At 38.8% G+C, this 109,942-nt stretch carries 99 protein-coding genes and 3 tRNA genes (1 of these 102 running past the window's edge); 60 read left to right on the plus strand and 42 right to left on the minus strand.

The window, feature by feature from the left end:
* The 3 genes from IMO47_RS06230 to IMO47_RS06240 all read right to left on the minus strand — a co-directional run.
* A protein-coding gene (locus IMO47_RS06230) for an AMP-binding protein (RefSeq protein WP_196075642.1) crosses the window boundary here: on the minus strand, positions 1–1,143 show its 5' portion. The gene continues 495 nt to the left of window position 1, outside the view; only the first 1,143 of its 1,638 coding nucleotides appear in the window; the start codon lies at positions 1,141–1,143; its stop codon lies beyond the left edge, outside the window.
* Positions 1,144–1,401: 258 nt separating this feature from the next.
* Positions 1,402–2,535, minus strand: coding sequence for an acyl-CoA dehydrogenase family protein (locus IMO47_RS06235; RefSeq protein WP_196075643.1), 1,134 nt, complete (start codon positions 2,533–2,535; stop codon positions 1,402–1,404).
* A 216-nt stretch (positions 2,536–2,751) separates the two neighbouring features.
* Positions 2,752–3,522, minus strand: coding sequence for a 3-hydroxyacyl-CoA dehydrogenase (locus tag IMO47_RS06240; protein ID WP_196075644.1), 771 nt, complete (start codon positions 3,520–3,522; stop codon positions 2,752–2,754).
* A gap of 188 nt (positions 3,523–3,710) precedes the next feature.
* Here IMO47_RS06240 and IMO47_RS06245 point away from each other — a divergent pair, with 188 nt between their 5' ends.
* The 5 genes from IMO47_RS06245 (at position 3,711) to IMO47_RS06265 (ending at position 8,419) form a co-directional block, all read left to right on the plus strand.
* Positions 3,711–4,742 (plus strand): AraC family transcriptional regulator, encoded by a 1,032-nt coding sequence (locus IMO47_RS06245; protein ID WP_196075645.1) that lies wholly within the window; start codon positions 3,711–3,713, stop codon positions 4,740–4,742.
* Positions 4,743–4,980: 238 nt separating this feature from the next.
* A complete protein-coding gene (locus IMO47_RS06250; protein WP_196075646.1) occupies positions 4,981–5,328 on the plus strand; it encodes a hypothetical protein in 348 nt (115 codons plus the stop codon).
* A gap of 302 nt (positions 5,329–5,630) precedes the next feature.
* Complete coding sequence (locus IMO47_RS06255; RefSeq protein ID WP_227552182.1) at positions 5,631–6,581, plus strand: aliphatic sulfonate ABC transporter substrate-binding protein; 951 nt, start codon at positions 5,631–5,633, stop codon at positions 6,579–6,581.
* Entirely contained in the window at positions 6,581–7,396 is an 816-nt protein-coding gene (locus IMO47_RS06260; RefSeq protein ID WP_196074847.1) for an ABC transporter permease, read from the plus strand. The genes IMO47_RS06255 and IMO47_RS06260 overlap by 1 nt, the downstream gene beginning before the upstream one ends.
* A gap of 111 nt (positions 7,397–7,507) precedes the next feature.
* The gene (locus tag IMO47_RS06265) at positions 7,508–8,419 is read left to right on the plus strand and encodes a bestrophin family protein (protein ID WP_196074846.1); all 912 of its coding nucleotides are present in this window, start codon (positions 7,508–7,510) and stop codon (positions 8,417–8,419) included.
* A gap of 234 nt (positions 8,420–8,653) precedes the next feature.
* Here the strand turns inward: IMO47_RS06265 and prmC are convergent, their stop codons facing one another.
* Together prmC and prfA are read right to left on the minus strand one after the other, a co-directional pair.
* The gene (gene prmC / locus IMO47_RS06270; RefSeq protein WP_196074845.1) at positions 8,654–9,472 is read right to left on the minus strand and encodes a peptide chain release factor N(5)-glutamine methyltransferase; all 819 of its coding nucleotides are present in this window, start codon (positions 9,470–9,472) and stop codon (positions 8,654–8,656) included.
* On the minus strand, positions 9,472–10,560 hold the full coding sequence (gene prfA / locus IMO47_RS06275; protein WP_004824393.1) for a peptide chain release factor 1: 1,089 nt from the start codon (positions 10,558–10,560) through the stop codon (positions 9,472–9,474). Before prfA ends, prmC begins: the two co-directional genes overlap by 1 nt.
* 393 nt (positions 10,561–10,953) lie before the next feature.
* On the opposite strand from prfA, the gene IMO47_RS06280 reads away from it, so the two are divergent.
* The 5 genes from IMO47_RS06280 to IMO47_RS06300 all read left to right on the plus strand — a co-directional run bounded on the left by IMO47_RS06280 (position 10,954) and on the right by IMO47_RS06300 (position 15,818).
* Positions 10,954–11,385, plus strand: coding sequence for a hypothetical protein (locus tag IMO47_RS06280; protein WP_004824395.1), 432 nt, complete (start codon positions 10,954–10,956; stop codon positions 11,383–11,385).
* Positions 11,386–11,902: 517 nt separating this feature from the next.
* On the plus strand, positions 11,903–12,445 hold the full coding sequence (locus IMO47_RS06285) for a glycine zipper domain-containing protein (RefSeq protein WP_196074844.1): 543 nt from the start codon (positions 11,903–11,905) through the stop codon (positions 12,443–12,445).
* Between the two features lie 169 nt (positions 12,446–12,614).
* Positions 12,615–13,628, plus strand: coding sequence for an LLM class flavin-dependent oxidoreductase (locus tag IMO47_RS06290; RefSeq protein WP_196074843.1), 1,014 nt, complete (start codon positions 12,615–12,617; stop codon positions 13,626–13,628).
* 227 nt (positions 13,629–13,855) lie between these two features.
* The gene (gene yiaA, locus IMO47_RS06295) at positions 13,856–14,335 is read left to right on the plus strand and encodes an inner membrane protein YiaA (protein WP_196074842.1); all 480 of its coding nucleotides are present in this window, start codon (positions 13,856–13,858) and stop codon (positions 14,333–14,335) included.
* 922 nt (positions 14,336–15,257) lie between these two features.
* Complete coding sequence (locus IMO47_RS06300; protein ID WP_196074841.1) at positions 15,258–15,818, plus strand: flavoprotein; 561 nt, start codon at positions 15,258–15,260, stop codon at positions 15,816–15,818.
* A 41-nt stretch (positions 15,819–15,859) separates the two neighbouring features.
* Here the strand turns inward: IMO47_RS06300 and IMO47_RS06305 are convergent, their stop codons facing one another.
* Both IMO47_RS06305 and IMO47_RS06310 read right to left on the minus strand, forming a co-directional pair.
* Positions 15,860–16,627 carry a hypothetical protein gene (locus IMO47_RS06305; RefSeq protein ID WP_242052614.1) on the minus strand — a complete coding sequence of 256 codons (768 nt, stop codon included), beginning with the start codon at positions 16,625–16,627 and terminating at the stop codon, positions 15,860–15,862.
* Between the two features lie 98 nt (positions 16,628–16,725).
* Positions 16,726–17,562 carry a pyruvate, water dikinase regulatory protein gene (locus IMO47_RS06310; RefSeq protein ID WP_196074840.1) on the minus strand — a complete coding sequence of 279 codons (837 nt, stop codon included), beginning with the start codon at positions 17,560–17,562 and terminating at the stop codon, positions 16,726–16,728.
* Between the two features lie 154 nt (positions 17,563–17,716).
* On the opposite strand from IMO47_RS06310, the gene ppsA reads away from it, so the two are divergent.
* From ppsA to IMO47_RS06350, 8 genes are all read left to right on the plus strand, one after another.
* A complete protein-coding gene (gene ppsA, locus IMO47_RS06315) occupies positions 17,717–20,095 on the plus strand; it encodes a phosphoenolpyruvate synthase (protein ID WP_196074839.1) in 2,379 nt (792 codons plus the stop codon).
* A gap of 338 nt (positions 20,096–20,433) precedes the next feature.
* Positions 20,434–21,210 carry an RDD family protein gene (locus IMO47_RS06320; protein WP_196076438.1) on the plus strand — a complete coding sequence of 259 codons (777 nt, stop codon included), beginning with the start codon at positions 20,434–20,436 and terminating at the stop codon, positions 21,208–21,210.
* 294 nt (positions 21,211–21,504) lie between these two features.
* Entirely contained in the window at positions 21,505–22,569 is a 1,065-nt protein-coding gene (gene cyoA / locus IMO47_RS06325) for a ubiquinol oxidase subunit II (RefSeq protein WP_196076437.1), read from the plus strand.
* Between the two features lie 3 nt (positions 22,570–22,572).
* Complete coding sequence (gene cyoB / locus IMO47_RS06330) at positions 22,573–24,564, plus strand: cytochrome o ubiquinol oxidase subunit I (protein ID WP_196076436.1); 1,992 nt, start codon at positions 22,573–22,575, stop codon at positions 24,562–24,564.
* Positions 24,565–24,568: 4 nt separating this feature from the next.
* Positions 24,569–25,189: a cytochrome o ubiquinol oxidase subunit III gene (gene cyoC, locus IMO47_RS06335; RefSeq protein ID WP_196076435.1), complete on the plus strand. Its 621-nt coding sequence runs from the start codon at positions 24,569–24,571 to the stop codon at positions 25,187–25,189.
* Entirely contained in the window at positions 25,186–25,512 is a 327-nt protein-coding gene (gene cyoD / locus IMO47_RS06340; protein ID WP_026040388.1) for a cytochrome o ubiquinol oxidase subunit IV, read from the plus strand. The genes cyoC and cyoD overlap by 4 nt, the downstream gene beginning before the upstream one ends.
* A 6-nt stretch (positions 25,513–25,518) precedes the next feature.
* Positions 25,519–26,397: a heme o synthase gene (gene cyoE, locus IMO47_RS06345; protein WP_196076434.1), complete on the plus strand. Its 879-nt coding sequence runs from the start codon at positions 25,519–25,521 to the stop codon at positions 26,395–26,397.
* A 295-nt stretch (positions 26,398–26,692) separates the two neighbouring features.
* A complete protein-coding gene (locus IMO47_RS06350) occupies positions 26,693–26,875 on the plus strand; it encodes a hypothetical protein (RefSeq protein ID WP_196076969.1) in 183 nt (60 codons plus the stop codon).
* A 524-nt stretch (positions 26,876–27,399) separates the two neighbouring features.
* On the opposite strand, the gene IMO47_RS06355 is transcribed toward IMO47_RS06350, so the two are convergent.
* Positions 27,400–27,885, minus strand: a complete 486-nt coding sequence (locus IMO47_RS06355; protein ID WP_196076968.1) for a hypothetical protein — start codon at positions 27,883–27,885, stop codon at positions 27,400–27,402.
* 260 nt (positions 27,886–28,145) lie between these two features.
* Here IMO47_RS06355 and rpsF point away from each other — a divergent pair, with 260 nt between their 5' ends.
* The 4 genes from rpsF to dnaB all read left to right on the plus strand — a co-directional run bounded on the left by rpsF (position 28,146) and on the right by dnaB (position 30,884).
* The gene (gene rpsF / locus IMO47_RS06360) at positions 28,146–28,532 is read left to right on the plus strand and encodes a 30S ribosomal protein S6 (RefSeq protein WP_004824425.1); all 387 of its coding nucleotides are present in this window, start codon (positions 28,146–28,148) and stop codon (positions 28,530–28,532) included.
* A gap of 11 nt (positions 28,533–28,543) precedes the next feature.
* A complete protein-coding gene (rpsR, locus tag IMO47_RS06365; RefSeq protein ID WP_004719336.1) occupies positions 28,544–28,771 on the plus strand; it encodes a 30S ribosomal protein S18 in 228 nt (75 codons plus the stop codon).
* Positions 28,772–28,780: 9 nt separating this feature from the next.
* A complete protein-coding gene (rplI, locus tag IMO47_RS06370; RefSeq protein WP_004824427.1) occupies positions 28,781–29,227 on the plus strand; it encodes a 50S ribosomal protein L9 in 447 nt (148 codons plus the stop codon).
* A 211-nt stretch (positions 29,228–29,438) separates the two neighbouring features.
* The gene (dnaB, locus tag IMO47_RS06375; protein WP_196076967.1) at positions 29,439–30,884 is read left to right on the plus strand and encodes a replicative DNA helicase; all 1,446 of its coding nucleotides are present in this window, start codon (positions 29,439–29,441) and stop codon (positions 30,882–30,884) included.
* Between the two features lie 30 nt (positions 30,885–30,914).
* On the opposite strand, the gene IMO47_RS06380 is transcribed toward dnaB, so the two are convergent.
* Positions 30,915–31,337, minus strand: a complete 423-nt coding sequence (locus IMO47_RS06380) for a DUF4259 domain-containing protein (RefSeq protein ID WP_196076966.1) — start codon at positions 31,335–31,337, stop codon at positions 30,915–30,917.
* A 292-nt stretch (positions 31,338–31,629) separates the two neighbouring features.
* Here IMO47_RS06380 and alr point away from each other — a divergent pair, with 292 nt between their 5' ends.
* A complete protein-coding gene (gene alr / locus IMO47_RS06385; protein WP_196076965.1) occupies positions 31,630–32,703 on the plus strand; it encodes an alanine racemase in 1,074 nt (357 codons plus the stop codon).
* Positions 32,704–33,011: 308 nt separating this feature from the next.
* Here alr and IMO47_RS06390 read toward each other — a convergent pair whose 3' ends face one another.
* From IMO47_RS06390 to IMO47_RS06415, 6 genes are all read right to left on the minus strand, one after another.
* Positions 33,012–33,422 carry a BLUF domain-containing protein gene (locus IMO47_RS06390; protein WP_196076964.1) on the minus strand — a complete coding sequence of 137 codons (411 nt, stop codon included), beginning with the start codon at positions 33,420–33,422 and terminating at the stop codon, positions 33,012–33,014.
* Positions 33,423–33,505: 83 nt separating this feature from the next.
* The gene (locus IMO47_RS06395) at positions 33,506–33,931 is read right to left on the minus strand and encodes a BLUF domain-containing protein (protein ID WP_196076963.1); all 426 of its coding nucleotides are present in this window, start codon (positions 33,929–33,931) and stop codon (positions 33,506–33,508) included.
* A gap of 89 nt (positions 33,932–34,020) precedes the next feature.
* Entirely contained in the window at positions 34,021–34,755 is a 735-nt protein-coding gene (locus IMO47_RS06400) for a proteasome-type protease (RefSeq protein ID WP_196076962.1), read from the minus strand.
* A 72-nt stretch (positions 34,756–34,827) separates the two neighbouring features.
* On the minus strand, positions 34,828–35,607 hold the full coding sequence (locus IMO47_RS06405) for a transglutaminase family protein (protein ID WP_196076961.1): 780 nt from the start codon (positions 35,605–35,607) through the stop codon (positions 34,828–34,830).
* Complete coding sequence (locus tag IMO47_RS06410; protein WP_196076960.1) at positions 35,604–36,212, minus strand: alpha-E domain-containing protein; 609 nt, start codon at positions 36,210–36,212, stop codon at positions 35,604–35,606. The genes IMO47_RS06405 and IMO47_RS06410 overlap by 4 nt, the downstream gene beginning before the upstream one ends.
* A gap of 36 nt (positions 36,213–36,248) precedes the next feature.
* On the minus strand, positions 36,249–37,850 hold the full coding sequence (locus tag IMO47_RS06415) for a circularly permuted type 2 ATP-grasp protein (RefSeq protein WP_196076959.1): 1,602 nt from the start codon (positions 37,848–37,850) through the stop codon (positions 36,249–36,251).
* Positions 37,851–38,153: 303 nt separating this feature from the next.
* Here IMO47_RS06415 and IMO47_RS06420 point away from each other — a divergent pair, with 303 nt between their 5' ends.
* Entirely contained in the window at positions 38,154–39,149 is a 996-nt protein-coding gene (locus IMO47_RS06420; protein WP_196076958.1) for a WYL domain-containing protein, read from the plus strand.
* Between the two features lie 721 nt (positions 39,150–39,870).
* Here the strand turns inward: IMO47_RS06420 and IMO47_RS06425 are convergent.
* Both IMO47_RS06425 and mnmG read right to left on the minus strand, forming a co-directional pair.
* Complete coding sequence (locus IMO47_RS06425) at positions 39,871–40,815, minus strand: ADP-ribosylglycohydrolase family protein (protein ID WP_196076957.1); 945 nt, start codon at positions 40,813–40,815, stop codon at positions 39,871–39,873.
* Positions 40,816–40,941: 126 nt separating this feature from the next.
* A complete protein-coding gene (gene mnmG / locus IMO47_RS06430) occupies positions 40,942–42,822 on the minus strand; it encodes a tRNA uridine-5-carboxymethylaminomethyl(34) synthesis enzyme MnmG (protein ID WP_196076956.1) in 1,881 nt (626 codons plus the stop codon).
* Positions 42,823–43,076: 254 nt separating this feature from the next.
* On the opposite strand from mnmG, the gene IMO47_RS06435 reads away from it, so the two are divergent.
* The 7 genes from IMO47_RS06435 to purD all read left to right on the plus strand — a co-directional run bounded on the left by IMO47_RS06435 (position 43,077) and on the right by purD (position 50,405).
* On the plus strand, positions 43,077–43,502 hold the full coding sequence (locus IMO47_RS06435) for a hypothetical protein (RefSeq protein ID WP_196076955.1): 426 nt from the start codon (positions 43,077–43,079) through the stop codon (positions 43,500–43,502).
* A 379-nt stretch (positions 43,503–43,881) separates the two neighbouring features.
* Positions 43,882–44,760, plus strand: a complete 879-nt coding sequence (locus IMO47_RS06440; protein ID WP_196076954.1) for a bile acid:sodium symporter family protein — start codon at positions 43,882–43,884, stop codon at positions 44,758–44,760.
* Between the two features lie 126 nt (positions 44,761–44,886).
* Entirely contained in the window at positions 44,887–45,789 is a 903-nt protein-coding gene (gene prmA / locus IMO47_RS06445; RefSeq protein ID WP_196076953.1) for a 50S ribosomal protein L11 methyltransferase, read from the plus strand.
* Positions 45,790–45,810: 21 nt separating this feature from the next.
* Entirely contained in the window at positions 45,811–46,668 is an 858-nt protein-coding gene (locus tag IMO47_RS06450; protein ID WP_196076952.1) for a zinc-ribbon and DUF3426 domain-containing protein, read from the plus strand.
* Positions 46,669–47,042: 374 nt separating this feature from the next.
* Complete coding sequence (fis, locus tag IMO47_RS06455; RefSeq protein ID WP_001086304.1) at positions 47,043–47,312, plus strand: DNA-binding transcriptional regulator Fis; 270 nt, start codon at positions 47,043–47,045, stop codon at positions 47,310–47,312.
* A 94-nt stretch (positions 47,313–47,406) separates the two neighbouring features.
* On the plus strand, positions 47,407–48,981 hold the full coding sequence (gene purH / locus IMO47_RS06460) for a bifunctional phosphoribosylaminoimidazolecarboxamide formyltransferase/IMP cyclohydrolase (RefSeq protein WP_196076951.1): 1,575 nt from the start codon (positions 47,407–47,409) through the stop codon (positions 48,979–48,981).
* Between the two features lie 140 nt (positions 48,982–49,121).
* Positions 49,122–50,405, plus strand: coding sequence for a phosphoribosylamine--glycine ligase (gene purD / locus IMO47_RS06465; RefSeq protein ID WP_196076950.1), 1,284 nt, complete (start codon positions 49,122–49,124; stop codon positions 50,403–50,405).
* A gap of 293 nt (positions 50,406–50,698) precedes the next feature.
* Here the strand turns inward: purD and IMO47_RS06470 are convergent, their stop codons facing one another.
* Positions 50,699–51,319 (minus strand): alpha/beta hydrolase, encoded by a 621-nt coding sequence (locus IMO47_RS06470; RefSeq protein ID WP_196076949.1) that lies wholly within the window; start codon positions 51,317–51,319, stop codon positions 50,699–50,701.
* Between the two features lie 711 nt (positions 51,320–52,030).
* On the opposite strand from IMO47_RS06470, the gene IMO47_RS06475 reads away from it, so the two are divergent.
* From IMO47_RS06475 to IMO47_RS06500, 6 genes are all read left to right on the plus strand, one after another.
* Positions 52,031–52,903 carry a MetQ/NlpA family ABC transporter substrate-binding protein gene (locus IMO47_RS06475; protein ID WP_196076948.1) on the plus strand — a complete coding sequence of 291 codons (873 nt, stop codon included), beginning with the start codon at positions 52,031–52,033 and terminating at the stop codon, positions 52,901–52,903.
* A 75-nt stretch (positions 52,904–52,978) separates the two neighbouring features.
* On the plus strand, positions 52,979–54,004 hold the full coding sequence (locus tag IMO47_RS06480; RefSeq protein WP_196076947.1) for an ATP-binding cassette domain-containing protein: 1,026 nt from the start codon (positions 52,979–52,981) through the stop codon (positions 54,002–54,004).
* On the plus strand, positions 54,001–54,696 hold the full coding sequence (locus IMO47_RS06485) for a methionine ABC transporter permease (RefSeq protein ID WP_196076946.1): 696 nt from the start codon (positions 54,001–54,003) through the stop codon (positions 54,694–54,696). The genes IMO47_RS06480 and IMO47_RS06485 overlap by 4 nt, the downstream gene beginning before the upstream one ends.
* A gap of 482 nt (positions 54,697–55,178) precedes the next feature.
* Positions 55,179–55,808, plus strand: a complete 630-nt coding sequence (locus tag IMO47_RS06490) for a hypothetical protein (RefSeq protein WP_196076945.1) — start codon at positions 55,179–55,181, stop codon at positions 55,806–55,808.
* 169 nt (positions 55,809–55,977) lie between these two features.
* Positions 55,978–56,712 (plus strand): hydroxyacylglutathione hydrolase, encoded by a 735-nt coding sequence (gene gloB / locus IMO47_RS06495; protein WP_196076944.1) that lies wholly within the window; start codon positions 55,978–55,980, stop codon positions 56,710–56,712.
* Between the two features lie 1,072 nt (positions 56,713–57,784).
* Positions 57,785–57,988, plus strand: coding sequence for a hypothetical protein (locus IMO47_RS06500; RefSeq protein ID WP_004719296.1), 204 nt, complete (start codon positions 57,785–57,787; stop codon positions 57,986–57,988).
* A 130-nt stretch (positions 57,989–58,118) separates the two neighbouring features.
* On the opposite strand, the gene IMO47_RS06505 is transcribed toward IMO47_RS06500, so the two are convergent.
* The 5 genes from IMO47_RS06505 to IMO47_RS06525 form a co-directional block, all read right to left on the minus strand.
* Positions 58,119–58,203 (minus strand) — tRNA-Leu (locus tag IMO47_RS06505).
* A 37-nt stretch (positions 58,204–58,240) separates the two neighbouring features.
* Positions 58,241–58,314, minus strand: a tRNA-Trp gene (locus IMO47_RS06510).
* Positions 58,315–58,356: 42 nt separating this feature from the next.
* Positions 58,357–58,441, minus strand: a tRNA-Leu gene (locus tag IMO47_RS06515).
* A gap of 108 nt (positions 58,442–58,549) precedes the next feature.
* Complete coding sequence (locus IMO47_RS06520; RefSeq protein ID WP_196076943.1) at positions 58,550–59,362, minus strand: protein kinase; 813 nt, start codon at positions 59,360–59,362, stop codon at positions 58,550–58,552.
* Positions 59,359–60,870 carry a DUF3336 domain-containing protein gene (locus IMO47_RS06525; protein WP_196076970.1) on the minus strand — a complete coding sequence of 504 codons (1,512 nt, stop codon included), beginning with the start codon at positions 60,868–60,870 and terminating at the stop codon, positions 59,359–59,361. The genes IMO47_RS06520 and IMO47_RS06525 overlap by 4 nt, the downstream gene beginning before the upstream one ends.
* Before the next feature lie 197 nt (positions 60,871–61,067).
* Here IMO47_RS06525 and IMO47_RS06530 point away from each other — a divergent pair, with 197 nt between their 5' ends.
* The 6 genes from IMO47_RS06530 (at position 61,068) to IMO47_RS06555 (ending at position 71,000) form a co-directional block, all read left to right on the plus strand.
* Positions 61,068–61,949 (plus strand): ATP-binding protein, encoded by an 882-nt coding sequence (locus tag IMO47_RS06530; protein ID WP_196076942.1) that lies wholly within the window; start codon positions 61,068–61,070, stop codon positions 61,947–61,949.
* A 633-nt stretch (positions 61,950–62,582) separates the two neighbouring features.
* Positions 62,583–66,155 carry a DNA polymerase III subunit alpha gene (gene dnaE, locus IMO47_RS06535; protein ID WP_196076941.1) on the plus strand — a complete coding sequence of 1,191 codons (3,573 nt, stop codon included), beginning with the start codon at positions 62,583–62,585 and terminating at the stop codon, positions 66,153–66,155.
* Between the two features lie 38 nt (positions 66,156–66,193).
* Positions 66,194–67,027, plus strand: a complete 834-nt coding sequence (locus tag IMO47_RS06540) for an RNA methyltransferase (RefSeq protein WP_196076940.1) — start codon at positions 66,194–66,196, stop codon at positions 67,025–67,027.
* Positions 67,027–67,851 (plus strand): serine O-acetyltransferase, encoded by an 825-nt coding sequence (gene cysE / locus IMO47_RS06545; RefSeq protein ID WP_196076939.1) that lies wholly within the window; start codon positions 67,027–67,029, stop codon positions 67,849–67,851. The genes IMO47_RS06540 and cysE overlap by 1 nt, the downstream gene beginning before the upstream one ends.
* A gap of 106 nt (positions 67,852–67,957) precedes the next feature.
* Positions 67,958–68,884: a hypothetical protein gene (locus tag IMO47_RS06550; protein ID WP_196076938.1), complete on the plus strand. Its 927-nt coding sequence runs from the start codon at positions 67,958–67,960 to the stop codon at positions 68,882–68,884.
* Between the two features lie 103 nt (positions 68,885–68,987).
* Positions 68,988–71,000: an alpha/beta hydrolase gene (locus tag IMO47_RS06555; protein ID WP_196076937.1), complete on the plus strand. Its 2,013-nt coding sequence runs from the start codon at positions 68,988–68,990 to the stop codon at positions 70,998–71,000.
* A gap of 96 nt (positions 71,001–71,096) precedes the next feature.
* On the opposite strand, the gene IMO47_RS06560 is transcribed toward IMO47_RS06555, so the two are convergent.
* On the minus strand, positions 71,097–71,513 hold the full coding sequence (locus IMO47_RS06560; protein ID WP_196076936.1) for a GFA family protein: 417 nt from the start codon (positions 71,511–71,513) through the stop codon (positions 71,097–71,099).
* Positions 71,514–71,845: 332 nt separating this feature from the next.
* On the opposite strand from IMO47_RS06560, the gene IMO47_RS06565 reads away from it, so the two are divergent.
* Positions 71,846–72,091, plus strand: coding sequence for a hypothetical protein (locus IMO47_RS06565; RefSeq protein WP_196076935.1), 246 nt, complete (start codon positions 71,846–71,848; stop codon positions 72,089–72,091).
* 81 nt (positions 72,092–72,172) lie between these two features.
* On the plus strand, positions 72,173–72,610 hold the full coding sequence (locus IMO47_RS06570; protein WP_196076934.1) for a PaaI family thioesterase: 438 nt from the start codon (positions 72,173–72,175) through the stop codon (positions 72,608–72,610).
* Between the two features lie 34 nt (positions 72,611–72,644).
* Here IMO47_RS06570 and IMO47_RS06575 read toward each other — a convergent pair whose 3' ends face one another.
* Both IMO47_RS06575 and IMO47_RS06580 read right to left on the minus strand, forming a co-directional pair.
* On the minus strand, positions 72,645–73,301 hold the full coding sequence (locus IMO47_RS06575; protein WP_196076933.1) for a hypothetical protein: 657 nt from the start codon (positions 73,299–73,301) through the stop codon (positions 72,645–72,647).
* Positions 73,302–73,492: 191 nt separating this feature from the next.
* Complete coding sequence (locus IMO47_RS06580) at positions 73,493–74,137, minus strand: metal-dependent hydrolase (protein WP_196077819.1); 645 nt, start codon at positions 74,135–74,137, stop codon at positions 73,493–73,495.
* A 118-nt stretch (positions 74,138–74,255) separates the two neighbouring features.
* On the opposite strand from IMO47_RS06580, the gene IMO47_RS06585 reads away from it, so the two are divergent.
* A complete protein-coding gene (locus IMO47_RS06585) occupies positions 74,256–74,768 on the plus strand; it encodes a hypothetical protein (RefSeq protein WP_227552175.1) in 513 nt (170 codons plus the stop codon).
* A 31-nt stretch (positions 74,769–74,799) separates the two neighbouring features.
* Here IMO47_RS06585 and yaaA read toward each other — a convergent pair whose 3' ends face one another.
* Positions 74,800–75,579 (minus strand): peroxide stress protein YaaA, encoded by a 780-nt coding sequence (gene yaaA / locus IMO47_RS06590; protein WP_196077547.1) that lies wholly within the window; start codon positions 75,577–75,579, stop codon positions 74,800–74,802.
* A gap of 125 nt (positions 75,580–75,704) precedes the next feature.
* Between yaaA and IMO47_RS06595 the strand changes: the two genes are divergently transcribed.
* Complete coding sequence (locus IMO47_RS06595; protein WP_196077546.1) at positions 75,705–76,337, plus strand: alpha/beta fold hydrolase; 633 nt, start codon at positions 75,705–75,707, stop codon at positions 76,335–76,337.
* A gap of 40 nt (positions 76,338–76,377) precedes the next feature.
* Here IMO47_RS06595 and rtcR read toward each other — a convergent pair whose 3' ends face one another.
* Positions 76,378–77,988 (minus strand): RNA repair transcriptional activator RtcR, encoded by a 1,611-nt coding sequence (gene rtcR, locus IMO47_RS06600; protein WP_196077545.1) that lies wholly within the window; start codon positions 77,986–77,988, stop codon positions 76,378–76,380.
* A gap of 273 nt (positions 77,989–78,261) precedes the next feature.
* On the opposite strand from rtcR, the gene IMO47_RS06605 reads away from it, so the two are divergent.
* The 9 genes from IMO47_RS06605 to IMO47_RS06635 all read left to right on the plus strand — a co-directional run bounded on the left by IMO47_RS06605 (position 78,262) and on the right by IMO47_RS06635 (position 87,646).
* Positions 78,262–79,239, plus strand: a complete 978-nt coding sequence (locus IMO47_RS06605) for a ribonuclease Z (RefSeq protein WP_196077579.1) — start codon at positions 78,262–78,264, stop codon at positions 79,237–79,239.
* 948 nt (positions 79,240–80,187) lie between these two features.
* The gene (locus tag IMO47_RS06610) at positions 80,188–81,819 is read left to right on the plus strand and encodes an RNA-binding protein (protein WP_196077564.1); all 1,632 of its coding nucleotides are present in this window, start codon (positions 80,188–80,190) and stop codon (positions 81,817–81,819) included.
* Positions 81,820–82,336: 517 nt separating this feature from the next.
* Entirely contained in the window at positions 82,337–82,459 is a 123-nt protein-coding gene (locus IMO47_RS19850) for a hypothetical protein (RefSeq protein WP_265092654.1), read from the plus strand.
* A 119-nt stretch (positions 82,460–82,578) separates the two neighbouring features.
* Positions 82,579–82,860: a hypothetical protein gene (locus IMO47_RS06615; protein WP_196077563.1), complete on the plus strand. Its 282-nt coding sequence runs from the start codon at positions 82,579–82,581 to the stop codon at positions 82,858–82,860.
* Positions 82,861–83,576: 716 nt separating this feature from the next.
* Positions 83,577–84,836 carry an RtcB family protein gene (locus IMO47_RS06620; RefSeq protein ID WP_196076425.1) on the plus strand — a complete coding sequence of 420 codons (1,260 nt, stop codon included), beginning with the start codon at positions 83,577–83,579 and terminating at the stop codon, positions 84,834–84,836.
* A gap of 4 nt (positions 84,837–84,840) precedes the next feature.
* Complete coding sequence (locus IMO47_RS19855; protein WP_265092655.1) at positions 84,841–84,963, plus strand: hypothetical protein; 123 nt, start codon at positions 84,841–84,843, stop codon at positions 84,961–84,963.
* A 25-nt stretch (positions 84,964–84,988) separates the two neighbouring features.
* Positions 84,989–85,450, plus strand: coding sequence for a DIP1984 family protein (locus tag IMO47_RS06625; protein WP_004822548.1), 462 nt, complete (start codon positions 84,989–84,991; stop codon positions 85,448–85,450).
* A 547-nt stretch (positions 85,451–85,997) separates the two neighbouring features.
* Positions 85,998–87,029 carry an RNA 3'-terminal phosphate cyclase gene (rtcA, locus tag IMO47_RS06630; RefSeq protein ID WP_196076424.1) on the plus strand — a complete coding sequence of 344 codons (1,032 nt, stop codon included), beginning with the start codon at positions 85,998–86,000 and terminating at the stop codon, positions 87,027–87,029.
* 173 nt (positions 87,030–87,202) lie between these two features.
* A complete protein-coding gene (locus tag IMO47_RS06635) occupies positions 87,203–87,646 on the plus strand; it encodes a DUF2147 domain-containing protein (RefSeq protein ID WP_196076423.1) in 444 nt (147 codons plus the stop codon).
* A 98-nt stretch (positions 87,647–87,744) separates the two neighbouring features.
* Here the strand turns inward: IMO47_RS06635 and IMO47_RS06640 are convergent, their stop codons facing one another.
* The 4 genes from IMO47_RS06640 to pheA all read right to left on the minus strand — a co-directional run bounded on the left by IMO47_RS06640 (position 87,745) and on the right by pheA (position 92,271).
* Positions 87,745–88,329, minus strand: a complete 585-nt coding sequence (locus IMO47_RS06640) for a GAD-like domain-containing protein (RefSeq protein ID WP_196076422.1) — start codon at positions 88,327–88,329, stop codon at positions 87,745–87,747.
* A gap of 44 nt (positions 88,330–88,373) precedes the next feature.
* Positions 88,374–88,754 (minus strand): hypothetical protein, encoded by a 381-nt coding sequence (locus IMO47_RS06645; protein WP_196076421.1) that lies wholly within the window; start codon positions 88,752–88,754, stop codon positions 88,374–88,376.
* 131 nt (positions 88,755–88,885) lie between these two features.
* On the minus strand, positions 88,886–91,132 hold the full coding sequence (locus tag IMO47_RS06650) for a bifunctional prephenate dehydrogenase/3-phosphoshikimate 1-carboxyvinyltransferase (protein WP_196076420.1): 2,247 nt from the start codon (positions 91,130–91,132) through the stop codon (positions 88,886–88,888).
* A gap of 32 nt (positions 91,133–91,164) precedes the next feature.
* The gene (gene pheA, locus IMO47_RS06655) at positions 91,165–92,271 is read right to left on the minus strand and encodes a prephenate dehydratase (protein ID WP_196076419.1); all 1,107 of its coding nucleotides are present in this window, start codon (positions 92,269–92,271) and stop codon (positions 91,165–91,167) included.
* A 252-nt stretch (positions 92,272–92,523) separates the two neighbouring features.
* Here pheA and IMO47_RS06660 point away from each other — a divergent pair, with 252 nt between their 5' ends.
* The gene (locus tag IMO47_RS06660; RefSeq protein ID WP_196076418.1) at positions 92,524–93,042 is read left to right on the plus strand and encodes a DJ-1/PfpI/YhbO family deglycase/protease; all 519 of its coding nucleotides are present in this window, start codon (positions 92,524–92,526) and stop codon (positions 93,040–93,042) included.
* A 366-nt stretch (positions 93,043–93,408) separates the two neighbouring features.
* Here IMO47_RS06660 and IMO47_RS06665 read toward each other — a convergent pair whose 3' ends face one another.
* Entirely contained in the window at positions 93,409–94,551 is a 1,143-nt protein-coding gene (locus tag IMO47_RS06665; RefSeq protein ID WP_196076417.1) for an acyl-CoA dehydrogenase family protein, read from the minus strand.
* A gap of 224 nt (positions 94,552–94,775) precedes the next feature.
* Positions 94,776–95,738, minus strand: coding sequence for a protease SohB (gene sohB / locus IMO47_RS06670; RefSeq protein WP_196076416.1), 963 nt, complete (start codon positions 95,736–95,738; stop codon positions 94,776–94,778).
* Positions 95,739–96,409: 671 nt separating this feature from the next.
* Here sohB and IMO47_RS06675 point away from each other — a divergent pair.
* A complete protein-coding gene (locus IMO47_RS06675) occupies positions 96,410–97,756 on the plus strand; it encodes a dicarboxylate/amino acid:cation symporter (RefSeq protein WP_196076751.1) in 1,347 nt (448 codons plus the stop codon).
* 57 nt (positions 97,757–97,813) lie between these two features.
* Here IMO47_RS06675 and pstB read toward each other — a convergent pair whose 3' ends face one another.
* The 4 genes from pstB to IMO47_RS06695 form a co-directional block, all read right to left on the minus strand.
* Positions 97,814–98,725 (minus strand): phosphate ABC transporter ATP-binding protein PstB, encoded by a 912-nt coding sequence (gene pstB / locus IMO47_RS06680; protein ID WP_196076750.1) that lies wholly within the window; start codon positions 98,723–98,725, stop codon positions 97,814–97,816.
* 15 nt (positions 98,726–98,740) lie between these two features.
* Complete coding sequence (gene pstA / locus IMO47_RS06685; RefSeq protein ID WP_196076749.1) at positions 98,741–100,135, minus strand: phosphate ABC transporter permease PstA; 1,395 nt, start codon at positions 100,133–100,135, stop codon at positions 98,741–98,743.
* Positions 100,132–101,511 (minus strand): phosphate ABC transporter permease subunit PstC, encoded by a 1,380-nt coding sequence (pstC, locus tag IMO47_RS06690; RefSeq protein WP_196076747.1) that lies wholly within the window; start codon positions 101,509–101,511, stop codon positions 100,132–100,134. Before pstC ends, pstA begins: the two co-directional genes overlap by 4 nt.
* Before the next feature lie 103 nt (positions 101,512–101,614).
* Complete coding sequence (locus IMO47_RS06695; protein WP_196076746.1) at positions 101,615–102,622, minus strand: substrate-binding domain-containing protein; 1,008 nt, start codon at positions 102,620–102,622, stop codon at positions 101,615–101,617.
* Between the two features lie 855 nt (positions 102,623–103,477).
* On the opposite strand from IMO47_RS06695, the gene IMO47_RS06700 reads away from it, so the two are divergent.
* Together IMO47_RS06700 and IMO47_RS06705 are read left to right on the plus strand one after the other, a co-directional pair.
* The gene (locus tag IMO47_RS06700; protein WP_196076886.1) at positions 103,478–104,530 is read left to right on the plus strand and encodes an aromatic ring-hydroxylating dioxygenase subunit alpha; all 1,053 of its coding nucleotides are present in this window, start codon (positions 103,478–103,480) and stop codon (positions 104,528–104,530) included.
* Positions 104,531–104,747: 217 nt separating this feature from the next.
* The gene (locus IMO47_RS06705) at positions 104,748–105,413 is read left to right on the plus strand and encodes an O-methyltransferase (RefSeq protein WP_196076888.1); all 666 of its coding nucleotides are present in this window, start codon (positions 104,748–104,750) and stop codon (positions 105,411–105,413) included.
* 411 nt (positions 105,414–105,824) lie between these two features.
* Here IMO47_RS06705 and IMO47_RS06710 read toward each other — a convergent pair whose 3' ends face one another.
* The 4 genes from IMO47_RS06710 to IMO47_RS19860 all read right to left on the minus strand — a co-directional run.
* Positions 105,825–106,667 (minus strand): universal stress protein, encoded by an 843-nt coding sequence (locus IMO47_RS06710; RefSeq protein WP_196076974.1) that lies wholly within the window; start codon positions 106,665–106,667, stop codon positions 105,825–105,827.
* A 128-nt stretch (positions 106,668–106,795) separates the two neighbouring features.
* Positions 106,796–107,413 (minus strand): acyltransferase, encoded by a 618-nt coding sequence (locus IMO47_RS06715; RefSeq protein ID WP_196076973.1) that lies wholly within the window; start codon positions 107,411–107,413, stop codon positions 106,796–106,798.
* Positions 107,406–108,002, minus strand: coding sequence for a YigZ family protein (locus tag IMO47_RS06720; RefSeq protein ID WP_196076972.1), 597 nt, complete (start codon positions 108,000–108,002; stop codon positions 107,406–107,408). The genes IMO47_RS06715 and IMO47_RS06720 overlap by 8 nt, the downstream gene beginning before the upstream one ends.
* A gap of 110 nt (positions 108,003–108,112) precedes the next feature.
* Positions 108,113–109,942 (minus strand): SwmB domain-containing protein (locus tag IMO47_RS19860; RefSeq protein WP_196077832.1); only part of this gene is annotated, 1,830 nt, incomplete at its 5' end.

Consider the following 109,942-nt stretch of genomic DNA (forward strand, 5'->3'; position numbering starts at 1 on the left):
TCCAGGCTCCACCTCTTTGTGGTCTTGATTTAAAACTGCAAAACGATGTCCAGGATTTGCAAAACCCGCAGAACCTACCTTGACGGGGTGAGATAATGCATGATGATTACCGATCACCATACCCAATTCTGTTTGTCCATATTGATCATATATGTTGACGCCAAGATCATGATTAAACCAATGGATTACTTCAGGCGTTAAAGGCTCTCCCGCACTGCTGACTACACGTAAATGGTCTTTGATTGGAGCATCAAATTTTTCTTTAAAACCAAAGAACATACGAAAAGCTGTGGGAGATCCAGTCAAATTACTGACTTTGTACTTTGCAATAATTTCCAATGCATGGTCTACACTGAAGGCATGTTCATCCATGATAATGCTGTGTCCCAATCCCAATGGTCCGGTGATACCATAATATAAGCCATATGCCCACCCCGGATCCGCCAGATTCCAAAACGAGTCTTCTTCACGTAGATCAACGGCATGACGCATATATTCTTTAAATGCTAAAACAGCTTTGAGAGGCACAGGAACTGACTTGGCTAAACCCGTGGTTCCTGAAGTAAACATCATTAAGAAATCATCTTCAAAACTTAACATAACCGGATGATGTACTGCTGATTGCTTGGTCAACTCCCCCCAAAAATCAGCTTCTTTACTCTGACTAGAATCAGAGGCATGAACGGTCAGAATATGAGGTAATTCAATTTGATCCAATTTGCTACGTTGTTCTTGATTGGTGACCATTAACTGCGTATTGGCAGCTGTAATACGATGTTCAATTGCTTTAGATTCAAAAGCAGTAAACAAAGGTTGATAGATTGCGCCAATTCGCCATGTGGCCAAAATGGTAATAAGTAATTCAGGCGTACGTGGCAATAATCCAGCAATACAATCTCCAGAATTTAAACCAATTGATTGGAAATAATTTGCCAACTGTCCAGAAGCCTCTGCAAGCTGCTCAAATGCCCATTGTGCTGATTCGCCATTTTTTCCTTCCCAGATCAAAGCAACTTTATTTAAACCAACAAAACGCCCACAACACTCTTCATAGGCATTCATCGACTCTGGGTTTCCAACCAATTGTTCATTGATCAACTTGGCATAATCAAATTCCAGATAAGCCTGTTCCAGTGTTTTCATGTCAATATCCTTGTCTTTGTCAACACACCATCTCGATGTGCAATTCCATATCTGCGTTCTAGCTTTTATTGAACTGCTAAATCATTCAGCATCTGTTCCCGTGCTAATAGATAAACATGATTAGAATTCATACACAATTTCCAAATACCTCAATTCTGCTGCGGTATTTGGACATGTATAACGGTGCAAAAAAACCAATAAAAAGACCAGCATGACGCTGGCCTCTCGATCAATTTGATAGCATCTTTCAGCTTTGCATCATTCAGTTACGGCGCGTGCAATCACTAAACGTTGAATATCGGATGCTCCTTCATAAATCTGACTGACACGAACGTCTCGATAAATCCGTTCAACAGGAAAGTCAGAAACATAGCCATAGCCACCATGTATCTGTATGGCATCAGAACAGACTTTTTCTGCAATTTCCGAGGCAAAAAGTTTTGCCATCGATGCCTCTTTTAAACAAGGCAAACCCGCATCTTTCAAACTTGCAGCATGGTAAATCAACTGACGTGCTGCCTCGATTTGAGTTGCCATGTCGGCAAGACGAAATGCCACAGCTTGGTGCTGAACCAGTTCTACACCGAAAGCTTTACGTTGACTGGCGTATTCAACGGCAGCTTCTAATGCAGCACGAGCCATACCTACACATTGCGATGCAATACCAATTCGTCCAGACTCTAAATTCGATAAGGCAATTTTGTAGCCTTCACCCTCATTGCCCAATAAGTTTTCAGCAGGAATTCGACAATTTTCAAAAACAATCGTCGCAGTATCTGAACAACGTTGCCCCATTTTGTCTTCAATGCGGGAAACGATATATCCCTTTGTATCAGTTGGAACTATAAAGCAAGAAATTCCCTTTTTGCCGGCTGTCTTATCTGTCATGGCGAACACAATTGCAACTTGTGCATTTTGTCCCGACGTAATGAACTGTTTGGTACCATTAATGACCCATGCATCGCCATCACGTTCAGCTTTACATAACAAAGCACCAGCATCTGAACCTGCCTGTGGCTCTGTTAAGCAAAAGCAACCAAGCCAGCGCCCTGTTGCCAAAGGAATTAAATAATCTTGTTTCTGCTGTACTGAACCATATTTTTGGATAATCCCACAAGGTAATGAGTTTTGTACACTGACTATCGTAGAAATTGCTCCATCACCTGCTGCGATTTCTTCAATCGCGACAACCAAAGACATATAGTCCAAACCAGCACCTCCCCATTGCTCGGATACGGTCATTCCCAATGCTCCCAAATCTCCCAATGCTGCTAATTGCGCTTTCGGAAATTGTGAATGCTTATCTCGCTCAGCAGCCGTTGGCTTGAGCTCATTTTGAGCATAATTGCGCATCATTTCCTGAACCATCTTTTGATCATCATTGAGTATCATTCGAGTATCCCTCTCAGTGGGTTTTCAAAGATTTTGAACATGACTGTCCTGATGCCAAGCTCAAGCATGTAAATAAATCAATGAAATTAAGGTCAAATTTGTCCAATACCGCCTTTTGAGCAGTATGGGACATTATTTTTAAGGTGTTTTGCTTTACAAATGGCAAGATCAATAGCTGAAGCTAAGTGCATTTGAAATGCATAAATGAGATTAGACTTACTTAGGTTGCATACGGATTGCGCCATCCAAACGAATTGTTTCTCCGTTTAAATAACTATTTTCACAAATATGTCCCACAAGCTGTGCAAACTCTTCAGGTTTGGCAAGACGTTTTGGAAAAGGCACCATTTCACCTAAAGCATCTTGAACATTTTGTGGCAAAGCTTTCAGCATCGGTGTTTCCATAATACCAGGTGCAATGGTCATGACACGAATGGCATGCTGCGACAGCTCTCTTGCCAAAGGTAAAGTCATTGCAACAACAGCACCTTTGGACGCCGCGTATGCAGTTTGCCCAATTTGCCCATCAAAAGCCGCCACTGAAGCAGTGTTGATAATGACGCCACGATCTTCTTCTCCGGCTGCGAGTTCATAACGTGAAATCACATCTGCAGCAAAGCGAAGCATATTAAACGTTCCTGAAACGTTAATATTTAAAACCTTCTGAAATGCATCCAAGGCATGAATGCCGTTTTTCCCTAGAACCTTTGCAGAAGGACCGATACCTGCACAATTGATCAAACCATTGAGCTGTCCGTAATCTTGTTCTAGTTGTTTAAAGAATTGTTCTACCGCAGTTTCATTGGTCACATCCAATTGAACAAATTTGGATTTTTCACCAAGACGCTTTTGCATTTCTTCACCAAACTCATGATTCATATCCACCATGATCACGCTTGCCCCTTGAGCAACCAAATGTGATGCAGTTGCAGCACCGAGACCAGATGCTCCACCTGTTACAACAAAGACTTTTCCTTCAATTTTCATTTTTCTTCCTTATTGATTGTTAAATAAATAGCGATAGATTTTAAATTAAACCTATTTTCGACTTAAGATGAAGAGTAAACATAGTCAAGCTTGAGTACAATTTCCAAAAGTTGCATCCTGTATGATGGATTTGGACAATTTAAAATTTTCAAGTAACTTAACCACTCATTAAATGCGCTCACAAGATAATGGAATATAATGTGAACAATCAACATTTCATTGAAAGTAAAGGAACCATATCAATTGCACTCGTCCATGAGGCACTGATTGGTGCCAAAAAAAAAGGATTCAACATTGAAAAAATCTTGGCCGATGCTGAGATACCACTTGAGCTTTTCAATGCACCCAAGGCACGGATTGCAGTTTCAAGCTATGCAAAACTTTGGACTGAAATTGCAGATCAAATGAACGATGAATTTTTTGGTATGGATTCTCATCAGATGCGTCGGGGCTGCTATAAGTTACTGTCAAAAATGGTCATGCAAGCTGAAACACTTCATATTGCCATTGAACAAATTCTACAATTTTTTAATTTTGTACTTGATGATTTTTCAAGTAAATTGCTGATTGATGAAAATTATGCCTACATTGTCATTACAGATAAATTACAACCCAAAGCCATGTTTTGCTATGCTACCTATATCATGCTGATTCACAGTTTGATCTGTTGGTTAGCTGATCAACGCATTCTGCTTAAACAATTGCAATTAAAATGCACAGCCCCTGAAGATGATCAAGATTATCGTGTTCGTTTTTGTGACAATATCAGTTATCAAACAGATGAAAACTATCTGCAATTCGATGCAAGTTACTTAAAGATTCCCGTTAAACGTGACCAAAAATCTTGGCATGCATTTATCAAAAGCAGCCCTGAAAGTCTGCTATTAAGATTTAAGAATCCTTTGGCATTGAGTTCTATAGTACGCAAAAAATTACTTTCTCTTTCACCCTGTGCTTGGTTGGAACTGGGTGAATTAGCTGAACAACTGAATATTTCGGAAGCAACGATCCAACGTCGCTTAAAAAGCGAAGGTACAAGCTATCAACAGCTTAAAAATGATATCCGCTGCGATATGGCAATTGATCTTCTAACCACAACAACGCATACCTTACAAGACATCAGTGAATTATTGAATTTTCAAGATGCGAGTGCATTTCACCGTGCTTTTAAAAAATGGACTGGGGTAAGTCCTGGCGCTTATCGAGAACATAAACATTGAATCTAAAACGGGTGAAAGTAGACGGCTTTCAAGGAATGAGATCATCATCTTGATCAAACAGACATCAAAGGTATTTTACTCGCATAAATTTCAAAAGCTGTACTCTGATTTACAGCTTATCTGAACATGGTTGCAAATCCACCATTATTAGTATATTTTTCACCCAATTCAAAGCAGTCTTTTCTGCTTACTCCCTGTGGTACCCTCCTCCCCTTTAATCAGCTTTCAGGTCACTAACATGATTAAGATGATTGATGTACTAGAACAAAATCTAGTTCAAAATTTTATCCACTCCCTTTCTGCTCAAACTGAACATTTAGATGAGTTGATAGAAGGAATTTTAAAAGCTTCAGATCCTGATGTTGCAGATGCAATCAATGACTTTCTGAATATGAACAATGCTTCGGATCTTGCTCAAGCACTTGATATCCAGCAAGAACGTATTGAAGCGATTCAATCTGGTTTGGCGATGAAAAAAGAAAATATTGCAGATACAGCGAAAATTGTAGCACTCTGTCTTGCGCTTGAAACCAACGCCTTGGACCAAGTTGAAATTGCGGATAGCCTCGAAGATTATCCAATATAAAGACAGGCTCAAAAAAAAACGGCTCATCATGAAGCCGTTTTTTTATGTCTAAATCGCAAAAAATGCTAAGAATTTTTTTCACTATAGCTTTCAGTTAATCTACTTTATCTGAAGCAAGCTGATAAATATAAATATTATTGATGAAAATCAAAATATTAATGAATTAAATATCGATAATTCTGTTTTATTGAAGTGCTTATCAATTATTATTTTTTGTGCTGATGTCATAAAAAATATACAAATCTACTCTGTTTTTCTCTTTGAACTTTAATGGGGTATTTATGAAATTTTTTACTCAAAAAATGGTGGCTTTAGTCTCTGGCTTTACACTGAGTTTAGCGGTGACATCATCTTTCGCTGTCATCCCAACAACACTAAAACTTGACTATGCTTACTATGCTCCAACAAGTTTAGTGGTTAAAGAGCAAAAACTATTAGAAAAAGCCTTACCGAAAACAGCAATCAAATGGGTATTTAGTCAAGGTAGTAATCGTTCACTTGAGTATCTAAACAGTGGTAGTATTGACTTTGCATCCACCGCTGGTCTGGCAGCTGTATTGAGTCGCGCCAATGGAAGTCCAATCAAAACGGTTTATATTCAAAGCCAGCCAGAATGGACAGCTTTGGTCGTCGCTAAAAATTCAACCATCAAATCATTGAAAGACTTAAAGGGTAAGAAAATAGCAGCAACCAAAGGCACTGACCCATTCCTTTTCACGCTTCAGGCACTTGAAACTGTTGGTTTAAGTAAACGCGATGTTCAATTGGTCCATTTGCAGCATCCAGATGGTAAAACCGCCCTGGAACGTGGGCAGGTCGATGCATGGGCTGGGCTTGATCCATTGATGGCTTCAGCGCAGTTACAGTCAGGTGCTAAGCTTCTGTATCGTAATATTTCATTTAATAGCTATAGTGTTTTAAGTGTTAAAGATCAATTTGCAACACAAAGCCCTGAGGCTATAGAAGCCGTGATCAAAGCTTATGAGCAAGCACGTCAATGGGCGAAAGCAAATCCTGATAAACTTGCAGAGTTGTTGGCGCGTGAAGCAAAATTACCACTTGAGGTCGCCAAACTTCAGCTTAGCCGAACCAATCTCGACCAAAACATTCCAACTGCAAAACATATCAATGCCTTAAAAAAAGCTGGAACAATTTTGAATGAAGAAGAGTTGGTACGCAAAGGTACCAATGTCAACCAAGTCGTTGATCAGTTATTTGACAGTAAATATGCACAAAAAGTTGTTGGAAAATAATGAACAAAATCTCTGCTTCAGCGTCAAATACAATTGTGCCTACAGCGGTTAAAAGTTCTGTAGTCAAAGCCAATTTATTGAAATGGCTAAAAGCAATCACTGTCCCTGTTTTGATCTTGCTCATATGCGAGTATCTTGTTCGAACGGGCTGGATTGAACCCTATTTACTCCCAGCCCCCAGCAGTTTACTTGAATCATTTCGAGATCTGGCACACGGTGACTTATTCACACATGTGTATACCAGTACATGGCGAGTTTTCTTCGGCTTTTTTGTAGGAAGTGCGCTTGGGCTTATCTTTGCAATCGCTGTAGGTCTAAACCAACAGATTGAAGCATTTTTAGAACCAACATTTTCTGCAATTAAATCAATCCCCAGCCTTGCATGGATTCCTCTATTGCTATTATGGCTAGGAATTGATGAAGCTTCTAAAATTACTTTAATTGCCATTGGTGCATTCTTCCCCACCTATACCAATACAGTTTCAGCCATTCACAATGTAGATAAAAAATTATTTGAAGTTGCCAAAGTCTATCGACTAAGCCCTATACAAACAATTTTTCAAATCGTTCTCCCTGCTGCTTCACCAGGAATTTTAGTGGGGCTGAGAAATAGTTTAAGTTTGGCTTGGATGTTTATGATTGCAGCCGAACTGATTGCAGCAACACAAGGGATCGGTTATTTACTCAGTGATGGTCGAGAAACTTCACGACCTGATATTGTTATTATCGCGATCATTTTATTGGCTGTACTGGGTAAACTAACAGATACGCTGATGAAATGGATTGAAAACTGGTTTTTACGTTGGCGCACTTAAATCAAGCTAAATACGGCTTTTGCTGAGCCGTATTTTTAATTTCCCTATCTGAAACTTGCATTTATGGTTTTTCCTATGGAACACTGTTGCCGTTACATATAGGTAGACCGTATGATCATTCGTGATAAAAGCAATAGCTTCGCCCTTCTTTTTGCTTGGCATGGCACCATTCTTCCCAAAGTCTTGCCTGCATTGGCATTCGTTGTGCTGATCTCCACCGTTTTAGTGTATTTATCTTCCCACCATTATTTTACTTTTCCTGCTGTACCTGCAATTGGATTTACCGTATTTGGTATTATCCTTTCTATTTTCTTAAGCTTCAGAAATACAGCTTGTTATGACCGCTGGTGGGAAGGTCGTAAATTATGGGGTGCATTGATTGCTACCTCCCGCCATATTTCACGTGACAGTCATGTTTTATCAGAACAGCAACGCCAAGTGCTCATGTATCGCGTCATGCTTTTTACATGCTTACTCAGGAATCGTCTACGCAATCAAAATCAATCCATTGAATTTTATATAAACAAAGTTGGCTTTGATGATTCAACTTTTAACTATCTCTCTCAACACATGAATGCTGCTCAATATGTTCTAGAACATATTCAAAAATCCTTGGTGTCCTCGCTTCATCGCGGTGAAATTTCGGATATTATTTATCAGGGGTTAAATCAACATATTGTTGCTTTGGGGAATATTCAAGCAGGTTGTGATCGCATACTCAGCACCCCATTACCTTATTCTTACTCAGTGTTGTTGCATCGTACCGTATATTGCTTCTGCTTAATCTTGCCTTTTAGCCTAGAAGCCAGTCTCGGTATCTGGACACCTGTCATTGTGAGTCTGATTGCTTATCTGTTTTTAGGTTTAGATGCTTTAAGTGCGCAACTTGAAGAACCTTTTGGTCTACAAGAAAATGATTTGCCTTTGGATGCAATTACCCGGCTAATCGAAAGAGAAATGCTGAGCTCACTGGGCGAGGAATTGCTCGAACCGATTCAATTGGTCAAAAGTAATTTGACTTAACATGACTTTTGTTAATTGTCCGGTTTTAACACTGCATGATTTTAACTTCAATCAGCATGCAGATAAACCGCAATATATTTGAACTGAACTCGTGAAAATGATCTTTTGATACGGTTCAGTAAAAAACTGCTTTTGATACGCCCTAGATGTTTAGAATAAAACATGGATAAATAAAAAAGCTTGACCAAGTGATCCAATCAAACATTTGGTCAAACTTTTTTGAACAACAAGAGATTAATTTGGCCACTGACCTAAAGTTACACGATTATTGCCACCATAATCTTTGACCGTTCGAACTTGTTTAAAACCCGCACCTTTAAATATCTGCTGTACGGCTTCTGCCTGATCATAACCATGTTCAAGTACGATCCATCCCTGCGTCGCAAGCCATTTTTTACCTTGCTGAATAATATGTTCAATGTCGGCTAAACCATGATGATCAGCAACCAATGCACGTTCAGGTTCAGAAGCAAGCTGAGACATATGTTCATCTTCAGCATCGATATAAGGAGGATTAGAAACAATCACATCAAAATACTGCCGATTCAATGCCTTAAACCAGCTACCCAAGTAAAACTTCACCTGTTGCAAATCGTGCTTTTCAGCATTATGTAATGCAACCTCCAATGTCGGCTCATAAATATCCGTAGCAATCACAGACCAGTTCGGACGTTCACTTGCCAATGATAAAGCAATCGCCCCAGTACCTGTACCAAGATCAACAATACGACAATCTTCTGGTAAATCTAAATGTAGTACTGTTTCAACCAAAACTTCCGTATCAGGACGAGGCACCAAAGTATCTTTGGTGACTGTTAAATCTAAAGTCCAAAATGGCTGCGAACCCGTCACATATGCCAACGGTTCACCATCGGCAATACGTGCCAAACCATCGGTATACTGCTGTACTTGCTCAGTCGTTAATTCCTGTGTTGATTTAAGAGTCAAATCAAAAGCATCAATTTTGAGTATATGTTCGAGCAACCAAGCATTTTCTTGACGCTCATAACTTTCTGCCTCTCCGCGTAAGGCCAGTGCCTGTGCAATATTCATTAGCCACCGTTTTGTTGAGCGAGCATTGCCAATTGATCAGCTTGATATTCACGATGCAAACTGTCTAAAAGTTCAGTCAAATCACCTTCCATCACAGCATCCAACTTATATAAAGTTAAATTGATGCGGTGATCGGTCATACGACCTTGTGGATAATTATAGGTTCGAATTCGTTCTGAACGATCACCCGACCCGACCAAATCACGACGCATTTCAGAAGTTGCAGCATCGGCAGCAGCACGTTTTGCATTTTCTAAACGTGAGGCTAATAACGCCATCGCCTTGGCTTTGTTTTTATGCTGTGAACGCTCATCCTGACATTCTACGACTGTTCCCGTCGGAATATGGGTAATACGGACTGCTGAATCCGTTTTGTTAATATGCTGACCACCTGCACCGGATGCACGATACGTATCGATACGTAAATCGGCAGGATTAATATCGACTGTAGTATCAACATCAACTTCTGGAAGAATTGCGACTGTACAAGCAGAAGTATGTACTCGGCCTTGCGACTCTGTCGCCGGGACACGTTGTACACGATGCGCACCACTTTCAAACTTCAAGCGTCCGTAAACGCCTTCACCATTGACAAGGCAAATGATTTCTTTATAGCCACCATGTTCACCTTCGTTTTCAGATAAAATTTCAATACGCCAATTTTGTGACTCGGCATATTTGCTATACATACGGAATAAATCACCTGAAAAAATCGCGGCTTCATCGCCACCTGTTCCCGCACGTATCTCCAAATATGCCGAGTTAGCGTCATTGGGGTCTTTAGGAATCATGAGAATATTCAACTCAGATTCGAGTTGTTCAATTAAAGCCTTATTCTCTTTGATTTCCTCAACAGCCATATCCTTAAAGTCTGGATCGCTTAACATCACTTCAGCTGTTTCAATATCTTCTTCAGCCTGCTTATACTTTTTCCACACTTCAGTAATTTCTGATAAATCATTATGCTCACGTGATAAATTGCGAAAGCGTTTATTGTCAGAAATCACTTCAACGTCTGCCAATAATGCCTCTAATTCTTCATGTCGATCACAAAGTTGATCTAATCGTAAACGTAACGATTCTTTCATTTTAAATACATTCTCAAGCTAAGCCTCAGCCACATTTCAAGATTTAAATACAATCTCAATCACATAGCTAAGAAAATTCTAAAATAATTGTGCATAGTTTACCGATTCTGCCATTTAAATGACACATTTATATAGGCTCTCAGCCGTGAACTTAACGAATTTATGGGATGATCTATATGCTTTATGCCTATTCATACCAGCATTGTCTTCATCATTTCTCCTTTTTGTCCTGCTGTTTGCATGTTTTAAAATCACTTTTAATAGAAAACATACATTCAGATACCAAACGTTATCAATTTTCGGATTCATCTCCACAATTTTTGGAAAAACTTTTGTTACATTTGCTTCATCGAATACAGATAGAGCTGTCCAACTAAGGACATGGAGCAAGACATGAAATTTAATACAATCTTATTTAGTACTGCATTAGCAGTCACATCAATGTTTACAGTAAGTGCCCATGCTGACAACTCAACACGTATTGCAGCAACTTCGGCTTTAGGAAGTGTTGTAGGTACAGCTGTAGGTAAACAGATTGGCGGCAATACTGGTGCAATGATCGGTTCAGCCGTTGGGGGTGCTGGTGGTGCAGCAGCTTCAACCAATAGAAGAGACCGTACAGCTGCTGCCATCGGTGGTGGTTTAGGTGGTGTTGGTGGCTATACCGTCGGTAAAAATATGGGGGGTACTACTGGCGGCTACATCGGTGCAGCAGCGGGTGCAGCAGGTGGTTCTGTTTTAGGGAAAAAAGTATCTCAAGACCGTCATGCAGATCAACGCAAGTACAATAAAAAGTACTACAAAAAACATCGTCGCCACCACTAATTGATCGACAATATCATCAAGCACCTTCGGGTGCTTTTTGTATTGTTTCCTCTTAGACAATTCATCTTTTGTGTGGAGGTATAAGATCTTCCCTCGCCCTGGGCAAACCTTGCATCTTAGTTTTGGTTAAATCTCAAATATTAAAGTCAGATCGATTTAAAATGGGATTGTAGGCAGTGTAAACTGTAAAGAATTTTGTTTAGTTGATAAAGGTTAATCCAACAATGTATGGGCTTGCTTATTGTTCCACCATCATTTCAACTTTTTTAATTTAACTCTATGTTTTTCGCCTCGACATGATTGCCATAATTGCTATTTTAGTATGGGCTCTGAATACTACGGGTTCTATTGAAAAAATTTAATATTCACATCATATGAATCAATTAAAGACGAAGAAATACAATCTAGAAACAAAACACAGAAATTGCTTACATTCAAATCCATAATTATTGCTATATGTTTCGCTATTCTGCACTCAGGTTAAATAATTTGAAGAAGCTTCGAGAAGGAGTTTGAAATGAAACTACAAGCAATACTTGGTGCAACAGTTCTTGCAGCAACACTGGTGACAACTGCACATGCAGGTAATTCAACCAATACCGCCTTAACATCTGCGCTTGGCGGTGTAGTCGGTGCAGCGATTGGTCAACAAATGGGGGGCTCAACTGGCGCAATGATCGGTTCAGCAATTGGTGGCGGTGTTGGTGCCGGTGCTGCATCCAATAAACGTGACCGCAATGGTGCAATCATTGGTGGTGCTTTAGGCAGTGCAGGTGGTTATACGGTGGGTCGTAATGTGACAGGTACCTCAACAGGTGGTTATATTGGTGCTGGTCTCGGTGCTGCTGGTGGTTCAGCTTTAGGTAAAAAAGTCAGTGAAGATCGTCGTTATGATGACCGCTATGACAGTCGCTATGGGCGTTATAATGATCGTTACGATCGAGGATATGGCTACCGCAATGTTGACTACCGTTATAACGATCGTAACTATCGTCATGATAACGGGCATCACTATGGTCAATACAAAAACAAGAATCGTTGGAACAATTGGAAAAACTAATTCCATTATTCAATTGATATAAAGCTTTTTAATCAAGCACCTATCGGTGCTTGATTTGTTTTTACTCTAATAGGAATTACATCAGCACCTACAAATATCGACATTTTTCGATATACTTTACTCAACTTATATCGTACTATTTCGATATATGATTATATCGAGTTGAAAAATGACATCTTTGAATGATTCAGCATTAAACAATACCAAGTTTTCCATTTTAGAGCTTGCACCTGTTCGCGAGGATCAAACGGTTGCGTTCTCTCTCAAACACGCACTAGAACTTGCACAACATGCCGAGAGTTTAGGGTTTGATCGTCTTTGGCTGGCTGAACATCATAATATGGACGGCATTGCCAGTTCTGCAACAGCCGTACTATTGGGCTATATTTTGGCAAATACAGACTCTATAAAAGTAGGTTCAGGCGGAATTATGTTACCCAATCATGCGCCGCTCGTTGTTGCAGAACAATTTGGTACTTTGGCAACACTTTATCTGAATCGTATCGAATTAGGGCTAGGACGTGCTCCCGGGACTGATCCTCAGACCATGCGTGCATTAAGACGTGGTCGTCAAGAAACCGAAGATCAATTTCCACAAGATGTCTTGGAGATCTTGAGCTATTTTGCAGATGCTCATCCAAATCAAAGAATTAAGGCTACTCCTGGACAAGGCACACATGTTCCTGTGTGGCTTTTAGGTTCAAGTCTATTTAGCGCACAACTTGCTGCCAAATTAGGACTTCCCTACTCGTTTGCATCACATTTTGCACCGAGAATGTTGGGGCAAGCCATTCAGCTTTATCGTGAAAACTTTCAACCTTCCGAATATTTGGATCAACCTTTTGTTTCCATGGGTGTACCAACTGTGGTCGCTCAAACAGATGAAGAAGCTGAATATCTTGCAACCAGTGTCTATTTGCGAATTCAAGCTTTGCTGACTGGGCAAAGTTTAAAACTCAGACCGCCTGTTGAAAGCATGGAAGGTCGATGGTCTGTTTCAGAAAAAATGGCTGTGCAAAATTTCCTCGCGATGGCACAAATCGGCTCGCCAGAAACAGTGAAAAAAGGCTTGAACCGACTTCTTGAACAATATCAAGTGGATGAATTTATTTTTACTTGTGATATCTATGACACATCGAAACGTTTAGATAACTTTAGCTTATTAATGGATTTAAAAAAATAATACAAACCTATTGCCTTTTCCTCTTTACCAAAATGAAATGTGAGTTTTCATTTTGGTTTTTTTTGATTTCAATATTATTAAGTCATTAATTTAAATATGAATATATAATTAACTATTTTTTAAAGCACGAATCAATGCAGCAGAAAAAATGAAAAGATTTGCCATCTCTTTTCAAATCAGCATAATAGAACATATAAAAATCAGTAGAATATCAACAAGGAACAACAATGAATCAATATATCAATAAGCCGACACCCGCTTTTGTTGCCGTAAGCTGGGTGGCTTTGCTTGCTGGTGCTGCCGCCTATTGTGTGGGTCTGTTTAATGCACAAATTCTCTTAAATGAAAAAGGCTATTACCTCATCTTGATTCTCTATGGATTATTTTCTGCCGTTTCATTACAGAAAATTGTTCGAGACAAGCTAGAAGGACAACAAGTAACGTCCATATATTATGGCTTATGCTGGGCTTCAGTAATAATTTGTGTTGTGCTTTTGGCATTAGGATTATGGAATGCCAACATGACGCTGAGCGAAAAGGGTTTTTATATCATGGCATTTTTGCTCAGTCTATTCGGAGCTGTTGCCGTACAGAAAAATATTCGTGATTTGGAATACCTGAGAACACATACACAGCCTGAATTGGGACATTCAGTTACACCGCAAATGGAAATAAAAGAAATTGAAACACAAGAGGATAAACTTTAATTTATCCCATACCTTGATGAGCAATCAAAATGAGGAATCTGACCCTTCCATTTCAATCCCTAAAGTAAATGATTGATTGAACACTTCGCCTGACTTTTTGTTGGGCTTTTTAAAATCGAAAAATATGCAGTGAGAATCCAACTCATTGATTATCACTCTTTTGAACTTTAAATTTAAATAGATTCAATCTGTTGAAAAATAAATCACCCAATAATCAATGCAATTAATTCATTGTGAATGATACAAAGCTATCATTGCCAGGCTTTGAATCCTGAGTTTAGCTAAATTCGCATAGACGATAGCTCAGTTTTTCCAGAGATGAAAATAAGAGTTAAATCTTTCGTTGAACGAGGGATCGTTCCCATCCCATCAACATCGCCACATCAATGTCATTTCATCCTACAAAAACCAAAGATGAATCAAACGTAAAAAATAAATGAACCACACACTTTTCTCACAACCTGTATAAGACCATAAAGCCAGATAAATATAAATGATTGAAATAAAAGACTTGCATGAATAATTATGCTGCTTGACTGTATCTTAATGGGCTGTAGTTAAATTGATATTTTTATCACTTCACTATGAATAATTTCGCCAATCTATTTAAAATTAAATGAAATAAAATAAGCAACGGTATTGACCAATGATCATGCAGAACAATTGAGCTCTGCCCAGATATCATGGACAGATATCGACAACAATCCGGATATTCGGGCAGATCAGAAATAGAAAAATTTTTAAATCTGAGAATTGCAAGATCATGCTTTAGATGCTGTTTTAGCAGATTTCTTATTACAGCGTTATATCTATAAAATATGACTGGGGAGATTTTGAAAAAGCTTTACCTCCGTAGATTAAGTGGGTTATATCAGTAAATGTCACGATTTTCTGCGACTTATAAATAAAAAAAGGAATAATTATGCTCACCAGGAACAAGAGCCAAAATGAAGGTTTTTTTCAAAACCAATCAGAGTTTTTTAAACAATACACAGGTAAAATCATTGCATCTTCAGAAATTAAATTACATGACTTTTCTGGATTAAAAGTTGCAATTATTGGGATTGATCAGTTTACGGTAACGCAGCTTGATCAGCTTTTACAGCATGCGGAACGCGTCAAAGTTTTTCAAATTTCTCCTGTTTTTGTATTACCCCAAACAGAACGAGGCATAAATAAACTTATTTCACATCCTCTGATTATTAAAAATCGTCGTTTGTTTAATCATCGTATTAAATCAATGTTGGCAATCCGATATTTAGATGCTCAAGTTCAAGATCAGTGGTTAAAACGACAGCTTATGCCTAATCTGGCAATGAAAAATAAAGTCTTTTTGAAATCCGATGATTATTACACGGCATTACAGCACCCTCGTTGCAAGCACATTGCTTGGCCGATTGTAAAAATTACCTCTCATTCAATACTAGGCATGGATGGAACAGAGTATGTCGTTGATGTAATTATTCGTACCTACACATCGTAAACATGAATAAATTAAAAGAAGGGGGCATTCCCTGCTTCCTTTTATTTTGTCTGTCCGATATAGCGATAACGATTGCCAGTCCTTTGATAGCGTAAGTAATGATCCGTCAATTTTCCAGAATGACTGATGAGCATAACATCGACATTCTTCAAGTCTTTAGAAATACGGATAAAGTCATTCAACGGACGCTCCCAATCCTGACAATCGTTTGCAACGTCTATTGAGTCCAAATTTTTCGTTTTCGTTTCAAAAATTTGCACTGGGGCGAATTTATCTTGGTTCAATATGAATGAATTTATACGATAAGTTCTTGAACATGTACTCCCAACAAAAAGACTGGTAATTAAGTACACATCCTTATTTTCAATTTTAACTTGCGCAATGTTATCGATAAATCCAACTTCTGCTAAATCTTGAGTGATTGGCGCAGTTTTAGCTTTCAATTGAATCAAATTGGTAAACTCCCGCATGGTACCCCCACCAGAAATATCCATCGTATAAAATTTAATTTTGCGATCTGGGCTAAAATGAATTTTCAACATTTTCTTTTCAGTCAGTTTAGGAAAAGAATAAGCGAAACTTGCAGGATCCTTTTTTATTTTAGTTTTAATTGAGTTGGAAATATTTTCATTGTACTGATCGCACTCGTTTCGTGATGAGCAACCTGCTTGATAATATTTCTGAATCAGAGTTGTTTCAAAATCCTTTAAAGTTTCGGCATGTAACTGCGTTGTCATCATGCCCGATAGGCAAAAAAACATAGAAATTGAATTTATTTTTAATATCTTTTTCATATAACTATTAGACATTATCTTGATCCTCCATAATTTTTTTTAAAAGAGCAAAATGTGCATTCTGCTCTTTGTAGTGATTCTATTATATCCGCAAGATAATTATGAAAGACGACTTATCCGATTCTGCGTTTTAAGCCTGTCATTTGCAGTACACGTGTTGAAATTTCTTCAATCGACATTTCCGAAACATTCAAATACTTGATTCCTTCAGAAATATAGATTCCTTCTACAGCACGAAGTTCCATCTGACATTGTGAAAAACTTGCATATCGGCTATTGGCTTTTCGTTCTGAACGAATTGCGACCAGACGCTCGGCATCGATCATCAAACCAAACAACTTATTTTTGTGTTCTTTCAGTACCGCAGGCAATCTATTATCGTCCAAATCTTCTTCAGTTAATGGATAGTTCGCCACGCGAATTCCAAATTGCAAAGAGAGATAAATGGATGTTGGTGTTTTACCTGAACGTGAGACACCTATCAAAATCAAATCCGCTTTGTCATAGTGCCGTGTGCGTGCACCATCATCATTGTCTAAAGCAAAATGTACGGCATCAATACGTGCTTTATAAGACTCGGAATCGGTTACTGCATGGGTCTGTCCGACTAAAGTTGTAGGCTGAGTTCCTAAAACATCAGATAATTTGCTAATAAGCCCTTCAAAAACATCAAGATTTACTGCATTTGCCGTATTGATAATGTCACGCACATAAGGGTCAACCAAAGTATCGAATACCAAGGGTTGCTGACCATCTTTATCGGCTCTTCGATTGATTTCTTCAACTACATTCATCGCCGCTTCTTCAGACGTAATATAGGGAATGATATGAATATCGAACTTTACATGGGGAAATTGCGCTAATAACGAATGTCCAAGGGTTTCAGCTGTGATCGCTGTACCATCAGAAATAAAAAATACGCTCCGCTTTATTTGGTTACTTTCTGACATTAAAAATCTCCTCAAACATTTGTCTTAGCGATGTATAATCTTTATAGTAAGCCCATCTTACATGACTATCACTTAGTTGAATCAAAATGCTAAGTTTTTTGTTATAATTTCATGCCAAGATAGTGATTAATACTGCATAAGTGGAGTAACAACTTTGGAAGCACGCGTAATCGGTCTGGAAAAATTAGGTAAACACGACGTTGAGATCGTGGGTGGTAAAAACTCTTCACTTGGGGAAATGATCAGCCATTTAGCAAATGCTGGCGTATCTGTACCAGGTGGATTTGCAACGACTGCTGATGCATATCGCGAATTCCTAGAGCAAAGTGGCTTAAATGCTAAAATCAATGCAGAGCTTGCAACATTAAATGTTGATGATGTGATTGCACTTGCTGAAACTGGCGCAAAAATCCGCCAATGGATTGTAGAAACTCCACTTACTACAGGTCTAGAGGCTGAAGTTCGCGAAGCATTTGCTGCACTTTCTAATGGCAATCCTGACATTGCCGTTGCTGTTCGTTCTTCTGCAACTGCAGAAGATTTACCTGATGCTTCATTTGCTGGTCAACAAGAAACTTTCTTAAACATTCGCGGTATCGACAACGTTTTGATCGCAATTAAAGAAGTTTTTGCTTCACTCTACAACGACCGTGCAATTGCTTACCGTGTACACCAAAACTTTGCACATGATATCGTTGCCCTGTCTGCAGGCGTTCAACGCATGGTTCGCTCTGAAACTGGAGCAGCAGGTGTAATGTTTACACTCGATACTGAATCTGGTTTCCGTGAAGCAGTATTTATTACTGCTTCTTATGGTTTAGGGGAGATGGTTGTACAAGGTGCAGTCAACCCTGACGAATTCTATATTTCAAAACCACTTCTTAAAAATGGCAAACATGCTGTTATCCGCCGTAACCTTGGTTCTAAACACCAAAAAATGATTTATGGTGAAGAAGGTTCAGCTGGTAAATCTGTGGTTGTGGTTGATGTTGAAAAAGCTGATCGCCAACAATTTGCTCTTAATGATTTAGAGCTTCAAGAACTTGCTAAACAGGCATTGATCATTGAAGAACACTATCAAGCGCCTATGGATATTGAATGGGCAAAAGATGGTGATGATGGTCAGATCTATATTGTCCAAGCACGCCCTGAAACAGTCAAAAGCCGTGAAAATGTTGGCACAATGGAACGTTACCTGCTTAAACAAAAAGGCACTGTTCTTTGTGAAGGACGTTCAATCGGTCAACGTATCGGTTCAGGTAAAGTCCGAATCGTAACGTCTATTAAAGAAATGGATAAAGTACAAGAAGGTGACGTACTTGTTTCAGACATGACTGACCCAGACTGGGAACCCGTGATGAAACGTGCAGCTGCAATCGTCACCAACCGTGGCGGTCGTACTTGTCATGCAGCAATCATTGCTCGTGAATTAGGTGTTCCTGCAATTGTCGGTTGTGGCAATGCAACAGAAGTACTTGTGGATGGGCAGGAAGTGACTGTCTCTTGTGCTGAAGGTGATACAGGCTTTATTTATGAAGGTTCGTTAGATTTTGAAATCCAACGTAATTCTATTGAATCTATGCCTAAACTGCCGTTTAAAATTATGATGAATGTCGGTAACCCTGACCGTGCATTTGACTTTGCTCAGATTCCAAACGAAGGTATCGGTCTTGCACGTTTAGAATTCATCATCAACCGCATGATCGGCGTACACCCTAAAGCATTGTTAAATATCGACAGCTTACCACGTGAAACTCGTGCAGCAGTGATGGCACGTACTGCAGGTTATGCTTCTCCAATCGAGTTTTATGTTGAAAAATTGGTTGAAGGTATTTCTACACTTGCAGCAGCATTTGCAGATAAGCCAGTGATTGTTCGTATGTCCGACTTTAAGTCAAACGAATATGCAAACCTGATTGGTGGTAAATTATACGAGCCTGAAGAAGAAAACCCAATGCTCGGATTCCGTGGCGCTAGCCGTTATGTATCTGACAACTTCCGTGACTGTTTCGAACTTGAATGCCGCGCATTGAAAAAAGCACGTGATGAAATGGGCTTAACCAATATTCAAATCATGATTCCTTTTGTACGTACTGTATCTGAAGCTAAACGTGTAATTGAATTATTGGCTCAAAATGGTCTGAAACGTGGTGAAAACGGTCTCAAAGTGATCATGATGTGTGAATTGCCAACCAATGCATTATTGGCTGAACAATTCCTTGAGCATTTCGATGGCTTCTCAATCGGTTCAAATGATTTAACTCAATTGACCCTTGGTTTAGACCGTGACTCAGGCATCGTTTCTCATCTATTTGATGAACGTGATGCTGCAGTTAAAGCCCTTCTTTCTATGGCAATTCATGCATGCCGTAAAGCAGGTAAATATGTTGGTATTTGTGGTCAAGGTCCTTCTGACCATCCGGATCTTGCAAAATGGCTAATGGAACAAGGTATTGAGTCTGTATCGTTAAATCCTGACTCTGTACTAGATACTTGGTTCTTCCTTGCTGAAGAAAAAACCAAACAGGCTTAATGAGCACACTCAAAAAAGACCCTCCTGTAGGGTCTTTTTTGTTTTTAACAATCATACCGATTTCCTGAATACATTTACTTTCAAATGCTGAACATGTGATTGTGTATTAAAATTCTCCCCACAGACATTCAAAGTTAAACGTATCTTCAAAATATTTATTCTTTATAAAAGCAACATGATATTGCTTCATATTTTAAGATTTCGTGTAAATTTAATATTAATATAAGCAAAAATCGAGTATACATAGTGAATTACAAGGTAGATGACTATGGCGATTGATCTGTTTAGCCAAGCTCTGCTGTTTTTGTATTTTAGATTTATTTTGAGAATTGAGTTTTATGCAAATTTACTTGGCGAGAAATAACCAACAAGCTGGACCCTATTCAATAGAACAACTGAATCAGATGCTTGCAAACCAGCAGGTATTATTAACTGATTTAGCTTGGCATCAAGGAATGACTGAATGGAAAGCACTTGGTGAACTTACACAAGGTAAACTTGTCTATGAACCTGTTGGTTATATTGCACCGACAACCTTTACACCTGAACAACCCGCTCAGCAAAACCAAGCAATTACCAACATAAAAGTTGAAAGATCCACTAAAAAAGCAATTAAAGCAGCACCTGTAGGCAAGCGTATTTCCGCAAAGCTCGTTGATTTTGCATTGTTGTTTTTACCACAAATTCTTGCTATTGCTTATTTTATGCCTGAAAGTGCAGTCAATGCTGCGGCAGGTGGATTTTCAAGAGAAAGCCAGATGCAAATCGCTGAAATGATCAGTAAAAGCATGCCTGGCTATGTCAATATCGGTTTAATGGTATTTGTATTGGCTATCTTGATTATTCAATGTTTTATGATTACCAAATCTGGTCAGTCGATTGGTAAAAAAATATTCAAACTTCAAATTGTTGATGTGAATAGCAACCAATTACCAGGGGCATTCAGAGGCTTTTTTGTACGTTCATTTTTATTTCTGATTCTCTCTCAGTTGATGAGTATTGTTCCCCTTATTGCAATTGTATTTATCGTTGATTTATTTATGTTTTTTTCGAAAAACAATTATGCGTTACATGATCGTCTCGCCAAGACCAAAGTGATTGATCTTGCAGAATGAATGAAATGGCGGTGACCCCGCCATTTTTGATACTAAATTACGAAAAAATAATAATTTATGTTTTTGTTTTTTTTATAATTCCGACTAAAAATATCAGGTATTTTTACATTAATATATTCACACCCTATCTATAGCTAAGTTTGCCGATATGAGGCATAATGCCCTACAACGTAGCGGTGTCAGATCATTGAGAATGTTTTCTATTTGTAAACAATAGTCATTTTCAATCATGCGACACTTTAATCGCTATCCCATATTTATATAGGGAATGGGACTCTTCACCGAGGTTGTAAAATGAGACAAACGACTTTAGCTGTATTGTCTTTATCTGCGATGGCTGCACTCTTAACAGGGTGTGGTGGTGATTTAGTACTTCTAAACTCGAAAGGTCCAGTTGCTGAAGGTCAAAGTAGCCTGATGATGACTGCGATCTATTTAATGCTTTTGGTCGTAATTCCTTCGATCTTAATGGCATTGTGGTTTGGTTGGAAATATCGCGCGTCGAATAAAGATGCAGACTATAAACCTACATGGGCACACTCGACTGCAATTGAAATTGTAGTATGGGGTATCCCGTGTATTATTATTGCTATTCTTGCGTATTTAACATGGTGGGGTTCACATAAGTATGATCCTTACAGACCATTAACAAATACTCAAGGTCAGATGGAAGAACATTTAAAAATTCAAGCTGTCGCTGAACAATTTAAATGGGTATTTATCTATCCTGAACAACAGATAGCTACAATTAACGAAGTTCGTTTCCCAGTCAATAAACCAATTGAATTTCAAATCACTTCTAACTTCACAATGAACTCTTTCTTCATTCCTAAGTTAGCAGGTCAGGTTTATGCAATGGCAGGTATGCAAACTAAGTTACATATGCTTGCAGAACATCCAAGTCCAGCAGAAGGCTACCGTGGATTCTCAGCGAACTATAGCGGCTATGGCTTTACGCAAATGCGTTTCCGTGCTCACGCTGTTTCTGATGCTGATTTCAACGCATGGGTAGAAGCAATCAAGGCAGGCAAAGGTACTTCAATTAATCCTGAAGCTATCCAGAAAACTACACTTGATGCGACTGAATTTGCTACGCTCAAAGATGGTGACCGTTCTAAACACCAGATTGAAGCAATGCTGAACAATGCGCATACGCCAGAAGAAATTAAAGCTGCACACGAAGCTGAACGTAAAGGTCCATTCCCTACTAAGCCTCATCCTGTGACTTATTATTCTTCAGTTACGCCTGACTTGTTCAAGAGCATTATCAACACTTACATGAGCAACTATCATGGTGCAGACCATGCAGGTGCTGAACATGCAGGTGCTGAACATGCAACTGCTTCTGTAGGGGAATAAGACATGTCTTTGTTATTAGGTAAACTCAATTGGGACGCGATCCCTAAAGAGCCTATTGTACTTGTGACAATGGTCGTTATGGCCCTTGGCGCAATTGCAGTTTTAGGCGGTATCACCTATTTCAAAAAATGGGGATATCTCTGGAATGTATGGTTTAAATCAGTAGACCATAAAAAAATCGGTATCATGTATATCCTTGTATCTGTAGTGATGCTACTTCGTGGCTTCGCCGATGCAATCATGATGCGTCTTCAACTGTTCCTTGCGAAAGGTGGCGGTGAAGGTTATTTACATCCAGACCACTACGATCAGATCTTCACCGCACACGGTGTAATCATGATCTTCTTCGTAGCAATGGGTCTAGTTGTAGGTATGATGAACATTACTGTACCACTTCAAATTGGTGCACGTGACGTTGCATTCCCATTGTTGAACTCCGTGAGCTTCTGGTTATTTGCCGGTGCTGCTGGTTTGATGATGGTTTCACTGGTATTGGGTGAATTCGCTGCGACTGGTTGGATGGCTTATCCTCCACTTTCAGGTATTCATTATTCCCCTGGTGTTGGTGTTGACTACTATATCTGGGCACTACAGGTTTCGGGTCTAGGTACGCTCCTGACGGGTGTTAACTTCTTTGTTACCATCATTAAAATGCGTGCGCCTGGCATGAAACTTATGGACATGCCGATCTTTACTTGGACTGCACTTTGTACAGCCGTTTTGATCATCGCATCGTTCCCAGTATTAACAGCAACGATTGCAATGTTAACACTGGACCGTTACTTCGATTTCCACTTCTTCACCAATGAGCTTGGCGGTAGCCCAATGCTTTACGTGAACTTGATTTGGACTTGGGGTCACCCAGAAGTTTACATCTTGGTATTGCCTGCTTTTGGTCTTTACTCAGAAATCGTTTCAACGTTCTCCCGTAAAACGTTATTCGGTTACAAATCTATGGTGTATGCAACAATTGCAATTACTGTACTGGCATTCGTCGTATGGTTACACCACTTCTTCACCATGGGTGCTGGTGCCAACGTTAACGCGTTCTTCGGTATCATGACCATGATTATTGCGATTCCTACTGGTGTGAAAATCTTCTCTTGGTTATTCACCATGTATAAGGGTCGTATTACATTTACATCACCAATGTACTGGACACTTGGCTTCCTTGTGACTTTCGGTATCGGTGGTTTAACTGGTGTATTGATGGCTGTTCCACCAGCTGACTTCTTGGTACACAACTCATTGTTCCTAATTGCTCACTTCCATAACGTAATTATTGGCGGTGTAGTATTCGGTATGTTCGCAGGTATCACTTTCTACTGGCCAAAAATGTTTGGTTGGAAGTTAAATGAGACTTGGGGCAAAGCATCTTTCTGGTTCTGGTTCTTTGGTTTCTATTTTGCATTCATGCCACTTTATATCCTTGGCTTCATGGGTATGACTCGTCGTTTGAATACATATGACAACCCTGAATGGGATCCGTACCTAGCAATCGCTTTGTTTGGTGCTGTACTTGTCGCTATCGGTATTGCTTGTTTCTTAATGCAAGTGATCGTAGGTTTCTTACAACGTCACGACAACATGGACCACACTGGCGATCCATGGGATGGTCGTGTACTTGAATGGTCTACCTCTTCCCCTGCTCCGTTCTATAACTTTGCTGAAATTCCAAAAATCAATGGTATTGATACGTTCTGGAATGACAAAGAGAACGGTGTTGCATATGCACGTCCTGAGAAATATGAAGATATTCATATGCCGACCGACCGTGCTGCAGGCTTTGTTATTGCGTTGTTCATTACATCAATGGGCTTTGCTTTAATCTGGCATATCTGGTGGTTAGTCGTTGTAACTTTCCTTGGTGCTGTTATTAGCTTCATCGTCAGTTCATTCACGAAGAAAGTGGACTACTATGTTCCTGCTGCTGAAGTAGAACGTATCGAAAATGAACGTTATGCTTTACTTGAAAAACACTTGAAGAAGGACTAAGGATATGGCTGAAGTACTTCATCACGACAACCATGGACATGATGAACATCATCATCACGATGATACAGACATCACCGTCTTTGGTTTCTGGACATACTTGATGAGTGACTTGATTTTATTCGGTACACTCTTCATCGCGTTCGCTGTATTAAGCAGTCATATTCCGCCTGGTACGCCAAGTCCAAAAGAGTTATTTGGTGAGTCGTTAGGTTTCGTCCTTGTAGAAACTTTTGCTCTCTTGATTTCTTCTGTGACTTTTGGTTTTGCGGTTCTTGCTTCTTACAAGAAAAATGTCAACCAAGTGCTTATGTGGTTAATTATCACATGGCTATTTGGTGCAACATTCATCGGTATGGAACTTTATGAGTTCAATCATTTAGTTCACGCTGGTCATGGTCCGAGCCACAGCGCGTTTTTATCTGCGTTCTTTACACTTGTTGGTACGCACGGTATTCACGTAACTTCTGGTTTAGTCTGGATGATCGTGTTGATGGTTCAAATCAAGAAATATGGTTTGACACTACCAAATACACGTCGTCTTGCTTGCCTAAGCTTGTTCTGGCACTTCCTTGACATCGTTTGGATCTGTGTATTCAGTGTAGTTTATTTACTGGGAGCTTTATAATGAGTCATGATCATAATGCTGCTGGTGCTTCGCACGGAAACATCAAACAATACTCGATCGGTTTCATCCTTTCTGTCGTTTTGACCATCATCCCATTTGGGATGGTGATGAAAGGCATGACTGGTGGTGCAGTTGTTGCAACAATCGCGATCACCGCTGTTGCTCAGGTTCTTGTACAGTTAATTTTCTTCTTGCACATGAACTCATCTTCTGAACAGCGCTGGAATGTGATTGCATTCATCTATACGATTCTGACGATTGCAGTTCTCTTAATTGGTTCTGTATGGATCATGAACTACTTACATTCAAACATGATGCTCTAGGGTGTCATGTTGAAAAAATATCTATTCCTGACTAAGCCAGGAATTCTCTTTGGTAACTTCGTTACCACTTTGGGCGGCTTTTTCTTAGCCGCTCAAGGTTCAGTAGATTTCCTTTTACTTCTCATCACACTCATTGGTACAACACTTGTTGTTGCTTCCGGTTGTGTTGTGAATAATGTCATTGACCAAGACATTGACCAAAAAATGCAACGCACAATGAATCGTGCGCTTGTCAAAAAGACCATCAGTCCAACAGTTGCTTTAATTTTTTCTGCTGTACTGGGTTTAATTGGCTTTGCTTTGTTGTGGTTTTTTGTCAACGCCTACGCATTTGGCTTCGCTGTACTTGGCTTTGTTGTGTATGTGATTTTTTATAGTCTTTGGAGTAAGCGTACTACAATTCATCAAACTGTGATTGGAAGTATTTCTGGCGCAAGCCCTCCTGTAATTGGATATACTGCTGTTTCCAATGAATTTGATATTGCTGCTTTGCTGATTTTTTTAGCTTATGCGCTTTGGCAAATGCCACATTCTTGGGGAATTGCAATCTATCGTTTTGACGACTATAAAAATGCAGATATTCCTATTTTACCTGTAGCACGTTCGATTTTTCGAACCAAAGTTGAAAGTTTGATTTATGTTGTACTTTTTGCTGCGGTTTTAAATGGTTTATATTGTTTTGGCTATACCAACATTTTTTTCTTAATCACCTTTAATGCTTTGTGTGCTTATTGGCTGTATCTGTCAATTATCGGGTTTAAAGCAGAAAATGATCAAGTTTGGGCAAAAAAATATTTTTTGTATTCAGTAATTTTAATTACAGCACTCAGTTTTAGCTTTAGTTTTAGTTACGTCTCCCCTGCACCACATTTGCCATTGTTTTAAAAAAGATAGAGTTCACTCTATCTTTTTTTTGATCTTTTAATTTTCCATAAATGCATTCTCAAAATAATTGAAATCTTATTTACGTTTGAAAATATTCATCCTGTAAAAATTTATATCGAGCAAAATTTTTAATTTTTTGACATTGCCATTATATTTAATTGAATACTATCCAACCTGATTTCGACGCACCAACTCTTTGACTTATTGAAAAAATAAATTGCTTCGCAGTCTTGCTGGGTTTTACTCAATTTCAGGATCAGCCTAAAGTTCGCGCTACTTTTCTTTCGTGAAAAAGATGAATAGACAAATCTTAGCCGATAAATTTGGAATTACAGCACATCACCAATCACCAATCTTTTCAATAGAATTTGGACGATTTTCAGCAAAATGGTCAAAAGCAATGTGTCTAGAATTGGCTAAAATTTTCTTAGAGAAAATCAGTTGGCTATTAAGCAAGTGGCAATGGAATGTGGTTTAAATCATGAATAAATTTTATGGTCGTTATTTACGAGAAATTTAAGTTTTAGCCCTGTTGAATATAAGGAATTCTATCCATATCTATTTTAAATAAAATGATTTGATTTCACATAACCTTAATAAATCAAAAGCGATTTGATCATATCTTCAGCTTATAAAAATTTGTAAGCTACCACTTTTGTCTATTTAATCAACTTGGAGATTTGATCATTGAATGCTACTTTTTAGGCCTGAATTTCGACCTATAAACCAGAGAAACTGTCCGTGTAGTTTCAGCACTTAACTTACTAAAATTCAGTAGCTATATTTTAAAAAGAAATATACGTGTTTAAACGCCAATGCTGCTTATTTATTTCCAAAAGTTTATATAAAAATGATTTATCTTTGCTGGAAAACAACCCTCTTTAACTGGATCTTAGATACTCAACTTCCTTTTTTAAAAACCATTTAATGAGTTCAATATGTAAGCATCATGTAGATAAATAAACACTTGGATGAGTTCGAATGGCGAATCTATCGGTTAAATTAACTTCCAAAAAAAACTGAGTCCTGCTCAAACCGAGCAAACAAATCATCCATTCTTTCAGCATATTTGAGATCCAATTGATGCCATAGTTCTTGGGGAAGTGGGATAAATTCCAATGTGTCTGAACCATCAGAAGCTTTACAGAAACGGATTTCATACTCAGGATGTAAAATTTCATTGAGTGCTCGTAAAGTTGTATCACGATCAGCACCTTTACCTTGATAGGGAATAAGCAATGATTTTTCACCGAACTGAATCGTAATGGTAAATCCCTGTTTATTATCAGCATCTTCTAGTTTTGCGGACAGTTGACCCGTTTCTAGAATTTTTTCACAATATTCAATAATTGCATTATCTTCTTCTCCCCAATCCACCACCATCACAATGTCATAGCGTCCATCAAAAACATCGAAATAGAAGTCTTGGGTAGGGTTTTCAATATAAGATTCAATAGTTTCAAGTTTTTCAGCACTGTAATTTGTCATAATGGATATCCATGTTTTTATTATTTTTAATCTAAATAATTGCTCCGTGAAATTCAATCTTGGTGCTGTATAATATTCACGGGTTCTCCCAATAAATAATTGAATAATAAATTGTGTTTGCTTACAAACTTTCCTATAATAGGCGCTCGCAATTTTTGCGGCATAATCTATTGCTTTAAACTGTTGTCTAAAGCATTACAGATTGTGACTCCTTGCTTCATTCTTTTGAATGGGGCTGTATAAACCGTAAGGAGCTGACAATGCGTCACTACGAAATCGTAATTCTGGTACACCCAGACCAAAGCGATCAAGTTGTGGGAATGGTAGAACGCTACATTTCTCACATCAAAGATGCTGAAGGTCAAATTCACCGTCTTGAAGATTGGGGCCGTCGCCAATTGGCTTACCCAATTAACAAAATTCATAAAGCGCACTACATTTTGATGAACATCGAATGTAACCAAACTACGCTAAATGAATTAGAAGAATTGTTCCGTTATAACGATGCAATCCTTCGTAACGTGATTATCCGTCGTGAACACGCAATCACTGAAGAATCATTACTTGCTAAGAGTGCTGAAGAAAAACGTGCGCGTAAAGCTCAACGTGAAGAAGCACAACAAGCTCAAGATTCTGTTGAAGCATAAGGAGAACATCAATGGCACGTTTTTACCGTCGTCGCAAGTTCTGCCGCTTTACAGCTGAGAACGTTACGTACATCGACTACAAAGATATCGACACTTTAAAACAGTACATCACTGAAAATGGCAAGATTGTTCCTAGCCGTATTACAGGTACTAAAGCTCGTTACCAACGTCAATTGGCGCTTGCTATTAAACAAGCTCGCTACTTAGCGTTGATTCCTTACACTGACAATCATAAGTGAGGTTGAGCCGTGGATATTATCTTATTACAACGCATTAAAAACCTTGGTAAATTAGGCGATAAAGTATCAGTTAAAGCTGGTTACGGCCGTAACTACTTAATCCCTCAAGGTAAAGCAGTTGCTGCGACTGAAGCAAACACTGCTGCTTTTGAAGCTCGTCGTGCAGAACTTGAGAAAGCTGAAGCTGAAGTTTTAGCTGCTGCTCAAGCACGTGCTGATCAATTGAACGAAGTGAATATCGTTATCACTGCGAAAGCGGGTGATGAAGGTAAACTATTTGGTTCAATCGGTACTCGTGACATCGCTGACGCTTTAACAAATGCTGGTCTTGTTGTAGACCGTGCAGAAGTTCGTTTACCGAACGGTGCGCTTCGTCACACTGGTGAATTCAACATCGCAATCCAATTGCATCATGATGTTGTTGCTGAAGTTCTCGTTACAATCGTATCTGAGTAATTTCCGACCAAAAAAAAGAGCATACTTTTGTATGCTCTTTTTTTATCTTTAAATTTTGACTTTCATTCAAGTCTTTTACTCTACGCATCCCTAGCTTATCGATATTACTGTTAGATACTTTTCGCATTTTGCATTAAGATAAGTGAATACTCTAGTATATCCATACATTACGTTAATCACGTTTTCGCACGATTTAAAATCAAGGTCTTATATGTCACAGGCAACCGCCACAGCTCAACAGAATTCTTTTAATGCTGATGCAAAAAATAAAGACAATGCACAGTTAAAAGAATTTCGTACGCCACCCCATAATCTGGCAATTGAACAAGCTGTACTTGCTGCATTAATGACTGTCGCTGAGTCTTTTGAACAAGTCAGCGATACTTTAAATGAAAATGATTTTTACGCAACGCGTCATAAATATATCTTTCGAGCAATCGAGAAACTCGCTCAAGAAAGTTCTCCCTATGATGCAGTTTTAGTCAATGATTGGCTAATTAAACAAAATCTATTGGATGCTATCGGTGGTGAAGAATATTTGATGCAATTGATGGCAGATTCCCCTTCAAGTTTTTATAACTTAGAAACCTATGCTGGGAAAATTAAGGAATTTGCGACTTTAAGAAATATGATTAAGGTCGGTAATGAGATTCTGCAAAATGCATATGACACCAAAGGCCGTGATGTCAGTGAAATTTTAGATCTTGCTGAGACCAATATTTTTTCTATTGCAGAACAACATAACAATAATGCTAAGGCACAAGGTCCTAAAGCAATTACTTCAGTAGTTGCTGACGTATTTGATAAATTAAATGAACTATCGCAGCTGGACGGCAATATCACAGGTTTAACCACAGGTTTTATGGAGCTAGACAATAAAACTTCAGGTATGCAACCCGGAGATATGATTATTGTCGCAGCACGTCCGTCCATGGGGAAAACCACATTTGCCATGAATCTGGTTGAAAGCGTTTTGTTCAACTGTGATTTACCGGCATTGGTTTTCTCAATGGAAATGCCCGCAGATTCCATTGCAATGCGCTTGATCTCAGCTTACGGTAAAGTCCATCAAGGACATTTACGTTCAGGAAAATTGGATGGTGATGAATGGTCTAAAGTGACCGGTACAATTTTACAGCTTCAAGAAAAGCACCTCTATATCGATGACTCTTCTGCACTCCCGCCAACAGAGGTTCGTGCCCGTGCACGGCGTATTGCCAAACAACACGGTGGCAAGCTGGGATGTATCATGATCGATTATCTACAGTTAATGAAAGTGCCCGGTATGGGCGATAACCGTGTAGGTGAGATTGGTGAAATTTCACGAAGCTTAAAAGCGCTTGCTAAAGAAATGATGTGCCCTGTCATTGCATTATCACAGCTTAACCGTTCTTTGGAGAACCGTCCAAACAAACGCCCAGTTATGTCAGACTTACGTGAATCAGGTGCGATTGAGCAGGATGCCGATTTAATTATGTTTATCTACCGTGATGAAGTATATAACAAAGAATCAAAAGAAGCCGGGACTGCTGAAATCATCATTGGTAAACAGCGTAATGGACCTATTGGTACAGTACGCCTCGCCTTTGAAGGTCAGTATACGCGATTCAGCAACCTATCTCCTGAGTACTATGCTCAGTATGAAGACGAAGAATAAGTTTGATCTTAGCCCTAAAGAGACTTTTACTCAAACCTTGGATTTTAAAGTCTCTTTCAACTCATCAATATTTCTGATCCAGTCGTCATAGTCATCTGAATCCTGCCATAGCTCATCCAATTCAGAACTTTCAGAAGTCAATAAATTTAATGCAAGTAAAGCTTTTGGAATCAAGGCATAATTGTGCTTATTTTTATTCTGCGCTAACCATTTTTCGACAGATTCAGGAAAGTATACGTTATCCGCAATCTCTTCTGTAAAAGATTTAGCTAAAACTTCTGCTGCTGCATAGGCAATACATCCCAGATCAGCATCAATAAACTCTTCTGTGGTCATATCGATGATTTGATCAAATGCATCCTCAATTACGTCATAACCGTCATGCTCTTTGAATTCGTATGCCCAATCACTGGCTGTATCATTCCCAAAAGGTTCATGTGACCATGTTCCCATACACGTCCACCTTAATCATGAAATTGAATATAAAATGTACGATTTTGTAAAAAAAATAAAGATCAATATTTTTACAAATTATGTTTAGCCAAAAGTACAAGAATTTTATCGATACAAAATCAATAACCCATTAAAAACGCAAATGTTCATGTCCATTTAGTCTTGATCGGACTACAATAATCCTGGTTCTGATCATGATCTTTTTAAGACAACATAGAACCATCCCTACATTTTCAACAGCATAATTTCATCAGTTTTATGCTGTATTTGCCATTCCCAAGGAGTAACCAGGGTGCGCCAAGCAACAGTTTATATTGACAGCGAAGCGCTGCAATATAATTTAAACCGTGTCAAACAACTTGCCCCAACCGCTAAAATTGTCAGTATGGTAAAAGCCAATGCATATGGTCATGGCGTCAAGGATTGCTTAGCCGCCTTAAATTCAACCGATGCTTTTGGAGTCGCCTGTCTTGAGGAAGCTTTGCAAATCCGTGAATTGGGATATCAACAACCGATTACCCTGATTGAAGGTATTTTTAGCACAGATGAAATGCCAATCGTTCTCGACAATTACCTCGAAGTAATGGTTCATCACCAACAACAAGTTGATTGGTTGCGTACCCATAAAGAACAATATATCAAAAAAGGGCTTAAAGTCTGGGTCAAGCTCAATAGCGGCATGAACCGTCTGGGTTTTAAAGTTCCAGAAATAATTGAAGTCATCCATTTGCTCAAAGCAGATGGCTTTAACTGTGTCTTGGCGATGCACTTTGCCAATGCTGATGTCGAATCTCATCCGTTAAATGAACAGCAAAAGCAACAATTTTTACGGGTTAAAACAGCCTGTTCACCCATTTTAGCCTCATGTTGTAACTCTGCTGCTATTTTTAAATGGCCTGAACTCAATTTTGATTTTGTTCGACCGGGAATCATGCTTTATGGTGCTTCACCATTTGCTGACCAATCCGCACATGATCTTGATATTCGTCCCGTAATGACATTTACCGCAGAGATCATTGCTTTAAATCATATTCAAGCAGGAGAATCTGTAGGTTATGGTTCCACTTTCATTGCCGAGCAAGAAATGGATATTGCCATTGTATCTATTGGCTATGGCGATGGGTATCCCCGTGCCTATCTCAAACAAAACTATGTTTCTGTTCATGGAAAAGCAACACGCGTTATTGGTCGTGTCGCCATGGACATGATCGCCATTGATGTCACTGGATTGAGTGCACCGATTGGAACAGTGGTCGAGCTTTGGGGTAAAAATCGTTTAGTCGATGATGTAGCGACAGCAAATGGTACAATCGGCTATGAATTATTATGCCGTATGACTGGTCGTCCAAAACGTAAAAAAATTTAAATATTTTGCTGTTTTTGTTGTGCGTGCCGTACAGAATAAAAATCATGAATGTGATAGAGATATGCCCAATATCTCTATCAGTCAGAAAAAAGATGCGATGCTTGGTAGCATAGGCAAAACTGTCAGAGAAGATTTACTGACTATAATCAATTGAATTATTTACTCATTAAAATAACACACAGCTTGGTTATTTAATTTTATCCTTTCCAAAACTCATGCTCAAAACTTAGTCACGAGAATACAGATGGTTTTCAAAATAGAATTAAACAAAATGGCTTTAAATACGATGATCAAACCATATCTTCAAACTATTCGGTTTCATAAAGCAACTGAAGCAATAGAGGGACATCTTGCCTGTCTAACTTTAATGGTTGAAAACGGAGCAACCCCCTGTTTTTAAAAAACTGCTGAATTTTACTGTTGCGCCTGACATATTTCATTGACCATTGAGTAAAGTGAGCATGCTCAATCATTAAAGCACTGAACAATTTAATTTGCTGATGTCTGGGATCTTTATGCAATTTCTCTAGCAGACGTAGAATTACCGACTCTTCTCCTTCAATGCATTGAAAAAAATGCTCATCGGCAAAATAAAGAACACCTCGCACTTGATGCAGAATATTAAAGTCTCTCGCTTCACCAAAAATTTCTCTTAGGTCATTGAGTAATTGATGATGAGGTGCTGTTGTTTTGCTTGCATAGCATAGTTGAAAAGTCATGTAATTCTTCTAATTTTATCTTTATAGTGTTATAAACAATTATGATTCAATATACAAGTTTTAACATTTTATTATTCAAAAATTTAATTCTGTTTTACTGTTGTTCGAGCAGAGAGTATTTGCATAAGTTCGACGATTTGTTGATCAGTCAGGCTCATGGGTTTAAAATGATTTAGACCACATTTTTTACAAAAAATACTGACCAATCCATTGCGATCAACGTACTTCATTTGCCACGCTGCAAAGTGAAACTCATCAATAGTGTTAAGGAAGCAAAAACGACAATGCTGATCTTGGTGATTCAAGATATGTTGATAAATTAAATCTATCGATTTAGCATCACCTTCAAAACAATGTAAAAAATATTCATTTGCATAAAATGAAACACCATGGATATGCTGTTCAGAAAAAAATGTCATAGCACGACGCATAGCCTGTTTAAATTCAGCAACAAGATGGAGGTCTTTTAAGTTAATGCTTGAAACATAACAAAGTTGAACTAATTCCATGTTCTTAACATTTATAAATGATCATAGATATGAAAATAGTCCATAAAGATTAAATTTTAATTAACGCCGCTTTCGATTCACTCAAAAGCTTACTCAAAATAATCTACTGTGGGTTTTGGCAGATCTTGCAGCCCTTTTTTTAGAGTTTCAGACCATTGCTTACTGATATGCTGAAAATATGGATCATCTTCCACAATTCGTTTTCCTTTAGGAATTTTTAAACAGTCTTTATTGTAGATCATGGCATCTAACGGCATACCGACTGAAACATTCGAGCGTAATGTTGAATCAAATGAAATTAAGCTACAGCGCAATGCTTCATCCAAAGGCATATCATAACTCAATGCCCGATCTAAAATCGGCTTACCATATTTGCTTTCACCAATCTGAAAATACGGCGTATCACTGGTCGCAGAAATAAAGTTTCCTTGTGGGTAGATATTGTAAAGTTGCATCTCTTCGCCACTGATTTGTCCACCCACCAACAAACTACAGTAATAATTACTCTGCTCTTGTGTATCTTCAGTTACGTCTGCAATGACTTTACGTAAAGTCTGTCCAATCAGACCCGCTGCCTCAAACATGGTATTGACGCTATATAAATTAGGTTCTTGTTTTAAAGCCAAGTGATTTTCCAAATACCCAATCACGGCTTGGGTTGTAGCGAGATTCCCTGAGGTCTGAATACAAATGAATCGTTCACCTTCAATTCCAAATGTATAGAGCTTACGATATACCGAAATGTGATCGACTCCTGCATTGGTTCGAGTATCACTGATAAATACTAAACCTTGTTTGAGTCTTAAAGCACAGCAATATGTCATGGAACTACCTATACAACTAAAAATCGAAATGGATCACTTTTATAATAAAGACATTATTTACCACTCAACTGATTAGCATGCAAGCACTTGAACGATAGAATACATGGTTTCTACTCCGCCATGTTCACGCACACCACGAACGGGAGCCACATCCCAATAATCCCGTCCAACGGCAACATATACATGAGCGTGTGGGCAAAATAGTTGATTGCTTACATCAATGACATGCCATTGCCCTGCTAAAAAAACTTCTGTCCAAGCATGGCTTGCAAGATGCGATTGATTGTTCACATATAAATAGCCTGAGACATAGCGTGCCGGAACACCCACCGCTTTCGCCATTGCGATCAAAACATGACTATGATCCTGACAAACCCCTTGCTGAGCAGAAAAGGATTCTATAGCCGTATGAGTCACAGTCGTACTTGCCGTCATATACGGCATATGCTGCAGTATTGCAGCAGCTAATTTCTGAAAGTTAGCCCAACTTTTCTCTGGTAAATAGTATGCTGCAAAAGCAATCATTTCATCATTGCACTGTGTCGCATTGGTAGGTTGTAAAAACACGGCAGGAGAAAGAGAATCCTGCAATCCAAACTGGTCAGCTGTATTAATTTCAACAATACCCTGTGCCATAATCAACATTTGTTGATAAGACTCTATTTGCGAACTGGTCAACCAAATATTATTAAACGCGTCTTTTTTATACTGTTTTTCTCCAGGTATACTGATTTGCCAACCTGTCACCTGTTGATGCCGGTTCGACTGTGGCGTCATTTTTATATACTGAATGCTATTTTTTGCCCAGTCAGAATACTGATAATGGGTTTGATGGTTAATCATAAGTTTCATAAGCGATCCAATTCAAACAAGGAATCAATATGATCACTAAAATGATAGTAATTCATTCGATTAGGCTGCTTTTTTAATTCCTCCCAAACTTCAGGCAAACTACACATCCCATGCTGATTCAAACTACTGATTACCGCATTCAATTGAGCAACTGTGGCTGATTTATCTTGATCTAAACGTAGCTGTCGATCAAATTGTTCCATCTTTTGCCCTAAACTAAAAAATAGAAAAAGCAACTCGTCATCTTCAGCCTCCAATACATCATTACATTCTTCACAAACATCACAGATAAAACTGGCATTCTGCTCTGCTTGATGTAACAGTTGATTTAACTCTGCAAATGATTTTGCAGAAATAACGCCGCGTAAGTCGTGAATGTTATTTTTCGCGCAAGAAAACTGTTGGTGAAATGATGCAGGTTGTTCAGCATCCAAAATAAGTTCATTCAAAGAGCTGGCATCAAATGCAGGCAAGCAAAATGCGTTTGCATAACTTAGAGCCAGCTCATTGGTTTTGAATGGGAACTGGCTACATAAATATTGAATTCGGGTCAAATAACGCCCTAACCAAAATATATTTTGTGCATTTGTACTGAGTAAAATCATCTGTACTCTCCTTTGGTTGGGATGACTAAGGAATGATTAAATTGAATATTCATCAATCACCCAGGTATCCTTAATTCCACCACCTTGTGATGAGTTAACCACCAATGAACCTTGTTGCATTGCCACTCGGGTCAAACCACCCGGGACGATTTCTATTCGTTCAGGTGAGGTTAAAATAAATGGTCGTAAATCTATATGACGTTCAGCAATCCCTTGTGAGGTTAATGTTGGCGCTACTGATAAATCTAACGTCGGTTGTGCGATATATGCTGAAGGCGTAGCGATTAATTTCATTTTAAACAAATCAATTTCTTGCTCAGTGGCTTTAGGTCCGATCAGCATCCCATAACCACCAGAACCCTGCGCTTCTTTAATCACCAATTGATCAATATGTTTCAAAACAAAATCCAATGCTTCAGCTTCACGACATTGATAAGTTGGTACGTTGGATAAAATTGGCTTTTCATTCAAATAATAAGCAATCATTTGATCCACATATGGATAAATGGATTTATCATCTGCAACCCCGGTACCAGGTGCATTTGCAATGACCACATTGCCACTTAAGTAAGCAGACATCAGCCCTGCAACACCTAAAGAACTGTCAGGTCTAAAGCATAAAGGATCTAAAAAAGCATCATCCAAACGTCTATAAATTACATCAACCTGCCGGCGACCTCGGATGGTTTTCACATAAACCTTGTCGTTTTCAACAAAAAGATCACGTGATGTCACTAAGGGTACACCCATTTCCCTTGCCAAAAATGAATGTTCATAATACGCACTGTTATAACGCCCGGGTGTCAGCACTACGATTACAGGTGTACTTACTCTTGAATTTTCAGCAAGAATCTCACGCAAAAGCTGCGGATACTGCTCAATATTTGCAACCTGTTGATTGCATAATTCAGGCATTAATTTTTGACTCATCTTGCGACTTTCAATCATGTAGGATACACCTGATGGAGTGCGCAGGTTATCTTCTAAGACAAAGAACTCCCCTTGTCGATCACGGACAATATCGATCCCACTGATTTGACTATATATATTTCCATTCAAACAGTGATTCATCATGATCGGCTGATACGCTTCATGTGAAAGCACAGGTAACTCGGGAATAAGCCCCTCTCTCAAAATATTTTGCTGATGATAAATATCTGCAAGAAACAAATTTAACGCTTGAATACGCTGTTTACAGCCTGCCTCGATTTTGTTCCATTGTTGTTTGGCAATTACTCGTGGAATCAAATCAAAGGGAATGGTGCGGTCAATTCCAGATTGTTCTCCATATACAGCGAAGGTAATCCCTTGATATAAAAAATGTGCTTTTGCTGTTTCATTTAATTTTTCAAGTGCATAAATACTATGCTGAGATAACCAATGCTCAATTTTTTCTGCTGTCTCAGTGCAAAGGACATGATCGTCAGTCATTTCATTAAAGAAAATAGAATCGAGTTGTTTAAGTAAATGCATAGCTGGTTGCTGCATATCAATATTTAAATGAACACCTGCTTGAATATTTTTTATCTCTTTTAATTCGCCTGTCTTCACCTGAGTCTGTTCTTCAATCATTGGCACAGCAAAACGTTCTGCATAATTTTCATTACTTGAATTTGTATCCATCGTTTCTTTTAGCATACAAACCTCTTCTTATGTTCTCTGGGGGCAGGATCAATCAAGCAATATCAATGCCAACAATCATTGTGCCTTAAAATGTTTTTTCAGCATCAGGATTAAATCTTTTAACCATCATTTATTAATTCATTGTTTACTGTTGAGCTCAATGTGAGTTTTGATTGAACTTGTTTCAAAATTTTTTAGTGAGTGTTTTCAAAGTCTAACAAACTAATTTAAGGATAGAACTTGCAGAAAGTTTTTTATTTTTCTATTGTGTAGCTGATTTATTTCCCTTAAACCTTCACGATTTCAACGATATTTGACATGTCTGCACAAGAAAAAGAAACCTCGAACAGCCTCTATCGCCAATGGCAAATTTTATCCCGACTTTCTACGGGTAAGTGGATGGGCACACGTGAATTACAAGAAGTCTTAGAACGTGAAGGAATTGAGATCAGTCTGCGTACCATTCAGCGAGATCTCAATCAAATCGCGCAACGTTTTCCGATTGAAAGCAATAAGACTGTGCCTCAAGGTTGGCGTTGGCGCTCAGATGCACCAATTCAAAGCTTACCGCATATGACCAGTTCTCAAGCAGTCACATTTATGATGGTTGAGGAACATTTAAAGCACCTTTTACCACCAAGTTTGATTGATGAAATGAATCCTTGGTTTGATTTGGCTCGTCGTAGCTTGTCAACTCAGAATAATGTTCGACAATGGATTAATCGTGTTCGTATTGTACCTGCAAGTCAACCTGTGATCCCGCCTTTAGTTGAGAGACAGGCACAACAGGCTATCTATGAAGGATTACTCCAAGATAAGCAAATTGAGTGTGTCTATCGCTCAAGAGGGCATCAAGGTGAGGAAAAAACTTATATCCTCAATCCTTTAGGCTTGGTGCAAAAAGGTGCAATTATTTATCTGATTTGTACCAGACATGATAAAACCGAAGTCCAAACCTTTGCCTTACATCGTTTTAAATCCGCAACGGTTTTAGATCTTCGGGCATTACATCCCGTTAAATTTGATATTGATGAATATATTGATTCAGGAGCGCTTGGCTTTAGAGTTGATTTTTCTCAGCCCACCAAGCATGTTGAATTAAAACTCGTGATGCACGAAGATGATGCGCAATACTTTACAGAAAGTCAGCTCAGCAAAGAGCAAAAAGTTGAACAATTAAATGAGCAACTGTATCAAGTAAGTGCAGTAGTTCCCTTTACTTCACAATTGGTATGGTGGCTGAGAAGTTTTGGTAAAAAGATTGTTAGAATCGAACCCTTAGAAGTTTTTAATGCAGTTCATGAAATCGAATGATTCAATTTAACCAACATAGATATAAGTTCTAGATACAAGTACTCAATAAAAAAGAGCCTCTCGGCTCTGATCTTTTATTGTTTTTGTTTTTTTTGAATTTTATTATTTTGCGCTGATTAAAACTCACGTCACATTTTTACATGTCCACAAGACATGAGTTTAAATTGGAGAAAGTTGAACATCACATCAGACAGCACGCAAGTTCAGCATTGTTGTAACGGATTGATTTCATCGTCATAGTCACCACCTCTCGTTTGAATGTAGATTGACTATAACCGCGTTTGTTCATACTGAAAAATAATTAAAATTGCTTTATTTTTCACCAATTCTGTTTAAGAATTATTTTGATAACGTTATACCCGTCTTGTTGAAATACGATACTCGGAACATCATTAGCAACTGTCCATGCTATGGTTGCTTTTATAAAATGTTGTTTTTTAATTAAATGAATATATTGCTGCTCAGCGAAAAATTTTGCTGTGAGCTTCGATATGGGTATGCAAAATGTCACCCTTAGCAGACTTAACTGATCATATTGGAACAAAAGAGTTCAAACCGAGGGCTGAATATGAAACTAACAGACTATTCAACAAGACTTTACCCAGATTATTTTTTCAACAACTTAAAGTCTTGTTTCATCATGTTTTAGGGAACATCTCGATTTTAAAGTAGATAAATCAAGACAGTACAAGCACAATAATCTCTTGATTGATATCCATCTTCATTTCTGGGTTGTCATGTGAAGATTAAGTTTTTCCAATAAAGGCTCTACCAACTGTTTCCCTCTTAATTGATCCAGCCATGACTGAGGAATATCACGATAACCAAAATATAGTCCTGCAATACCGCCAGCCACACATGCTGTTGTATCAGTATCTCGTCCTAATGCAACTGCGCTTTTAATCACATCTTGATATGTCTGCTGTTGTAAGACATATCTGGCTGATTTTAAACAATCAACCACATAACCACTCCCTGTGCCCTGACTTAATTCGTCTGGACGAATATGAAATTCAAGCTGTTGCAAATCTTCAGGTCGATCCTGTAAACAGTTACGTAATTTTTCCACTGCATCCGACCAGGCAACTTCAATCCCTAAACCATTTAAAATGGCTCTCGCCCATAAACAATATAGAGCACAACATACTTTTGATCTTAGGTGCGCGTGGGTCACATGCGATTGCGCATATGCATCTTCAATCAACTGTCGGTCTGAACCTTGATGCCACAAGGCTAGAGGTAATACCCGCATGAGAGAACCATTACCGTTGGCGTATTCATCATTTTTAGCAACCTGAGATAGAGGGACGCCCGACCTGTACTTTCTTATCGCTTCAGCTGTTTGCACCCCCACATCGAAAACTTCATAATCAACTGCCATATACCCGTATTGATACCAGTTACACAGTCGCCTCATCAGATCTTCTGCATCCATTTCATGGTTATACAGGAGTGAATCCAGTAAACTCAGGGCTTGCGCTCCATCATCAGACCAAGTTCCTATAGGAATTTCTGGATAGGTCTTAGAAAAACAAGCAGGGGGCAGCATATCAATTTGATCATATTCAGGTAACTGCTCAGGTAGATTAAACTCATAAGGCACACCGACGGCATCCCCGACCAATAAGCCATAAATCGCACCTTTAATTCGATCTTGCTTGTTCATGTTGTTCTCTAAACTGATCACTTTATTTTATATTGTCATAAAGACCATATATTTTCAACAAACGAAGATGCATTATTTCAGATATAAAAAAGCCCGCATCAAGCGGGCTTCTTTACCGATGATCATCTACGATGACTTTTTCATTTGATTATGTTTACGAATGGTAATCATCACCAATTGAACAGCCGCAGGTGTTACGCCCGGAATTCGACTCGCTTGTGCAAGCGTTTCTGGCAATACATTTTTAAGTTTCATGGTAATTTCACGAGAAAGACCTGAAACAGCATCATAGTCAAAATCGGCAGGAATTTTAGTATCTTCCAAACGCTTCATTTGAGCAACATCCTCTTGCTGACGATTGATATAGCCCGCATATTTCACTGCAATTTCGATTTGCTCACCAACGAATGCAGACACTTCAGAGCCTGTCAATTCCGCAATTTGAGAGAAATTGATATTTGGACGTTTGAGCAAGTCGATCGCAGAACATTCTTTGGACAAATCTGCACCGGTCATTTCAACGAATTTTTTGCCCATTGGATTATTTGGTGCCGCCCAAAGATGTTGCAAACGACCTGTTTCTTTTTCGACTGCTTCCATTTTTTCACAGTATGCAGCCCAACGTTCATCATCTACCAAGCCCATTTCACGACCAATGGCTGTTAAACGCTGATCTGCATTGTCTTCACGAAGCATCAAACGGTATTCTGCCCGTGAAGTAAACATACGGTACGGTTCTTTTGTGCCTAAAGTAATCAAGTCATCAACCAAGACACCCATGTACGCTTCATCACGCTTAGGTGTCCATTGCTCTTGATCCCAAGCACGGCGGGCAGCATTTAATCCTGCCAGTAAACCTTGGGCACCTGCTTCTTCATAACCTGTTGTACCATTGATCTGACCAGCAAAATAGAGGTTATTAATGGATTTTGTTTCCAAAGAGAATTTCAGCGACTGCGGGTTGAAATAATCATATTCAATTGCATAGCCCGGGCGAAGAATATGTGCATTTTCCATCCCGCGGATTGAACGTACCAACTCAAACTGCACATCAAATGGCAATGACGTAGAAATACCATTTGGATAGAGCTCATGTGTATCCAGACCTTCAGGCTCCAAGAAAACCTGATGCGAGTCTTTGTCAGCAAATTTATGAATTTTATCTTCAATGGATGGGCAATAACGTGGACCTACCCCTTCAATCACCCCGGTATACATCGGCGAACGATCTAAGCCACCACGAATAATTTCATGGGTACGCTCGTTAGTATGGGTAATATAACAGTTCACCTGTTCTGGATGCATAGACACATCTCCCATGAATGACATGGTTGGAGATGGGAAGTCACCCGGTTGTGGGATCATCACAGAAAAATCAACTGAGCGTGCATCAATACGCGGTGGTGTACCTGTCTTTAAACGTCCTACTGGCAAGTTTAATTCGCGTAAACGAGCCGCCAGAGAAATCGAAGGTGGATCACCTGCACGACCACCCGAAGAATTGTTTAATCCAACATGAATAACACCACCCAAGAAGGTACCAGTCGTCAACACAACCGTTTTCGCATCGAAGCGAATACCCATTTGAGTGACGACACCTTTAACGGTATCGCCTTCAACAATAAGATCATCAGCAGCTTGTTGGAAAATGTCTAGGTTGGCTTGATTCTCCAAGGTGTGACGAATTGCCGCCTTATAGCGAATACGGTCAGCTTGGGCACGAGTTGCACGTACAGCAGCCCCTTTACGAGAATTCAGGATTCGGAACTGGATACCGCCTTTATCGGCAGCGAGAGCCATTGCTCCACCCAACGCATCGATTTCGCGAACAAGATGGGATTTACCAATTCCACCGATAGCAGGGTTACAGCTCATCTGCCCTAAAGTCTCAATGTTATGAGTCAAAAGCAGAGTCTGTCGACCCATACGCGCCGCAGCAAGTGCCGCTTCCGTACCTGCGTGACCGCCACCGATAACAATGACATCGTAAACTTTAGGATAATGCATAGTAATAAATGAGAGATAAAAAGAATGACAGGAAATTATAGCAAAATTTTACCGTGAGTTTTAGGCGGTTTTACAAAAATTTATCCCCTAAAGACATATATTTCCAATTAAACATTTAGATACACAGGCAACATAAATTGACACTTCGTTTCAGTAAGTCCCCACAAATCGAATTTAACTTAGCAAAAAACCGCTATACCATGAGAATCACTCAGATAATTAAATTTTCCATCATGAATACAAGGAATACGATTATGAAAAATACATTGTCTAAGATGATGACGGCTTCATTGTTAAGTTGTATGGCAATCGGTTTTGCTCATGCTGCTGAGGAAAACACCAGTAAAGCTGAAGTGAAAAAGCAAATTCAAGTTTGTGCCAAGAAAAAACAAGGTGACTGGGTCACTTATGCCAATAAAGGTGTAACTTTTAATGGTACTTGTGAACCAAATGAGAATGGCAAGCTCCAATTCAGTTTCCCTGCTCCACCAGCAGGTAGCAATACCACCGGTGCTGCTGTCTCACCAGAACCTGCAATGGAAAATCGTCCTGCTGTAGAACAAGCGGCTCCTGCAAGTGCTGATGCACCGGCAACCAATGACGCCTCTCAAGCAGAACAGCCGGCAGTCGAACAACCTAGCCAAGCTGTACCGAGCGAAGATCCAATCCAAGCTCAATAATTTTCCTCAAAATCAGCAATTCATCGACTTTGATTGCGTGAATGATATCTGCATTCAGCAAGCTTGAAACGCGATGGATGATTGTTGAAATCAAGAGAGATTCCGGTTAACGGAATCTCTTTTTTTATATTCTGAATGTCTATCTGATCCCTCTCGTCATTACCCACTTTCGAATTAACCGACCTTTGCGAATTACATAAGTAATTGTATTTAAAATATATTTAAATCAACTTAATGACCTACCCAAATGATGGTTATTTTAAATTATTGAGGAGTCATGTTTTTTATTTTTCTATTTTTATAGTTTCGATTACACTCAATTTTGAGTAAGGAATATTCAACTGTTTAAATGATTTAAAACAACAAAAAGGAAGAAACTATGGATTCAGGAATAATCACCGTCATGCTTCCGCTTGCCCTCGCCATCATTATGATTGGTTTAGGCTTAGAGCTCACTCCGAAAGATTTCGCTCGGGTATCAAAACATCCCAAAGCCGTTTTAATTGCCTTATTTTGTCAATTGGTACTTTTGGTCGGCATTGCCTTTGTTATCTGTAAAGTACTCGCCCTACCGCCTTTACTCGCAGTCGGATTAATGTTACTCGCTGCATCACCAGGTGGAAGTACCGCAAATTTATTCAGTTATTTATTTAAAGGCGACATTGCACTGAATATTACTTTGACAGCTATTAATTCTGTGATTGCAGCTTTTACCCTACCCTTGATTGTAAACTTCTCCATCCAGTACTTTATGAATGATGGACAGCAAATCAGTATGCAGTTCAGCAAGATTATTCAGGTTTTTGCAATTATTTTAGTTCCTGTCTGTATTGGTATGTTGATTCGACACTATGCGCCCCATTTTACAGAGAAACTCAATAAACCCTTGCGTATTTTCTCTGTGGTTTTTTTGATACTCATCATTATCGGAGCAATCGCCAAAGAGCGTACACACATTCTGGAATATCTCACCCAAGTCGGTTTAGCCACAGTGATTTTCTGTATATGCAGTTTGCTGATCGGTTATTTTGTCCCAAGATTACTTGGCATTAATAGCGCGCAAGCACGTGCGTGTGCTTTTGAAATAGGCATTCATAACAGCACTTTAGCGATGACCATCGCATTGACAGTCATGGCAAACTCAACTGTAGCGATGCCTGCTGCAGTCTACTCGATATTTATGTATGTTTTTGCAGCAATCTTTGGTGCATTGATTTCCAAACATGCCACGCAAGATTCTGTAATTGAACATGCTTAAAATGATGATTTTGTAAAACCAAAGTGGGTGTTGATGCATCCACTTTTTTATTTTGGTGGAAGGTAGGCGCGCCTTGACAGTTTCCGTTACAATATGGGCTTTAAGAAAACGATTTAGGTCTTTACCGTGAAGTGGTTACAAATTCATATTACAGTTGAACAAGCTCAAGTTGATTTTACTGAAACTTTATTAAGTTCTTTAGGTGCAGTAAGTGTGACTCTCGATGATGCTGAAAACCAAGACTTGCTTGAGCCACTTCCAGGTGAAACGCCTCTATGGAATAAAGTCATTGTCACAGGCATTTATGCTCAAGACGACCATGAAGAAATCGATGTAGCAGCTTTAGAGACATTTATCCGTACTCAGCTCCCGACTGCTCCAATGAAGAGTGAATTCCTTGAAGACCAGGTTTGGGAACGTTCATGGATGGACTACTATGAACCCATTCAAATTGGTGAAAAATACTGGATCGTGCCTGAGTGGTTAGAACCGCCTGAAGCTGATGCAGTCAATATCAAGCTTGATCCAGGCTTGGCTTTCGGTACAGGCAACCATGCTTCAACTTTCCTTTGTTTGCAATGGTTAGGAAAAACCGATGTTAAAGATAAAGTTGTGATTGATTACGGTTGTGGCTCAGGCATATTGGGTGTTGCAGCATTGCTCTTAGGTGCGAAAAAGGTTTATGCAACAGATATTGACCCCCAAGCAGTATTAGCAACAAAACAAAATGCTGAATTGAATGGCGTACTTGAAAATCTTTATGTCGGACTTCCTGAAGAATTTAATGAAACATTTAAAACCCAGCAAGCAGATGTACTGGTTGCAAATATTCTGGCTGGTCCACTTATGTCCCTTGCCGAGGAATTCTCAACTTTAATTAAATCTGAGGGCGAGTTCGCACTTGCAGGTGTAATTGAAGAGCAAGTTGCTGATGTTTCTAGTGTTTATTCTGAATTTTTTGATATAGTAGAGGTAGAGAAACGCGAAGAAAACTGGTGCAGAATTTCTGGTTCGCGTAAGAAATTTTAATCGATGAAAATTTAACTATCTATGGCTGAAAAACAAACCCGCTGCCCTAATTGTGCTTCAATTTATAAAGTGTCAGTTACACAGCTTACTGTTGCTCAGGGTATGGTTTGTTGTCCAAAATGCGGTCATAACTTCAATGCGCTGGTTCATCTCCAACCCGCTCCTTCTGAAAAACAGGTGACAGATACATCCGAACCTGAACGCAAATTGGATCAGGAGCCTTTTGATAATCGTCGAAATGAAACCAGTGTACTGGATATATTCAATCGTAAAGTTGAACATTCCAATATTGATCTGAGAACCTACTTAAATAATTTGAACTACTTTAACAATGATCCTGTTCATAATATTCCCAGTTTAAATCTATCTAAAGGGCTGACTCACAAAGGCGATGATCTGCTAAAACCGAAAAGCACCCTATATTATCTGGCTTGGAGTTTTATCAACCTGTCTTTGCTCAGTATTTTGATGTTTCAAATTGTTTGGTTTAACCCGAACTTGACTGACCGCTATCCTGCAATCAATACTGTTTTTACCAAAGCATGTTCAGTTTTTCATTGTGACACTGTCGATCAACGTTATAGACATATCGTAATTAGTAACCTCAAAGTAAAAGCAATCGACTCACAACAGACTCAATTCTCGGGTCAAATCAATAATAAGTACTCTAAAAGTTTAGAACTCCCGATGATAAGGGTCACACTCAAAGCAAATGATAAAATAGTCAAGACTTATACAATCTCAGCCGAAGACTATCTCATCAAGAGCCTGATTGGAATTAAACGAATTCCACAAAACAGTCCATATCCATTTAAATTTGTCATTACAGAGTCCAGAAAAAGTTTTGATGACTATCAATTAGACGTCATTCATCCATAAAATTAAAAAAAACTACAAAAAAATGAAAAAAAATGTAGTTTTCTTGCTCATTTTTTCTGAGACAATGCTATCATACGCGCCACGAAAGCTTTGTCCTGCAAACTCCTCGCAATTTTTCACAAAAACTACTGTTTTGTTATGTGCTTTATATCCAATATCGCGCAAGTAGAACATTTTTTTGTTTAAAAGAGTGAAGTAACAAATATTAATCTATTGTTACGCTTATTTTTCACTCAACTCGACGATTTGTGGCAAGCTAATTGTTCTTGTTTTAGAGCCAACCGTTTTAGGATCTAAAACGGGGCTCAGATTTTTTTAGACCACATTTATATTGTTTTACCCAAGCAATATTTTGATTTTTCGGATTAACTCGCATGAATAGCAAATCTCCTATTTTTACTGCACAATCTGATGTCGCTCTTCGTATTCACGTAGATCGCGCAGTTCGTCACTATTTTGCACAATTGCAAGGTGAGCAACCATCTCAAGTGTACGATATGGTGCTAGCAGAAATGGAGAAACCTCTTTTATCTGTCGTTCTAGAATATACGCGCGGGAATCAGACACGCGCTGCTGAAATTCTCGGACTCAACCGCGGAACTTTACGTAAAAAGTTAAAAGCTCACGGTTTAATGAGTGAATAAATGATAAAATGCTCACGGCTTGCGTGGGCATTTTTTTTACCTACCTTTTGCCTACCTGTTCAATCTCTAGACTTAAAAACTGTTGACGAAGATCATGACTATTAAACGCGCTTTAATCTCTGTTTCCGATAAAACCGGGATCGTTGAATTTGCCCAGAACCTTGTTGCTCTTGGGGTAGAAATTTTATCTACTGGTGGTACATATAAGTTGCTTAAAGACAACAATATCGCTGTAGTTGAAGTTTCAGAGCACACTGGCTTCCCTGAAATGATGGATGGTCGCGTAAAAACACTGCATCCTAAAATTCATGGTGGCATCTTGGCTCGTCGTGGTCTAGACGAGGCTGTGATGGCTGAACACAACATTGATGCGATTGATCTTGTTGTTGTAAACCTTTATCCATTTGCGGCAACTGTTGCCAAAGCAGATTGTTCTCTTGCCGACGCAATCGAAAATATTGATATCGGCGGTCCGACAATGGTACGTGCTGCTGCAAAAAATCATGCATCTGTGGGTATCGTGGTCAACGCTGCAGATTATGCAACCGTGATCAATGAAATCAAAACCGAGGGGGCATTATCTTATGCAACTCGATTTGATTTGGCAGTAAAAGCTTTTGAGCATACTGCACAATATGACGGCATGATTGCATCTTACTTAGGTGCTCGAGTAGGTAAAGAAGAAGGTCAAGCAGACAAATTTGCTCGTACTTTCAATACACAATTGAACAAAGTGCAAGACTTGCGTTATGGTGAGAATCCACACCAATCCGCTGCTTTCTATGTTGAAGCAACTGCAACTGAAGCATCAGTGTCTACGGCAAAACAATTGCAAGGCAAAGAACTCTCTTATAACAATATCGCTGATACAGATGCTGCTTTAGAATGCGTAAAGTCATTTGCCAAACCAGCCTGCGTGATCGTTAAGCATGCGAATCCTTGTGGTGTTGCTGTATCGCTCGATGGCATTCAAACAGCTTATGATCTTGCTTATGCAACAGATCCAGAATCAGCCTTTGGCGGTATCATTGCATTCAACCGTGAACTTGATGTTGCAACAGCCCAAGCGATTGTAGACCGTCAATTTGTTGAAGTGATCATTGCACCAAGCATTGCTGAAGGTGTACTTGAAGTCACAGGTGCAAAGAAAAATGTTCGTGTGTTGGTATGTGGTGAATTACCAAAAATTGATGAACGTGCTGCACAATATGACTATAAACGTGTCAATGGTGGTTTACTTGTTCAAGACCAAGATCTTGGCATGATTACCAAAGATGATCTTAAGGTTGTAACAAAACGTGCCCCAACTGAAGCTGAAATCGATGATTTGATCTTCGCATGGAAAGTTGCAAAATATGTTAAATCAAATGCGATTGTCTATGCCAAAGGTCGTCAAACAATTGGCGTTGGTGCAGGTCAAATGAGCCGTGTGAACTCAGCACGAATTGCGGCAATTAAAGCTGAGCATGCTGGCTTGGTGGTTGAAGGTGCCGTGATGGCATCAGATGCATTCTTCCCATTCCGTGATGGTATCGATAATGCTGCAAAAGCTGGTATTAAATGCATTATCCAGCCAGGTGGTTCTATGCGTGATGAAGAAACTATTGCAGCAGCCGATGAAGCTGGGATCGCTATGGTCTTTACAGGCATGCGTCATTTCCGTCACTAATTTACGATAAATCAAATTAAAAAAATCCATCCAAATCCTCCTTTTAACAAAGGGGGATTTGTTACGACATACAGGACGCTTTAAATTCACCATTCCCTCACGAATTTACGAGAGGAAAGAATTTAAAAAGGATACATTCAATGAACATTTTAGTTTTGGGTAATGGCGGTCGTGAACATGCACTTGCATGGAAAATCGCTCAAGATGAAAAAGTCACAAAAGTGTTTGTTGCACCTGGCAATGCAGGTACAGCTACAGAACATAAATGTGAAAATGTTGCACTCGACATCCTCGATAACCCTGCAATTATTCAGTTTGCCCAGAATAATGCGGTCGATTTAATTATTGTTGGTCCTGAAGCACCACTTGTAAATGGTGTTGTAGATGCAGGTCGAGCAGCTGGACTTAAAATTTGGGGACCTACACAATTCGCTGCTCAGCTTGAAGGTTCAAAAGCTTTTGCCAAGCATTTCCTTAAGCGTCATCACATTCCAACTGCATTCTATGATGTTTTTACAGAAGTAGATGCTGCGAAAGCATTTGTAGAAAAAAATGGCGCGCCGATTGTAATTAAAGCCGACGGTCTTGCTGCGGGTAAAGGGGTTATTGTTGCAATGACCAATCAAGAAGCTTTCGATGCAATCGATGATATGCTCGCAGGCAATAAGTTCGGTGATGCAGGTTCTCGTGTTGTGATTGAACAATTCTTGGCGGGTGAAGAGGCATCTTTCATTTGCATGATTGATGGTGAAAATATTCTTCCAATGGCAACATCACAAGACCATAAACGTATTTTTGAAGGCGACCAAGGTCCAAATACCGGTGGTATGGGCGCATACTCCCCTGCCCCTGTGGTCACAGCTGAAGTCTTTGACAAAGTCATGAAAGAAGTCATGCGTCCAACTGTAGATGGCATGAAAGCAGATGGTCATGTTTATACAGGTTTCCTCTATGCAGGTTTAATGATTGATGATGAAGGTCAACCACGTGTGATTGAATTCAACTGTCGTTTTGGTGATCCTGAAACCCAACCGATCATGATGCGCTTAAAATCTTCTTTAGTGGAGTTGGTTGAAGCAGGGATTGAAGGTCAGCTTCCAGCAGAAGCAGAATGGGATGAGCGTAAAACCGTGGGGATCGTTCTCGCATCTAAAGGTTATCCTGAAACATCAAGCAAAGATGATGTCATTTCTGGTCTAGATACAGAAATGACTGATGCCAAAGTATTTCATGCAGGTACGGCGAAAAACGCAAATGGTGAGATTGTCACTGCGGGCGGTCGAGTACTTTGCGTGACTGCATTAGGCAACACAATCGGTGAAGCACAAGCAAAAGCGTTAGAACTTTGTCAAAAAGTGTCTTTTGACGGAGTCCAGTACCGTAAAGATATTGGTTACCGCGCAATTGCACGTGAAAATGCTTAGAGTCTGTTGACCCTTGCTATGCCAGTGGCAGTGGCAGTGGCAGTGGCAGTGGCAGTGGCAGTGGCAGTGGACTTATTTTAGACGGCATATGACCGGTTTTGTAAAACTTATTTATAACCGGTCATCAAAATCCAACTTCGCAGCATTAAAAAATGCTCCTGCGTCGTAGGATTATAGTGAAAAGGTCACAGCCTCTAATCTCAAAGAACTTTAAAACCCGCTTAATGTGGGTTTTTTATTGTCCCATCAAAGATAGATTTTAATTACTTTATCAATCTGAACCCTCAAATCAATCAATCATGAGCATCAGTTGCATTTTTTAGCCAATCCAGCAATTGTGGAAATTCTATATAACCGTCACTGGCGAGGAAATGCCCTGCTTTTGGAATTACCGTATAGGTAAAGTTAAGTTTCCGAGCCAATGCTAGACTTAATTCTGCGGGGACATATTGATCGTGATCAGAAATAAACATCTGCCCCTGACGAATTTTATTTTTAAAAGAAAAGTCTTTTTTCGCAGCAAGAATATATTCATCCAGCTGAGGTAAAGTTGTTAATCGATCAGAAAATCCAGATACACAGACCACCCCACCGATCTGCTGAAATTTCGATTGTGCAAGAAAATCAAGCAAGGTAATGCAGCCTAAACTATGGGCAACGAAAAAGGTATTTTTATCAATTCGTGGAATATTTTCCCTTAACGCTTTATTCCACGCTAAAAGATGAGGATGGCGGGAATCTGGTAAAGCAATTTTTATAACACGGTTATTTGAACCACTGATGTGGCGCTCAATATAACCAAACCAATGATCATTCACATTAGCAGCATAGCCATGGATAACATAAATATTATTTTGTGCAGCTGCCATGCTGACCAATAGAAAATAACTAAATATAATAATGATGAATTTCATAAGTTTAGCACCTTATTTACAAGACATTCACCATCCTAAAGTATGACAGCAGTGTAAGTGTCAAGAGAATTCATACAGCATTGAAAACATCACATTTAGCACCTGGTTCGTGTCAGAAATGAAATTATTCTGAGTAATCAAAAAACGAAATAACACAATGTATGCCTAACTGAAACCATGATTTGAAATATTCCGGGACAACCCAGCAAATCGACTAAACTGATATTTTTATGGAACCCATAAAACACCAGATATAAAAATATCTTGAATTCCCCTCTGTCTTTTGGCTATTCCTGTTAGATTTATATATCTAAAATTTAGATAAAAAATCCAAAAAAATTTATATATAAGGAATAAGCATAAAATTTAAACAACGTTATGAAAGAATTCAACAAAAGCATTTGTTTTCACTCACAAATTGATAAAAACATTGATATTCAAATCGATACGGCAGGATGTGTTGTTAAAAAACAACCACTATGTATAAGATTGATTTATTGATATGATGAACAAATCTTTAGGGTCTGTTTTAAACAATTAAAATTCTTTTAAAACTTCACTCTAATTCCCAAATGTATAGAATATAGATAGTGCAATTCGACATATACGTCAACGCCTTATTTATTTTCAAAAAGATGTTAAAAATTCGATTTAAACCATCGAGAATGCAAGGGACTCTATTCGATTGCATTTCCTACTTAGGACTGATTCATGAAAAAGCTGTTTGGCGTTTTACTCAGCGCATCTGTGCTCACTCTTTCTGCTTGTGGAAAACAAGAAGCTCCAAAAAATGAAACTGCTCAAGCAGAGGCTGGCAAAGAACAAGTTGTGACTATGGCTTCAACGGGTTCTGATGCAGATATTTGGCGATATATCGCCACCCTTCCTGAAACCAAACAAGCAGGCATTAAGCTTGAAGTCAAAAATTTCACTGACTATGTTGCGATGAATACTGCTGTTGCCAACAAAGAAGTCGATATTAATGCGTTCCAATCCTATGCCTATCTTGTGGCTTTCAACGACTCTAACAAAGAAAAAATTGCACCGATTTCGACAACTTATTTAGAACCGATGGGGATCTACTCAAGTAAGGTCAAAAAAGTTGATGCGTTCGCGAATGGTGCAACGATTGCTATTCCTAACGATGGGGCAAATGAATCACGTGCCTTATTGTTGCTTCAATCTGCGGGTTTAATCAAATTAAAAGACGGTTTTGACCTGGTTAAAGGTACGCCTGCTGACATCACAGAAAATACTAAAAAAATCGTTATCAAACCGATTCAAATGGCAACAGCTGTTCGTGCGAAAGATGAAGTTGATGCGATTGTTTTAGGCAACACGCTTGCAATGGAAGGTGGTTTGAATGTACTTAAAGATTCTATTTACTATGAGCCAGTAGACCAAACCACTAAAATGAATGTCAATGTATTGGCCGTAGCAGAAGCACGTAAAGATGACCCTATTTTGAAAAAAGTGGGTGAGTTATATCATGTTGCAGCTGTTGGTAAATATGTTCAAGAACACTTTGGCGGTACTAAAGTTGATGTGAATAAACCAGTAAGCTACCTTACCGAAGCAAAATAGCCTTATAATGGCTTATAAACAAAACAGGCAAAGCGACTTTGCCTGTTTTTTCTTTTTAGTATAGTTTTTGACGATATGATTGAATTTAAAAACATTTCAAAACACTATGAGTTAAAAGGTCAAACCATACGGGCGCTGGATCAGATTAATCTGGAAATTCCTGCAGGCAGTATTTTTGGCATTATTGGCTATAGTGGCGCTGGTAAAAGTACCTTAATCCGCTTGATTAACCTGCTTGAGCGCCCCAATGAAGGTCAGGTCATCATCAATCAAAAAGACTTTACGGCACTTGATGCACGCACATTACGTCAAGAACGTGCAAACATCGGGATGATCTTTCAGCATTTCAATCTGCTACAAACCAAAACAGTGGCAGACAACATTGAAATGCCTTTAAAATTACTGGGTGTGAATAAGTCCGTACGGGAAAAGCGCTTAAATGAATTGCTTGAGTTTATTGACTTGAAGCATAAAAAAGATGCGTATCCCGATGAACTTTCAGGCGGTCAAAAACAACGTGTCGGTATTGCTCGTGCATTGGCAAATCATCCCAAAATTTTGCTTTGTGATGAAGCAACGTCCGCACTAGACCCACAAACCACGAAATCCGTACTCGCTTTGCTTAAAAAAATCAATCGGGAGCAAGGAATCACAGTGGTGATGGTTACCCATGAAATGGATGTCATCGAATCTGTTTGTGACTATGTTGCCGTAATGGAACAAGGGAAAGTCATCGAAACAGGCTCAACCCTTGAAATCTTTAGCCAGCCCCAACATCCTACGACAAAAAACTTTATAAAGACAGTTTTACAGCAACAACTGCCTGTGAATATCTTAAATAATTTAGAAAATCAGAATCATAAAAGTATCTACAGCCTTCAATTCCTTGGAACTTCTGCTCAGGAAACTGTGGTTCAGGCTGCAATTAAACAATTCGACGTGAGTTTGAATATACTGTTTGCCAATATGACTGAAATTAATGGTTCAGTGATCGGTCAAATGTTTATTCAGCTTCTTGGTGATGCAGAAAACATCCGCCAGACGCTCGAGTTTTTTGAGAAAAATGGTGTAAAAGTTGAACAGTCAGGAGTGAGAGTATGAGAGACCTCATCGTACAGTGGCTGACAACCCTGACCGCGCCCTTTTGGAAAAGCTCACTCAGCATTGACCAGTTTGTTACAGCTATGCAAGAAACCTTACAAATGGTTTTCTTTGCCATGTTGTTCGGTACAATCTGGGGCTTTATTCAAGCCATTATCTTACTGGTCACTCGTCCGAATGGTATTCTGCCGAATCGTGCTGTTTATCAAATCCTCAACCCGATTGTAAATGCTTTACGTTCACTCCCCTTCATTATTCTTCTTATTGCTGTATTTCCGCTTACTAAAGCACTGGTGGGTACCACCATCGGCACATGGGCAGCGATTGTTCCGTTAACGATTTATGTCGGTCCATATATAGGACGCTTGGTGGAAACATCGTTACTTGAAGTGAATGAGGGAATTATTGAGTCTGCTCAAGCAATGGGTGCATCTCCTTGGCAAATCATTTTTAAATTTATTATCCCAGAATCACGCAGCTCTCTGATTCTGAGTCTAACCACAGCCACGATTAGCTTAATCGGTGCAACTGCCATGGCAGGAGCTGTTGGTGCGGGCGGTATTGGAGACCTAGCCATTTCTTATGGTTATCAACGCTTTGACCAAAGTGTAGTCTATCTTACCGTTATTGTATTATTGGTTCTGGTTCAGATTGTGCAAAGCTTAGGAAATTGGTTATCTAAACTGAGATAATCATAATTCTAAAAATACCTTCTCCTGTTGAGGGTATTTTTTTGATTCCATCAAGCAAACTTTGATTTAAACTTAACATTTAACCTGAATTCGAAGCAATCAGATCATTTTGATTTATTGAAGAACAATGATCTTAGCAGCGTAGTTTGATTCAATATAGTTTGATTCAATTTAGTGTGTTTTAATTCAATTTTAGGATCAGCCTACGGCGCACCATATTTTTGTTTCAGCATGAACAAAGGCAACCGTCTTGCGCACCACATTGCTGTGCACCGCATAAATTTTCAACCACCAGCAACGTATTCAATAAGTTGCAGAAACCATACTTCATAAAAAACGCCTGCCTCAGATATCTGCCGATACTGTTTCCAAGTAGCATCTTTCATCAAAGATTTATAGCTCAATGTGATTATTGACTGCATGTTCTCTTGATTAAAAGCACGCAACTGAGTAAGTTATGGAAAATTTAAGAAGCATCTAAAATGAATCCAACTCGTCAAATAATTAACCGAACAATTAGTGCCGTACTCGTTCTATTCTCCATGATTAGTTTTGCATATGGTTCAGAAGATTACACCACAACCGTAAAAGTCAATGGTATTGAACTTAATCAAGCCCTAAGTGCCGCACAAGTTGAGAAGCTATTGGGAAAAAATAGTCAGAAAATCACCAAAGAGTACGCAGAATGTACAGGAAATTATGAATATTCAACATCCATACCGTCTGGGAAAAATTTAACTTTTGAAATTTTTGCAGAAGACAATCCACAAATTAAATCCGACAGTTTTTATAAAAGTAAACAGAACTTTCAACAACTGGGAACAACCAAAGGACGTGTTTGGTTATCCTGGTCAAACAGTCAGCACATGAATGACAGTATTTTGGTTAACAACAAAGTCATTACCCCTCAATATACCCTGAATCAATTTAAAAAAGATTTTCCAAATAGCGCAAAGAATGGCACCAACGTTCTGATTTTAACGCCTGCTGAAGCTAGACAATATTTAAAAAACCCTTCTGAATTCGAGATAGGTTACACCGCCTATGTCAATTTTGATTTCAAAAATGGTAAGCTGAATAAACTTGCAATCAACCGAGGCATGGCGTGTTAAATCGACGTAGCACGGCCAATCATCGATTGGCGATACTTTTACAGTTAAACCCCTCTATATCATTCAATGGCTTGCCTTTTCATACTCACTGCAATCATTCAGTCACTTTCCAACTTGTCTATTGAGTGAGTTTGATATTAAATTTAAGTCACCGTTTACAGGGAATACAATGATGCAATTTAAAGTTCACGTCATCGATGTCAAAAACCAATTACAAAACTACATTTGGCTTATAGAACATCAACCCAGCCAGAATGTTATTGCGATTGATCCGACTGAAGCATCATTGGTTGAGAATTATTGCAAAGAACAGCAACTTAATTTGGAGCAAATCTGGCTTACACACTGGCATAAAGATCATATTGGTGGAGTTCCAGAGCTGATTGCAGATCGCAACATTCCAGTATATGGACCACGCGAAGAATTGAGCCATATTCCCTTTATAACTCATCCACTACAGCATGATGATCAATTTGAATTCCACGGTATCAAAATTGACATTATCGCTGTACCTGGACATACCTTAGGGCACATTGTTTATTTTATAGATGCGCTCGACAGTGTATTCTGCGGTGATACGCTTTTTGCTATGGGTTGTGGTCGCATGTTTGAAGGAACTGCAGAACAGTTCTATCATTCGCTCAATCGCCTTGCAGCGCTCCCGCCAAGAACACAAGTTTACTGCACCCACGAATATACGCTTTCTAATGCACAATTTGCTTTACACATTGAACCAGAGAATCGTGCCATTCAACAGCGCGCAGAAGAAATTAAACACCTGAGAGAACAAGGAAAAATTACCTTGCCCAGTAGAATTGAGATTGAACTTGAAACCAATCCATTTTTGCGCGTTGAAAGTGCTGAAGAATTTGCTCGAATTCGGGCGCTCAAAGATCAGTTTTAATTCGTTATACTGAGCTAAATTCAGGTGTTCAATCCGAGTTTATACAAGCCTTTCAGTGTGCAGTATTGTCACAATATATCGATACTCATGCTATGTAAGGCATGAAGATATTGGCAGAATTCCTGTATCGATATCGGTAAACATGTCATACATCTGCTTATTCGATGTAGGGTTTAACAGTTGAGGATGTTTTAAATTACATTTCAGCAGTTTGCTTGCTAGACAATCCTAAGACTGGTCAATTCCGAGGAAAATAGGGTTAGCTGCTTATTGTTGTCATCGCGATATCTTTGGACACGATTTTATTCGTTAAAATGCTTTAGCATAGCTGAACATGTCTGCATCGCAGGCATGAAGCATATATGATCTTCTCAAGCATTAAGCGTAAGTAACCATTACCACCCTAACCCTTTCAGAATGAAAATACAGCGCTCAACGCTGCATGCTACGCAAGAAATCCATACACTACGCAAACATCGCAAACCCAGCTTCAAACACTTGTACAAATGATTCAAACAACAATTCAAGCCGCTGTTTCAATATCAGCACCGATTTCCCATTGCATGGAGAACTGAATGATTCATGATATCAACCGACTACTCAGATAATTTACATTCATGTGAATTCTACTGAAAAAAATTAAGAATTATTCTCACACCCTATAGCACATGATGCAGGGAGCGTGTTGAAACAGAGCGACTTGGTAGGATTTTTAGGTTTCTTAGCGCGGTATCTGCGATATATGCTGAATGCCCTTTATTTTTGTTAAATTTACTTACATTTAAAGCGGCTAGAATGAGAAAATTAAGAGTTTTTAAAAATGACATCTTTGCATCAAAATATTACAGCCGCATTTCACACAATTAAATAATTCATTGTTTTACATGAATATTTATTTAAGTATTCATATTCACTTCACACTCATCCTAAAAAAATACGCATTGATACAAAAGCGCCATTTCTCTAAGCGCTCAAATATTGATATAAAAAATAAAATTCAACGAATTTCCCCCTTTAAAATTTTAAAGGTCATCCCTATTAAATTTATAGGCAGGAATTAAGGAGATCTTCTGTGAAAAAAGTTGTAAAGGCAAAAAATTTAATTGCTTTCCGTATTTGGTTAGAAAAATTGGGCTATTCAGTAAAAAACTTAGCAGATGGTAAAGGATTTACTTTCAGCTTTAAAAAAGAATATGGTTTGGTTACTTGTGACTTATCTGGAAATAATCTGGCAATGCAACTGGGTGAAGAATTTGAGGATCATCTAAAAGCATAGTTTTTATTTCAGAAATGGATGAAGGTTCTCTGTAAAGACCGAATTAATTTTAATTCGGTCTTTTTTATTGCACTCAATACAAAACTACAGACAATAAAAAAGCATGATAAAAATCATGCTTTTTTGAATATGGTGGGGACGGAGAGACTCGAACTCTCACGCATCGCTGCGCTGGAACCTAAATCCAGTGCGTCTACCAATTTCGCCACGTCCCCGGATAAAATAACTATAGATATAGTTTTTTAAATAAGTTGGCAGAGGATCAAGGATTCGAACCTTGACGAACGGTTTTGGAGACCGTCATGCTACCATTACACCAATCCTCTATAACAATTTCATTTCGTTTTAATACCACCAAATGAATTGCTTGGTGGGGACGGAGAGACTCGAACTCTCACACCTTGCGGCGCTGGAACCTAAATCCAGTGCGTCTACCAATTTCGCCACGTCCCCGATGGCTGTGTATATTATAGAGATCGTTTTATTATGACAAGCCTTTTTTTCGAAAAAATGACTTGTTTGTTTAAATAAAAAACAAAAAACGCTCATACTGCTTTTTGTTTAGACAATTTGGCTTAATACTTGTTTTATTTGATAAATATTTGAACAACGTTGCTCTATTCTTTTACTGAGCATGAGTTTTAAAATATCCTCCAAATCTTTAAAGGCTTCGGGCAAATGCACATTCAACTGCTGACAATGCAAAACTGCCCAATCTTGATAGCTTTTAGCAGACAATCGTTGATGGGTTAACCATTCCAACCAAATAATACCCAATGCGTAGATATCAGATTGAAAGGTTTTCTGTTGTGCGTGAAATAATTCAGGCGCCATATAACGAGGCGTTGCAGTCGTTATGGGGTTTAATTGATAAAGGTCCTGGTCAATGCTGCAAGATTGCTCTAAGTCGATCAGATAGCTTCGTTGTTGCTGATAGCGAAAATGCTGAAGCTTTAAATCACCATGGATAAAACCATAGTTATGCAAGTTTTCCAGCACCTCCAAGCTCAACCTCAGTTTACTGAAGACATCCGCTCGGATTAATTGATCACTCGCAGGCTCAAACAGAAGATCTGTATCATTCATCCAGATCGCCTGCTCAATCACTGCTTCATCCAATTGAAATTGATGATATGGTTCAATGATTGAAAAATTGCACAGCACCTCGTGGGTGGGTGTCTCTAGAGTATTTAATTGAGCATAACAGTTGACTTCGTTTAAAAAGCCTTGCTCATAATGGTGATTGATATTTTTTACTTGTAACTTCAGCCAAAAAAATTGATTGCCCTGTTTAAGTCGATAAACACGGCGACCAAATTTCTGACTTTGACTAGAATTTGAAGCTGCTGGAAGCGTAATTTTGTTTAGGCTCATACTTCCGATAGCTGCCCAACAGCTTGAGAATGACTTATAGAATGGTTCAGCACTTCCAGACAATGTTGAATTGTCTTACCAATACGCGCATGTGTTTCTATGCTCGATATTTTCGGCCAGGTTGCCCGCTCGCCTTCTCTTTGCAACAACTTGAATAAATGGGGACGTGGATTCTGCAACATATAACTATAATGACGCAGGCTATAATTTCCAATGATATTCACATCACCATAATAGCGTTGATCAATCACACCATACCCATGATCAAGCAAACGTCTCATTGACGGTATACGTCCCATTCGACCACGAGCAAAATCCATAACCCCCATTGCTGCCATTCGCCCTTGCATCCGTACAATTCGCTCTGGCCAACTCAATAGATCTTTACGATAGCGTTCTTCATCATTCTGCATAAATGGCACAATATGCGGATTCACTTGGCTGGCAATGGTATAATTTAAATTATATAAACGGGACATGCGTTCTTGAGGGAAATCACTGCGCACACTGCCATCAACCCAACGTGTATTGGCAAGATAGGGGGTATGAACACCATCATAACGTTTACTGATTAAACGGACGGGTGGAAATAATATCGGAACTGCGCAAGAAGCCAGCACAGCACTCCATACCAACAAATCCGGCGAAGTATATTTATTCATAATCCGTGCATCTTCTTGAGATACATCATATGGTGCAACAGTAACATTGATGTCTAAACCAGATTTTTCAAAAGCCTCTTCAAAAGTGACATCTCCTAAATTTTCGATCAAAAACTTTTTCAGGTAACGGACGTCGGCAAATCCACCATTACCTTTAATCAATTCCTTAAAACTACGAAAATGAAAAGCCTCACTATAGAATTGATCCCCAGACAAAAGATTAGGAATTTCTGCGGGTTCATTGATACCCAACAGCGCAGTCATGATCGCTCCAGCACTTGAACCTGAAAGCACTTTGGGCATCAAGTCTTGTTCCATCAGTGCTTTACACACACCACTATGAAACAAACCCAATGTCGCGCCACCTGAAAACATCAGTGCAGGTTGACCATAGGCTTTTTCACAGTTTTTAAAAAAATCTCGTTTACTGTCTAAACATAATGAATGGCAACTTTCAGAAGCAATAAATGCCAGACTGTTGCTTACTTCATCTATATAATCTTCAATGATTTTTTTAGTCCCCACATAAGTATGTGCAAATAACATTGGATGTCCAATATTTGCAACATCATGACTAAAACCTTCTCTAAGAATATACATCAAATCATGTGTACGATTTTGCTGTCGATAGCGCCGCAAAAGATTTAAACGATGTGAAATGATCTCGGCATCAAAATAAGGTGATCCATTATCAAATTTCCATTCTTGTGCACCTGTTTCTTCATCCAGTTTTAATGCGATCGACTTCCACTCTTCATAATTTTCCGCATGTTCCAGTTTTCTTTTTAATTTTTTGATTCGATAGGCCTGATGCGGATTTAAATCCTGAGTGAGTTCTAATAGCATTTCTAATTTTCCTTTGATTTCAACCCGAGGATGAAGACTCATCTATAAACTATGCTTAAAAATAAACAGATAATCAATTGCCACAAGTCATTTAATTTTGGCGACCTACTCCGATAATCACCAATTGAGATGAGCTCAATAAAAATACTGTGCTAATATCATCCACACTTAGTAATTTCTGAACATAGCGAACGGATATGGCAACTTTAGATTTACCAGACAATATCATCCAAAAATTATCTCAAGTCCTTGATCAATTAAAGCAAATTTTACCTGAAACCAAACAAGAACCTGACTTTTCGGCAATTGCTTTTCGGTGGCATGATCAACAACTCAAAGCCATTTACAACCCGAAAGCCATTCATCTAGATGATCTTAAAGGAATCGAAAGGCAAAAAGCCAAAATTTTACAAAATACCGAACAGTTCCTGCATGGTTTACCCGCAAATGATATTTTACTGACTGGGTCGCGTGGTACTGGAAAGTCATCTATTGTACGTTCCTTGTTAACTCAGTATTCAGAACAAGGTTTACGTCTTATTGAAATTGAACGAGATGATTTGTCAGATCTTCCCGAGATTCAAAAAATTATCCAAAACCGCCCTGAAAAATTTATCGTTTATTGTGATGATCTGGCATTTAATGCTGAAGATGAAAACTATCGTAGTTTAAAAAGCGTGTTGGATGGGTCTTTACAATCAGGCTCGAGTAACTTTGTGATCTATGCAACCAGTAATCGCCGTCATTTATTGCCTGAATTCATGCACGAGAATACCCCCGTTACCAAAGTTGATGTACCACAATATAAAGAGCTCCATCCTCAAGAAGCCATTGAAGAAAAAATTTCACTATCTGATCGCTTTGGATTGTGGTTGTCATTTTATCCCATGGATCAAAATCTTTATTTGGAAATTGTTGAACATTATCTTAAAAAAGAAGACATGCCGTTTGGTGAGGAAGTCCGTGCAGAAGCCCTCAGATGGTGTCAAGCGCGTGGACAACGTTCAGGTCGAGCCGCATACCAATTTTCCAAGCATTGGATTGGTTCTGAGCGTTTAAAATCAACCTCATCTTCATAGGGTGTGCTGAGAATTTATCTATGGTTGCGATCAACTGTGTTTTTTAGAAAAACGAGTGGAAATAGCAAATTCAATCATTCTAAATCATGAGAACACAGTTTAGCAAAATCACGACGAAGTGGCAAAAAAGCCAGTCCTTACGGCGCCTTATGCAGCAATAAACAATGCGCTGTTGTTGCTTAGGTTACGGTTAAAATTATCTCAGCTTAGCTCATGAAACTCGAAAATAGTCGTACTATTTTCTGGTTTCCTTGCGCAGCCAACTCCTCAAGCCTGCTCAATTTCAACTTCAACGCAAACCATTTATGAAATATCAAGACTCGAATGTATTTCCAGTCGAGGCAAACCCATACCCTGCTTTGAATATTGGGGAATTTCTTTGATAACGTTGTTTCTTACTTAAAAAAGCGTGTATTAGAAACCAGTGTATCCGAACCTATTGAACTGCGACATGTGGCATATAAGAATTGTTGGAATTACATGCAATTGAACATCAAATATGATAAAACATTATATTTTTCATATATTTCAATTATTTAAAATTCCACTATCAATTTCATCAGCCGATGATATTTCAGCACATCACTGTTTAAGCATGATAAAATAACCCGCAGTTTCATATAGGATTGGTCTATGCAGTTTGTTCATCTTGGTATTCATACCGAATTTTCGATTACGGAATCGATTGTACGTATACCTGATCTGATTAAAGCTGCTGCATCTGATGAAATGCCTGCTTTAGCCATCACAGACCTATCCAATCTCCATGCCGCAGTCAAATTTTATAACAAGGCATTAGCGAAAGGCATTAAGCCTATTTTCGGCAGTGTGATCCGTCTCAACGATGCCAACCATAAAGCAACCCTACTTGCAATGACCAATAAAGGTTGGCGTGGACTGACTGAAATCGTGTCTCGTGGCTTTATCGAAGGTCAACAACTTTCAATTCCATGCGTTCAAAAGGAATGGATACTTGAGCAATCAGAAGATATTATCGTTCTCCTGGGTTTGCACAGTGATGTTGGTGAAATGCTCTGCTCAGCCTACCCAGAAAAAGCTGAACCTTTACTTGAGCAGTGGATTGAAAAATTTGGCAATCGGGTCTATTTGGCGTTGACTCGAACTGGTCGACCACTTGAAGAAAGCTTTAATCAAGAAGCTGTAAAACTCGCTGCAAAATATAAGATTGGTGTTGTTGCACACAATGACGTGCATTTTATCACCGCAGAAGATTATGAAGCACATGAAGCACGTGTTTGTATTGCCGATGGTTATGTTTTAGGTGACGATAAACGCCCTAAAAACTATAGTCCAGAACAGTATTTCAAAACATCGACTGAGATGATTGAATTATTTGCTGATCTTCCAAGTGCTATCGAAAATACACTGCAGATTGCAAAACGTTGTACGGTCTCTTTGCGTTTGGGCTTCCATGACCTGCCTGATTATCCAATTCCTGAAGGTCACACGATTCACTCCTATTTCGAACACGTTTCAGAGATAGGTTTAGAAGAGCGCTTGGATGTCCTCTACCCTGTAGAAAAACGTAACGAAGACTGGCCTGAAATACGTAAACCTTATGATGAACGCCTTGCATATGAGCTTGGAATCATCAATAAAATGGATTTCCCTGGTTACTTCCTGATCGTGATGGACTTTATTCAATGGTCTAAGAATAATGGTGTTCCAGTTGGACCTGGGCGTGGTTCGGGTGCAGGCTCCTTGGTTGCGTTCAGTTTGAAAATTACTGATTTAGATCCACTTCGCTATGATCTACTTTTTGAACGTTTCTTAAATCCAGAACGTGTATCCATGCCCGACTTCGATGTTGACTTCTGTATTGCCGGTCGAGATAAAGTTATCGACTATGTAGCAAGTCACTATGGACGTGATGCAGTCTCACAAATTGCGACCTTTGGTACCATGGCGGCCAAAGGTGCTATTCGAGATGTTGCACGCGTATTGGGTAAATCCTATGGATTGGCTGATCGTATTTCTAAAATGATTCCCACCAAACCTCTGGGGCTGAGTTTAGAAGAATCACTGGAAGCAGAGCCGCAACTCAAAGATATCGTTACCAATCCTTCCAATCCGGATTATGACGATGCAGCTGAAATTTGGGAAATGGCATTGAAACTCGAAGGCATAACCCGAAATACCGGTAAACATGCAGGCGGTGTAGTGATTGCACCCACAAAAATTACCGATTATTCCGCTGTACTTTGTGAAGCCGATGGTAGCGGTCGTGTTGCGCAATTCGACAAAGATGATGTAGAAGCTGCGGGCTTGGTTAAATTTGACTTTTTAGGTCTACGTAACCTGACGGTGATTGAAGATGCAGTTCAAAATATCAATAAAAGAATTCAATCAGATCACCCCTTAAACATTTCAAATATTATTTTGGATGATCCAAAGGCATATGCCGTTTTTGCCGATGCGAACACCACTGCGGTATTCCAGTTTGAATCCGTGGGTATGAAAAAAATGCTCAAAGAAGCACGCCCAAGTAAATTTGAAGAAATTATTGCCTTCGTATCGCTATATCGACCAGGTCCAATGGACCTGATTCCTGACTTTATCCATCGTATGCATGGTGGTGAATTTGAGTATTTGCATCCTTTACTTGAAAGCGTACTTGAACCGACATACGGCATCATGGTGTATCAGGAACAGGTTATGCAGGCTGCACAGTTCTGTGCAGGCTATACCCTTGGTGGTGCCGACTTACTTCGTCGTGCAATGGGTAAAAAGAAAGTCGAGGAAATGGTCAAGCAACGCGCAACCTTTATTGAAGGTGCGGCGAAAAAAGATATTGATGAAGCTACGGCAAACCATATCTTCGACTATATGGAAAAATTCGCAGGTTATGGTTTCAACAAATCACATGCGGCTGCATATGCTTTAGTTGCGTATCAAACAGCTTGGCTAAAAGCACATTATCCTTCTGAATTCATGGCGGCAGTGATGTCGTCAGAAATGCAGAATACAGACAGTATTGTATTCTTAATTGATGATTGCCGCATCAATGGATTAGATGTACTGCCGCCATCTGTCAACATGTCATTTTATCAATTCCACGCCAGTGATGCGAAAACCATCATTTATGGTTTAGGTGCAATCAAGGGTGTGGGCGAACAAGCCATGCAGTCTGTGATTGACTCACGTGAACAGGATGGTCCATATAAAGATCTATTTGATTTCTGCCATCGTGTAGATTTGAAAAAAATTAATAAACGAACCTTGGAAGCCCTGATCCGTGCCGGTGCACTCGATTGTTTAGGCATCGAACGCTCAAGTTTGATGGCACAGCTTCCTGAAGCTGTTCAAGCTGCAGAACAGGCTCGATCAAATCGTGAAACAGGCATTATGGATTTATTTGGCGAGGTTGAGGAGGTTCAACGTAAACCTGCCAAACCGGTCAAACCATGGTCAGATGAAGTCCGTTTAAAAGGTGAAAAAGATACGCTTGGCTTATACCTCACGGGTCACCCCATCGATGTATATCGTCCTGAGTTAAAATCATTTATTCCCCATAAAATTAATGAGCTGACACCAACCCGTCGTGGTGTTACCACAGTCTTTGCCGGTTTGGTCGTTGACGTTGCCAACTTCCCGAATCGAATGGTCGTCACATTGGATGATGGCACAGCACGTATTGAAGTTTCCTCCAACCATGAACGTTTCCAGCGCTTTAAAGATATTATTCAGAATGAAAAAGTGGTGGTGATTGAGGGTGAAATTTATGAGCGTGAAGGCTTTGACCGTCCAATGGGACGCTTAACCAAAGCATTCACGTTAAATGAAATTCGTCAAAAACGTGCCAACAGTATTGCCGTTAAACTAAACCCAGAAGTCATCAGTAAAACCCTAGCATCGGATATTCAAAAAATTTTACTGCCTTTTTGCAATGTCGATATGTGTCAACATATTCCTATGCAAATTTTGCTGGACTATGATTATGCCACTGCTGAATTACATTTTGGACAACAGTGGAAAGTCGCACCTTTAGATGAACTCTTATCAAAATTACGTGATTATTTTGGTAAGGAATCGATTCATATTGAATATCAGGTCAAATCCAAGGCAGCTAAGGCGGTTGATCATCGTGAATTGGCACAGCCTACTCAAGTTGCACCTCCTCCAGACAATATGAGCATGGAGGATGCAATGGATGAGTATCTCGCTGATGCCGGTCAATACTCTTAACATACCTAATCTTCTCTTTATTTAATTTTGGAACATCAATGGACATTTTTGACAATGCTGTGATTTCACAGCATTTAAGTCATGTACGTATTGTGATGGTCAATACCACACTGCCTGCAAACATTGGCAGTGCATTACGTGCAATGAAAACAATGGGATTATCTAAACTGGTTCTAGTCGCACCGAAAACCTATCCGCATCCCGATATTGAGGCTTTGGCAGCGGGTGCTACAGATTTAATCAAGTCTATTGAAATCGTAGAATGTCTGGAAGATGCAATTAAAGACTGCCATCTGGTATTTGGTACCAGTGCGCGCAGCCGAACGATTCCATGGCCTTTGCTGGATGCACGCCCTGCCGCAGAAAAGTCAATGCAGTCTGTCATTTACAGTCAGCAGGAGGTTGCTGTCGTTTTTGGTCGAGAAGACCGTGGGCTCACCAATGAAGAGCTTGCGCTTGCGAATTATCATGTCACAATTCCTGTAAATAGTGATTATGGTGTATTGAATGTTGCTCAAGCTATCCAGGTGATCTGCTATGAAATGCGTATGGCAACTTTGGCATTTGCAGATAAAACTGTTGATACTCAAGCTGTAATGCATGTAACAGACTCAGCAGATATGCACTGGGACGAACCCCTGGTCACGCATGAACAGATGGAACAATTTTATCCTCACATTGAAAAAATGCTGGCTGAAATTGAATTTTTAGACCCTAAAAATCCGCGCCTTCTTCCATTGCGCTTGCGTCGATTATTTGGACGTATACAATTGGATAAGATGGAATATCATTTATTACGGGGTATTTTTAGCCGAGTTCAGGCTCTCAATAACGGGACATGGAAAAAGTCAAAACATGAGGATCAAAACTAATGCTTAAGCAGCTTAAAGAAGATATCCAAGCTGTATTCGCGCGAGATCCTGCTGCGCGAAATACATTTGAAGTTTTAACAACTTATCCGGGTATACATGCATTGATTATGCATCGTGTAGCGCATGAATTATGGGAAAAAAACTGTAAAACTTCAGCGCGAATATTGTCTTCTTTTAGTCGCTTTGCCACAGGTATTGAAATTCATCCAGGCGCCAAAATTGGCAAGCGTTTCTTTATTGATCATGGTATGGGGGTGGTGATCGGAGAAACTGCTGAAATAGGAGATGATGTTACTTTATATCACGGCGTCACATTAGGCGGCACAACATGGAATACCGGCAAGCGCCATCCCACACTTGCAGATGGTGTAGTGGTAGGTGCTGGTGCAAAAATTCTAGGACCTTTTGTGGTGGGTAAAAATGCTAAAGTTGGCTCAAATGCAGTGGTCACCAAAGCTGTTCCAGATGGTGCCACCGCGGTTGGCAATCCGGCCCGATTCATTACCAAAGATAAAGAAACAGTTTCAACCACAGAGACTCGCTGTCCAGAAGAAGTCGCTAATACAACTGAAAACACAGAGTTTCAGGCTTATGCCGCAACTCAGGAGCAACAGGATCCAATGCTCGAAGGCATGCGTGTTCTGTTAGATCGACTTGAACAAAATGAACAGCGTATTCATAGCCTGTGTAAACGTTTGTCACTTTTAGATCCTACATTTAATTTATCTCAGACGATTGAACAACCTTTGAGCGACGAGGAAATCAAAATTATTGAAGAGGTCAGGCGTGAGTGTGAAGCCCAAAAAGTGCCATCAAAAACTTAATGTATAATTTTTAATAATACGAACCAAATCAAGTTGCATGTTCAGACGTCTTTTCATAGACTGATGCGCATGCACATTTTTTAATATAAATTAATGGAAGAAACACATGACGATTAAGCCTTTGGCATATGCATTGCTCGCTACATCATTCTTAACTGCGTGTTCAACTACACCAACCAAACAAAGCACAAAAATAGATGCGAATGAGCCTTTCATTTACACTGAGCCAGAATTATCTCCACCCTTCTATGCGTTAAATCCATTTGATTACTCCCAACCTCCTGTTTTTGAGTTGGAGTTAAAAAAAGCAGCAGCTCAGCCTGTCAATAAACTGGAAGTGACCGATCCAGCAAATCCAAATCAAAAAATTGTGCTTGATACCAATAAATTAATTGTACCAACGGTAAACAGTTCACAGCGTGCGATGAAATATGCTGTATTGGCGGGTGATAACGAAATCGATATCACTGCAATTGATGACTTCTTACAAATGGTAGAAGGTAAAGCACGCCACTATCCACCACAGTTTAGTGACCGTAAAGAACGCAAAGGTTTTGAAGGAAAATTAAAAGAAGTATCTACGCAGCTAGACCAGCTTGCTGCTGCGCCAAATGCATCATTTGATATTCTGATTCGTGCATTTAAAGCCAGTATTCTTGGACGCAACCTTGATTTAGGTTCTTCATATACCACTAAGTCATTAGATTATGCTCAACGTATTCTTAAAATCAATAAAGAAGATCCTGAAGCAAACTTATGGTTTGGTTTCTCTTTATCGGAAGGTGGCGGTCAAAAAGAAGCAATGCCATATTTAGATAAAGCCATGAAAGCGGGTGTGCAGGAAGCTTATTTGTCTTCTGCCAATAATTATATTGGTATGGAACAAAAGAAAAATGCGGTGCAAACACTAAAAAACTATAAAGTGAAATATCCTGAAGAAGCAGAAGTTGCAGATCGTTTGATTCAAGAAATTGAAAAACAAGGTCGCTACAATGTTTGGCAAGTGATGAAAAACCCGGCTCTGACGAAATAATTTCTAGGCTAGAAAAATAGACTGAGCATTCAGTCTATTTTTTTGCTTATAAATTGAAATTCTAGAAAACTATCGTATTATTCAGAAAAGATTGATCTCGTTAATGTTTATGCAAAACTCAAAAAATAAAATTTTGCTTTATGTTTTAGCCATCAGCCCATTGATTTTCTCTGGATGTCAGGTTGTAAGTGTAAAAAATCAAAAGGTTAATGTTACGATCGCCAATGAGCGTGATAGCATTTTAACACGCTCCAAAATGAGTGAGGCAAGTTTAAATGTGCTCTCCATGACTGGGCGTGAAGCAAAATCATGCGCGGAAGAAGCAGAAAAATGTGTCGCTGATTTAGCCAAAATACCGCAGATACAAGATGAACAGCTGCTTTCGACAGCCAGTGAAATCTACCTGACCAAAGCGATTAATCTAGCAGACTCGTCCAATTGTAAAATCAGTGTATTTTCTAAACATCAATCTACAGAAAAAAAGCAAAACACACAGAAAAATTATGATCAATGCCTAGACCAACAAATGGTCATGCTCGATAACAGTATTCGTTATAGTTATGCTTACTTGTTTAAAACAGAACGCCAACCACAAGACCGTATTTTCAACAACCGACAGGTTCAAATACGTGATTTTTACAATCAAGCGTTGGCAAAGCTCATTTCCACCTATGCGGCACGCCATAAAAACCAAAAAGTTGCCAAGCAGATTAAAGTTGGAACCAGTACGTATCGCATCAACTTTAATGGTTATCCTGCGATTGCCAATACAGAATTAGAAGATCTCGTCTCCAGTTACAACCTTAACTTTTCAGGTTTACGCTCAATTAACCGTAGAGATGGTTTCGGTGCGGAATTTGTCGCAATTTTGCCGAAGACCGATGCCCCTGAAGAAAACAAATATATTGTTAATCCATTTGATTACCAATATAAACATGGCATAAATCCTAATATTCACCCACCGCGTTATTTATCTGTAAGTATTGCTGCTCAACCTGAAAATGCCAATGAATCATTGCAGAATATTTTGCACACCCCCAACTTCCAGTTAAATATTTACGATCCATATAGTGTTGAAAACATTAAAATTGGTGGAAAACAATATCCTCTAGCAGCCAATTTCTCTGCTCCATACGGCTTATGGTTAGCGCAGAATAATTTAGGGATTGCTGCATACCTGAGCTTGATTGATCGAGATCAGAGCTTGACCATGCCACACCTGTACATGCTTGAGCCGTATAACCCCAATAAGAAAGTTATTGTTTTGGTCCATGGTTTAGCCAGTAGTCCAGAAGCATGGATTCGATTAACCAATGACATCATGGGAGACAATGTACTCCGCGAACATTATCAGGTTTGGCAAATTTTCTATTCCACCAACATGCCAATCTTGGAAAGCCGTTACCAAATCAATGCGATTATCAATCAAACATTTGCTTCGATTGACCAAAAATCAGCTTCTGCAAAAGATGCTGTATTGATTGGGCACAGTATGGGCGGCATTATTGCGCGCCTGTTGGTCAGCGATGCTGATCTCACTCAACCTGCTTTAAAAATGTTAAATAACCGTAAGTTTGATAAATTCAAAGATGACCCGATCTTTAAAGCACGTCTGAGCATTCAATCTGTACCGAACTTCGACCGCGCCATTTTTATATCAGCCCCTCACCGTGGTACAGCATTTGCTGATCGCTGGTTCACCTTAGCGGCTCGTCGTATTATCAAACTACCTGGTGCATTTCTCGGAGCTTTAGCGGACTCCATTGATGAACGTGATTTAAATGCAAAAAACTTTCTAAAAGATGTGGGACATGGAATCATTCAGAATGGACCAAGTGATCTCAGCCATAACTCCAAGTTCACTCATTTAACAGAAAATGTGATGCCTAAAAAGACCATGGTCTATCATTCAATCATGGGCAATATTACCGACAGTCAGGATCCTAAAATCATGACTGATGGTGTAGTTCCTTATACCAGCTCACACCTTGATGGAGCAGCTTCGGAAGTCATTATCAAAGGTGGACATTCAATTCAGGAAACACCTGAAGCAGTATTGGAGCTCCGCCGTATTTTGAGGTTACATCTGGTTAAACTTGGCATATATAAACCCTAAAGATCCCAGTAAAAACGCCAGTCAAATTACCTGGCGTTTTTAAGCTGAACAAGTTTAAGATTGTCTGTGATTAAAATCAAACCCTAATAAAAATGACTATTCATTATTTCCTGTAAATAAGGCGACAACATCAGCCTCAGTCAGCTTTTTCGTCTGGTTTTCAAAATTATAAAAAGCGGGTTTATTGTCGATATAAATTTCCATATCAAATTTGATATCTTGTGGTTGTTCATCCAAAGCAAAAGCATTGATATTACAATAGCTTTGATCTTTAGTACGCCAGAACAGATTCGTTCCACAGGCATTACAAAAACCACGCTCCCCCCATTCCGATGAGTGATAAATACTTAAGTGGTCTTTTTTAATAAAGTTTAACCCATCTTGCTCCACATCAATGGTCATGATTACACCACTGGTCTGTCTACGACAGATTGAGCAATGGCATGCATGTACCGCATGATTTTTTAATTCTACGTTAAACGTTGTTTCCCCACAAACACATTGCCCTTTCATAGGAATCTCCATGTTCTCAAAAATGTTCAAATAACATACTAGGGGCTGCTGGCATTTCATAAATGGCTTGGGTTTTTTGCCGTTACGTCGTTACGGACTACTCATGTAGAATGACTAAATTTCGTATTCCGTACCTGGTATCGTCTAAAAAAACAGATTAGAGTCGCAAACATAGACGAATTGTCAGCAGTCCCCCTATTGCGGCTTGAAGTTATATTCTAAGCAATATTTTTTAATCAAATGTGGTTTTTGTAATCTTTTTATCATTGAAAACTGGAATAATTAGCTCTAGATTATCCAATACAACAACTTAAATAAACAGTTGGAAAAATATGCGTTATAAAATTATAGATGTTTATAAGCTTCATGATATTCAACGGTATATTGCAAAATGTCTAAAAACCCAGTCACCACAGTTTATTGTCATTGAAAGCCGTCAGACTTTATGTAAAGAGTTGGATATCATCGATGTTGATTTGAATCAATCAAGCGCCACATGGGCAACCGGTGAAAAAATAGCCTTAAAAATCCTCCATCAATCCGACCATATCGAAAGGTTTTACGATATCGAATACTAAAAAGAATTTGACAGCATCTGTTAAAGCATTTTATTTTAATCATCAAGTTCCTTTTTAGAACTAAAAACCTAGGACAAAATGATGAAATCTTTAAAAGAAATGACTGGACTCGAATTTTTACAAGCCATGATAGATGGTGATATCCCAAGAGCATCCATCAGTGAGACCATTCCTATGGATCTGCATGAAATTGCTAAAGGCTATGCAAACTTTATTGTCAAAGCTGATGAACGTCATTTAAATCCATTAGGGGGTGTACATGGTGGTTTTGCTGCTACAACTTTGGATTCTGCAACTGGTTGTGCAGTACATACCACCCTTGAAGCGGGTGTAGGTTACGGCACCATCGACTTAAATGTTAAAATGTGCCGCCCAGTACCACAAAATAAACCTTTATTTGCGATTGGACAGCTGATTAATTCAAGTAAGAATCTCGCAATTTCTGAAGGTAAATTGGTCGATGAAGATGGCAAATTATATGCACATGCAACAGCGACCTGTATGATTATTCGACCATAAATAAATCGGTTGTGCTATTCATCATGAATAGCACTTATTCAGCATCAGCTGGCTTGTCAATCAATTGGATTTTGCCCATTTTAAGTTGCTTGGATGCATCATCCCATTCCAAATTACGCTTACACATGATTGCTTCGGCTCGACTGATTTCATCCATATTTTGACCACAATATCCACCGCCAACTTCTATTTGCACGATCGCCTTGGGTTGATGATCTAAAACTTGATATGCAAAAACACTGCTGTTAAAAATTTCTTGAATGCTTTTACCATCTTGAGATTGATAGATCACCAACTGATCACCACCATGTCCTCTAAACACCCCATCTTCGGCACACGTCATAGCATCAGGTTCATAAATATATTCTGGTTGTTCATCCCCGATTAAATCAACAGCTTTAATGACGCTACTCATTTCTACCTTTGCAGGTGTCTGACAGCTCTCCTCAGCTTCCTTCACTTGCTTGATCAATGCTTCTGGATAAGTCAACCTAGCGCTATCCGGATTCTTTTCAGTCTTGGAAACAGTTGCTGGAATTTCTGCTTCAGAATCACTTTTCACTTGGCTTGCTGTGGCTTGAGCATCAATTACCGGCTCGTGTTTCTTTATATCTTCTGGTGATTGATTGTGTTTCTGACAGGCAGTCATCACTATAATACTGCTCAGTACAACAAGATTTAAAATTTTCAAGATTTTCTCTCTTTCAGTGTTTCTATATGATTGCTCTTGAATAAAGCGGCATAATCACAATCTACTTTGACAATATCATTTTGCTTGTGTTGCAGTGCCCCATAAAATGCAGTGCCTGAATTCATGTCGAATAAACATGCCTTAATATTACTTGCTCTTTTTCATAGATCTTTTTAATAATAAGCCATTGTTTATATGGATGATAAAGCTTTAGATAAATTTATTTTAGCATTTTCCTCAAAATACATCCTAAAATATTCAGTCTGATACAAAGGCTGCATATGATAAAAATGCAGCAGCACCTCTGCTCGCTTTACTCGATAAATTTCTTTACTTACCCATGCATACTCGCACTGAATCTGCTGCTCGTATTCAAGAAAGCGGGTTGCTGAACTGCCCAAAATTGCCAAATCAATATCCAATAGATAATTTAAATCCTGTTGCTGAGATGGTTGATGCTGCCGAGTCGCAAGAATCCATGAATAAACTTTCTCAATGACAGATTCAGTCAAAATACCCTGACATAGTTTTTGCATGCGTTGGGCACTTAGTTCTTCATTGTCTTTAGCTTGAGGGTTATACACCACATCATGAAACCAAATCGCGAGTTCAACAGCATCAGGATCATCTAACCGTGCTTTGACTTGATGAAATAAATCAAGACACTCAACAATATGTTGCAGTGTATGATAATAACGTTGAGGCTCAGTATAAGCATTAAATAAAACCGCATATAACATATCAGCTTGCGCTTTTGACATATTGATTTTGTTGATGAACGCATCCCAATATTGATTGAATGAATTGACGTATTTTTCTGAACTATCTATGATCATATTTATCAAAAATAATAGACTTCTATATATTAATACAACATTTTTGGCAGTTATCACATGATCAATAAATCAAAATTTTCAGCACCATCGCATTTAAGTAGATTTGTTTGTTATCTGCATGCCCCCTTATTTCCAAGATTTAATAGATATTGAATGGTGCGGACAAGTACAATCACCCACACATTCAAAACGATTTAAAATCAGATATTATGGGGAGATCTTTGATGATTATCAGCTCATTTGCGCAACAGATTCTGCACCAGAACTGATTTATGCAGTCGATACAGAAAGCAAGGAAGAAATATTACTTTTTGATGGAGCACAGCATGGTTGTGATCCCATGTTTTGTGATGAATTTACACCTGAACAGCTCATGCACCGACCTGTCATTCATCAATTCATAGATCAAGATCAGCAAGATATCTTTAAAGTGATTATCAAGATGTATCACAATATTGACTATGATGATGAAGTGGAGAGTTTGAGCAATACAACCGGTGAAATTGAACTGATTTCAGGAAAAATTATTTCTGCCGATCAACTCAAAGCAGACGGATTTGAGTTTATTCAAATCAATGTGATGAATTCGCCGGGACATGAATACAGTATTTTTGAACGGGAATTGGCTTAATGCTCAGCCAATTCCGAAAATAAAGGCTATTTTAAGCAACTTGCTCATCACGCTTAAATACAAGTTCACCCTTCAATGAACTCTCAGCATCAAAATAATAACCATCCAGATTAAATGATTTTAAATCATCCAACTTTTGCAATTGATTTTGTATGATATAACGTGCCATTAATCCGCGTGCTTTTTTTGCATAAAAGCTAATTACTTTATATTTACCATTTTTCTGATCTAAAAATACAGGTTTAATGATGTCCGCCTGAATTTTTGCCTCTTTGACTGATTTATAGTATTCATCAGAAGCGATATTGACCAACAATTTAGATCCACTTTGCTGTAAATCCTCATTGATGAGTTGGGTAATTCGCTCTCCCCAAAAATCATAGAGATTGTGTCCACGCTGATTGGCGAGTTTAATCCCCATTTCTAAACGATATGGCATCATTAGATCCAAAGGACGCAATAAACCATAAAGTCCGGAAAGACTGCGTAAGTGATTTTGCGCAAAATTTAAATCATCTTGTGACAAGCTATACGCATCCAGTCCAGTATATACATCACCTTTAAAGGCAAAAATTGCTTGTCGTGCATTAGAAAAATTGAAATCAGCATTCCAGTCACGAAAACGTTCAACATTCAAATTGGCGATCTTGTCACTTACATGCATCAAACTGGCAATATCAGAAGCAGACAGTTTACGACTTAGGTCTATAAGCTGTTGAGATTGGTCCAACAGTCTTGGTAAAGTATGCTTGTCAGTCGGCAGTGCGGTTTCATAATCGAGCGTCTTAGCAGGGGAAATTAAGGCGAGCATGGTCTTCCTGATCAAAAAATAACTAATCAAACTATAACAGTCGGAATATTTTAATTCCAATTCATGTTTTCTGTGAGCAGAATCGGTAAACTATATCACTTCCCTGCTTTATGATCGTTTAAATTATGTCCGAACAACTGTTCATTCAAGGTTCGGTTGGCAAAATTGAAGTTTTTGTTGACTATCCTGTGGGCGAAGTAAAAGGATTTGCCGTCGTTTGTCATCCTCACCCACTACAAGGTGGTACTCCTCAACATAAAGTTCCAGCTTTACTTGCACAAATCCTCAGCGAACAGGGCTGTGTTGTTTATCGCCCAAGCTTTCGAGGTTCAGGACAAAGCGACGGTGTCCATGATGAAGGTTTTGCCGAAACTGAAGACATTTTAGATGTCATCAAACATGTTAGACAATTACACAAAAGTCTACCGTTCTATGTCGGTGGATTTAGTTTTGGTGCGCATGTGATGGCAAAGGCTTATCACGCCTTACCTGATGAAATTAAGCCCAAACAAGTGATTTTATGTGGTCTGCCAACTTCTACGGTCGATGGGCTACGCCACTATGTTACGCCTCCGATTAAAGGTGATATCCTGTTCGTCCATGGTGAAGCTGATCCAACCACCAAACTCAGTGATTTAATTGAATGGGCAAAACCACAGCGCCATTTGATTACGGTATTACCGGGTGCAAACCATTTCTTTACTGGGTATCTAAAACAACTACGTGTTGCAATATCACGTTTCTTGTTGGTACCTTAGAGTTGTGTGGATGGAAAATAAAATCGATAAGGTGAAATACTCACCTTATTGATGTACTGACATCGCTCCACTGTAAACCAAACTTCGCTAAATACTTTTTCACACGGTCACTGTCATTGGTGCTCTGCCTATGCTCACGAGATATTGAAAATAGGCGTCTGCCTGCATCAGCCATGGATTTTGACTTTTGGCATATCTCAATGACGCCCTGTAGCTGAATACGATCAAACTCATCGATTTGCGCCAATTGTTCAGTCGTTAAAATATTCGTCAGTACCGACTGTTTAAGCTCTTTTTCTTGCTCAGAAATATTCCACATACGCTGAAGCCGATGAATTTCAGTATTGACCTCATTTAAACCAATCCGTTCTCCATTTGCCAGTGTCGCCATCCGGGTTACGCTTGCAGTCAAATCCCGAAAGTTGCCTTGCCAAATTGCCTCTGCCGACTGAGCAAATTTTAAATATTTTTCAAGCGCATCACTATGAAATCTTAATTGTCGCTGATGTGCTGTCGCAAAGCGCTGTAATTCAAATGCGATATTCGGCTCGATATCTTCAACCCGGTCTTTTAAGCTGGGTAAAAAGAAAGTCCAGGTATTTAATCGTGCCCATAAATCTTCCCGGAAACGACCCGCTCGAACTTCCTCTCGCAAGTCTCGATTGGTTCCTGCAATCAACTGAAAATCGGCATGCACCTCTTTATCACTGCCCACGGGGAAGAAAGACTTGTCCTCCAGTGCCTTAAGCAACATTGCCTGCTCATCCAGCCCTAATTCACCAATTTCATCGAGAAACAAAATACCGTTGTCTGCGCTTTTTAAATAGCCAGTACGTGCTGCAACCGCACCCGTAAACGCACCTTTATGATGACCAAACAGCGTTGACATTGCGCTGTCCCCCACCAATGTTGCACAGTTCACATCAATAAAACGACCGGATAGATGAAATTTTTCCTTTTTAAGCTGATATATCTGCTTGGCTAAATGTGATTTACCCACACCAGTAGCACCCATAATTAAAATCGGTGCACTCGAACGTGTTGCCACCAATTCAACTTCTTGAATCAACTGGTTAAAGCCTTTATTTTTTGTCGCAATATTGGCTTTTAATTGTTGCCAATTCTCTGATTGCTCGTGTTCAAAACGTTGCGTTAATGCTGCATATCGTGACAAATCCAAATCAATGATACGGTATTCGCCTTCCGGTTGCTGTTTTCCTGTAGGTGAGCTTTGAATCAATTTTGCAGGCAAATAGTGTGCATCAATCAATAGATACCAACAGATCTGTGCAACATGCGTACCCGTAGTGATATGCAATAAATAATCATTATTCTCAGTATCAAAAGAAGAGGACTTTACAAAATCATATAAAGCACCATACATATCCGAGAAATCCCAAGGATCGCGAATATTGACCTGATGTCCTGTAATTTTGGTTTGCGGAGAAATTTCAAAAGCATCTTGCTGTAAATGCTTTATCAAGCTTGAATTACGCCGATCATGCAATAGCACCAACTCATCGACAACCAAATCATCATGCATCAATAAGCTTAGCGTTGGACGCCAACGTTGCCAACGCTCAGGCTTTTTGCCTTGATCCAAAGTAGAACCCACAAAACCAATGACCACTGTTTTTTTAAATTTTTGCATATTGCTATAAATCTATAAAAATTTATATATCTTGCCTAAATCATAGTTTTATTTTATCAATAAGCAAATATTATTCGCTGTGCTCAGCATAATATTTTAAAAATCACTATTTATTTTCATACACATGATCATGCTATACTGCTGCAGTACAAAGTTTTAACTTATTTTCCTCCATCTTTGTCTGATTCGACACTTCTCTTGATGGAACTGCCTTGCTTTGTCACAACAATAACCATAGATAAAATTTTATTATTCTACAGGCATATATTTCCCATGTTAGCGTTTACATTTTTAGGGACATCTTCTGGCGTACCCACATTGACCCGCAATGTTTCAGGTTTAGCGATTCATTATGGCAAAGCTAAAGAATGGATTCTTGTCGATGCAGGTGAAGGAACCCAGCATCGAGTACAACAAGCCAAACTGTCTTTACAACACTTGAAAGCGATTTGTATTACCCACGTCCATGGCGATCATTGCTATGGTTTGATGGGCTTACTCGCCAGTGCAGGGATGAATGGACGTAAAGACCCCATCACCATCGTTGCACCCAAAGAGATTCAACAATGGTTAGAAGCTACTCGTCACTTAACTGAATTGTTTTTGCCCTATCCACTTCATTTTATCGATAGCCATACACTGAATAGCACTTTTCAATTAGATGAAAAACTTTCAATTGATATTTATCCTCTACATCATCGTGTACCAAGTTATGCTTATGCTTTCAAAGCAACTTCGCTTCAGCGCAAACTCGATCATGAAAAGTTAGTTCAATTAGAGATTCCGAAAGGTCAACTTTGGGGAGATTTGCAACAAGGACTGACGATTGAATGGAACGGACAACCTCTTCACGGAAAAGATTTTGTAATTGAAAATAAGCAACATGTATCTGCGATTGTCAGTGGAGATAATGACCACCCTGAATTATTGAAAGATGCGTGTAAAGATGCCTCATTGTTAATTCATGAAACCACCTATACTCAAGCAGTATTAGATAAAGTTGGTTCTGGTCCAATGCACAGCTCTGCAAAAATAGTGGCAGAATTTGCGCAAATGATGAGTCTGCCGAATTTGATTGCTACGCATCTCAGTCCGCGTTATCACGATACTGTTGGAGTTCAGAAAATTCATGATGAAATTGCGCAGCATTACCATGGTCATTTTTATATTGCTGATGATTTCCATCGCTATGCGCTCAGTGCGAGTGGTGAGCTCACACTAATTCACCAACTCAAACCTTGGGAAAAATAATTTTACCAAGGTTTCTTTAACACGATACTCGACTTAAATATTTTCATAACAAAGATAAATAGTGTGCATAAAAAAACTTTTTTAGACGCATAGATATTCTCTGGATTGTGTTTAGCCTGTTATTTATTTTTAATTTCATCATTGTTCTTGGCTTGATCGGCTATGGATCGGCTTCCTCAAAAATTCAGAATTGTGTAAAAACAGCCGCTATAGTCAATCTGCTAAAAAGTTCATACAGTAGAATACCATTTCTCTTGATCAATAAAATGAAAGCAATCAATATATTGTTTGATGGTATAAAGCTTTCACTGCCACGCTTTAGCTCTAAAATTTAAATTATTTTTGCATAGGCGATGCTTCACTTTTCAGAGATGAAAAATGACAAAAATCTTCCGTCTAACGGGGTTCTTGCGCTACAAATAAAGCAGTACTTTGTTTTTGTTCATATCCCCGCTCAACATGGCGACTCATGATACAAGGCTATCTATGATCCAAAAGTACAAAATAAATGAATCATCCAAATCGCCTGTATGAATATCAGATGGTTTGACTATATTTATTTGCCGCATGATTTGTCTTGGCGATTTGATTGGATGATCTGTCGAGAAAATATGCCACACCACTCAAAATGAAATTTTTTGCGTAGTCTTTACAATTTGATCTTTTCGATGCAATTTTTTCTATAGGTGTTGGCTTTCTTTTTTATATTTACAGAACATTATGAATTTTAATCTTTGATTAAAAAATAGAAAAATAGATATAATCATATCAATAGAGATATTAAACTCATGATTTAAATTATTAAAAAATTGAAAATAAATTTCATAAAATAATTTTATTTCATAAAAATTATATAGTTAAAAATAGTTTTCACATTAAAAAGCAAATCTGGCACGCTCTCTGCAATACAACCATCAAGAAATTAAAAATTCACTTGAGGATGCTGTCATGGCGAACAAGACAATTTTTGCCTCCAAACAACAGGCAAAACCAAAAACCATTGCATACAACGAAACTGGTGGTCGTGCATATACATTAAAATCCCGTGCCGCATTAGCACAACTCACTGCTACAGGTACACTCAATCAAACTTTTTATCAAAATGCACAAGTACAACTGGATCATATTCTCAACCTAGCACTTGAAGTAGACCCAGAGTTTGTGGCTAAAACTGCAATTTACGCGCGTCAAACAGCACATATGAAAGATACCCCTGTCGTCTTATTGGCCTTACTTTCTGAATTGGATGCAGATTTATTTAAACGCATTTTTCCATTGATTATCGATAACGGAAAACAACTCAGAAATTTTGTACAAATCATGCGCTCAGGAATGATCGGTCGCAAGTCATTGGGTTCTTTGCCTAAACGCATGGTGAATGAATGGATTTTATCCGCATCAGCACAACAACTGATTGCCACCAATGTTGGAAGCAGCCCTTCACTTGCCGATGTGCTAAAAATGACACACCCTAAACCAAAAACAGCTGAACAAGATGCCTTTTTTGCCTATGTATTGGGTAAGGAGTATCAACTTGCGCAGCTGCCTACTCACGTACAGGCACTTGAGCAATTTCGCTTGGGTGTGAATACAGAATTACCCAAAGTGCCTATGCAGCTTTTAACCCATTTGAATTTAAATCAACAGCAATGGGCTGAAATTGCACGCAATGGATCTTGGCAAATGCTTCGTATGAATTTAAACACCTTCTTGCGTCACGATGTATTTAAGATCAAAGGGATGACTAAAATCATTGCGGATAAATTGATGGATGAACAATCGATTTTAAAAAGTCATGTATTCCCTTATCAATTGATGATGACATGGTCTGCGCTAGATCAAGAGATGCCACATGAAATTGCCAATGCCTTAAAATTTGCAATGCAATGTTCAATTTCAAATGTACCTAAACTACACGGCAATGTGGTCATCGCGATTGATGTTTCTGGTTCAATGTCGAGTTCGATAACAGGTTACCGCCAAGGTGCAACTTCACAGTTGCGTTGTGTCGATGTGGCAGCATTATTTGCCAGTGCTTTTAAATACGTAAACCCAAATATTCGCTTGATGGCTTTTGATACACAAGTACGTCATTTATCCAATTTAACCAGAGTGCAGGAATATTTGAAAAGAAAAAATCTGATGAAGCAGCAAAATTTAGAAATTGATATTTTTGCTTTGGCAAAAAAGTTTGCCAGCATGTGTGGTGGCGGAACAGATTGTTCTAAGCCTTTGGAACTGTTAGTAAAAGAAAAAGCCAAAGTCGATATGGTCATTTACTTCTCTGATAATGAATCTTGGGCAGATCAAATCCCAAGAGCGCACCGCCAAACAGGGATGATGCATTATTGGAAACAGTTAAAACAACATAGTCCTGATGCAAAACTGGTATGTGTTGATTTACAACCTTATGCGACTACTCAAATCCCTGAGCATAAAGATGTCATGAATATAGGAGGATTTTCCGATACTGTATTCACACTGATTGAAAGCTTTGCCAATAATGAAATGCACGCAAATCATTGGATTAGCGAAATTGAAAAAATAGACTTAATGCAAGCTCAGTTGCATGTCAGTTGAGCCTGCAACCTGATTTAACATTGAATTTAAGTATTTGTATCACATGATCATATGACTTAAAGCCTCAATGTTAGATAAAAAGCACAAATGCCATAGGAACTACATTTTTCCAGAATGAAGTGTTTCTATATCAAGTTGTTGTGCTGAGTAAAACCGTTGCCAAATGCAGATAGAACTACATTACTTTGAATAATTGAGGTTTTATCGAAAAATTGTTGGCAACATTCAATGCATAAAATGCGTTGAGGACTACATCTTTAATGCGTAGGTCGATGGTTCAAACCCATCCTTTTCATTCTTAGCTAAGATTGAAAAGTAGCTCAGTTGGATAGAGCAACGAAACGTCTTCAACATTTTGTTTATGCAGTGCGGTAACAATGATTCAAGTACATCAAATGCAATGAGGACTACATTACTCGTTTGTCGGTGTTTCGATACCACCCTGTGTGGCAACATACAGTAGCTCAGTCGGTAGAGCCACGACCGTCCTCAACTCCTTGTTGATGTATACTTGATCATGATGAAACATGTTGTAATTAAGCAATCACAAATGCAGATCGGATTACATGGTAACGCTTTTGCGCAGGGTTCAAGTCCCGATCGTGATGACTCACGAAAATCTGATCAAAAGTTGTTGTGATTGCTTTTCTTTTCTACGTTAACGATTTAAGAATATGGCTTGTGAATTGATCAACGATTTGTTAGTTTAATCATTCAATTTAAAACCAGAGACAGGTGTCAGTCTTTAAAACGCAAAACATGTCTATTAAAGTCATCGTGAAAGACGACAATCTCGATCTTGCTTTAGAACAATTAAGAGTTAAAAAATACTATTTAGAAACCGACCACTGGTATAAGAAATGCCAGAACTATCATGAAAAACCGCCAAGTAAAAGTCGTAAAAAAAGTGAACTGAAACTTTTACATGGACATAGTCAAATCCTGGAAGATGATCCTCTCGCGCTGAGGTTAAAAATCCATATCCAAGAACATTATCAAACCATTGGGGATAATACGGTATTGAATATGAACACAGATTAAAATTCAAAATTTCATCAGCCTGATCTTGGGGAGAAGAAATTCTCCCCAGCCAGATTTCATACTATAATCTGTAACATGACAAATATCCTGAATAATAACAATGCGCACATGGTTTGCTTTGCTGTTATTTCCTTTACTCATTTTTGTCTTGTTATTTTTTTCTATGCCATTTTTTTGCTTTCACTGACTTTGAGTTGCGGTTTAGATCAAGACGATGTCCCAGCCTGCTCAAGAATTTATTATTTTTCAATTATATCAATATTTCCAATCGCAATTTGGCTCGGCTATTTGACAACTCAATTTGCACCACCTTCTGCAAAATATTTTTTGAGTAGTCTTTATAACCTTATATTTTCAATCACTTTATTTGCATATTTATATGGCTCTAAAATAAGCCTGATCTTGTCGATTGATTTTAGCCTATTTTTCTTTTTATGTTTCGGCGCAGGTTGTTTTCATTCTATTTAAAATATAAAAATAGATAAATTACTATCTAAAATAATACATATATTTAGATAATTTTTTAAAATATAAATTTAACTTTAAAATTGAATTTTATTTTTTAAAATAAATTCAATGACTTAAGAAATAAAATCCATTAAAAAACAAAGTTGGCATGCTCTCTGCAATATATAGAGCATACATCACTGGATGTACATATCACCTGCCTGCAACCGCTTGGCAGGCAGGTTTTGCAAAGGATAAAAGCTATGACCATGTCAGTATCAGAACAGATTGAAAAACAAGCATCCAATGAGCGTGCTTATAATATTATTCAGGATAAAAAGGGTGTCCCTATAAAAATGTGGACCAAAGGCGTCCCTGTTGATGAGAAATCAAAAGACCAATTATTAAAGACAGCACAAATGCCATTTATTTATAAATGGATGGCAGTAATGCCAGATGTACACGTGGGAATTGGTGCAACCATCGGAAGTGTCATTCCTACCAAAGGTGCAATTATTCCTGCTGCCGTTGGCGTGGATATTGGTTGTGGAATGATGGCGGCACGTACCTCCTTAAACGCATCTGATTTACCCGATAATTTACATGCATTACGTACTGAACTTGAACGTTTGATCCCGCATGGGATGACCAAAGGACGAGGTCGCCGTGACCGTGGATCTTGGGATACACCAACAGCGCGGGTAGACCAAGCTTGGGCTGAGTTAGTGACTGATTTTGAATATATCTGTGCCAAGCATCCACGTTTAAAAAATACCAACAACCATAAACAGTTAGGTACTTTGGGAACCGGAAATCACTTTGTTGAAATCTGTTTGGATGAACATCAACAGGTGTGGATCATGCTACACTCAGGCTCTCGTGGTGTAGGGAATGCCATCGGTAATCACTTTATTGAACTGGCACGTAAAGATATGCAAAAGCATTTCATTAACCTGCCTGATAAAGATTTAGCCTATTTGGTAGAAGGTACTGAGCATTTTGATGATTACTGGTTTGCTGTTGGATGGGCGCAACGTTTTGCCATGAAAAATCGTGAGTTAATGATGGAAGCGGCTGTACAGGCTTTACGAATCATCATCAACAAACCGTTTGATGCCAAAGTGGAAGCCGTGAACTGCCACCATAACTATGTAGATAAAGAGGAACACTTTGGTCAGGAAGTGTTGGTAACACGAAAAGGTGCTGTACGTGCCCGTTTGGGTGAGTATGGGATTATTCCGGGTTCAATGGGTGCAAAATCCTTTATCGTAAAAGGTAAAGGAAATCAGGAATCTTTCTGTTCATGTTCACATGGCGCAGGTCGTGTACATAGCCGTACTGCTGCGAAAAAACTGTTTACTGTTGAAGATCAGATTGAACAAACACAAGGTGTTGAATGCCGTAAGGATGCCGCTGTGATTGATGAAATCCCATCTGCTTACAAACCGATTGAAGATGTGATGAAAGCACAAAGTGATTTGGTCGAAGTGGTTTATACCCTAAGTCAGGTAGTTTGTGTAAAGGGTTAATATTATGATGCCTGCTTTACATCAAGACTATAGCTTAAAAAGCTATATAAAATTTACAGAATCAATTCCAGTTGATACATTGCCTCAGCAAATGTTGTATGAAATTATTGTGTTGAATATTGATTAAATATTAAAGAGATAGGAAAAATAAAATGAAACTTGCAGAAGCACTTTTATTGCGAAGCGATCAACAGAAGAAACTCGCTTCATTGAAACAGCGTATCAATGCAAATGTATTGGTACAAGACGGCGATGAACCATCTGAAGATCCAAACGAGTTATTAAAACAAGTATTTGCGTTGACGCAAGAGTCTCAAAAACTTGTTTATGCCATTCATCAAACCAATGCACTGGCAAAACTTACAGATGGTCGCTCATTATTGGCTTTATTGACTCAACGCGATGAGCTTGTAGAGCGTCATAAAATTTTAACTTCAGCCATCAGTAACACCCAACGTGAGCCTGATCGCTACAGTACACGTGAAATCAAATGGCATAAGGTGATTCCAGTATCATCCTTACAAAAACAGTCTGATGATATCAGTGCCAAATTACGTGATTTAAATGTACTGATACAAGCCACAAACTGGCAAGTTGATTTACTTGACGTTTAAAGCGATCATCTAAAAAAATCTGATTGGGTTTATCCAATCTGATCTGAAATATATTGGGCGAGTACAAGATCTAAGGCTGTATAGATTGAAATAAAAGTCAGCATCATTTTTGGGTAATGACAGCGAAGTGGATTGAGAGCGAAAATAAACCAATCAATCCATCACCAAGCATCATTTAAACCTTTGTGAATCGAAGTGACTATGCATAGAGCATCACCACGTACTGACACTATATTTCACCTTTTCTCAAATGATTCGTCATTTGAGATCACCCGAACATACTGGGCGAGTGCAAGATCCTCTACTTCCACAACACAGGATTGAAAATAGTGTAGTGGCTTGATGAGCGAGTGGGTCAGCTTAAAACCTTAAGCACAAATCAACCCATCACTACGTACAAGGCAAACCTTTGCGAGAGCAAAGTGACAAGGCACCAAGCATCACCATGCACTGACAGTATGTTCACCCTCTTAGATATTTGAGTAAATTACGGTTTTTAAACATGTTCAAAAACCGAATGATTTAGAAAGAAATGATGAAATAGATAATGAATACATTATTAAAAAATAAAACCATTCAAATCGATGGTTCACAAGGTGAAGGGGGTGGACAAATTTTAAGAACCGCTCTTTCCCTATCCATGCTAACGGGTCTCCCTTTCGAGTTGGTGAATATCCGTGCAGGTCGTAAGAAACCGGGCTTGATGCGCCAACATTTGGTTTGTGTGCAAGCATCGCAACGGATCAGCAATGCAGTTGTTGAAGGTGCTGAATTACATTCACAAAAATTATATTTTCAACCGCAACATGTTCAAACTGGGAAGTATGATTTTCATATTGGTTCGGCAGGCAGCACAATATTGGTTTTCCAAACATTATTACCTGCCTTGATGATGCAGAGTGAAGCCAGCCATATCACTATTCATGGTGGAACACATAACCCTATGGCACCCACTGCTGATTTTATTCAGCATTGTTTCTTTCCATTTATTCAGAAGCTTGGGATAGAGGTTGATTTTGAATGTGAGCGCGCAGGTTTTTTCCCGATTGGCGCAGGTCAAATCAATATTACGATTCATCCATGGAAAAGTAAGCTGAAGCATTGCATTTTAACCAAAGGAAAATTACTGGACATACAGGGGTATGCTGCTGCGTTAAATATTCAGCAAGATATTGCAGATCGAGAACTCGAAGTTTTAAACAATAAGCTTGGCTTAAATCAACGTAAACGAGTCAATTTTCAAGGCATCAGTCAAGGCAACACTGCATTTGTTGTTTTAAATTATGAACACCATCAGCAAGTCTTCTCAGCTTTAGGTGAAAAGAAGAAATGTGCTGAAAAAGTTGCACATGATTTAGCCAAACAAGTAAAAGCCTATTTGGACTCAAATGCTGTTGCCGATGAATATTTGGCAGACCAACTTTTATTACCTTTGGCTTTAGGTCAAGGTGGTGAATTCACTGCTCAAGTGGTGAGTGAACACACCAAAACACAAGCAGAAATGATTCAGAAGTTTTTAAAATGCACTATTCAGATCGAACCGTTCAATGGAATTTTTAAGTTGAAAGTGATCACTTAAAATTCATCCCTGATTCATCAGCCTTATAATCATTTATCCGAATGTGCCAATTCATTTTAATTTTTATATTTATTGGCACATAATGTAAATAAAACACCTAAGTATTCATTCTATAATCAAGACCTTAGATGAATATGATTGTTATCTAAAATAATCAACAAGGAATAAAGGAAATGAAAAAATTTTTATTTGGGGCAATGTCTATTGTACTTTTTGCAACTTCAGCTTTTGCCGAGGATATCACAGGGACTTGGCGTTACATAGACGACAAAACAGGGGAAGCCAAAGGTCTGGTTAAAATTGAAAAACAAAGCAATGGAACTTATGCAGGAACAGCGTTAAAAGCTACTCCACGTCCGGGCTATACACCTAAAGAGTTTTGCACCAACTGCCCTGCCCCTTACACCAATAAGCCCATTATTGGTTTACAAGTAATCTCAGGCTTAAAAACAGATGACCATGTCAATTATACCGATGGAAAAATTATCGATCCTGTCTCAGGAAAAGTCTATCGTCTAAAAGGTAAAATCAGCCCGAATGGCAAAAAATTATTTCTTCGCGGTTATTTAGGGATCTCAGCAGTAGGACGTAGCCAAACTTGGTTACGTGTAGAATAAATTTGGCATTCTCATTAAGACAGCTTATTTGAGCTGTCTTTTTTATTTCTAATCTCGATTTAAATCCAATATTAAATAATAACTTTCAATGCCTAAATTTAATTTTCAATAGCCAGTTGATATAAAAAATCCAAATGGGTGGGAGCATCCCCCTTGTCCAAATTCAAATCACCGGCACGACCACCTAATCGAAGTGCAGGCAGATAACAATACATTTGATCATGCGCTAGTTTTCCATATTGAGCTTGAGCCTTTTCCAGCGCACGTTTTTCCAAAAATTGCTCAATAATTTCATCATCACACAGCCAGTCATTAAAAAAATCGTTCAACGACCAAACGGTTACACCGATATCCGAATTATGCGGATCCATAAACGAGATATCTTCATCACCAGCATCGCTTAGACGCCGATAATAGAACACAATTCCAAAAGCAGATATTGCAATAGGCAACCGCGTCATATCAGGTTCATCTTTCATTAACCATGACCATAATACATCCTGATAACGTTCAGGATGAATGATCTGAATCAAACCATTTCCATAAAAACCAAAACCATGTTTTTGCCAAAGCTCCAGCAAAGCTTCCGGTAAATAAGATTGATATTTTTTAATAATTTCAATGCTGACAGTATTGTCCACCTGATCTACAGGAAACTTATCGATAAATGATTGTAATTGCATTGTTATTCCCTAACCTGAATTGATTAGCCAAGCCAAAGCTTAGCTTAACTTTTCCATTCAAAACCACTAAAGGCATCATCCTGTTTTAAAGAATTTTCTACAGCATTTGCCAATTGTTTAATCATGCTTTGAGTGGCTATTTTTTTAAACCAGACCTGCTCTTCATCGGCATGGGCAGAAATTTCACAGGTTAACAAACCCTGATCATTTAAACGACAATTTACCCCTAAACCTATGGGATGATTTTCCACACTCACTGCCAAATCTTCACAAGAAGATGTCATTTCCGCCTTAAAACCGTATTGAGAAAGTTGTTTTAATAATAAGTCCGTCACATACGCCTGAGTGACATAGCATGCATTTTGACCATAACCATTGCTTTTAACATGATTTTCACAGTTTGCAGTAAATTGTAATGTTCTCATCGCTTCATCCAAAAGGCTTTATAGTTGTATGGTTTTAGAATAAGCAATATAAACAAAACAGCCAAGCTTTTGCTTGGCTGTTTTCAATTAATTATACAAATATTAGACAAGCGCTATCTAAGTTCCAAGGTTTATTCAGAAACTTGAATCTCAAGTCCAGCCTGATTCGAAAGCTGAGTGAATGTCGGAAAACTGGTCGCAACTGTTTCAGTACCGACAATTTTAATCTCACCAGAATTACGTAACCCTGCCATCGAGAAGCTCATCGCAATACGATGATCGTGATGGGATTCAATTTCACCACCAGTGAAAATCGCAGACCAATCACCTGCTTTCCCCTTTCCTTCGATGATAATGCCGTCATCAGTCGGTGTACAATCAATACCCAGCGTTTTCAAACCATCTGCCATCACCTGAATACGGTCAGATTCTTTCACACGTAACTCAGCAGCACCCGTTAATACAGTTTGCCCTTCAGCACAAGCAGCGGCAATAAATAAAGATGGAAATTCATCAATCGCCAATGGCACTTGATCTTCAGGCATATGAATACCTTTCAATGTACGTGTACCACGGATACGAATATCCGCAATCGGTTCGCCGCCCGCGATACGTTCATTTTCAACAGTGAGGTCAGCTCCCATCTGTTTAAGAATTTCAATCACACCTGTACGTGTTGGGTTAATCCCAACGGCTTCAAGCGTAACGTCCGAACCTTCAGTAATTGCAGCACCCACCATAAAGAAAGCAGCAGAAGAAATATCTGAAGGAACTTGAATATCGGTTCCCACCAACTTTCCACCACCTTGCAGTGAAATACGATTGCCTTGTGTTTTTACCTCATAACCAAATGCACGCAACATACGTTCGGTGTGATCCCGTGTCGGTTCAGGTTCAGTAACGGATGTTTCACCCTCAGCCCATAAACCTGCCAATAAAATTCCAGATTTGACCTGAGCAGAAGCCATAGGTAAATCGTAATGAATTCCTTTTAAAGTTTGAGCACCAGTTATAGATACAGGCGGTGTACCACGTTCACCCGTTGTTTGAATCTGCGCACCCATTTCTCGCAAAGGCTTGGCGATACGCTCCATTGGACGTTTAGACAAAGAAGCATCACCCGTCATAACAGAATCAAACTGTTGTGCAGACAACATACCTGATAGCAAACGCATTGATGTACCTGAGTTCCCCATATACAGTGCTGTTTTAGGTGCCTTTAGTCCATTGATGCCCACACCATGAATGGTCACTTCACCATTTTTTGGACCTTCAATACTTACTCCCATATCACGGAACGCTTGCAGCGTCGCCAAAGCATCTTCACCTTCCAGAAAACCCGTCACATGTGTGGTTCCTTCCGCAATCGCACCAAACATGATGGAACGATGAGACACTGACTTGTCACCTGGGATGGTAAATTTACCCTTAAATGTCTTCTGACCCGGCAAAATGGTAAATTGTTGTGTCACCTTATTTTTCTCCATCAAAGGTTTGTTGGCGAGCATATGATTGAAATGTTGGCGTGCAGCTTGTGCATGACCAAGCAATCCCATCAAAGCCTGTGAATTTTCATCTTGAATCAGTTGACGCAAAGTAGCGAGCTGCGTTTCAAATCCATCTACAGCTTTTAATATGGCTTTTTTGTTGGCAAAAAAAATGTCATGCCACATTTGTGGATCACTGGCTGCAATACGCGAGAAGTCTCGAAAACCACCTGCAGCATAGCGAAAAATATCTAAATTATCTTCTCGATTTGCAAGCTGCTCAACCAGATTAAATGCCATCAAATGCGGTAAATGACTGGTATGTGCCAAAACCTCATCATGTTTTTCAACATCCATACAAATGACTTCGGCTTTAGCAGCCTGCCAAAGTTGAATCAGCTTTTCCACTGCCCAATCAGCACTACTCGGCAATGGCGTTAAAATCACTTTGTGATTGGCAAATAAATCCACCTTGCCTGCATGAACACCCGTATGTTCAGCACCTGCAATAGGATGACCAGGGACAAAACCGATCGGAATATCCTGACCATACACAGCATGTGCGGCTTCCACCACATTGCCCTTGGTACTGCCTACATCGGTAATAATGGCGTTTGCAGATACATAAGGCTTTATTGTTTCAAGAATTTTTTGCGTTGCCCGAACGGGTAAAGCTAAAACGATTAAATCTGCATCTCGAACCGCATCCACAGGGTCACTAAAGCCTTCAGAGATAATCCCCAAAGCTTTTGCATCTTGCAAGGTTTTCTTAGAGCGTGTTGCAGCAACCACACTTTCCGCAAGATGTTCTGCAGCAATAACACGCGCCAGACTTGAACCAATCAGCCCAAGCCCAATAAAAGCAACTTTTTTAAATAACGGTTGTGACATGATGATTTTAAACTACCTAATTCACAACAGCTTTAAAGTACAGCGATTGGATATGAACCCAGTACACGCACTTCCTTAACTAATGGACGAATATCTTCAATCGCAGCCTTAACATTATCTTGCTCTACATGACCTTCCAAGTCGATGAAGAATACATATGCCCATTTCTCTGGCAATGCCGGACGTGTTTCGATACTGGTTAAACTGATATTGTGTTTAGCAAAAGGTGCAAGGATCTCTAGCAAAGCTCCGGCACGATCATGTGCCGAAATTAACAATGAAGTTTTGTCATTGCCGCTTTGTGGAACTTTTTCACGTCCAATCACCAAAAAGCGCGTGGTATTTTCAGGATTATCTTCGATATTGCCGTGCAAGATTTCCAAGTCATAAATGCTTGCAGCAACATCAGATGCTATTGCTGCTGAATGCCATTCATTACGAATACGGCGGGCAGCTTCGGCATTAGAACTTAAAGCAACACGCTCCACACCAGGATAATGTGCATCAAGCCATTTACGGCACTGAGCTAAAGTTTGTTGATGCGCATAAATTTGTTTAATGCTGTCTTTACGTGTATTTGATGAAATAAGAAATTGATGATGAATACGCAATTCAACCTCACCAATCACATTCAAATGCGATGCTTTAAAACAGTCTAGGGTATGGTTAACTACACCTTCAGATGAGTTTTCAACAGGCACCAAGCCATAGTGTGCGCTGCCCGCCTCAACTTCACGGAATACTTCATCTATCGTCGGTAATGGACGAACCACAGCATCTTGACCAAAATGTTTTAAAACAGCTGAGTGGGTATAGGTTCCAACAGGACCTAAAAATGCAATACTTTGTGGCGCTTCAAGTGCCAAACATGCCGACATGATTTCACGGAATAGACGCGCCATAGTCTGATCCGACAATGGTCCTTCATTACGCTCCATGACTTTGCGTAATACTTGTGCCTCACGCTCAGGACGATAAAACAACGGGTTCTCTTCTGCTGCAAACTTTGCTTTAGCAACAGCTTCCGCCAGTTTCGCACGGCGATTAATCAGTTGTTGAATTTGCTGATCTACAGAATCAATATCTTCACGGATTTGAGCAAGATCTAGAGAAGTCGTTTTTTGATCATCGTTGATCATTGTTATATCGCCCTTTGAAAGTCAAGAATTACGAGAAGTCTAAGTTTTAGACCCAAAACAGTATAACAATAGTTCAGTTAAATTTGTTGAGCAATAACGCTTTTATCGACGATTCCGTTATTGCAAGTATTTTGAATAAAATATCAGCAATACATATATAAATTACAGTATATGCCACTTACAAAGTAGCTATAGAATTTTAAGCATCGCGCACTATGATAAAAATTAAAAGCGGATTTCGAGACATAGAAAATGAATAAAAAAATCGCTGTGCTCATCACCCATGATTTCGAAGATACAGAATATCACCATCCTGTAGAAGCCTTTCGTGCCGCAAGTCATTCTGTTCGAAATATTGAAAAATCTGCAGGCAATATTGTCTATAGTCAACAGCGTAAATCTTCGGTAAGCATAGATTTAGGTATTGATGATATTTCAGTCAAAGATTTTGACGCCTTGATGATTCCTGGGGGACAATCACCTTATCACTTAAAAAAAGATCCGCGTTTTATTGATTTTCTCCGCAGTTTTGCCAATGCACAAAAACCGATTTTTCTCTGCTGTTACAGTCCTCAACTTTTGATCGACGCCCAGATTGCAATCGGTCGACGCTTAACCTCGATTGATGGATTGAATAACGAATTAAAAGCAGCTGGTGCCGTTATTTTTGATCGCGAAGTAGTAAACGACAATAATCTTTATATTTCTTCACGTTCGACTTATGAGCTGCCGATTTTCATCAATGAATGTTTAAATGTATTAAGCGTTTAATTGAGTTTTCATTCACTGATCAGTATAAAGTCAAAGACATTTTATAATTTTTATTTTCAAATTCCACTTCATCACTTTCTATTCAACTGTTAATTAAAAAATAATAATTGAGACATCCTCTCAGCTGGGCCGCTCATTTAAAAGTAAAAACAGGCATTCAGCTCTAATCAAGTTTTTGATCTAGATCTCAATTGAACTCATTTTATACTTACGATTTATACATGCTGATTCTATATTCGTGCAGCAACATGAATACCACCGCTAGATGGGTACAGAGCGTATCTAGCCTCCCAACATAAACAACAGTAATACTGTCCATACTCTCTTAAGTACGAACAGCGTATATGTTTATTTTTCTTAAAAGAATTAACGACCAATGATTCCGCGAGCGACGATTTCTTTCATAATCTCATTTGTCCCTCCATAAATACGCTGAATACGCGCATCGACAAAGAAACGAGAAATTGGATATTCCGTCATATAGCCATAACCGCCAAAGAGTTGTAGCAAACTATCAATAATTTTCATTTGCATATCGGTACTGAAACTTTTCAAAGCTGCCGCAGTTTCTACATCCAATTTATTGTCTTTATATAATGCTAAATTCTGATTATAGAATGCTGCGGTTGCCAGTTCGTCAATTTTGGCTTGGGCAAGAACAAATCGAGTATTTTGAAAACTGCCAATTTTTTGACCAAACGCCTGACGCTCTTGCACATACTGAGTTGTTACATCAATCGCTCCACGAATCGCACCCAAAGCTGTTGCAGCAATCGCTGTACGTTCACGTGGAAGCTCCTGCATCAGATATGCAAAACCTTGCCCAGCATTGCCCAACAACTGATTGGCAGGAACTTTTACATTATCAAAGAATAACTCGGAGGTATCTTGGGAATGTAATCCAATTTTATCTAAATTGGTTCCCTTTTTAAAACCTTCCAAATGTGTATCAACCAACAGCAGAGAAACGCCTTTTGCACGTGCTTGCGGATCAGTTTTTGCTGCCAGTACGACTAGATCTGCATGTTGCCCATTTGAAATAAAGGTTTTAGAACCATTTAAGACATAATGGTCACCATTCAAAATTGCGCTACTGCGCATCCCTTGCAAGTCCGAACCTGCGCCTGGTTCAGTCATGCCAATAGCACCAACTACTTCACCGGCAACCATTTTTGGTAACCAATACTGTTTTTGTTCTTCATTGGCAATATGCAAAATATATGGCGCTGCGATTTCAGAATGGCAAGAAATTGCTGTTGATAATGCACCATAACCTGCGCGTGCAGACTCTTCAACCAACATCAGTGAATATTCAGTTGGCACACCATAGCCGCCATATTGCTCAGGAACGTCTACACAAAGGTAACCATTTTCACCCAGTAAAGACCAGACTGAACGCGGCATTAAACCTTCTTTTTCCCATTGCTCATAAAATGGCGCAACATGTTCAGCCATAAAGCGTTTGAAGTTATCACGAAAAAGTTCTAAATCTGCATCATATGCCAACATTTTTACATTCCTTTCAATCTGAATTCTTGATTTTATGATCTCTAGCATCCTAATCATTTTTTCGATGCTTGTCATGACCACATGAGGTCATTTTTTTTTGGCAGTTTTGCCAATCCTTATTTTTAAATCCTGAAATAAACAAAGAGCAATTGATTAAAATCAATTGCTCTTTGATATAAACCACTTGCAAACTCACTTTTTTCTTAAGTGAATAAAATGCGATATTAGAACTTGTTGCCTCTAAACATCGGTAAAGATGAATTCAATTTAGTCACTTCATTAACAAGCTTACCCACAACAGACGGTATGAAAGCATCAGCCATTTGTGCTGCTTGTAAACCAAGTTTTTCCCCCAATGTCGGTTTACGGCGTGTTTGAATCACATAAACATCGTGTTGTGGGAGTAAACTAAGCAAATATTCATCAGAAGTCTGTAACTTGTCGACCAAGTTCAAATCACGTGCATCTTCACCATACCAATGTTCACCCGTTGCAACTTTTTCCACATTCAGTTGCGGACGATATTTTTCCACAAAATGTTTAAATAACTGGTGAGTTTGCTGCAATTCTTCTTCAAATTTAGCCTTGCCTTCTGGCGTATTCTCACCAAACATGGTCACAGTACGCTTAAATTGCCCTGCGGTATAAAGTTCAAAATCAACATGATGCTCTTTTAACAGACGATTAAAATTAGGCACTTGCGCAACCACACCAATCGAACCGACCACCGCAAAGGGTGCTGAAACGATTTCACTGGCAATACACGCCATCATATAACCACCGCTGGCAGCAACTTTGTCTACGCAAATGGTCAAGTGAAAACCGGCATCACGTAAACGAACCAGTTGAGCGGCTGCCAAGCCATAACCATGTACCATCCCGCCAGGACTTTCCAAACGAACCAAAACACGATCTCGCCCAGCTTTTGCTGTTGCTAAAATCAAGGTGATTTCTTCACGTAGGTTTTCTACAGCAGATGCCTGCACATCACCTTTGAAATCCAAAACATAAATTTTTTGATTATTCTTTTTACGTACTCGTGACTCTTTGACCAGTTGTTGAGTCAATTGTAAAAGCTCAAGCTTAGATGCAGTCGATTGAGCAATTTTTTTTCTTTGTTCATTGATTCGTGCATTTAGATGACTGATACGAATTTCTGCGGGAACTTTAGGTAAATGAAATAACATAGAATTTATAATCTCGAATATCTGAAGAAATGCTTTTCCATTAAGATGCGGACGGATTGGATAAATTTCAATATATATTTTGAAAAATTCGACAAATCTCAATTTACTTTACTTCGCCCTGATGATTTTCTTAATACAGATCCAAGTTTAAAAATCCATGTAAAAAAACAGCGTGGATTTTCCAAATGACTTAGACCAAACCAACAACACAAAATAATTAGTTATAAAACGTATATATTTTTTTTATATTTAATCAGCTGCGCCCAATAATTAGGGTATTTTGACATCTATTTATTTACAATTAATTAATAGTTTTTACGTCTAAATAAAAGATGATTAATTTAATGAAAAAGAGACTTATATCGCTTGCGATTCTTTTAAACTCAATTTGTATAACTTTCTGCCAATTTTTGTAGGACAAATTCACAAAAAAAACATAGACATGATTTTTCCGGCAATATCATATAAAAATAAAATACCAAGTATTTATTATAATTATAATTTGATATTTATCACATTTTTTTATTCAAATAACATATTTGTTATTTTAATTAATTTATTTAAAATCAACACGTTAAAAAGAGAATTGCATTTTTTAATTTTATGATTATTTTACAATCATTTCTTTAGGAAATGTTGAATTTTATCAACATCAAGGATAAGGAATGAGTATGGATATCTCTTCACACGATGAACACCTACCACCTAAAAAGCAAAAGTTTTATCAAATCCTATATGTTCAAGTCATTTTTGCTATCGTACTTGGTATCCTTTTAGGGCACTTTTGGCCTGATATTGGTGCGAGTTTAAAACCTTTGGGTGATGCATTCATTAAATTGGTTAAAATGATTATTGCGCCTGTAATTTTTCTGACAGTAGTCACGGGAATTTCAGGCATGAAACATATGGGAACTGTCGGTCGTGTTACTGGTAAAGCGATGCTTTACTTCATAACATTTTCCACGCTGGCATTAATTGTGGGCATGATTGTTGCCAATATTATTCAACCTGGACATGGTTTAAATATTGATCCAACCACATTAAAATCAGACAAAGTGGCTGAATACGCTGAGAAAGCTCACGATGCTTCAATCGTTGATTTCTTGATGAATATTCTCCCAACCACCATTCTTAGCCCTCTCACCAGTGGTGACATTCTGCAAGTCCTTTTTGTTGCAGTATTATTTGGCTTGTCTCTTGCCGCAGTGGGTGAAAAAGGTCAACCTATTGTTGATTTTTTAAACAACTTAACAGCACCAGTCTTCCACTTGGTTGGCATGCTAATGAAGTTTGCTCCAATTGGTGCATTCGGCGCTATGGCATTTACAATTGGTAAGTATGGGATTGAAAGTATTGGTAATCTTTTACTTTTAATCATGACCTTCTACATTACCGCTTTACTGTTTATTTTAGTGATTTTAGGCGCAGTCGCACGTTATAACGGGTTTAAAATTACAGATCTGATTCGTTATATCAAAGATGAATTATGGCTGGTTCTCGGAACAAGTTCTTCTGAAGCAGCACTTCCCTCACTGATGCGTAAAATGGAAAAAGCAGGTTGTGAAAAATCTGTAGTTGGACTTGTGGTCCCAACAGGCTACTCATTCAATCTGGATGGTACCAATATTTACATGACGATGGCTGCACTATTTATCGCACAGGCATGTAATATTGATTTGAGCATCCAAGATCAGATCCTATTGTTACTTGTTGCAATGCTCAGTTCGAAAGGTGCTGCTGGCGTAACGGGTGCAGGCTTTATTACATTGGCTGCTACATTGTCTGTTGTTCCAGCGGTTCCAGTAGCAGGTATGGCTTTAATCCTAGGTATCGACCGCTTTATGTCCGAGTGTCGTGCGCTGACAAATTTAGTCGGTAACGCTTGCGCAACAATCGTTGTAGCACGTTGGGACAATGCTTTAGATAAGGAAAAATTGGCTGCAGCATTCGCTCATCCACCAAAGTCCCATTATGATGAAAAAGCGGTAGAACAACACCGTGAAGATCCAATCGATTAATTAAAAATCCCCATAAAAAAAGAGCCTTAAGGCTCTTTTTTTATTACATCGCTCAATTTAACCAAAACGACCTGTGATATAGGCTTCAGTCAATTGATGATCGGGTTGTGTAAATACTTTCTCAGTGGAATTCACTTCAATCAAGTCACCCAAGTGAAAGTATGCAGTTCGATCAGAAACACGCGCTGCCTGCTGCATTGAGTGGGTTACGATTGCAATGGTGTATTGCGTAGAGAGCTCAGAAATCAGCTCTTCCACTTTTGCTGTCGCAATTGGGTCCAATGCTGAACAAGGTTCATCCATTAAGATAACTTCAGGGCTTACAGCAATGGTACGTGCGATACACAGACGCTGTTGCTGACCACCAGAAAGACCTGTACCTGGTTGACTTAATCGATCTTTGACCTCATCCCACAGACCTGCCTTACGCAAACTGTTTTCAACAATTTCTTCCAAATCGTACTTATCTTTGGCCAAACCATGTAGTTTTGGACCATAAGCAACATTATCAAAAATTGATTTTGGGAATGGGTTGGGTTTCTGGAAAACCATACCGACTTGAGCACGTAACAGCACAACATCAAGATTTGGATCATAGATGTCTTGGTTATCTAAGCGTACTTTACCCGTCACGCGACAGCTATCAATCGTATCATTCATACGATTCAAAGTACGTAAAAATGTTGATTTACCGCAACCTGATGGACCAATAAATGCAATCACTTCATTTTCATAAACCTGAAGGTCAATACCTTTAATCGCTTCTGATTCACCATAGTAAACATGTACATCTTCAGCACTAAGTTTAACTGTCGTATTTTTGTCTTTCTTCGGTGTTGAAGATTCAAACTGAGAAACAAAAGATGTATTTGCTTGCTTTTGTTGATGCTCAGTGGATGTAAATTGAGATTGTTCAGAATTCACGGTTGTATCCTGTTTTAAGGAATTTTTAGTTTCTACAGTATTCATCTATTCTGCCCTCTTTTACCAACGAACTTCAAATTTCTTACGTAACCAAATTGCAAAGCTGTTTAAACCCACCATCAGTGCCAATAACACGATGATTGCAGCTGCGGTACGACCTTCAAAGAAGTTGCGCAATTCATTACCTTGCCATAAGTAAACTTGAACAGGTAAAGCTGTAGATTGATCGAGTGGAGATACTGGAATATTAGCAACAAAGGCACTCATACCGATTAGTAACAGTGGTGCAGTTTCACCCAAGGCATGCGCGATACCAATAATTGCACCTGTCATAATTCCCGGTAATGCCAGAGGAAGTACATGATGAAATACGGTTTGCAGACGCGAAGCACCTATACCCAATGCCGCTTGACGAATCGATGGGGGTACGGCTTTAAGTGAAGCACGTGTGGTAATAATGACGGTTGGCAAGGTCATTAAACTGAGTACCAAACCACCGACAAGAGGTGCCGATATAGGCAGATGCATCCAACCGATAAAGATCGCTGCGCCCAGTAAACCAAACACAATGGATGGCACTGCTGCAAGGTTATTAATGTTGACTTCTATAATGTCTGTAATAAAGTTCTTTGGCGCAAATTCCTCTAGATAAATCGCACTTGCAACACCCAATGGAATAGAGATCACAATCACAATCAGCATCATGAATAGTGAACCCATGAATGCACCTGCTAAACCAGCTGTTGCCGGAGAACTACGTGAATCCGGATTGGTAAACATCTGCGTGTTGAAAGTACGATTGATAATGCCTTTGGCAGCCAAATCATCGGATAGTTTACGTACTTCCGGACTCAACTGTTGTTGATCATCTGGCAACGAACGATCAATATGCCCTGCCAACCAAACATCAATATTCGCATCTGCAAGGAAATTCAATTCAACTTTCTTACCAACCAAAGATGGATCTTTAAATACCATATCACGAATACGATATGCTTCTGAGCTGGTATAAAGGCTTGAAAGATCATCACGACGGCTTTCTAGCGAAGGATCTTTTGAAATGATGCCATTCACAATCAGCGCATCCCAATCCACCATACCCATTTTAGTTTGCCAGTCTACATAGCGCTCTTGGAACACCGCTGGAGACTCACCTACTTTTTGTGTTGGTTTCGGACCGGCATCAATCACTTTTGGATCAAAATAGACAGGCACAGTCATACTTGCCTGCCAAAAAGCCGGAAGACCTTTATATAAGATACTTCCAAATAAAATCGCAACAAAAGCCAGACCAATAATTACCGCAGTAAAACCAGCGAAACGGAATGTTTTTTCTTTACGGTGACGCTTCGACAATGAACTTGCGATTTTAGCTTTACGCTTTTCACGTAGTTCTGCGGCAGCTTGAGGATCAAATACATTTTGATCCACTGGAGATGTATTTGATGTACTCATTCGTATTGCTCACGGTATTTACGCACGATGTAAAGTGCAACAATATTTAAACACAATGTAATAGTGAATAGCGTTAGACCCAGTGCAAAGGCAACCAATGCCTGCGGGCTTGCAAAATCGGTATCGCCAGTTAACTGCTTAACAATCGTTACGGTTACCGTAGAAACAGCTTCAAGTGGATTGATATGTAGCAAAGGACTGTTTCCAGCTGCAAGTACAACGATCATGGTTTCACCAATCGCACGTGATACAGCAAGCAAGAATGCACCTGTAATCCCAGGCAAAGCCGCAGGAAGCACCACTTGGCGTATTGTTTCAGATTTGGTCGCTCCCAAACCTAAAGAACCATCACGTAATGCTCTAGGGACTTGAGTGATAATGTCATCCGAGAGTGAAGATACAAATGGGATAATCATGATTCCCATTGCAAAACCAGCAGTAAGCGCACTTGTTGCATTCACTTCAATCCCAATTGAATCACCAATTGATTTAAAAATTGGACCAATCACCATCATAGCAAATACGCCATAAACGATGGTTGGGATACCTGCCAGCACCTCAATCGTGGGTTTAGCCCATGCACGGAATCTAGGTGATGCGTACTCAGCAAGATAAATTGCAATCATTAAACCTAATGGAACAGCAACCAACAGAGCGATACCACTGACCATGAGTGTGCCCCACAGTAATGGCAGCAGACCATAACTGCCTTCAGCATTTCCTGAAGTACTGAAACCTGGATTCCACTCTGTACCAAAGAAGAAGTCAATTGGACTGACAAAATGGAAAAAATGCATTGCTTCACTGAACATTGACATTACGATCCCTACTGTCGTAAGAATTGCAACACCAGAGCATAAAATCAAAATAACATTAATGGTTTTTTCAACTTCATTACGTGCACGAAATTGTTGGCTAATTCTTTTTCTTGCCCACACTAAACCTAAGATGGCTGCACAGACAACAACAGCAAATTTCGCAAAAGAACTGATTCTTTCAAATTTGGCTAATTGTTCTGCAGCTGCAACTTCATAAGCAGCGGGTGTATCTGTTACGCCAAAACCTGAGGCAATTGCCTTGATACGATCTACAAGTACATCTACTCCTGCTGTATCAAGAGATGCAGCAACATTTGCTGGAACATTCTTTAGAATTAAATGCTGTAAAACGCTCGGCTCTACCAAGTTCCAAACAATTAAAATTAAAAAAGCTGGGATTCCGCACCACAACGCTACCAAAGAACCATAATAGCCAGGACGTGAATGTAAAACTGCAGTGTTATTTCCCTTACCTGCTAGGCTTCGGCTTTTTCGTAGCCCAATTTGATATGCGATAGCAATTAAAGCTAATAACACGCCAATGAGTAGCAGATTCATGTATTCTCCACCGTTTTTTCAATCCTAATTATTTGAAAAAACTCTGCTTAGCAATGAAAGCCGATGGTAGTCTCCCACCATCAGCTCCATGATTACGGTTTTATTATTTACCAGCTTTGAAACCAGCAAGTACTTTTGCACGCTCAGAGTCTGACAATGAGATCAAGCCAGCTTTGTCTAATTTAGAACCTTTACCAGATACTTTTTTGTTTAAGAAGTATTCAGTATATTCTTTTAAACCTTTAATAGACTGTAAATGTTCACCTTTCACATAGAAGTATAAAGGACGCGACACAGGGTAAGTACCATTAAGAACTGTCTGCTCAGAAGGTACAACGTTGTTTACTGTTGCCACACGTAGTTTATCTTTGTTTTGATCATAGAAACCTAAACCGAACACACCTACCGCACTTGGAGAGGTTTTTAAGCGTGCTAGAGTTTCTGTATAATCACCTGCGATTTCAATTACTTTACCGTCTTTACGGAAATTAGAACACGCTTTTTTCTGAGCATCTTTATCTAACTTTTTGAAGTAATCATAAGTTTCGCAACCTGCTTCAACCATTTTCTCCTGGAACACTTCACGTGTACCATGGTTAGATGCCGGAACCACTAAAGTAATTGGTTCGTTTGGTAGAGATTTATCAATTTGGTTCCAACGTGTATACGGGTTTGGTACCAATTTACCATTTGATGGCAATTCAGCTGCTAAAGCTGCAAATACGTGTTGTGGACGTAATTTATAAGCTGCTTTGCTTGCATTTGATGCAAAAACGATACCGTCATAACCAATTTTAATTTCTTGGATTTTATTTACGCCTGCTTTTTTACAAGCTGCAATTTCAGTATCTTTGATTTTACGAGAAGCATTCGCGATATCAATTGTGTTATCGCCAACACCAGAACAGAACTGCTTAAGACCAGCAGAACTACCGCCTGAACCCACTACAGGTGCTTTAAATTGAGGGAAAGTATTACCAAATTCTTCAGCAACAATACTTGCATAAGGAAGTACAGTAGAAGAACCAGCGATTTGGATGGTATCACGAGCGTTTGCTGCCACTGCTGCCCCTGAAACTGCTAATGCAAGTGCGATATGGTTAATGCGCATTCTTTTCTCTCTTAAATAAACTGCAATTTTGAAGTACGCCACTTCTTCTTGTGTTGTACTTTTCGGATAACTGCATTTTGATTTTAAAATATGACAAATAAGTTACAGCTTTATGACGCTTTTATGATAATTAATGATTCACATTTGATTTTATTAAAAATCTTTAAAATTCAATATGTAATAAACTGTATTTTATTTTTATAAATTTAAAATAATGCCATTCAAATTGTAATATTTCATGTGAATGTCATAAAACTTCGATTATCACCGTAAGAGTTGAGCGACATTTTATGTCGTAGGCAGCTTATTTTTTAGTGCAAAAGAGCTTACAATCAATAAAAAAGAGCAACAAATAATGATTTCATTAAACCGTAAGGAATGGCATGAGACCTTTCTGAAAATGGTCGCGTCAGCCAGTATGATTACTTTTATTATCTATATGAGCTGTTTGATTATCTACATGTTATTGTCACAGATCAGTCAATATTTTATTGTTCAAAATATAGTGAGCAGTTTTAGTTTTATCAGCCTGTTTATCTTAACCATGCAAACATTACGTTCAATGTATCATGTCTATTATTTACCTTTGATGAATAGCTGTACCCAGAATTATCAAAAATTAATCTTCTTCTGTAGCAGCTTTTCTATTGCTCTCATAGTTTTGAGTTCTTTTTTCTTCAATTTCAGTCAGATGTTAAAAACCTATTACAACTAGCATGTTTTTGATGATCTGATTCTTTAGAGGTTGTGCACAGTACTGTTCTAATTTTTGCAGATATTGATCGAGATAATTGAAATTTCTAACAACACTGCATTCTTTTATATTCAAATCAATTCTAAACAGAAGATTTGTATATGAATAGCCGCACAGAATACCTGTTTCATTCAGAATTTCCTGTCCATATGACCTTTTCTCAACAGGATTGGCTGATATTGGCACAGTATTGGTATCCGATTGCTTTAGCTCGTGAGATATCAGAACAACCTCAAGCCACCATGTTATTGGATATGCCTTTAGTCATCTACAGACTCAATAATGAGATCGTTGCTGCAAAGGATGCCTGTCCACATCGAGGTGTTCCGTTAAGTCGGGGTACGTATGATGGTCAAGGGGTGGTCTGCCGTTATCATGGTCTACGCTTTGGTGAGAAAGGTAAATGCAATCGTATTCCAGCCCATCCTGATCATAAAATAACAGATCGTTTTCATCTGAAAACTTACCCGACCATAGAACGATATGGATTAATCTGGTGCTGTTTATTGGCAGATGAACAAGATAGCCCAAACATTCCCAATATGCCTTATTGGGATCAAGCCGAATATCAACAATTGGTTTGCCCTCGAGTCGATTTAAAATGTTTTGCGGGCAGACAATTGGAAGGATTTATTGACGTCGCTCATTTTGCCTGGGTTCATGCTGATACATTTGGTGATCCAGAGCATCCTGAGGTAGCTGACTATACCACTCAAGAAACCCATTATGGCTTCAGTGCAGATTATCTCAGTAATGTTGGACGTTATCCGATTGGCTTAGATCAATTTGGACAAGAAGGGTTTCAATGGTTACGTCATTTTGAAGTTCATTTACCGTTTACAGCAACGCTCACAATACATTTTCCGAACGATTGCAAACAGGTCATAATGAATGCAGCCTCACCGATGACAGCACGAAGTACTCGCTTATTTGCTCCTATATGTCGTAATTATGATAAAGATTTACCCATTGAAGATGCTTATGAATATAACCTTAAGATTTTTGAAGAAGATCGCTTGATTGTTGAAACGCAGAAACCCGAATATTTACCTCTAGACCTGTCTATGGAAGCCCACTTCCCAGCAGATCGCAGCTCAAGCATGTATAGAAAGCTACTAAGAAAAGCTGGATTTAGTCAAATACTCGCTGCATAGATCAATTGAATATTAACTTTAAAAAAAGAGGTCTTGATGACTTCTTATTTTACTTTACATAAGTAGGTTTCACTTTCTTTCATTTTTTGAACTGAATATAAGCACTATTGAGAATGCTCAAATTTAATCCAAAAGCTTTTATTAAAATTGCACTCTTCTTCTAAACCATTAAAATGCATCTAACACAAATCCAATCAATCCAATGAGGTGGTAGAACATGCAACAAATGTGGTCAGACATCGATGCTTATATTGAATCACATTTAATTCCTGAAGATCCAATCCTCACTCAAACATTAAAAAATACTGCGGATAAAGGCTTTCCGGACCACCTTGCTGTTGCGGCAAATCAAGGCATGCTATTGCAAATGCTGATTCAAATGAACAAATGTAAACGTATTTTAGAATTAGGGACTTTTGCTGCATATAGCACGATGTGGTTAGCTCGCGCATTACCTGAGGATGGTTATATTTTAACAATCGAAGGACGTGATACACATGCAGCTTTAGGTCAAGAAAATATTGATCTCGCAAAGCTTAAACAAACGGTTGAATTAAAGTGCGGGCGTGCTGCTGATATTTTAAAGGCTCTACCTGAAGATACCGAGCCTTTTGACTTTATTTTTATCGATGCAGATAAACAAAGTTATCCCGAATATTTAGAATTAAGCTTAAAGCTTTCACGCTCAGGTACAGTGATTGTTTTGGATAATGTGATTCGTGCAGGTGATATTCTAGATCCGAATAATGTCAAACCCAGCATTGAAGGCATTCGGGAGATGTATGAAGCAATGCACAATCATCCAAGAATTTTATCATGCACAGCTTTACAGACAGTAGGCAGTAAAGGGCATGATGGGTTTGCAATTGCACTTGTTAAATAAATACTGAAAGACTCAGCTTAGCAACAAATTTAATAACTGAAAACCGCCAGTTCATGATGGCGGTTTTTTATTGGCAACTTTTCTACTGAAATTTAGATCACGAATTTTTTCTTAAAGTTATCCCCTGAACTTGTTTGTAGAATTGTGGATAACTTATGTATTACCAAATAACTCAATGAAAAATAATATTTTTTAACAATAGATTAATTTTCAACCAGTTAAATTCATTGCCTATTCAAAAGCACTTGCTTTTAAAAATACAAGATTTCTTCAAAAAATTTTAATAGAAAAAAGCCATAAATTCTCTGATTCGTGGCTTTTTTTCTATTTTGATAATCACAGGAACTTGGATAGAAAAATATAATCAATATTCAAAATAAGCTATTTTCATGATTACATTTTTCACTCTCATTATTTAGTCACCAACAATGGAACAGACGAATTCCTAAAAATCGTTGTGGTCACACTACCCAGGAAAAATTGATGAATTTTACTGTGACTAAATGCACCTAATACAATTAATTGGATTTGATGCTGGTTTTGATAATCTAGAATATTTTCAGCGACATCGCCATAACGATACTCTACAACCACATCCAAACCTGCATCTTTCAGTCGTTGTGCGGGTTCATTGAGGATTTCAGGATGATCTCCCACATAAAGTAAATGGCATTGTAAAAGCTTTAATAAGTCACTTTTTTCTACACGTTTCAGCATCTTTTGGCATGCTTCAGAAAGTTCATAAGCAAAAATAAAACGTGTTGGTGGTTTAAAAGTTTGACCTACTGTCAATACCGTACTTTTAGCACCACGTATGAAGTTCTCTACATTACTTCCTAATATTTTATTTTTTTCAGCAGAACGTTCGCCGACTCGACCAATGACTGCGATATCATCCTCAGTCAACTCATTAAAGCTTTGCTCAAGGAAATCGCCTTTCGCCTGAATTCGCCCAGGGGTAATACCATATTTTTCCTGAATCATTTCTGAAATATGTTCAAGAAGATTATTACTATAATCGAGTGCTAATTCACTTTGTTTTTGCTCAAGTTCTGCAAGCTCTTTGAGTAACATTGCATTACTTTCAAAACCGATTACCCCACTGATTTCCCCTAAATGATAACTTGCAGGGTAATAATCTAATACTTGCAATAAAACCAGTTGTCGACCAGTTTTCTGAGCAATCCAAGCTGCTGCTTCTGCCAATGCATTAATGCAGGGAGAAGAGTCAATACAAGCAACTACTCTGTTCATTTTAACCTCACTTTGGCTATATCGCCTTGGGTCTATTTAATTTTAAATTAGCATAAGTTTTTATAAATTTGGACAGCTTTATGTAATTAATTCCATAATTTAATTATGTATTTGTACAAATTGTGCGGTTATTCACGGTAACGAATCAATTGCGCTGGATTGCCTGCGACGATTTCTCGTTCTGTAATATTTTTAGTTACCATACTATTCATACCCACCACAGCATGTGGGGCAATTTTAACACCATCCTTAATGCCAACATGTGCCCCCAACCAAACATCCTGACCAATTTCAATGCCCTTAGAACTTACTGCTTGTTGATAAATCGGTTGGTCCAACGCCATACCGTGATCAAATGCGTAGAGATGACAATAGGCTGCAATTCGTACTTGGTCATGTAATTTAATCCCTGCACGACCTCCATCTAAAATGCAGTGATGATTAATCGCAACCTCACTGCCAATTTCTAAAGGACCATGTAAGGTACAATCAGCTGCAATAAAGGTATTGTCTCCAATACTAATTTTTCGTCCTGGCTCAGCAAAGATATGTGCAAGCGGAGATATAAAACAATTTTCTCCGATTTCGACAGTTTCCATCGACATTAAATATGTTTGATATTCTTGCTGCCACTGTTCAGCCCAAATTCGATTTTTCGGCTTAAGTGAATAATATAGCCAAGGCATATAATTTAAACGATGTTTATGCTGTTCTCGATATTTTAATAATGGATCTTGTTCAGTCATTGCTTTCATCCATTAATTTAAGCTGTTCACGTCCGCGTGTAACATCTTGAATTTTTAAACGTAATGGATCGAGTTGATGTATTTGCAACAATGCTTCGACCTCGACACCTTCAGCAGTATATTGTTCACTATATTCAATATGTTGTGTGTTTAATTCATACTGAAATATTGCCCACTCATTAAATTGACATTGAAAATATATTTTTTTCTTTTCAATCAGTTCTATTTTTTCAGCCAAGACCAAACATTGCCCTGCACAGCCACCATAAGCACGAACCAAGCCACCTGTACCCAACTTGATACCACCGTACCACCGATTGACCAGTACAATTGAATTGGTGAGATCATTTCCTTCAATGGTTGCAAGAATTGGGCGACCTGCTGTACCTGAAGGTTCTCCATCGTCATTAAAGCGAACATTGTGCCCTATTTTCCATGCCCAGCACTGATGCGTGGTTGTAGGATCTAAATGCTTTTCCAAAAACATTTTGACCTGTAGTTCATTTTCAACTGGCGCTGCAATGGCTTGAAATCGACTTTTTTTGATTTCTTCTTCAAAAAATGTTTCGGATGCAAGTGTAAAAACCATAATGAAAATAAAACTTTCAAACTCAATATGTTCTGATTATAACGTGGATTATAAAAATATTGGGCAATAAAAAACCCTAAGCGAACTTAGGGTTTTTCGTATTTCATCAATTAGAATATAAGCTGATGGTTTTGTAATAACTCTTCAAGTGTTGTATTGACATTTTCTAGGATTAAAAGATCCGTTTTTACATAAGTTCCACCTGAACCATCACGGTCAATTTGTACCACAGTTTTGTTATTAACAGCATCGTAAGTGGTAAAGACATATTGAGAGATATTACCCATATTGACCGTATTATAGTCTAGTAACCCTCTAATATCGATCTTATCAGCTTCGGTATCTGTGCTTACATTCCCTTTATGGAAATCAGTCCATGTGTCTGTTCCATTTCCGCCAGTCGCATCATTAGAGACCAACAAACGATAAACTGCTGTATCAGATCCTGAACCACCTGTTAGCGTATCATTACCTTTACCACCCTCTAACCAATCATTACCAGCATTTCCTATAAGTATGTCATTACCAGCACCACCACGAAGTATGTCATCTCCTGCTCCCCCCTTAATAGTTTCAGCGTTATCTGAACCATATATTCGGACGTTATTTATATTTAAACTTTGATCATAACCAAGAGCAGTATCGTAATAATTGGATGCAGCTCCGCTGAGTAATTTGATATCCAATAAACTATTTACAGCAACTTTAGAAAAACCTATCCCAGACTCTACGGATAAATCTGAACGACTATCCCATGCTTTTATTGAAGTAGTTGTACCTAATCCAACCCCCAACAGTTGTGAGTTATGAACAGTTGCTAAAAACTCAATCATTGTTGCATTACTTATAGTCCCACCATTTGCAGCTGTGATTGTTATTTCCGAACCACCAATGATCGATGCAGTTGAAGTTACAGTTAATCCTAAAATTTTTGCCAAATTATCAGAATAAGTCCAACTTCCTAAATTAATTAAAGTAGTTGTATTAATAATTACTTTTTTCAAATCATTGTTTGCATCTATTGCGACAAGCGGTTGATTATCTAACTTAATTAAACCTAAAACATTTGCTTCAACCAATCCTAACAATGCACCTTGTTTTAGTAGAACTGTAGGATTCGATTCTGTGATTGGTGCAATTACATTAACTACAAATGCATCGCTATTAATACTTGTATTTCCTAAAGTATCTTTAGCTGTAGCAGTAATTGTATGTGTTGCTATACTCAGAGTCGGCGTATAGCTCCAATGACCATTAACATCTGCATTTACCGTTCCAACTTGTGTACCATCCACATAAATCGTTACGACACTATTTGCTTGAGCAGTACCAAATAATGTTGGTGTTGTATCATCTGTACTATCATTTGAATAAAGATTAGCTGCTATCCCAAAATTATCTTGAGCACTCAAAATAATTGGTGCAGGTGGAATCAGAGAAGTATTTGTTACTGATGTTAAGCTCAATGTTGCCGCATCATTACCTGCCAAATCTTGAATCGCATTAACATCGTTAAGTATGGTTGGATCAGTGTAGCCCACTCTAACCGTTTGACCTGTTGCAATTGCTGTCGCCAATGTCAGTACAACATTATTTCCAACTACTGCTACGCTACTCACCGTTACGGCTTGACCACCAACCATCACTACAAAACTACCGGTTGTTGGCAAATGAACTGAATCTAGTGCTTCGTTGTAAGTTAATGTTAATACTGTCCCTGTAGTTCCCACAGTACCACTCACAAAAACTGGCGGTGTGATATCTGGTACAGTTGAATCATTGGTTACTGAAGTGGTTGGAAGTGTTGCTGCATCATTGCCTGCAAGATCCTGAATCGCATTGACATCATTGCCCGCAGTTGGATCGGTATAGCCTACTGTTACTGCTTGACCTGCCGTCACTGGTGTGCCTAAAGTCAACACCACATTATTACCCACCAC

The organism is Acinetobacter sp. Res13-Abat-PEC15-P4-01 (genome assembly GCF_015676285.1).
Classification (GTDB): Bacteria; Pseudomonadota; Gammaproteobacteria; order Pseudomonadales; family Moraxellaceae; genus Acinetobacter; species Acinetobacter nematophilus.

Excerpts from the sequence above, each read along its gene's own strand:
- IMO47_RS06235 (WP_196075643.1), bottom strand. The coding sequence starts at position 2,535 with ATGATACTCAATGATGATCAAAAGATGGTTCAGGAAATGATGCGCAAT.
- IMO47_RS06240 (WP_196075644.1), bottom strand. The coding sequence starts at position 3,522 with ATGAAAATTGAAGGAAAAGTCTTTGTTGTAACAGGTGGAGCATCTGGT.
- IMO47_RS06245 (WP_196075645.1), top strand. The coding sequence starts at position 3,711 with ATGGAATATAATGTGAACAATCAACATTTCATTGAAAGTAAAGGAACC.
- IMO47_RS06250 (WP_196075646.1), top strand. The coding sequence starts at position 4,981 with ATGATTAAGATGATTGATGTACTAGAACAAAATCTAGTTCAAAATTTT.
- IMO47_RS06255 (WP_227552182.1), top strand. The coding sequence starts at position 5,631 with ATGGTGGCTTTAGTCTCTGGCTTTACACTGAGTTTAGCGGTGACATCA.
- IMO47_RS06260 (WP_196074847.1), top strand. The coding sequence starts at position 6,581 with ATGAACAAAATCTCTGCTTCAGCGTCAAATACAATTGTGCCTACAGCG.
- IMO47_RS06265 (WP_196074846.1), top strand. The coding sequence starts at position 7,508 with ATGATCATTCGTGATAAAAGCAATAGCTTCGCCCTTCTTTTTGCTTGG.
- prmC (WP_196074845.1), bottom strand. The coding sequence starts at position 9,472 with ATGAATATTGCACAGGCACTGGCCTTACGCGGAGAGGCAGAAAGTTAT.
- prfA (WP_004824393.1), bottom strand. The coding sequence starts at position 10,560 with ATGAAAGAATCGTTACGTTTACGATTAGATCAACTTTGTGATCGACAT.
- IMO47_RS06280 (WP_004824395.1), top strand. The coding sequence starts at position 10,954 with ATGAAATTTAATACAATCTTATTTAGTACTGCATTAGCAGTCACATCA.
- IMO47_RS06285 (WP_196074844.1), top strand. The coding sequence starts at position 11,903 with ATGAAACTACAAGCAATACTTGGTGCAACAGTTCTTGCAGCAACACTG.
- IMO47_RS06290 (WP_196074843.1), top strand. The coding sequence starts at position 12,615 with ATGACATCTTTGAATGATTCAGCATTAAACAATACCAAGTTTTCCATT.
- yiaA (WP_196074842.1), top strand. The coding sequence starts at position 13,856 with ATGAATCAATATATCAATAAGCCGACACCCGCTTTTGTTGCCGTAAGC.
- IMO47_RS06300 (WP_196074841.1), top strand. The coding sequence starts at position 15,258 with ATGCTCACCAGGAACAAGAGCCAAAATGAAGGTTTTTTTCAAAACCAA.
- IMO47_RS06305 (WP_242052614.1), bottom strand. The coding sequence starts at position 16,627 with ATGTCTAATAGTTATATGAAAAAGATATTAAAAATAAATTCAATTTCT.
- IMO47_RS06310 (WP_196074840.1), bottom strand. The coding sequence starts at position 17,562 with ATGTCAGAAAGTAACCAAATAAAGCGGAGCGTATTTTTTATTTCTGAT.
- IMO47_RS06320 (WP_196076438.1), top strand. The coding sequence starts at position 20,434 with ATGCAAATTTACTTGGCGAGAAATAACCAACAAGCTGGACCCTATTCA.
- cyoA (WP_196076437.1), top strand. The coding sequence starts at position 21,505 with ATGAGACAAACGACTTTAGCTGTATTGTCTTTATCTGCGATGGCTGCA.
- cyoB (WP_196076436.1), top strand. The coding sequence starts at position 22,573 with ATGTCTTTGTTATTAGGTAAACTCAATTGGGACGCGATCCCTAAAGAG.
- cyoC (WP_196076435.1), top strand. The coding sequence starts at position 24,569 with ATGGCTGAAGTACTTCATCACGACAACCATGGACATGATGAACATCAT.
- cyoE (WP_196076434.1), top strand. The coding sequence starts at position 25,519 with ATGTTGAAAAAATATCTATTCCTGACTAAGCCAGGAATTCTCTTTGGT.
- IMO47_RS06350 (WP_196076969.1), top strand. The coding sequence starts at position 26,693 with ATGAATAGACAAATCTTAGCCGATAAATTTGGAATTACAGCACATCAC.
- IMO47_RS06355 (WP_196076968.1), bottom strand. The coding sequence starts at position 27,885 with ATGACAAATTACAGTGCTGAAAAACTTGAAACTATTGAATCTTATATT.
- rpsF (WP_004824425.1), top strand. The coding sequence starts at position 28,146 with ATGCGTCACTACGAAATCGTAATTCTGGTACACCCAGACCAAAGCGAT.
- rpsR (WP_004719336.1), top strand. The coding sequence starts at position 28,544 with ATGGCACGTTTTTACCGTCGTCGCAAGTTCTGCCGCTTTACAGCTGAG.
- dnaB (WP_196076967.1), top strand. The coding sequence starts at position 29,439 with ATGTCACAGGCAACCGCCACAGCTCAACAGAATTCTTTTAATGCTGAT.
- IMO47_RS06380 (WP_196076966.1), bottom strand. The coding sequence starts at position 31,337 with ATGGGAACATGGTCACATGAACCTTTTGGGAATGATACAGCCAGTGAT.
- IMO47_RS06390 (WP_196076964.1), bottom strand. The coding sequence starts at position 33,422 with ATGACTTTTCAACTATGCTATGCAAGCAAAACAACAGCACCTCATCAT.
- IMO47_RS06395 (WP_196076963.1), bottom strand. The coding sequence starts at position 33,931 with ATGGAATTAGTTCAACTTTGTTATGTTTCAAGCATTAACTTAAAAGAC.
- IMO47_RS06400 (WP_196076962.1), bottom strand. The coding sequence starts at position 34,755 with ATGACATATTGCTGTGCTTTAAGACTCAAACAAGGTTTAGTATTTATC.
- IMO47_RS06405 (WP_196076961.1), bottom strand. The coding sequence starts at position 35,607 with ATGAAACTTATGATTAACCATCAAACCCATTATCAGTATTCTGACTGG.
- IMO47_RS06410 (WP_196076960.1), bottom strand. The coding sequence starts at position 36,212 with ATGATTTTACTCAGTACAAATGCACAAAATATATTTTGGTTAGGGCGT.
- IMO47_RS06415 (WP_196076959.1), bottom strand. The coding sequence starts at position 37,850 with ATGCTAAAAGAAACGATGGATACAAATTCAAGTAATGAAAATTATGCA.
- IMO47_RS06420 (WP_196076958.1), top strand. The coding sequence starts at position 38,154 with ATGTCTGCACAAGAAAAAGAAACCTCGAACAGCCTCTATCGCCAATGG.
- IMO47_RS06425 (WP_196076957.1), bottom strand. The coding sequence starts at position 40,815 with ATGAACAAGCAAGATCGAATTAAAGGTGCGATTTATGGCTTATTGGTC.
- mnmG (WP_196076956.1), bottom strand. The coding sequence starts at position 42,822 with ATGCATTATCCTAAAGTTTACGATGTCATTGTTATCGGTGGCGGTCAC.
- IMO47_RS06435 (WP_196076955.1), top strand. The coding sequence starts at position 43,077 with ATGAAAAATACATTGTCTAAGATGATGACGGCTTCATTGTTAAGTTGT.
- IMO47_RS06440 (WP_196076954.1), top strand. The coding sequence starts at position 43,882 with ATGGATTCAGGAATAATCACCGTCATGCTTCCGCTTGCCCTCGCCATC.
- IMO47_RS06450 (WP_196076952.1), top strand. The coding sequence starts at position 45,811 with ATGGCTGAAAAACAAACCCGCTGCCCTAATTGTGCTTCAATTTATAAA.
- fis (WP_001086304.1), top strand. The coding sequence starts at position 47,043 with ATGAATAGCAAATCTCCTATTTTTACTGCACAATCTGATGTCGCTCTT.
- purH (WP_196076951.1), top strand. The coding sequence starts at position 47,407 with ATGACTATTAAACGCGCTTTAATCTCTGTTTCCGATAAAACCGGGATC.
- purD (WP_196076950.1), top strand. The coding sequence starts at position 49,122 with ATGAACATTTTAGTTTTGGGTAATGGCGGTCGTGAACATGCACTTGCA.
- IMO47_RS06470 (WP_196076949.1), bottom strand. The coding sequence starts at position 51,319 with ATGAAATTCATCATTATTATATTTAGTTATTTTCTATTGGTCAGCATG.
- IMO47_RS06475 (WP_196076948.1), top strand. The coding sequence starts at position 52,031 with ATGAAAAAGCTGTTTGGCGTTTTACTCAGCGCATCTGTGCTCACTCTT.
- IMO47_RS06480 (WP_196076947.1), top strand. The coding sequence starts at position 52,979 with ATGATTGAATTTAAAAACATTTCAAAACACTATGAGTTAAAAGGTCAA.
- IMO47_RS06485 (WP_196076946.1), top strand. The coding sequence starts at position 54,001 with ATGAGAGACCTCATCGTACAGTGGCTGACAACCCTGACCGCGCCCTTT.
- IMO47_RS06490 (WP_196076945.1), top strand. The coding sequence starts at position 55,179 with ATGAATCCAACTCGTCAAATAATTAACCGAACAATTAGTGCCGTACTC.
- gloB (WP_196076944.1), top strand. The coding sequence starts at position 55,978 with ATGATGCAATTTAAAGTTCACGTCATCGATGTCAAAAACCAATTACAA.
- IMO47_RS06520 (WP_196076943.1), bottom strand. The coding sequence starts at position 59,362 with ATGAGCCTAAACAAAATTACGCTTCCAGCAGCTTCAAATTCTAGTCAA.
- IMO47_RS06525 (WP_196076970.1), bottom strand. The coding sequence starts at position 60,870 with ATGCTATTAGAACTCACTCAGGATTTAAATCCGCATCAGGCCTATCGA.
- IMO47_RS06530 (WP_196076942.1), top strand. The coding sequence starts at position 61,068 with ATGGCAACTTTAGATTTACCAGACAATATCATCCAAAAATTATCTCAA.
- dnaE (WP_196076941.1), top strand. The coding sequence starts at position 62,583 with ATGCAGTTTGTTCATCTTGGTATTCATACCGAATTTTCGATTACGGAA.
- IMO47_RS06540 (WP_196076940.1), top strand. The coding sequence starts at position 66,194 with ATGGACATTTTTGACAATGCTGTGATTTCACAGCATTTAAGTCATGTA.
- cysE (WP_196076939.1), top strand. The coding sequence starts at position 67,027 with ATGCTTAAGCAGCTTAAAGAAGATATCCAAGCTGTATTCGCGCGAGAT.
- IMO47_RS06550 (WP_196076938.1), top strand. The coding sequence starts at position 67,958 with ATGACGATTAAGCCTTTGGCATATGCATTGCTCGCTACATCATTCTTA.
- IMO47_RS06555 (WP_196076937.1), top strand. The coding sequence starts at position 68,988 with ATGTTTATGCAAAACTCAAAAAATAAAATTTTGCTTTATGTTTTAGCC.
- IMO47_RS06560 (WP_196076936.1), bottom strand. The coding sequence starts at position 71,513 with ATGAAAGGGCAATGTGTTTGTGGGGAAACAACGTTTAACGTAGAATTA.
- IMO47_RS06565 (WP_196076935.1), top strand. The coding sequence starts at position 71,846 with ATGCGTTATAAAATTATAGATGTTTATAAGCTTCATGATATTCAACGG.
- IMO47_RS06570 (WP_196076934.1), top strand. The coding sequence starts at position 72,173 with ATGAAATCTTTAAAAGAAATGACTGGACTCGAATTTTTACAAGCCATG.
- IMO47_RS06580 (WP_196077819.1), bottom strand. The coding sequence starts at position 74,137 with ATGATCATAGATAGTTCAGAAAAATACGTCAATTCATTCAATCAATAT.
- IMO47_RS06585 (WP_227552175.1), top strand. The coding sequence starts at position 74,256 with ATGCCCCCTTATTTCCAAGATTTAATAGATATTGAATGGTGCGGACAA.
- yaaA (WP_196077547.1), bottom strand. The coding sequence starts at position 75,579 with ATGCTCGCCTTAATTTCCCCTGCTAAGACGCTCGATTATGAAACCGCA.
- IMO47_RS06595 (WP_196077546.1), top strand. The coding sequence starts at position 75,705 with ATGTCCGAACAACTGTTCATTCAAGGTTCGGTTGGCAAAATTGAAGTT.
- rtcR (WP_196077545.1), bottom strand. The coding sequence starts at position 77,988 with ATGCAAAAATTTAAAAAAACAGTGGTCATTGGTTTTGTGGGTTCTACT.
- IMO47_RS06605 (WP_196077579.1), top strand. The coding sequence starts at position 78,262 with ATGTTAGCGTTTACATTTTTAGGGACATCTTCTGGCGTACCCACATTG.
- IMO47_RS06610 (WP_196077564.1), top strand. The coding sequence starts at position 80,188 with ATGGCGAACAAGACAATTTTTGCCTCCAAACAACAGGCAAAACCAAAA.
- IMO47_RS19850 (WP_265092654.1), top strand. The coding sequence starts at position 82,337 with ATGATGAAACATGTTGTAATTAAGCAATCACAAATGCAGATCGGATTA.
- IMO47_RS06615 (WP_196077563.1), top strand. The coding sequence starts at position 82,579 with ATGTCTATTAAAGTCATCGTGAAAGACGACAATCTCGATCTTGCTTTA.
- IMO47_RS06620 (WP_196076425.1), top strand. The coding sequence starts at position 83,577 with ATGTCAGTATCAGAACAGATTGAAAAACAAGCATCCAATGAGCGTGCT.
- IMO47_RS19855 (WP_265092655.1), top strand. The coding sequence starts at position 84,841 with ATGATGCCTGCTTTACATCAAGACTATAGCTTAAAAAGCTATATAAAA.
- IMO47_RS06625 (WP_004822548.1), top strand. The coding sequence starts at position 84,989 with ATGAAACTTGCAGAAGCACTTTTATTGCGAAGCGATCAACAGAAGAAA.
- rtcA (WP_196076424.1), top strand. The coding sequence starts at position 85,998 with ATGAATACATTATTAAAAAATAAAACCATTCAAATCGATGGTTCACAA.
- IMO47_RS06635 (WP_196076423.1), top strand. The coding sequence starts at position 87,203 with ATGAAAAAATTTTTATTTGGGGCAATGTCTATTGTACTTTTTGCAACT.
- IMO47_RS06640 (WP_196076422.1), bottom strand. The coding sequence starts at position 88,329 with ATGCAATTACAATCATTTATCGATAAGTTTCCTGTAGATCAGGTGGAC.
- IMO47_RS06645 (WP_196076421.1), bottom strand. The coding sequence starts at position 88,754 with ATGAGAACATTACAATTTACTGCAAACTGTGAAAATCATGTTAAAAGC.
- IMO47_RS06650 (WP_196076420.1), bottom strand. The coding sequence starts at position 91,132 with ATGTCACAACCGTTATTTAAAAAAGTTGCTTTTATTGGGCTTGGGCTG.
- pheA (WP_196076419.1), bottom strand. The coding sequence starts at position 92,271 with ATGATCAACGATGATCAAAAAACGACTTCTCTAGATCTTGCTCAAATC.
- IMO47_RS06660 (WP_196076418.1), top strand. The coding sequence starts at position 92,524 with ATGAATAAAAAAATCGCTGTGCTCATCACCCATGATTTCGAAGATACA.
- IMO47_RS06665 (WP_196076417.1), bottom strand. The coding sequence starts at position 94,551 with ATGTTGGCATATGATGCAGATTTAGAACTTTTTCGTGATAACTTCAAA.
- sohB (WP_196076416.1), bottom strand. The coding sequence starts at position 95,738 with ATGTTATTTCATTTACCTAAAGTTCCCGCAGAAATTCGTATCAGTCAT.
- IMO47_RS06675 (WP_196076751.1), top strand. The coding sequence starts at position 96,410 with ATGGATATCTCTTCACACGATGAACACCTACCACCTAAAAAGCAAAAG.
- pstB (WP_196076750.1), bottom strand. The coding sequence starts at position 98,725 with ATGAATACTGTAGAAACTAAAAATTCCTTAAAACAGGATACAACCGTG.
- pstA (WP_196076749.1), bottom strand. The coding sequence starts at position 100,135 with ATGAGTACATCAAATACATCTCCAGTGGATCAAAATGTATTTGATCCT.
- pstC (WP_196076747.1), bottom strand. The coding sequence starts at position 101,511 with ATGAATCTGCTACTCATTGGCGTGTTATTAGCTTTAATTGCTATCGCA.
- IMO47_RS06695 (WP_196076746.1), bottom strand. The coding sequence starts at position 102,622 with ATGCGCATTAACCATATCGCACTTGCATTAGCAGTTTCAGGGGCAGCA.
- IMO47_RS06700 (WP_196076886.1), top strand. The coding sequence starts at position 103,478 with ATGAATAGCCGCACAGAATACCTGTTTCATTCAGAATTTCCTGTCCAT.
- IMO47_RS06705 (WP_196076888.1), top strand. The coding sequence starts at position 104,748 with ATGCAACAAATGTGGTCAGACATCGATGCTTATATTGAATCACATTTA.
- IMO47_RS06710 (WP_196076974.1), bottom strand. The coding sequence starts at position 106,667 with ATGAACAGAGTAGTTGCTTGTATTGACTCTTCTCCCTGCATTAATGCA.
- IMO47_RS06715 (WP_196076973.1), bottom strand. The coding sequence starts at position 107,413 with ATGACTGAACAAGATCCATTATTAAAATATCGAGAACAGCATAAACAT.
- IMO47_RS06720 (WP_196076972.1), bottom strand. The coding sequence starts at position 108,002 with ATGGTTTTTACACTTGCATCCGAAACATTTTTTGAAGAAGAAATCAAA.